The sequence below is a fragment of the Variovorax sp. 350MFTsu5.1 genome (assembly GCF_048302515.1).
Taxonomy (GTDB): domain Bacteria; phylum Pseudomonadota; class Gammaproteobacteria; order Burkholderiales; family Burkholderiaceae_C; genus Variovorax; species Variovorax guangxiensis.
Window position 1 is genome coordinate 3,948,243 of record NZ_CP157620.1, and the last position, 112,687, is coordinate 4,060,929.

104 protein-coding genes and 1 tRNA gene (2 of these 105 only partly in view) are annotated in these 112,687 nt (G+C 67.8%); 38 read left to right on the forward strand and 67 right to left on the reverse strand.

Going from position 1 to position 112,687, the window contains the following annotated elements; all coding sequences use genetic code 11:
• A protein-coding gene (locus ABL843_RS17940; protein ID WP_126023823.1) for a pirin family protein crosses the window boundary here: on the reverse strand, nt 1-444 show its 5' portion. Its footprint begins 258 nt before the window's first position; the window shows 444 of its 702 coding nt (coding positions 1-444); its start codon is at nt 442-444; its stop codon lies off the left edge, out of view.
• A gap of 160 nt (nt 445-604) precedes the next feature.
• On the opposite strand from ABL843_RS17940, the gene ABL843_RS17945 reads away from it, so the two are divergent.
• The 8 genes from ABL843_RS17945 (at nt 605) to ABL843_RS17980 (ending at nt 9,236) form a co-directional block, all read left to right on the forward strand.
• A complete protein-coding gene (locus tag ABL843_RS17945) occupies nt 605-1,558 on the forward strand; it encodes a LysR substrate-binding domain-containing protein (protein WP_126023822.1) in 954 nt (317 codons plus the stop codon).
• A 139-nt stretch (nt 1,559-1,697) separates the two neighbouring features.
• Nucleotides 1,698-2,816, forward strand: a complete 1,119-nt coding sequence (locus ABL843_RS17950) for an NAD(P)/FAD-dependent oxidoreductase (protein ID WP_418116719.1) — start codon at nt 1,698-1,700, stop codon at nt 2,814-2,816.
• Between the two features lie 17 nt (nt 2,817-2,833).
• Nucleotides 2,834-3,805, forward strand: coding sequence for a tRNA glutamyl-Q(34) synthetase GluQRS (gene gluQRS / locus ABL843_RS17955; RefSeq protein WP_418116720.1), 972 nt, complete (start codon nt 2,834-2,836; stop codon nt 3,803-3,805).
• Nucleotides 3,805-4,557 (forward strand): tRNA (guanosine(46)-N7)-methyltransferase TrmB, encoded by a 753-nt coding sequence (gene trmB, locus ABL843_RS17960; protein WP_418116721.1) that lies wholly within the window; start codon nt 3,805-3,807, stop codon nt 4,555-4,557. Before gluQRS ends, trmB begins: the two co-directional genes overlap by 1 nt.
• Before the next feature lie 45 nt (nt 4,558-4,602).
• Nucleotides 4,603-5,064, forward strand: coding sequence for a helix-turn-helix transcriptional regulator (locus tag ABL843_RS17965; RefSeq protein ID WP_126022129.1), 462 nt, complete (start codon nt 4,603-4,605; stop codon nt 5,062-5,064).
• A 34-nt stretch (nt 5,065-5,098) separates the two neighbouring features.
• The gene (locus tag ABL843_RS17970; protein ID WP_126022128.1) at nt 5,099-5,509 is read left to right on the forward strand and encodes a VOC family protein; all 411 of its coding nucleotides are present in this window, start codon (nt 5,099-5,101) and stop codon (nt 5,507-5,509) included.
• 17 nt (nt 5,510-5,526) lie between these two features.
• Complete coding sequence (locus ABL843_RS17975; protein WP_418116722.1) at nt 5,527-7,968, forward strand: ATP-binding cassette domain-containing protein; 2,442 nt, start codon at nt 5,527-5,529, stop codon at nt 7,966-7,968.
• An 86-nt stretch (nt 7,969-8,054) separates the two neighbouring features.
• Nucleotides 8,055-9,236 (forward strand): ABC transporter substrate-binding protein, encoded by a 1,182-nt coding sequence (locus ABL843_RS17980; protein ID WP_418116723.1) that lies wholly within the window; start codon nt 8,055-8,057, stop codon nt 9,234-9,236.
• 16 nt (nt 9,237-9,252) lie between these two features.
• Here ABL843_RS17980 and ABL843_RS17985 read toward each other — a convergent pair whose 3' ends face one another.
• Complete coding sequence (locus ABL843_RS17985; protein ID WP_126022125.1) at nt 9,253-9,975, reverse strand: Crp/Fnr family transcriptional regulator; 723 nt, start codon at nt 9,973-9,975, stop codon at nt 9,253-9,255.
• Nucleotides 9,976-10,103: 128 nt separating this feature from the next.
• On the opposite strand from ABL843_RS17985, the gene ABL843_RS17990 reads away from it, so the two are divergent.
• The 10 genes from ABL843_RS17990 to ABL843_RS18035 all read left to right on the forward strand — a co-directional run bounded on the left by ABL843_RS17990 (nt 10,104) and on the right by ABL843_RS18035 (nt 21,573).
• Nucleotides 10,104-10,697, forward strand: coding sequence for an HD domain-containing protein (locus ABL843_RS17990; protein ID WP_418116724.1), 594 nt, complete (start codon nt 10,104-10,106; stop codon nt 10,695-10,697).
• Nucleotides 10,698-10,854: 157 nt separating this feature from the next.
• Nucleotides 10,855-11,622, forward strand: a complete 768-nt coding sequence (locus tag ABL843_RS17995; RefSeq protein ID WP_126022123.1) for a class II aldolase/adducin family protein — start codon at nt 10,855-10,857, stop codon at nt 11,620-11,622.
• A 129-nt stretch (nt 11,623-11,751) separates the two neighbouring features.
• A complete protein-coding gene (locus ABL843_RS18000) occupies nt 11,752-12,630 on the forward strand; it encodes a bile acid:sodium symporter family protein (RefSeq protein WP_418116725.1) in 879 nt (292 codons plus the stop codon).
• 7 nt (nt 12,631-12,637) lie between these two features.
• The gene (locus ABL843_RS18005; RefSeq protein WP_418116726.1) at nt 12,638-13,564 is read left to right on the forward strand and encodes a LysR substrate-binding domain-containing protein; all 927 of its coding nucleotides are present in this window, start codon (nt 12,638-12,640) and stop codon (nt 13,562-13,564) included.
• 77 nt (nt 13,565-13,641) lie between these two features.
• Nucleotides 13,642-15,069 carry an FAD-dependent tricarballylate dehydrogenase TcuA gene (tcuA, locus tag ABL843_RS18010; protein WP_369661926.1) on the forward strand — a complete coding sequence of 476 codons (1,428 nt, stop codon included), beginning with the start codon at nt 13,642-13,644 and terminating at the stop codon, nt 15,067-15,069.
• Nucleotides 15,053-16,279 carry a tricarballylate utilization 4Fe-4S protein TcuB gene (tcuB, locus tag ABL843_RS18015; protein ID WP_418116727.1) on the forward strand — a complete coding sequence of 409 codons (1,227 nt, stop codon included), beginning with the start codon at nt 15,053-15,055 and terminating at the stop codon, nt 16,277-16,279. The genes tcuA and tcuB overlap by 17 nt, the downstream gene beginning before the upstream one ends.
• 26 nt (nt 16,280-16,305) lie before the next feature.
• A complete protein-coding gene (locus ABL843_RS18020; RefSeq protein WP_126022118.1) occupies nt 16,306-17,097 on the forward strand; it encodes a class II aldolase/adducin family protein in 792 nt (263 codons plus the stop codon).
• A 40-nt stretch (nt 17,098-17,137) separates the two neighbouring features.
• The gene (locus tag ABL843_RS18025; RefSeq protein WP_418116728.1) at nt 17,138-18,130 is read left to right on the forward strand and encodes a Bug family tripartite tricarboxylate transporter substrate binding protein; all 993 of its coding nucleotides are present in this window, start codon (nt 17,138-17,140) and stop codon (nt 18,128-18,130) included.
• 37 nt (nt 18,131-18,167) lie between these two features.
• Complete coding sequence (locus ABL843_RS18030; protein ID WP_418116729.1) at nt 18,168-19,121, forward strand: D-2-hydroxyacid dehydrogenase; 954 nt, start codon at nt 18,168-18,170, stop codon at nt 19,119-19,121.
• A gap of 313 nt (nt 19,122-19,434) precedes the next feature.
• On the forward strand, nt 19,435-21,573 hold the full coding sequence (locus tag ABL843_RS18035; RefSeq protein ID WP_418116730.1) for a glycoside hydrolase family 3 N-terminal domain-containing protein: 2,139 nt from the start codon (nt 19,435-19,437) through the stop codon (nt 21,571-21,573).
• A 32-nt stretch (nt 21,574-21,605) separates the two neighbouring features.
• On the opposite strand, the gene ABL843_RS18040 is transcribed toward ABL843_RS18035, so the two are convergent.
• The 10 genes from ABL843_RS18040 to urtA all read right to left on the reverse strand — a co-directional run bounded on the left by ABL843_RS18040 (nt 21,606) and on the right by urtA (nt 30,646).
• A complete protein-coding gene (locus ABL843_RS18040; RefSeq protein WP_418116731.1) occupies nt 21,606-21,965 on the reverse strand; it encodes a hypothetical protein in 360 nt (119 codons plus the stop codon).
• Between the two features lie 183 nt (nt 21,966-22,148).
• Nucleotides 22,149-23,444, reverse strand: a complete 1,296-nt coding sequence (locus ABL843_RS18045) for an aspartate carbamoyltransferase (protein ID WP_418116732.1) — start codon at nt 23,442-23,444, stop codon at nt 22,149-22,151.
• A gap of 134 nt (nt 23,445-23,578) precedes the next feature.
• A complete protein-coding gene (locus tag ABL843_RS18050) occupies nt 23,579-23,929 on the reverse strand; it encodes an alpha/beta hydrolase (RefSeq protein WP_126022109.1) in 351 nt (116 codons plus the stop codon).
• 152 nt (nt 23,930-24,081) lie between these two features.
• Nucleotides 24,082-24,426 carry a zinc ribbon domain-containing protein gene (locus tag ABL843_RS18055; RefSeq protein WP_418116733.1) on the reverse strand — a complete coding sequence of 115 codons (345 nt, stop codon included), beginning with the start codon at nt 24,424-24,426 and terminating at the stop codon, nt 24,082-24,084.
• 20 nt (nt 24,427-24,446) lie between these two features.
• Entirely contained in the window at nt 24,447-25,679 is a 1,233-nt protein-coding gene (gene fmdA, locus ABL843_RS18060; RefSeq protein WP_418116734.1) for a formamidase, read from the reverse strand.
• Between the two features lie 24 nt (nt 25,680-25,703).
• Nucleotides 25,704-26,405, reverse strand: a complete 702-nt coding sequence (gene urtE, locus ABL843_RS18065) for an urea ABC transporter ATP-binding subunit UrtE (protein ID WP_184637236.1) — start codon at nt 26,403-26,405, stop codon at nt 25,704-25,706.
• Between the two features lies 1 nt (nt 26,406).
• Nucleotides 26,407-27,150: an urea ABC transporter ATP-binding protein UrtD gene (gene urtD, locus ABL843_RS18070; protein ID WP_126022105.1), complete on the reverse strand. Its 744-nt coding sequence runs from the start codon at nt 27,148-27,150 to the stop codon at nt 26,407-26,409.
• A gap of 19 nt (nt 27,151-27,169) precedes the next feature.
• Nucleotides 27,170-28,360 (reverse strand): urea ABC transporter permease subunit UrtC, encoded by a 1,191-nt coding sequence (gene urtC, locus ABL843_RS18075; RefSeq protein ID WP_418116735.1) that lies wholly within the window; start codon nt 28,358-28,360, stop codon nt 27,170-27,172.
• Between the two features lie 28 nt (nt 28,361-28,388).
• Nucleotides 28,389-29,303, reverse strand: coding sequence for an urea ABC transporter permease subunit UrtB (urtB, locus tag ABL843_RS18080; protein WP_418116736.1), 915 nt, complete (start codon nt 29,301-29,303; stop codon nt 28,389-28,391).
• Between the two features lie 77 nt (nt 29,304-29,380).
• Complete coding sequence (gene urtA / locus ABL843_RS18085) at nt 29,381-30,646, reverse strand: urea ABC transporter substrate-binding protein (protein ID WP_369661914.1); 1,266 nt, start codon at nt 30,644-30,646, stop codon at nt 29,381-29,383.
• Between the two features lie 259 nt (nt 30,647-30,905).
• On the opposite strand from urtA, the gene ABL843_RS18090 reads away from it, so the two are divergent.
• The 3 genes from ABL843_RS18090 (at nt 30,906) to ABL843_RS18100 (ending at nt 36,042) form a co-directional block, all read left to right on the forward strand.
• Complete coding sequence (locus tag ABL843_RS18090) at nt 30,906-34,307, forward strand: ATP-binding protein (RefSeq protein WP_418116737.1); 3,402 nt, start codon at nt 30,906-30,908, stop codon at nt 34,305-34,307.
• On the forward strand, nt 34,285-35,181 hold the full coding sequence (locus ABL843_RS18095; RefSeq protein ID WP_418116738.1) for a response regulator: 897 nt from the start codon (nt 34,285-34,287) through the stop codon (nt 35,179-35,181). The genes ABL843_RS18090 and ABL843_RS18095 overlap by 23 nt, the downstream gene beginning before the upstream one ends.
• Nucleotides 35,182-35,271: 90 nt before the next feature.
• Complete coding sequence (locus ABL843_RS18100; protein ID WP_369661911.1) at nt 35,272-36,042, forward strand: TIGR04325 family methyltransferase; 771 nt, start codon at nt 35,272-35,274, stop codon at nt 36,040-36,042.
• A gap of 15 nt (nt 36,043-36,057) precedes the next feature.
• Here the strand turns inward: ABL843_RS18100 and ABL843_RS18105 are convergent, their stop codons facing one another.
• Nucleotides 36,058-36,579: a hypothetical protein gene (locus ABL843_RS18105; protein ID WP_184637220.1), complete on the reverse strand. Its 522-nt coding sequence runs from the start codon at nt 36,577-36,579 to the stop codon at nt 36,058-36,060.
• 75 nt (nt 36,580-36,654) lie between these two features.
• On the opposite strand from ABL843_RS18105, the gene ABL843_RS18110 reads away from it, so the two are divergent.
• From ABL843_RS18110 to ABL843_RS18120, 3 genes are all read left to right on the forward strand, one after another.
• Nucleotides 36,655-37,554: an SPFH domain-containing protein gene (locus ABL843_RS18110; RefSeq protein ID WP_184637218.1), complete on the forward strand. Its 900-nt coding sequence runs from the start codon at nt 36,655-36,657 to the stop codon at nt 37,552-37,554.
• 39 nt (nt 37,555-37,593) lie between these two features.
• Complete coding sequence (locus ABL843_RS18115; protein ID WP_126022096.1) at nt 37,594-37,800, forward strand: hypothetical protein; 207 nt, start codon at nt 37,594-37,596, stop codon at nt 37,798-37,800.
• An 81-nt stretch (nt 37,801-37,881) separates the two neighbouring features.
• Entirely contained in the window at nt 37,882-38,733 is an 852-nt protein-coding gene (locus ABL843_RS18120; RefSeq protein ID WP_418116739.1) for a substrate-binding domain-containing protein, read from the forward strand.
• A gap of 10 nt (nt 38,734-38,743) precedes the next feature.
• On the opposite strand, the gene ABL843_RS18125 is transcribed toward ABL843_RS18120, so the two are convergent.
• Nucleotides 38,744-39,640 carry an alpha/beta fold hydrolase gene (locus ABL843_RS18125; protein WP_418116740.1) on the reverse strand — a complete coding sequence of 299 codons (897 nt, stop codon included), beginning with the start codon at nt 39,638-39,640 and terminating at the stop codon, nt 38,744-38,746.
• Nucleotides 39,641-39,820: 180 nt separating this feature from the next.
• On the opposite strand from ABL843_RS18125, the gene ABL843_RS18130 reads away from it, so the two are divergent.
• From ABL843_RS18130 to ABL843_RS18140, 3 genes are read left to right on the forward strand one after another with little or no spacing between them, the layout of a single operon-like run.
• Nucleotides 39,821-40,534, forward strand: a complete 714-nt coding sequence (locus ABL843_RS18130) for a response regulator (RefSeq protein ID WP_369661907.1) — start codon at nt 39,821-39,823, stop codon at nt 40,532-40,534.
• Entirely contained in the window at nt 40,531-42,012 is a 1,482-nt protein-coding gene (locus ABL843_RS18135; RefSeq protein WP_418116741.1) for a sensor histidine kinase, read from the forward strand. The genes ABL843_RS18130 and ABL843_RS18135 overlap by 4 nt, the downstream gene beginning before the upstream one ends.
• Before the next feature lie 49 nt (nt 42,013-42,061).
• On the forward strand, nt 42,062-42,811 hold the full coding sequence (locus ABL843_RS18140; RefSeq protein WP_418116742.1) for a transporter substrate-binding domain-containing protein: 750 nt from the start codon (nt 42,062-42,064) through the stop codon (nt 42,809-42,811).
• A gap of 10 nt (nt 42,812-42,821) precedes the next feature.
• Here ABL843_RS18140 and ABL843_RS18145 read toward each other — a convergent pair whose 3' ends face one another.
• Together ABL843_RS18145 and ABL843_RS18150 are read right to left on the reverse strand one after the other, a co-directional pair.
• On the reverse strand, nt 42,822-43,244 hold the full coding sequence (locus ABL843_RS18145; protein WP_369661904.1) for a hypothetical protein: 423 nt from the start codon (nt 43,242-43,244) through the stop codon (nt 42,822-42,824).
• A 67-nt stretch (nt 43,245-43,311) separates the two neighbouring features.
• Nucleotides 43,312-45,552, reverse strand: a complete 2,241-nt coding sequence (locus tag ABL843_RS18150) for a M1 family metallopeptidase (RefSeq protein ID WP_369661903.1) — start codon at nt 45,550-45,552, stop codon at nt 43,312-43,314.
• 308 nt (nt 45,553-45,860) lie between these two features.
• Between ABL843_RS18150 and ABL843_RS18155 the strand changes: the two genes are divergently transcribed.
• Nucleotides 45,861-45,995: a hypothetical protein gene (locus ABL843_RS18155; RefSeq protein WP_418116743.1), complete on the forward strand. Its 135-nt coding sequence runs from the start codon at nt 45,861-45,863 to the stop codon at nt 45,993-45,995.
• Nucleotides 45,996-46,208: 213 nt separating this feature from the next.
• Here the strand turns inward: ABL843_RS18155 and ABL843_RS18160 are convergent, their stop codons facing one another.
• From ABL843_RS18160 to alaS, 20 genes are all read right to left on the reverse strand, one after another.
• On the reverse strand, nt 46,209-47,552 hold the full coding sequence (locus ABL843_RS18160; protein WP_418116744.1) for an MFS transporter: 1,344 nt from the start codon (nt 47,550-47,552) through the stop codon (nt 46,209-46,211).
• A gap of 36 nt (nt 47,553-47,588) precedes the next feature.
• A complete protein-coding gene (locus ABL843_RS18165; RefSeq protein ID WP_418116746.1) occupies nt 47,589-48,695 on the reverse strand; it encodes a porin in 1,107 nt (368 codons plus the stop codon).
• Between the two features lie 44 nt (nt 48,696-48,739).
• Entirely contained in the window at nt 48,740-49,708 is a 969-nt protein-coding gene (locus ABL843_RS18170) for a PDR/VanB family oxidoreductase (RefSeq protein ID WP_418116747.1), read from the reverse strand.
• Between the two features lie 19 nt (nt 49,709-49,727).
• Nucleotides 49,728-50,783: a Rieske 2Fe-2S domain-containing protein gene (locus ABL843_RS18175; RefSeq protein ID WP_418116748.1), complete on the reverse strand. Its 1,056-nt coding sequence runs from the start codon at nt 50,781-50,783 to the stop codon at nt 49,728-49,730.
• A 17-nt stretch (nt 50,784-50,800) separates the two neighbouring features.
• Nucleotides 50,801-51,025: a recombinase-like helix-turn-helix domain-containing protein gene (locus tag ABL843_RS18180; protein WP_126022084.1), complete on the reverse strand. Its 225-nt coding sequence runs from the start codon at nt 51,023-51,025 to the stop codon at nt 50,801-50,803.
• A 34-nt stretch (nt 51,026-51,059) separates the two neighbouring features.
• A complete protein-coding gene (locus tag ABL843_RS18185) occupies nt 51,060-52,238 on the reverse strand; it encodes an FAD-dependent monooxygenase (protein ID WP_418116749.1) in 1,179 nt (392 codons plus the stop codon).
• 27 nt (nt 52,239-52,265) lie between these two features.
• The gene (locus ABL843_RS18190; RefSeq protein ID WP_418116750.1) at nt 52,266-53,261 is read right to left on the reverse strand and encodes a Bug family tripartite tricarboxylate transporter substrate binding protein; all 996 of its coding nucleotides are present in this window, start codon (nt 53,259-53,261) and stop codon (nt 52,266-52,268) included.
• A gap of 17 nt (nt 53,262-53,278) precedes the next feature.
• Nucleotides 53,279-54,250: a VOC family protein gene (locus ABL843_RS18195; protein WP_418116751.1), complete on the reverse strand. Its 972-nt coding sequence runs from the start codon at nt 54,248-54,250 to the stop codon at nt 53,279-53,281.
• 150 nt (nt 54,251-54,400) lie between these two features.
• Nucleotides 54,401-55,879: an aldehyde dehydrogenase gene (locus ABL843_RS18200; RefSeq protein WP_418116753.1), complete on the reverse strand. Its 1,479-nt coding sequence runs from the start codon at nt 55,877-55,879 to the stop codon at nt 54,401-54,403.
• A gap of 12 nt (nt 55,880-55,891) precedes the next feature.
• On the reverse strand, nt 55,892-56,689 hold the full coding sequence (locus ABL843_RS18205; protein ID WP_184637186.1) for an aspartate dehydrogenase: 798 nt from the start codon (nt 56,687-56,689) through the stop codon (nt 55,892-55,894).
• Nucleotides 56,690-56,703: 14 nt separating this feature from the next.
• Nucleotides 56,704-58,404, reverse strand: a complete 1,701-nt coding sequence (locus ABL843_RS18210) for a thiamine pyrophosphate-binding protein (protein WP_418116754.1) — start codon at nt 58,402-58,404, stop codon at nt 56,704-56,706.
• A complete protein-coding gene (locus ABL843_RS18215) occupies nt 58,397-59,236 on the reverse strand; it encodes an SDR family oxidoreductase (protein ID WP_418116756.1) in 840 nt (279 codons plus the stop codon). The genes ABL843_RS18210 and ABL843_RS18215 overlap by 8 nt, the downstream gene beginning before the upstream one ends.
• A gap of 10 nt (nt 59,237-59,246) precedes the next feature.
• Nucleotides 59,247-60,092, reverse strand: a complete 846-nt coding sequence (locus ABL843_RS18220) for an IclR family transcriptional regulator (protein WP_126022078.1) — start codon at nt 60,090-60,092, stop codon at nt 59,247-59,249.
• Between the two features lie 43 nt (nt 60,093-60,135).
• Nucleotides 60,136-60,993: an alpha/beta fold hydrolase gene (locus tag ABL843_RS18225; protein ID WP_418116757.1), complete on the reverse strand. Its 858-nt coding sequence runs from the start codon at nt 60,991-60,993 to the stop codon at nt 60,136-60,138.
• A gap of 14 nt (nt 60,994-61,007) precedes the next feature.
• Complete coding sequence (locus ABL843_RS18230; RefSeq protein WP_093200616.1) at nt 61,008-61,556, reverse strand: cupin domain-containing protein; 549 nt, start codon at nt 61,554-61,556, stop codon at nt 61,008-61,010.
• Nucleotides 61,557-61,582: 26 nt separating this feature from the next.
• Nucleotides 61,583-62,398, reverse strand: a complete 816-nt coding sequence (locus tag ABL843_RS18235; protein ID WP_369661893.1) for an SDR family oxidoreductase — start codon at nt 62,396-62,398, stop codon at nt 61,583-61,585.
• A 31-nt stretch (nt 62,399-62,429) separates the two neighbouring features.
• Nucleotides 62,430-63,413, reverse strand: coding sequence for a Bug family tripartite tricarboxylate transporter substrate binding protein (locus ABL843_RS18240; RefSeq protein ID WP_418116758.1), 984 nt, complete (start codon nt 63,411-63,413; stop codon nt 62,430-62,432).
• A 182-nt stretch (nt 63,414-63,595) separates the two neighbouring features.
• Nucleotides 63,596-64,855: a D-amino acid dehydrogenase gene (locus ABL843_RS18245; RefSeq protein ID WP_418116759.1), complete on the reverse strand. Its 1,260-nt coding sequence runs from the start codon at nt 64,853-64,855 to the stop codon at nt 63,596-63,598.
• 54 nt (nt 64,856-64,909) lie between these two features.
• Nucleotides 64,910-65,926, reverse strand: a complete 1,017-nt coding sequence (locus ABL843_RS18250) for a 2-dehydropantoate 2-reductase (RefSeq protein ID WP_418116760.1) — start codon at nt 65,924-65,926, stop codon at nt 64,910-64,912.
• A 35-nt stretch (nt 65,927-65,961) separates the two neighbouring features.
• Entirely contained in the window at nt 65,962-68,586 is a 2,625-nt protein-coding gene (gene alaS / locus ABL843_RS18255; protein WP_418116761.1) for an alanine--tRNA ligase, read from the reverse strand.
• Nucleotides 68,587-68,850: 264 nt separating this feature from the next.
• On the opposite strand from alaS, the gene ABL843_RS18260 reads away from it, so the two are divergent.
• Nucleotides 68,851-69,675, forward strand: a complete 825-nt coding sequence (locus ABL843_RS18260) for a ferritin-like domain-containing protein (protein ID WP_184637167.1) — start codon at nt 68,851-68,853, stop codon at nt 69,673-69,675.
• A gap of 189 nt (nt 69,676-69,864) precedes the next feature.
• Nucleotides 69,865-70,179 carry a hypothetical protein gene (locus tag ABL843_RS18265; protein ID WP_126022070.1) on the forward strand — a complete coding sequence of 105 codons (315 nt, stop codon included), beginning with the start codon at nt 69,865-69,867 and terminating at the stop codon, nt 70,177-70,179.
• A gap of 459 nt (nt 70,180-70,638) precedes the next feature.
• Here the strand turns inward: ABL843_RS18265 and ABL843_RS18270 are convergent, their stop codons facing one another.
• Nucleotides 70,639-70,938, reverse strand: a complete 300-nt coding sequence (locus ABL843_RS18270) for a hypothetical protein (protein ID WP_418116762.1) — start codon at nt 70,936-70,938, stop codon at nt 70,639-70,641.
• A 270-nt stretch (nt 70,939-71,208) separates the two neighbouring features.
• On the reverse strand, nt 71,209-71,709 hold the full coding sequence (locus ABL843_RS18275) for a hypothetical protein (protein ID WP_418116763.1): 501 nt from the start codon (nt 71,707-71,709) through the stop codon (nt 71,209-71,211).
• A 53-nt stretch (nt 71,710-71,762) separates the two neighbouring features.
• Here ABL843_RS18275 and ABL843_RS18280 point away from each other — a divergent pair.
• A tRNA-Gly gene (locus ABL843_RS18280) sits at nt 71,763-71,836 on the forward strand.
• A 101-nt stretch (nt 71,837-71,937) separates the two neighbouring features.
• On the opposite strand, the gene ABL843_RS18285 is transcribed toward ABL843_RS18280, so the two are convergent.
• The 14 genes from ABL843_RS18285 to ABL843_RS18350 all read right to left on the reverse strand — a co-directional run bounded on the left by ABL843_RS18285 (nt 71,938) and on the right by ABL843_RS18350 (nt 82,253).
• The gene (locus ABL843_RS18285) at nt 71,938-72,666 is read right to left on the reverse strand and encodes a hypothetical protein (protein ID WP_418116764.1); all 729 of its coding nucleotides are present in this window, start codon (nt 72,664-72,666) and stop codon (nt 71,938-71,940) included.
• Between the two features lie 89 nt (nt 72,667-72,755).
• Nucleotides 72,756-73,502 (reverse strand): hypothetical protein, encoded by a 747-nt coding sequence (locus ABL843_RS18290; protein ID WP_418116765.1) that lies wholly within the window; start codon nt 73,500-73,502, stop codon nt 72,756-72,758.
• A 425-nt stretch (nt 73,503-73,927) separates the two neighbouring features.
• Complete coding sequence (locus ABL843_RS18295; protein WP_418116766.1) at nt 73,928-74,161, reverse strand: hypothetical protein; 234 nt, start codon at nt 74,159-74,161, stop codon at nt 73,928-73,930.
• A gap of 156 nt (nt 74,162-74,317) precedes the next feature.
• The gene (locus ABL843_RS18300) at nt 74,318-74,506 is read right to left on the reverse strand and encodes a hypothetical protein (RefSeq protein ID WP_418116767.1); all 189 of its coding nucleotides are present in this window, start codon (nt 74,504-74,506) and stop codon (nt 74,318-74,320) included.
• An 8-nt stretch (nt 74,507-74,514) separates the two neighbouring features.
• On the reverse strand, nt 74,515-74,886 hold the full coding sequence (locus ABL843_RS18305) for a hypothetical protein (protein ID WP_418116768.1): 372 nt from the start codon (nt 74,884-74,886) through the stop codon (nt 74,515-74,517).
• Complete coding sequence (locus tag ABL843_RS18310; protein WP_418116769.1) at nt 74,883-75,854, reverse strand: hypothetical protein; 972 nt, start codon at nt 75,852-75,854, stop codon at nt 74,883-74,885. Before ABL843_RS18310 ends, ABL843_RS18305 begins: the two co-directional genes overlap by 4 nt.
• Nucleotides 75,855-75,902: 48 nt before the next feature.
• Nucleotides 75,903-76,199, reverse strand: a complete 297-nt coding sequence (locus ABL843_RS18315; RefSeq protein WP_418116770.1) for a hypothetical protein — start codon at nt 76,197-76,199, stop codon at nt 75,903-75,905.
• A gap of 387 nt (nt 76,200-76,586) precedes the next feature.
• Entirely contained in the window at nt 76,587-76,946 is a 360-nt protein-coding gene (locus ABL843_RS18320) for a hypothetical protein (protein WP_418116771.1), read from the reverse strand.
• 140 nt (nt 76,947-77,086) lie between these two features.
• Nucleotides 77,087-77,383, reverse strand: a complete 297-nt coding sequence (locus ABL843_RS18325; RefSeq protein ID WP_418116772.1) for a MarR family transcriptional regulator — start codon at nt 77,381-77,383, stop codon at nt 77,087-77,089.
• A 123-nt stretch (nt 77,384-77,506) separates the two neighbouring features.
• Nucleotides 77,507-78,772 (reverse strand): VapE domain-containing protein, encoded by a 1,266-nt coding sequence (locus tag ABL843_RS18330; protein ID WP_418116773.1) that lies wholly within the window; start codon nt 78,770-78,772, stop codon nt 77,507-77,509.
• Between the two features lie 200 nt (nt 78,773-78,972).
• Nucleotides 78,973-79,239 (reverse strand): hypothetical protein, encoded by a 267-nt coding sequence (locus ABL843_RS18335; RefSeq protein ID WP_418116774.1) that lies wholly within the window; start codon nt 79,237-79,239, stop codon nt 78,973-78,975.
• A 193-nt stretch (nt 79,240-79,432) separates the two neighbouring features.
• A complete protein-coding gene (locus ABL843_RS18340; protein ID WP_418116775.1) occupies nt 79,433-79,675 on the reverse strand; it encodes a helix-turn-helix transcriptional regulator in 243 nt (80 codons plus the stop codon).
• A 211-nt stretch (nt 79,676-79,886) separates the two neighbouring features.
• Entirely contained in the window at nt 79,887-81,137 is a 1,251-nt protein-coding gene (locus ABL843_RS18345) for a tyrosine-type recombinase/integrase (protein ID WP_418116776.1), read from the reverse strand.
• Between the two features lie 303 nt (nt 81,138-81,440).
• Complete coding sequence (locus ABL843_RS18350; RefSeq protein WP_369661870.1) at nt 81,441-82,253, reverse strand: sulfite exporter TauE/SafE family protein; 813 nt, start codon at nt 82,251-82,253, stop codon at nt 81,441-81,443.
• A 111-nt stretch (nt 82,254-82,364) separates the two neighbouring features.
• Between ABL843_RS18350 and ABL843_RS18355 the strand changes: the two genes are divergently transcribed.
• A complete protein-coding gene (locus ABL843_RS18355; RefSeq protein ID WP_369661869.1) occupies nt 82,365-83,171 on the forward strand; it encodes an AraC family transcriptional regulator in 807 nt (268 codons plus the stop codon).
• Nucleotides 83,172-83,196: 25 nt separating this feature from the next.
• Here ABL843_RS18355 and ABL843_RS18360 read toward each other — a convergent pair whose 3' ends face one another.
• A complete protein-coding gene (locus ABL843_RS18360) occupies nt 83,197-84,135 on the reverse strand; it encodes a helix-turn-helix transcriptional regulator (protein WP_126022065.1) in 939 nt (312 codons plus the stop codon).
• A 264-nt stretch (nt 84,136-84,399) separates the two neighbouring features.
• Between ABL843_RS18360 and ABL843_RS18365 the strand changes: the two genes are divergently transcribed.
• A complete protein-coding gene (locus tag ABL843_RS18365; protein WP_165909624.1) occupies nt 84,400-85,299 on the forward strand; it encodes a helix-turn-helix domain-containing protein in 900 nt (299 codons plus the stop codon).
• Nucleotides 85,300-85,314: 15 nt separating this feature from the next.
• Here the strand turns inward: ABL843_RS18365 and ABL843_RS18370 are convergent, their stop codons facing one another.
• From ABL843_RS18370 to sctV, 13 genes are all read right to left on the reverse strand, one after another.
• Nucleotides 85,315-86,346, reverse strand: coding sequence for an EscU/YscU/HrcU family type III secretion system export apparatus switch protein (locus tag ABL843_RS18370; protein ID WP_418116777.1), 1,032 nt, complete (start codon nt 86,344-86,346; stop codon nt 85,315-85,317).
• Nucleotides 86,347-86,358: 12 nt separating this feature from the next.
• On the reverse strand, nt 86,359-87,141 hold the full coding sequence (gene sctT / locus ABL843_RS18375; protein ID WP_184637159.1) for a type III secretion system export apparatus subunit SctT: 783 nt from the start codon (nt 87,139-87,141) through the stop codon (nt 86,359-86,361).
• A gap of 24 nt (nt 87,142-87,165) precedes the next feature.
• Nucleotides 87,166-87,657 carry a serine kinase gene (locus ABL843_RS18380; protein WP_418116778.1) on the reverse strand — a complete coding sequence of 164 codons (492 nt, stop codon included), beginning with the start codon at nt 87,655-87,657 and terminating at the stop codon, nt 87,166-87,168.
• Nucleotides 87,654-89,003, reverse strand: a complete 1,350-nt coding sequence (locus ABL843_RS18385; protein ID WP_418116779.1) for a FliI/YscN family ATPase — start codon at nt 89,001-89,003, stop codon at nt 87,654-87,656. The genes ABL843_RS18380 and ABL843_RS18385 overlap by 4 nt, the downstream gene beginning before the upstream one ends.
• Nucleotides 89,000-89,641: a type III secretion system stator protein SctL gene (gene sctL / locus ABL843_RS18390; protein ID WP_418116780.1), complete on the reverse strand. Its 642-nt coding sequence runs from the start codon at nt 89,639-89,641 to the stop codon at nt 89,000-89,002. Before sctL ends, ABL843_RS18385 begins: the two co-directional genes overlap by 4 nt.
• On the reverse strand, nt 89,623-90,324 hold the full coding sequence (locus tag ABL843_RS18395) for a SctK family type III secretion system sorting platform protein (RefSeq protein ID WP_126022059.1): 702 nt from the start codon (nt 90,322-90,324) through the stop codon (nt 89,623-89,625). The genes sctL and ABL843_RS18395 overlap by 19 nt, the downstream gene beginning before the upstream one ends.
• 12 nt (nt 90,325-90,336) lie before the next feature.
• Complete coding sequence (gene sctJ / locus ABL843_RS18400) at nt 90,337-91,146, reverse strand: type III secretion system inner membrane ring lipoprotein SctJ (RefSeq protein ID WP_418116781.1); 810 nt, start codon at nt 91,144-91,146, stop codon at nt 90,337-90,339.
• Nucleotides 91,147-91,153: 7 nt separating this feature from the next.
• Nucleotides 91,154-91,567: a hypothetical protein gene (locus ABL843_RS18405; RefSeq protein WP_369661866.1), complete on the reverse strand. Its 414-nt coding sequence runs from the start codon at nt 91,565-91,567 to the stop codon at nt 91,154-91,156.
• A 57-nt stretch (nt 91,568-91,624) separates the two neighbouring features.
• Nucleotides 91,625-91,831 (reverse strand): hypothetical protein, encoded by a 207-nt coding sequence (locus ABL843_RS18410; protein ID WP_021004014.1) that lies wholly within the window; start codon nt 91,829-91,831, stop codon nt 91,625-91,627.
• A gap of 147 nt (nt 91,832-91,978) precedes the next feature.
• Complete coding sequence (locus ABL843_RS18415) at nt 91,979-93,178, reverse strand: FHA domain-containing protein (protein ID WP_184637152.1); 1,200 nt, start codon at nt 93,176-93,178, stop codon at nt 91,979-91,981.
• Between the two features lie 2 nt (nt 93,179-93,180).
• The gene (sctC, locus tag ABL843_RS18420; RefSeq protein WP_418120488.1) at nt 93,181-94,956 is read right to left on the reverse strand and encodes a type III secretion system outer membrane ring subunit SctC; all 1,776 of its coding nucleotides are present in this window, start codon (nt 94,954-94,956) and stop codon (nt 93,181-93,183) included.
• 2 nt (nt 94,957-94,958) lie between these two features.
• Nucleotides 94,959-95,225, reverse strand: a complete 267-nt coding sequence (gene sctS, locus ABL843_RS18425) for a type III secretion system export apparatus subunit SctS (RefSeq protein ID WP_126022057.1) — start codon at nt 95,223-95,225, stop codon at nt 94,959-94,961.
• A gap of 44 nt (nt 95,226-95,269) precedes the next feature.
• Nucleotides 95,270-97,342, reverse strand: a complete 2,073-nt coding sequence (gene sctV, locus ABL843_RS18430; RefSeq protein ID WP_418116782.1) for a type III secretion system export apparatus subunit SctV — start codon at nt 97,340-97,342, stop codon at nt 95,270-95,272.
• 312 nt (nt 97,343-97,654) lie between these two features.
• On the opposite strand from sctV, the gene sctQ reads away from it, so the two are divergent.
• The 3 genes from sctQ to ABL843_RS18445 all read left to right on the forward strand — a co-directional run bounded on the left by sctQ (nt 97,655) and on the right by ABL843_RS18445 (nt 109,545).
• Nucleotides 97,655-98,758, forward strand: coding sequence for a type III secretion system cytoplasmic ring protein SctQ (sctQ, locus tag ABL843_RS18435; RefSeq protein WP_418116783.1), 1,104 nt, complete (start codon nt 97,655-97,657; stop codon nt 98,756-98,758).
• Nucleotides 98,759-98,786: 28 nt separating this feature from the next.
• The gene (sctR, locus tag ABL843_RS18440; protein ID WP_184637146.1) at nt 98,787-99,446 is read left to right on the forward strand and encodes a type III secretion system export apparatus subunit SctR; all 660 of its coding nucleotides are present in this window, start codon (nt 98,787-98,789) and stop codon (nt 99,444-99,446) included.
• A 250-nt stretch (nt 99,447-99,696) separates the two neighbouring features.
• Nucleotides 99,697-109,545 carry a DUF4781 domain-containing protein gene (locus tag ABL843_RS18445; RefSeq protein WP_418116784.1) on the forward strand — a complete coding sequence of 3,283 codons (9,849 nt, stop codon included), beginning with the start codon at nt 99,697-99,699 and terminating at the stop codon, nt 109,543-109,545.
• Between the two features lie 42 nt (nt 109,546-109,587).
• Here ABL843_RS18445 and ABL843_RS18450 read toward each other — a convergent pair whose 3' ends face one another.
• Entirely contained in the window at nt 109,588-110,463 is an 876-nt protein-coding gene (locus ABL843_RS18450) for a helix-turn-helix domain-containing protein (protein ID WP_418116785.1), read from the reverse strand.
• A 169-nt stretch (nt 110,464-110,632) separates the two neighbouring features.
• Here ABL843_RS18450 and ABL843_RS18455 point away from each other — a divergent pair, with 169 nt between their 5' ends.
• Together ABL843_RS18455 and ABL843_RS18460 are read left to right on the forward strand one after the other, a co-directional pair.
• Nucleotides 110,633-112,225 (forward strand): ABC transporter substrate-binding protein, encoded by a 1,593-nt coding sequence (locus ABL843_RS18455; RefSeq protein ID WP_184637140.1) that lies wholly within the window; start codon nt 110,633-110,635, stop codon nt 112,223-112,225.
• Nucleotides 112,222-112,687, forward strand: the 5' end (the start) of a protein-coding gene (locus ABL843_RS18460; protein ID WP_418116786.1) for a M14 family metallopeptidase. 563 nt of this gene lie beyond the right edge of the window; the window shows 466 of its 1,029 coding nt (coding positions 1-466); its start codon is at nt 112,222-112,224; the stop codon falls past the right edge of the window. Before ABL843_RS18455 ends, ABL843_RS18460 begins: the two co-directional genes overlap by 4 nt.

The window sequence follows — 112,687 nt, forward strand, 5'->3', positions numbered from 1 at the left end:
AGCCACCAGGCGCAGCTTGCCTCGCTTCTCGGCGTCGCTGAACTTCTTCTGCTCGTAGCCGGGCTCGACGCCGCGCTCCTTCGGCAGGATCCAGATCTGCAGGAAGTGCGTGGTCTGGTCGGCCTTGTGGTTGAACTCGCTGTGCATCACGCCGCGGCCCGCGCTCATGCGCTGGACGTCGCCGGGAGGAATGCTCTCCACGTTGCCCATGCTGTCCTTGTGCGCCAGCTCGCCCGAAAGCACGTAGCTGATGATCTCCATGTCCTTGTGGCCGTGGGTGCCGAAGCCGGCGCCCGCCGCCACGCGGTCTTCGTTGATCACGCGCAGGTTGCCGAAGCCCATGTGGGCCGGGTCGTAGTAGTTGGCAAAGGAAAAGCTGTGGAACGAGCGCAGCCAGCCGTGATCGGCGTAACCGCGTTCCTGGGATTTACGGACTTGCAACATGGTCGGACTCCTTCTGCCCTGCCCCGTCGGGGTGCTCGGGCTTCTTTCGTATGCCGCGCCGGATGCGCAGCGGATGTGAAGAATTTTGGGCCGCCGCTCCCTTCGGAAAGGCGCCGCGGTTTGATGGCACCATTCAAATATTTTGATCAATGGAGCCACCATGCCCAGCCCCAGAGACGTGCTGACCCCCGACTCCCTCGCCATGCTCCAGACCGTGGCCGCCACCGGCAGCTTCGCCGCCGCCGCCCGGGCGCTGAACCTGGTGCCCAGCGCCCTGAGCTACCGGGTGCGCCAGATCGAGGACGCGCTCGACGTGCTGCTGTTCGACCGCAGCGCCCGCCAGGCCCGCCTGACCGAAGCCGGCGCCGAGCTGCTGCGCGAGGCCGAGCGGCTGCTGGGCGAGATCGACGCGGTGGCCAATCGCGTCAAGCGCGTGGCCACCGGCTGGGAGCCGATGCTGACCATCGCGGTCGACAGCGTGATCGCGCGCGACCCGCTGCTCGACCTGGCCACCGCCTTCTTCGCGCTGGAGCCGCCCACGCGGCTGAAGCTGCGCGACGAGACGCTGATGGGCACCATCGAGGCGCTGACCACCGGCGAGGCCGACCTCGCCATCGGCGCGGTGCTCGACGCCGCGAGCCTGGCCTTCACCACCACCGGCATCCGAAGCCGGCCGATCGGCGAGCTGAGCTTCGTCTACGCGGTGGCGCCGCACCATCCGCTGGCGCGCGCCACGCAGCCGCTGAGCGACGCGGTGATGCGGCAGCACCGGGCGGTGGCGGCCGCCGACTCGGCCCGCCAGGCGCCGGGCCTCACGGTGCACCTCGTGGGTGGGCAGGACGTGCTCACCGTGCCGAGCATGCAGGCCAAGATCGCGGCGCAGTTGCACGGGCTGGGCGGCGGCTTCCTGCCCGAGCCGATGGCGCGGCCGTACATCGAGGCGGGGCATCTGGTCGAGTTGAAGACGGAGCGCAAGCCGCCGCTGGGCTCGCTGCACTGTGCGTGGCGGGTGCGCAGCGCCGGCAAGCCGGGGCGCGCGCTCGAATGGTGGCTGGCACAGTTCGAGCACGAGGGCACGCGGCGCGCGCTGCTCGAACGGCACAGGGGCCGATAGAACTCGATGAAGGGCCGATCAGTATTGCCGAGGATCGCTCGCCGCCGCTAAGGGTGTGCCCTCAGGCGGAGCGCCTGCCGGACCGATGTAGAGTGCAGACACATCCATCCGCATTCCATCCAGAAGAAGAGAGTCCGTCATGAGCACTCGCGCAACTGCAAAGAAGCCGGCCAAGGCCGCCGCCGACCGTCACCGAACCCCAGCCGGCCCGGGCCAGCCGCGCTCCCCCCGCCATTTCGCCGTTGTCGGCGCCGGCATTGCCGGGGTGGCCTGCGCGAGAACGCTGGTGCAGGCCGGCCACAAGGTCACGCTGTTCGAACGCAGCGACGCCGCCGGCGGGCGCATGGCGAGCGTGGACACCGCCTTCGGCCGCTTCGACAGCGGCGCCCAGTATTTCACCGTGCGCGACCCGCGCTTTGCCCTGGCGCTGGAGAACGCCCCCGGCGTGTGCAAGCGCTGGAGCGCCAACCTCGTGCGCGTGCTCGACGCGCACGGCCGCGTGGCCGAGGCCGCGCTGCCTTCCCTCGAGCCGCACTGGGTGGCCCAGCCCGGCATGGATTCGCTGGTAGCCCGCTGGGCCGCGCCGCTGGGCGAGAACCTGGTCACCGGCACGCGCGTCACGCAGATCGAGCCCGACGCGCTCGATGCGAAGCGCTGGCAGCTGCGCACCTCCGGCGCCGACGACTCGCAGCATGTGTATTCGGGCTTCGACGCCGTACTGCTGGCCGTGCCGCCGGCCGGCGCCCGCGCGCTGCTGGGCGATGGCGGCAAGCTCTCGGCCACGCTGGCCCGCAGGATCGAACCCGTGACCATCGCGCCCTGCTGGACGCTGATGATCGCCTACCCCCAGGCGAACCAGCCCGACATGTCGCACCTCGGTCCGCAGTGGAACGCGGCGCGCAGCACGCACCACCGCGTGGCCTGGCTGGCGCGCGAATCGTCCAAGCCCGGACGCGAGCCCATCGAACGCTGGACGCTGCAGGCCAGCGCAGCCTGGTCGCAGGAGCACCTGCGCGACGCGCCCTCGCGCGTCGAGGCCAAGCTGCTGCGCGCCTTCGCCGAGATCACCGGCATCCATGCCACGCCCGCGCACGCCCAGGCCATCTGCTGGAATGAAGCGCAGACGCAGGTGCCCGTGGGCACCACCCACCTGTGGGACGCCAAGGCCCGCATCGGCATCGCGGGCGACTGGTGCACCGGCCACCGCGTGGAAGACGCCTTCCTCTCGGGCCTGTCGCTCGCGCTGGACGTGCTCTGAGGCAACGCCACAGGGAGATGAGAGAGACCGGCCGCTTCGCGCCCTCGCCCACCGGCCCGCTGCACGCGGGCTCGCTGGTGGCCGCGCTCGCGAGCTGGCTCGACGTGCGCGCACGCGGCCCGCAGGCGCGCTGGCTGGTGCGCATCGAGGACGCCGACACCGAGCGCTGCCTGCCCGGCATGGGCGAGCACATCCTCCAGCAGTTGGCCGAATGCGCCCTGCTGCCCGACGAGCCCCCTGTGTGGCAGACGCGGCGCACCGACCGCTACGAGGCCGCGCTGGAGCGGCTCAAGGCGCGCGGCCTGGCCTACCCCTGCGGCTGCTCGCGCAAGGATATCAACGAGGCGCTCGCCCGGCTCGGCCAGCGGCATGAGCGCCATGGCGAGCGCGTGTACCCCGGCACCTGCCGCGACGGGCTGCACGGCAAGCCCGCGCGCGCCTGGCGTTTCGCCACCGAGAAGTTCGAGGCCGACCTTCCGCCCACGCCCGGTGTGCCCTGGGAAGAAAAGGAAGAAGACGGCCACGACGCAGGCACCGGCGGCGAGCTCTGCTTCACCGACCGCCGCCTCGGCCGCCAGTGCCAGAACGTGAGCCGTGAGGTCGGCGACTTCGTGCTGCGCCGCGCCGACGGCCCCTGGGCCTACCAGCTCGCGGTGGTGGTCGACGACGCCGAACAGGGCGTGACCGACGTGGTGCGCGGCGAGGACCTCACCGACAACACCGCGCGCCAGATCCTGCTGCAGCGCGCGCTGGGCTTTCCCACGCCCACCTACCTGCACACGCCGCTGGTGCGCGGTGCCGACGGCGACAAGCTCTCCAAGCAGAACGGCGCCACCTCCATCGACACCGGCTCGCCGGCGGCCGCGCTGGCGGCGCTCGATGCGGCGGCGCGGGTGCTGGGCCTGGGCCCCGCCACGGCCTCGGATTGCCCGGCGGCGCTGGCCGGCTGGGTGCCCGAATGGCGCGCTCTCTACAATTCGCGGCCGTGATGAATCTTTCCGATACCGTGTCCAACGAACTCCCGCCCGACCATGACGAGGGCACCGACGACGGCGCCAAGCCCCATCCGCTGCACCGCCGCCTCAAGAGCTTCGTCAAGCGCGGCGGCCGCACCACCGAAGGCCAGGCGCGCGCCTTCTCCGAGCTGGGGCCGCTTTACCTCGTGCCCTACAAGCCCGAGCCGCTGGACCTGACCGCCGCCTTCGGCGGCCGCGCCGGCCCGACGGTGCTGGAAATCGGCTTCGGCATGGGCGAGGCCACCGCGCACATCGCGACGGTGCTGCCCGACACCAATTTCTTCTGCTGCGAGGTGCACGAGCCCGGCGTGGGCGCGCTGCTCAAGCGCATCGGCGAGCAATCCCTGTCAAATATCCGCATCTGCGCGCACGATGCGGTCGACGTGCTCGACCACATGCTGCAGCCCGGCACGCTGGCCGGCGTGCACGTGTTCTTCCCGGACCCGTGGCACAAGAAGCGCCACAACAAGCGCCGGCTGATCCAGCCCGGGTTCGTGACCAAGCTCGCTCAGCACCTGCGCCCCGGCGGCTACATCCACTGCGCCACCGACTGGCAGCCCTACGCCGAGCAGATGCTCGAAGTGCTGTCGGGCGAGCCGCTGCTGCGCAACACCGCCGAGGGCTATGCGCCCAAGCCCGAGTACCGCCCGCTGACCAAGTTCGAGAACCGCGGCATCAAGCTGGGCCACGGGGTGTGGGACCTGGTGTTTGAGCGGACCGCCTGAGCTGCCGGGTTGAGCCTGCCGCTCCGGCATGGCACGATCCCGCGGATGACCAGCAGCAGCAACAAGACCGACGCCGAGCAACTGCACCTGCGCGACCTCGCCCGGCTGCGCCGCGTTCGTGACCGCATCGACCGCGAATACGCACAGCCGCTGGACGTCGAGGCTCTCGCCTTCGGCGTGCACATGTCGGCGGGCCACCTGAGCCGCCAGTTCAAGCTCGCGTACGGCGAGGCTCCCTACTCCTATTTGATGACCCGGCGCATCGAGCGCGCGATGGCGCTGCTGCGCCGGGGCGACCTCAGCGTCACCGAGGTCTGCTTCGAGGTCGGCTGCTCATCGCTCGGCACCTTCAGCACCCGCTTCACCGAGCTGGTGGGCATGTCGCCCAGCGCCTACAAGCGCGATGCCGCGCAGCAGACCGAGGGCATGCCGTCCTGCGTGGCGAAGCAGGTCACGCGACCGATCAGGAATCGAGAAGCGCCGGCCGCACAGTCGCACCTAGACTGAGCGCTCCTCAAAACAACCGACCGGAGCGATCACGATGAACATCAGCATCCACGCGAGTTTCCTGCCGCACAACGACCCCGAGGCGTCGCTCGCCTTCTACCGCGACCTGCTCGGCTTCGAGGTCCGCAACGACGTGGGATACGGCGGCATGCGCTGGATCACCGTCGGCCCCAAGGGCCAGCCCGCAGTCTCCATCGTGCTCGCGCCGCCGGCAGCCTACCCCGGCATCACCGACGAGGAGCGCCGCACCATCGCCGAGATGATGGCCAAGGGCACCTACGCCGCCATCCTGCTGGCCACGCCCGATCTCGAAGGCACCTTCGCGAAGCTGCAGGCCAGCGACACCGAGATCGTCCAGGAGCCGACCGACCAGCCCTACGGCGTGCGCGACTGCGCGGTGCGCGACCCCGCGGGCAGCCTGATCCGCATCCAGCAGCAGGGCTGAGGCGCAGAGGCGAACCGATGAGCACGAAGGCCGCGAAGAAAACGCCCCCCAAAACGACCGCGAAGACGACCGCGAAAACGACCACGAAAGCGGCACCGTCCACGCAGCACGCCGCAGACAGCCACGACATGATCCGCGTGCACGGCGCGCGCGAGAACAACCTGAAGGACATCAGCATCGAGATACCGAAGCGCAGGCTGACGGTGTTCACCGGCGTCTCGGGTTCGGGCAAGAGCTCGCTGGTGTTCGGCACCATCGCGGCCGAGTCGCAGCGGCTCATCAACGAGACCTACAGCGCCTTCGTGCAGGGCTTCATGCCCACCCTGGCGCGGCCGGAGGTCGATGTGCTCGACGGGCTGACCACCGCGATCATCGTCGACCAGCAGCGCCTGGGCGCCGACCCGCGCTCCACCGTGGGCACGGTCACCGACGCCAACGCGATGCTGCGCATTCTCTTCAGCCGCCTGGGCAAGCCGCACATCGGGCCGCCGGGCGCCTTCGCCTTTAACGTGCCTTCGGTCAGCGCGGCAGGCGCCATCACCGTGGAGCGCGGCTCGAAGACGAAGACGGTGAAGGAGACCTTCAACCGCATCGGCGGCATGTGCCCGCGCTGCGAGGGGCGCGGCGCAGTCACCGACTTCGACCTTGCCGAGCTCTACGACGACGGCAAGTCGCTCAACGAAGGCGCGCTCAAGATTCCCGGCTACAGCATGGAAGGCTGGTACGGGCGCATCTTCAGGGGCTGCGGCTTCTTCGACGCCGACAAGCCGATCCGCAGGTTCACGAAGAACGAGCTGCACGACCTGCTCTACAAGGAGCCCACCAGGATCAAGGTGGACGGCGTCAACCTCACCTTCGCGGGGCTGATCCCGACGATCCAGAAGTCGTTTCTCTCGAAGGACGTGGAGGCGATGCAGCCGCACGTGCGCGCCTTCGTGGAGCGCGTGGTGACTTTTTCCACCTGCCCCGAATGCGAGGGCACGCGGCTCGCCGCGCCGGCGCGCTCCTCGAAGATCAAGGGCGTCAACATCGCCGACGCCTGCGCGATGCAGATCAGCGATCTCGCCGCGTGGGTGCGCGGCCTGAAGGAGCCCTCGGTGGCGCCGCTGCTGGAGGCGCTGTCGGCCAGCCTCGATTCCTTCGTGGAGATCGGCCTGGGCTACCTCTCGCTCGACCGCCCCTCGGGCACGCTGTCGGGCGGCGAGGCGCAGCGCACGAAGATGATCCGCCACCTCGGCTCCTCGCTCACCGACGTGACCTACGTGTTCGACGAGCCCACCACCGGCCTGCATCCGCACGACATCCAGCGCATGAACGAGCTGCTGCTGCGGCTGCGCGACAAGGGCAATACGGTGCTGGTGGTCGAGCACAAGCCGGAGGTCATCGCCATTGCGGACCACGTCGTCGACCTCGGGCCGGGCGCGGGCTCGGCCGGCGGCAGCGTGTGCTTCGAGGGCAGCGTCGAGGGGCTGCGCGGCAGCGGCACGGTCACGGGCCGGCACCTGGACGACCGCGCGACGCTGAAGAAGAAGGTTCGCGAGCCGACCGGCAAGCTCGAGATACGCGGCGCGGCCACGCACAACCTGCGCAAGGTGAACGTCGACATTCCGCTCGGCGTACTTGCGGTGGTCACCGGCGTGGCAGGCTCCGGCAAGAGCTCGCTGGTGCATGGCTCGATCCCGCCCGGCGCGGGCGTGGTGAGCATCGACCAGAGTGCGATCCGCGGCTCGCGGCGCAGCAACCCGGCCACCTACACCGGGCTGCTCGACCCGATCCGCAACGCCTTCGCCAAGGCCAACGGCGTGAAGCCGGCGCTCTTCAGCGCCAACTCCGAAGGCGCCTGCCCCACCTGCAACGGCGCGGGCGTGATCTACACCGACCTCGCAATGATGGCCGGCGTGGCCACCCCCTGCGAGGAGTGCGGCGGCAAGCGATTCCAGGCCTCGGTGCTGGAGTACCGCTTCGGCGGGCGCGACATCGCCGAGGTGCTGGCGATGCCGGTGGACGAGGCCCTCGCCTTCTTCGGCGAAGGCAAGGCGCGCACGCCGGCCGCGCAGGCCATCCTGCAGCGGCTGGCCGACGTGGGGCTAGGCTACCTGCGGCTCGGGCAGCCGCTCACCACGCTCTCGGGCGGCGAGCGGCAGCGGCTGAAGCTGGCCACGCAGATGGCCGAGAAGGGCGACATCTACGTGCTCGACGAGCCCACCGCCGGCCTGCACCTGGCCGACGTGGCGCAGCTGCTGGGCCTGCTCGACAGGCTGGTGGATTCGGGCAAGTCGGTCATCGTGGTCGAGCACCACCAGGCCGTGATGGCGCATGCCGACTGGCTCATCGACCTCGGCCCCGGCGCGGGACATGAGGGCGGGCGGGTCGTGTTCGAGGGCACGCCCGCGGACCTCGTCGCCAGGCGCGCCACGCTCACCGGCAAGCACCTCGCCAGCTACGTCAAGGGAGGCTGATCCAAAACCCTCCTCCTCGTCAGCCCGCCTTCCACCCTGGCCCCGATATTGCTACACTTTTTTACTAATGTGAAAGAAGGTGTCCAATGAACACGTCACGCAGGGAATGGTTGGGCAAGGCAGGCGCGCTGATGCTGGGTAGCGGCATCGGCATGGCCTATCCCGTCATGGCGCAGACGGCGCAGACGGCGCGGACGGGGGCGGCGGCAGCCGGGGCGCGCGTCGTGCTGCTGGGGCAGTCGGTGCCGCTGACGGGCAGCGCCTCCGAGATCGGCAATGCCTTCGCCGCCGGCAGCCGCCTCGCGGTGAGCGCCTTCAACGACCGCAACGCGGCCAGCGGCCTGCAGCTCAAGCTGCTGCAGCTCGACGACGGCTACGACGCGGCACGCGCGGCAGCCAACGCGCGCACCCTTCTGACCAACGACAAGGCCGACATGCTCTTCGGCTTCGTCGGCACGGCCAGCAGCGAGGCCGGCGCCAACGTCGCCACGCAGCAGGGCAGCCTGCTGTTCGCGCCATTTGCGGCCTCCGACACGCTGCGCGGCGCGGAGCACCAGAACGTGTTCCATGTACGCCCCGGCATGATCGACGAGGCCCTGAAGATCGTGAAGCAATGCGCCACCGTCGGGCAGACGCGCGTGGCGCTGGTGGGCGACGACGATGCCATGGGCCGCGCAGGCCTGGCGGCCGTGGAACAGGCCATCAGTGAACTCAAGCTCACGCCGCTGGTCGCGACCGCGCTGGTGCCCGCCAACGGCGACAAGCTCGACGCGGCGCTGAAGGAAGTGCAGAAGCAGTCGCCGCAGGCCATCGTGCTGGTGTCGCTCTCGGGCACCACGGCCAACGCCATCCGCAAGCTGCGCAAGAGCGGCTACGCGGGCAGCTTCATGGCCTTCTCCATCGTCGGCATCGACCCGCTCTACGCCGCGCTCGGCAAGGACATCGGCGGCATCGTGATCTCGCAGGTGGTGCCCTCGCCGCGGCCCTCGGCCATTCCGATCGTCAAGGAGTACCTCGCGGCCGTCGACAACTCCGACCAGACCGCCTCGTACGAGGGCCTGGAAGGCTTCATCGCGGCCAAGGCCGCCGGCGAGGCGGTGAAGCGAGCCGGCCGGGGCTTCAACACGGCCGCCCTCATGCGCGTGATGTCGGGCATGACCGACTACGACGTCGGTGGCTTTCGCATCAACCTGCGCCCGGGCCTGCGCGACAGCGTGCGCAACATCGACCTGATCAGCATCTCGGCCGACGGCCGGGTGCTGAGGTAGCCGGCCGCCTGCCCTCCTAGCCGGTGCTCACGAGCGCGCGCAGCGCGTCGAGCGAACGCAGTTCGATGCGCCCGTAGCCCAGCGAGAGCACACCCTCGGACGCCAGCGCGTTGAGCTCCTTCGACAGGGTCTGGCGCGTCACGCCGAGCATCATGGCCAGTGCCTCCTGCGGCAGCTGCAGCTCGTGGCGCAGCTGCACCGACTGCGTGGCATCGCCGCGCGCAAGCACCAGCAGCCGGTGCGCCACGCGGGCACGCAGGCTGCGCAGCGTGGCATCCTCCGCGAGGCCGTAGAGCATGCGCACGCGCGCCGCCAGCATCGCGGCGATGGCATTGGAGAACACCACGTCGCGCATCAGCACCGCGAAGGCCGCGGGCGGCACCACCAGCAGGTCGAGCGCCTCCAGCGCGGTGGCGTCGTGGGTGCGCGGCGAACCGTCGATCAGCGTGATCTCGCCGAACCAGTTGCCCGGCTCCAGCACCGCGAGGATGGCCTCGCGCCCGTCCTGGCGCAGCGACGAGACCTTGATGGTGCCCGCCACCAGCCCGTAGAAGCCGCCATCCGTGGCGTGGATGGGATCGCCCTGGCGGAACACCATCGCGCCGCGCCGCACATGATGCAGTTCGGCCGCGCCCACCAGCGCCTCGCGTTGCGCGCGCGGCATGCTCAGGAACCACGGGTTGCCTTCCAGCGCGGCGCGGTGGGCGGCGGAAAGGCGCGGTTTCGCAGAAGCAGCCATGACTGGGGAATGACGGTGGAACGGGGGTTTACCAGAACCCCGCATTGTCAAATTCTTGACAGTTCATGGTCAAGCGCAGGCATACAGTGACCAGCTCCCCACAGGACACAAGAACGGAGACTCCGGCGATGAACGCACGCGCAAGTTTCAAGAGCATGCAGGAAAGCACGCGCGAAGACTGGCAGCTGATCGGTGGCGAATTCATGCAGTTCGCGGGCGGCCTGCCCGCGCGCGTGATCAGGCACCTGCAGATCCTCGAAGGCGACTACGGCGGCTTCCCGGTCGACCGCTACACCCACTCGTTGCAGACCGCCACCCGCGCGCTGCGCGACGGCCGCGACGAGGAATACGTGGTGTGCGCGCTGCTGCACGACATCGGCGACACGCTCGGCAGCTTCAACCACCCCGACATCGCCGCGGCCATCCTCCAGCCCTTCGTGAGCGAGGCCAACCACTGGATGGTGCAGAACCACGGCATCTTCCAGGGCCACTACTTCTTCCACCACATCGGCCTGGACCGCGACATGCGCGACAACTTCAAGGGCCACCCGCACTACGAGCGCACGGCCGAGTTCTGCGCGCTCTACGACAACCCCGCCTTCGACCCCAAGGCCGAGACGCTGCCCATCGGCGAGTTCGAACCCATGCTGCGCCGCGTGATGGCGCAGCCGAAGCAGAGCATCTACAAATCGGCGCTGCAGCCTGCTGCAGAGGCCGCCTGAAGTCGGACAGCCGAACGCAGAAGGAAGACAAAAGCTACGCAGAAGCCGCAGAGAAACCAGAAACCATTTCCTGTTTTCCTTCTGCGACTTCTGCGTAACCTTCGCGACCTCTGCGTCCGGCTGCCCGCTTTCTCCTCCCTCAAAAGGACACCCCAACATGAACGCCTTCGCCCAACCCGAAATCCAGAAGCTGGTCTCCGCCGAGGAGTGGCAGCTTCGCGTCGACCTCGCCGCCTGCTACCGCCTCGTGGCGCTGCACGGCTGGAGCGACCTGGTCTTCACGCACATCAGCGCGCGCATTCCCGGCCCCGAACACCACTTTCTGATCAACCCCTACGGCCTGATGTTCGACGAGATCACCGCGTCGAGCCTGGTGAAGGTCGACCAGCAGTGCAACAAGGTCATCGACTCGCCCTACCCGGTGAACCCGGCTGGCTTCGTGATCCACAGCGCGGTGCATGCGGCGCGGGAAGACATCCAGTGCGTGCTGCACACCCACACCCGGGCCGGCATCGCGGTAAGCGCGCAGAAGAACGGCGTGCTGCCCATCAGCCAGCAGTCGACCTTCGTGCTGGCCTCGCTGGCCTATCACGACTACGAGGGCGTGGCCTTCCGCGACGACGAGAAGCCGCGCCTGCAGGCCGACATGGGCAGCGCCAACTTCCTCATGCTGCGCAACCACGGCCTGCTGACCTGCGGCAAGACCATTGCCGACGCCTTTCTTTCGATGTACACCTTCGAGGCCACCTGCCAGATCCAGATCGCGGCGCAATCGGGCGGCGGCGAACTCACGCACGTGGACCCGCGCATCGTGGAAGGCGTGGGCCAGGCCATGAAGGTGCAGACCGGCGGCCTGGGCGGGCAGTTCGTCTGGCCGTCGCTGATCCGCAAGCTCGACCGCATCGACGACAGCTACAAGCAATAAGAGCTTCGTCGCTCCCGGTTTCCACGGCTGCCAGCGCCTGCGCGACAGGTGCCGGCGGCCATTTTTTTGTTCATCGCGCGCACCACGACAACTACAAGAAAAGCAAGAACCAACGAGGAGACAAACCCCATGGACAGTACCGTCATCGTCACCCGCTTCCTGTTCGGCGCGCTCGCGCTGGTCATGTTCGGGCTCGGCCTCTCGCTTTCGCCCGCCGACTTCAAGCGGCTCTTCAAGCACCCAAAGGCCGTTGCCATAGCGCTCGCGCTGCAGGTCATCGGCCTGCCGCTGGCCTGCTACGCGATCATCGTGGGCTTCGGCCTGCCGCCGGTGTTCGCGGTCGGGCTGATGCTGCTGGCGGCCTCGCCGGGCGGCATCTCGGCCAACCTGTTCTCGCACCTGTTCGGCGGCAACGTGGCGATGAACATCTCGCTCACGGCCGTGAACACGCTGCTTTCCATCGTCACGCTGCCGCTCATCGCGAACTGGGCCATCGGCCATTTCGCGCAGGGCGGCCAGGTGGTGCCGCTGCAGACGCGCAAGCTGGTGGAGGTGATCGCCATCGTGCTGGTGCCGGTGGCGCTCGGCATGTTCGTCGCCTCGCGCCGGCCCGGCTTCGCCGCGCACATGGAAAAGCCAACCAAGATCTTCAGCGGCGTGGTGCTGGCGGTGGTGACGGTGCTGGCCATCGCCAACGAGTGGAAGACCATCACGACCACCTTCGCGCAGATCGGCGTGCCGGTGCTGCTGTTCAACCTGCTGAGCCTGTTCGCGGGCTACTACCTCAGCCGCGCCGCCGGGCTCGACAAGCCGCTGGCCACCGCCATCAGCTACGAGATCGGCATCCACAACTCCACGCTGGCGATCTTCATCGCGGTGAGCGTGCTGGGCAGCTTCCAGCTGGCGCTGCCGGCGGCCATCTACTCGGTGGTGATGTACATCACCGCCCCGCTCTTCGGATGGCTGCTGCTGCGCCGCCCGGCGCCGGCCACCGTGCCTGCGCGATGATCGGCGCATGGAACTCCGGCAACTGCGCTACTTCGTCAAGGTCTGCGAGCTTCGCAGCATGGGCCGCGCCGCGGTCGAACTGGGCGTCGTCACCTCGGCGCTGAGCCAGCAGATCAGCCGGCTCGAGGGCGAGCTGGCCACCCGGCTGCTGCAGCGCAGCTCCAGCGGCGTGGTGCCCACCGACGCCGGCGTGGCCTTCCTGCATCAGGCCCAGCTGGTGCTGCGCCATGCCGACGACGCGGTGCTCGCGGCGCAGCAGGCGCGGCTGTCGGGCCACGTGAGCGTGGGCCTCGCGCCCACCACCGCCACGGTGCTCGGCGTGCCGCTGATGCGAGCCATGCGAGAGCGCTACCCCGACGTACGCCTGCACATGGTCGAAGCGCTCTCGGGCCACCTCACCAGCATGCTGCAGGCCAGGCAGCTCGACCTTGCCGTGCTGTTCCAGACCGACACGCCACGGCGCTGGAGCGTGACACCGCTCCTGGCCGAGAAGCTCTTCGTCATCGCCTCGCCCGCGCTGGCGCAGCGCCCGACCGGCACGCGCGTGCGGCTCGCGCAGCTGGCCGGGCTGCCGCTGATCCTGCCCAGCGGCAGCCACGGCCTGCGCGCCACGCTGATGGCCGCCTCCGCGCGGGCGCGCATCGTTCCGAACATCGTGGCCGAAGTCGACGGCCTCGCGCTGCTGATGGACGCGGTGCGCGCCGGCCACGGCGCCACCATCCAGCCCGGCGCGGCCACCGCGCGGCACGACCGTGACGACCTGCAGCTCACCCAGATCGCCGACGCCCACGTGGGCCGCCGCAACCTGCTCGTGAGCCTGTCGGACGACGAACTCTCCCCCGCCGCGCTGGCCACGCGCGTGGTGGTGGCCGACACGGCACGCGCACTGGTGCGCGAGGGCCGCTGGGCCGGCGCCAGTCTTCTCGAAACGTGAACACCCGTTGCCCGATCCGGCCTTTCGCGTGAAGGCCTGCGTGCCTAGAGTCTCCCGGTTCCCACGGAGACCCACGATTGACGGATGTTCTTGTTGTTGGCGGCGGCAACGCCGCGCTGTGCGCCGCGCTCATGGCACGCGAGGCTGGCGCATCGGTGCTGCTGCTCGAAGCCTCGCCCAAGGCCTGGCGCGGCGGCAATTCGCAGCACACGCGCAACCTGCGCTGCATGCACGATGCGCCGCAGGACGTGCTGGTCGATGCCTACCCTGAAGAGGAGTACTGGCAGGACCTGCTGAAGGTGACCGGCGGCCTCACCGACGAGCGCCTGGCGCGCCTGGTAATCCGCGCCTCGTCGAACTGCCGCGACTGGATGCGCAGCCACGGCGTGCACTTCCAGCCTCCGCTGTCGGGCGCGCTGCACGTGGCGCGCACCAACGCCTTCTTCATGGGTGGCGGCAAGGCGCTGGTGAACGCCTATTTCCGCAGCGCCGAAAGGCTCGGCGTGCGCATCCGCTACGACACGCCCGTGGCCTCGGTGGAGCTCGACGGCGACCGCTTCGTGGCCGTGCGCACCGAAGCCGGCGAACGAATCGAAGCGAAGAGCTGCGTGCTGGCAGCCGGCGGCTTCGAATCGAACCGCGAATGGCTGCGCGAAGCGTGGGGGCAGAACGAGCGCGGCGAGTGGCCGGCCGACAACTTCCTGATCCGCGGCACGCGCTTCAACCAGGGCGTGCTGCTCAGGCACATGATCGAGGCGGGCGCCGACAGCATCGGCGATCCGTCGCAAGGCCACATGGTGGCCATCGACGCGCGCGCGCCGCTGTACGACGGCGGCATCTGTACACGCATCGACTGCGTGTCGCTGGGCGTGGTGGTCAACCGCGAAGCCAGGCGCTTCTACGACGAGGGCGAGGACTTCTGGCCCAAGCGCTACGCCATCTGGGGCCGGCTGGTGGCGCAGCAGCCTGGGCAGATCGCGTGGTCGGTCATCGACCAGAAGGCGGTCGGGCGCTTCATGCCACCGGTGTTTCCCGGCACGCAGGCCGCCACGCTCGGCGAGCTGGCGCGCAGGATCGGCCTGGATGAAACCACCTTCGTGCGCACCGTGGAGGACTACAACGCCGCCTGCCGCGTCGGCCGCTTCGACCACACGGCACTGGACGACTGCCACACCGAAGGCCTGGCCCCAGCCAAGACGCACTGGGCGCGCCCTATCGACACGGCGCCCTTCCATGCCTATCCGCTGCGACCCGGCATCACCTTCACCTACCTGGGCCTGAAGGTGGACGAAACCGCGGCTGTCCGCTTCGGCGGCAGGCCCAGCCCCAACCTCTTCGTCGCCGGCGAGATGATGGCCGGCAACGTGCTCGGCAAAGGCTACACGGCGGGCGTCGGCATGAGCATCGGAACGGCCTTCGGCCGCATCGCGGGCACGCAGGCGGCGAAAGCCGCGCGGGCCTCCACGAAGAACGACAAGGAGGCCGCGCTTGCAGCAGCTCACTGACCTCGTCGCGCGCGCACGGGCCGATGCCGAGGGCACGCCCGCGCACCGCGTGATCCCCATCGCCCCCGCGCTGCCGCTGACCGCGGGCGAAGGCGAAGTCGCGCGCATCCTGCAGATCTGCAACGCATGCCGCTATTGCGAAGGCTTCTGCGCCGTGTTCCCGGCCATGACGCGCCGGCTCGACTTCGGCAACAAGGCCGACACGCACTACCTCGCCAACCTCTGCCACAACTGCGGCGCCTGCCTGCATGCCTGCCAGTACGCGCCACCGCACGAGTTCGCGGTGAACGTGCCGCGGGCCATGGCGCAGGTCCGCATGCAAACGTACAGCGACTACGCCTGGCCGCGCGCCATGGGCATGCTGTACCGCAGGGCGGGCCTCACGGTAGCGCTCGCGCTGGCCGGCGGGCTGGCGCTCTTCCTGGTGCTGGCGGTGGCGCTCTCGGGCTCGCTGCTGCACGAGCCGATGGCGGGCAACTTCTACGCGATCTTTCCGCACAACCTGCTCGCGCTGGTGTTCGGGGCGGTGTTCCTCTTCGTGATGCTCGCGCTGGCCATGGGCGTGCGGCGCTTCTGGCGCGAGGTGTCGCCGGCGAACGACTCGCAGAACACGCCGGACCTGCCCGGCGCGCGCGGCCCCGCCGGCGCCGAAGCAGCGCGCGACGCGCTGCGCCTGAAGTACCTCGACGGCGGCCACGGCGAAGGTTGCAACAACGAGAGCGACCGCTTCACCCTGTGGCGCAGGCGCTTCCATCACTTCACCTTCTACGGCTTCATGCTGTGCTTCGCATCGACCTGCGTGGCGACGCTCTATCACTACCTGCTCGGCCTGCATGCGCCCTATGCGCTCACCAGCCTGCCGGTGCTGCTGGGCACGGCCGGCGGCATCGGCCTGCTGATCGGGCCGGCCGGCCTGCTGTGGCTGAACCTGCGGCGCGACCCGGCGCATGGCGACACCGCGCAGCGCCCGATGGACCGGGGCTTCATCGCCCTGCTGCTGCTCACCAGCCTCACCGGCCTCGCGCTGCTGGCCTGGCGCGACACCCGCTTCATGGCGCTGCTGCTGGCGGTGCACCTGGGCGTGGTGATGGCGCTGTTCCTCACGCTGCCCTACGGCAAGTTCGCGCACGGCGTCTTCCGCTGCGCCGCCCTGCTGAAGTTCGCCATCGAGAAACGACTGCCCGGCCGCCTGCGCCTGGGCGCCGACTGAACACCCACCCGCGAAGGAAAAGACCCATGACACAACAACCCGGCGTGCTCCGGATTCCATCGATGAAGGAGCGCTGCTCCGAAGCCGAATGGCAGGCCCGCGTCGACCTCGCCGCCTGCTACCGGCTGGTGGACCTCTACGGCATGTCCGACATGATGGCCAACCACATCTCCTCGCACGTGCCGGGCGAGAAAGGCGCCTTCCTCATCAACCCCTACGGGATGATGTACGAGGAGATCACCGCCTCCTGTCTCATCAAGGTCGACCAGGACGGCAACATTCTGTCGAAGCCCGACTTCGGCGAACTGGACTACGGCATCAACAAGGCCGGCTACGTGATCCACAGCGCGGTGCACGCCGCGCGGCCCGACGTGGCCTGCGTGATCCATACGCACAGCTGGGCGTCGATGGCGGTCTCGTCGCTCGAATGCGGCCTGCTGCCGCTCACGCAGACCGCCATGCGCTTCCTGAAGATCGGCTACCACGACTACCAGGGCGTGGTGCTGAACACCGAGGAGCAGGCCTCGCTGCTGGCCGACCTGGGCGAGAGCGAGGCCGTGATCTTCCGCAACCACGGCGCGCTGGTGGTGGGCCGCAGCGTGGGCGAGGCCTTCAACTGGATGCACCGGCTGGAGCTGGCCTGCCGCGCGCAGATCGGCGCGATGTCGTGCAACACGCCGCTGAAGGCGGTGCCGCAGCACATCCTGGAAGAGACCTGGAACAACTATCAGCCCGGCACGCGCCGGCCCTACGGGCTCATGGAATGGCCTGCGCTGCTGCGCAAGCTCGACCGCATGGACCCGGGCTTCCGCGACTGAGCCGCCACCGCTTCGCCCACTCCCACGAGGACACACAAGAATGACACGAGACAAGCCCCTTTCCTTCCTTTCCCGCAGGGCCGCCTTCGGCGCCGCCGCGCTGCTGTGCGCCGGCATCGGCATGCAGGCCGCCGCGCAATCGCCCTACCCCAGCAAGCCCGTGCGCGTGGTCGTCGCCTTCACGGCCGGCGGCACCACCGACATCCTCGCGCGCGCCGTGACGCAGCAGCTCTCCGAAAAGCTCGGCCAGCCTTTCGTCATCGACAACAAGCCCGGTGGCGGCGGCAACATCGGCACCGAGTTCGTGGTGCGCGCGCCTGCCGACGGCTACACGCTGATCGTCAATTCGGTCGGCCCGATGGCCGTCAACCAGACGCTCTACAAGAACCTGCCCTACGACCCGCTCGCCGACCTCGTGCCGGTGGTGCAGATCGCCGACGTGCCCAACGTGCTGGTGGTCAACCCGGCGGTGCCCGCCAGGACGCTGGAGGAATTCATCGCCTACGCCAAGGCCAACCCGGGCAAGCTCAACTACGGCTCGACCGGCATCGGCACCTCCTCTCACCTGTCGAGCTACATGCTCGGCAAGCGCGTGGGCGCCGACATGCTGCATGTGCCCTACAAGGGCGCGAACGCGCTCAACGACCTGCTGGCGGGCCGGGTGCAGTTCATGTTCGCAACCATTCCCTCCGTCATCTCGCACATCAAGGCGGGCAAGCTGCGCGCCATCGCGGTGAGCAGCCAGAAGCGCTCGCGCTCGCTGCCCGACGTGCCGACCGTGGCCGAGAAGGGCTTCGCCGATTTCTCCGCCGGCTCGTGGTTCGGCTTCTTCGCGCCCAAGGGCACACCGGCCCCGGTGATCGCGCTGCTCAACAAGTCGGTGAACGACGCACTGCCGCCGCTGGAGGCGCAGATGATCCGCGAAGGCGCCGACCCGGTGGGCGGCACGCCCGAGCAGTTCGGCAAGTTCACGCGGCAGGAGTACGAGAAATGGAAGGCCATCGTGCGCGAATCGGGCGCGACCGCGGAATAGGCACCGGATGACGAACACCCCGCCACTGCGGATCCTGATGAGCCCGCAAGCCGCGGCGCAGACCGCACCCGGCCTGCAGGCCGCGCTCGACGGGCGCGCGCATCTGCTGGTGAGCCCCGGCGGCGATGCCGACATCGCCTTCGTCTCGCGCGACGTCACCGGCCTTTCGACCAAGCACGAGCTGCTGCCGCACACGCAGGCCTTTCACGACGCGCTGCGCCATGCGCCGTCGCTGCGCTGGGTGCATGCGCATTCGGCGGGCGCCGACCGGCCGGTGTACGGCGAGTTGCGTGCGCGCGGCGTGGAGGTCACGACCTCCTCCGGCGCCAACGCCAGCGTGGTGGTGCAGACCGCGCTGGCCGGCGTGCTGATGCTGGCGCGGCAGTTTCCGCAGCTGCTGGCCGCGCAGCGCGTGCACGCTTGGTCGCCGCTCCTGGGCAGCGGCCTGCCACGCGATCTTGCGGGGCAGACGGCGGTCATCGTCGGCTGGGGGCCCATTGGGCAAGGGCTGGGCGCGCTGCTCTCGGCGCTGGGCCTGCGCATCGTGTGCGTGCGCGGCAGCGAGGCGCCGGCGGCCGCTCCCGCGCACGAGAGCCTGAGCTACGAGCGGCTGCACACGGTGCTGCCGCGCGCCGACTGGCTGCTGCTCGCATGCCCGCTGAGCGAGCGCACGCGCGGCCTCGTCGGCGCGGCGGCGCTCGCGCGCATGCCCGCAGGCGCGCGGCTGGTGAATGTCTCGCGCGGCGAGGTGGTCGACGAGCCGGCGCTGATCGATGCCTTGCGCGGCGGCGCGCTGTCTGGCGCGTATCTCGACGTGTTCGCGCACGAGCCGCTGTCGGCCGACTCGCCCTTGTGGGATTTGCCGAACGTCATCGTCACGCCCCACACCGCCGGCCATTCGGACGGCAACGAGGCGCGCGTGGCGGGCATCTTCCTCGACAACCTGCAGCGCTGGATGCGCGGCGAGCCGCTGCTCAACCGCGTGGCCTGAAACGGCCGCGATCTACTCCTCCCGGCATTCTGCCGAAGGAGAACCGACGCTCCCGCTCCTCTAGCCGACAGTGCCAAAACCCGCCAAGGAAGGGCGGCTACTGTTATCTGCAGAATAGGAGCCCATGCACGTCCGATTCCCGCGCCATCCGGCGCGCTCTCTCGCCCCCGCCTGCGCCCTCCTCTCCCTCGCGCTCCTCCTGCCCTCCGCATCGGCCGCCCCCGATGCGTCAACGGCTGCCACGCTGCAGCCACAACCACAGGAGCAACCGCAGCAAGACGCCCACGCCCGCATAGAAGCCCTGATCTCCCGCATGACGGTGCAGGAGAAAGCCGGCCAGCTCAGCCTGTACGGGCCCGCCGACATCGACACGCCCAACAATCCGCAGGCCGGCTGGCGCAACGCCCAGCAGGAGACGGCCGACGTTCGCGCCGGCCGTCTCACGGGCCTTTTCAACAACGCGGGCCTCGAAGGCAAGCGCAGGCTGCAGCAGATCGCGACCAGGGAATCGCGCCTGGGCATTCCGCTGATCTTCGGCGCCGACGTGATCCATGGCTTTCGCACGATGTTCCCTATGCCGCTGGCCGAAGCCTCGAGCTGGGAGCCCGCGCTGGCGGAGCGCACCGCACGCGCCGCGGCAGTGGAAGCCACGGCCGACGGCTTCCGCTGGACCTTCGCGCCAATGGTGGACATCGCACGCGACGCGCGCTGGGGCCGCGGCCTCGAAGGCGTGGGCGAGGACGTCTTCCTCGCGAAGCAGTTCGCGGCCGCGCGGGTCCGCGGCTTCCAGGGCCCGGATCTTTCCCGGCCCGACTCGATGCTGGCCACGCCCAAGCACTTCGCGGCCTACGGCGCGGCCGAGGGCGGGCTGGACTACAACGCGAGCGACATCTCCGAGCGCACGCTGCGCGAGGTGTACCTGCCTCCGTTCCGCGCGGCACTGGACGCGGGCGCGCTGTCGGTGATGAGCGCCTTCAACGAGATCGGCGGCGTGCCCTCCACCGCCAATCCCGCGCTGCTGACAGGCGTGCTGCGCGACGAATGGAAGTTCCGCGGCTTCGTGGTTTCCGACTACACGGCCGACGAGGAACTCGTGGAGCACGGCTACGCGGCCAACCCGCGCGAGGCAGCCAAGCAGGCCTTCATGGCGGGCACCGACGTGAGCATGCAGAGCGGCCTGTACATGCGCTACCTGCCCGATCTCGTCGCCTCGGGCGAAGTGCCGATGTCGCGGCTCGACGAGGCCGTGCGCCGCGTGCTGCGCGTCAAGCAGAAGCTGGGCCTGTTCGACGACCCCATGCGCGGCCTCGACGGCCTGCCCGCCGCACAGCGCCCCGAGAACCCCGAATTCATTTCGCTGGCCCGCGAGAGCGCGCGCCGCTCGATCGTGATGCTGAAGAACGAGCGCATGCTGCTGCCGCTGCCAAAGGCCGGCACGAAGATCGCGCTGATCGGCCCCTTCGCCGAGGGCACCATCGACCTGATGGGCGCCTGGAGCCTGTTCCCCGGGCAGTCGGCGCCGGTGGGCATCGACCAGGGCCTGCGCACGGCGCTGGGGCCCAATTCGTCGGTGAACGTGGTGCGCGGCTCTGGCATCGAATCGGCGCTGCCCGGCGGCATCGAAGCGGCGGTGGCCGCCGCGCGCGATGCCGACGTGGTGCTGCTGGCCATCGGCGAAAGCCAGAAGATGTCGGGCGAGGCGCGCTCGCGCAGCGACATCGGCCTGCCGCAGGCGCAGCAGGACCTGGCCGAGGCGGTGGCCGCCACCGGCAAGCCGGTGGTCGTGCTGCTGAGCAACGGCCGGGCGATGGCGCTGAAGGGCGCGGTGCGCAATGCGCGCGCCATCCTCGTGACCTGGTTCCTCGGCGTGCAGACCGGCAACGCGATCGCCGATGTCGTGTTCGGCGACTTCAATCCCTCGGGCCGGCTGCCGGTGAGCTTTCCGCAGACGGCCGGGCAGGTGCCTTACTACTATGGCCACAAGCGCACCGGCCGCCCCTCGCCCGAGAGCGCGCCCGGCACGGCCTTCAAGACGCGGTACGTCGACGCGACGAACGAGGCGCTCTACCCCTTCGGCCACGGCATCGGCTTTTCACCGGTGCGCTACGACAGCGTCGAGCTGAGCAGCGAACGCATGCCGCTGGCCGGCACGCTGCGCGTGCGCGCCACCGTCACCAATACCGGCTCGCGCGACGCGGAGGAAGTGGTGCAGCTCTACATTGCCGAGCGCGCCGCCAGCGTGACGCGGCCGGTGCGCGAGCTCAAGGGCTTCCGCAAGCTGGCGATCGCGCCGGGCGCATCGGAAACGGTCGAGTTCACGCTCACGGCCGACGACCTGTCGTTCATCGGCCGCGACATGAAGCCGACCGTGGAGCCCGGCGAGTTCGACCTGTGGGTGGCGCCTTCGGCCGCGGGCGGCATCCGCAAGCGCTTCGTGCTCACGCGGGATTGAAACCCGCCGGCACCGCGCCCCTATTCGTCCATCTATTCGCCCATCGCGTGCGCGACCGACGAACCCGATGGGTTCGCCGATGCCACGGGCGGTGCCACCTGCGATTCCATCACCTCGGTCGGATGGATGCCGTTGTTCGCGCGAATCGCCTCGGCCTGCACCTGGGCGCGATCGACCCCCGACACGCTCGGCGCGGGCTGCGATTCGGCGACCTCGGTCGCATGGACTCCGTTGTTCGCACGCGCGGCCTCGTCGGCCACCGCATCGCGCGACTGCGTCGAGTGCGAGATCTGCGGATAGTCCGGATCGGCCCGCCCGCCCGCATGCGCGAGCGATGCCAGCACCAGCGCGGGCCCGGTGGCGATGCACAGGGCAATAGTTCGAACTCTCATGGCTGTCTCCTTGAGTGATGACGATGGGTTCACTCTAGGACGCGGCACTTATGTGCCGCTGAGGGTCTGCTTAGGGTGCCGTGAGAGTTCGCTTAGGCGCGGATGAGCGCTTCTAGTGCGCGATCCGTTCGGCAAGCTGGTCAACATCCTCGTCCACACCTGACGCGCCCGGGGCAGCAGGCGTCAGTCGAGCCCGTGGAAAGTGCTGTCGTCGGGCCCGATGTGCGAGGGCGGCGTCCACGCGGCGTCGCGCATCGAGCGGCTCACGAGCTTGTCCACGCCCAGCAGCGTGGCGAAGATGGCCATGCGCACCGGGATGCCGTTGTCGGTCTGGCGGAAGATGGCCAGGCGGGGATCGTTGTTGAGGTCGACACTGAGATCGTGCGAGCCCGGGCGGCTGTCGCGCGGCAGCGGGTGCATTACCACCACGTCGGGCTTGCACGCCGATTCGACCAGCGCGCGGTTGATCTCGAAGGCGTTGTCGAAGCCTTCCAGCACTTCGTCGTGGGCGAAGCGTTCCTTCTGGATGCGCGTGGCGTAGATGATGTCCGCGCCGGCCAGCCCCTGCGCCGGGGTGGCGGCGATCTCGACCACATGGCCGTTGCGGCTCACCGCATCGACGATCCCGGCGGGCATGGCCAGCGACGGCGGCGAGATCAGCGTGAACTTCAGGCCCTTGTACAGCGCCAGCAGCTTGATGAGCGAATGCACGGTGCGCCCGTATTTCAGGTCGCCGACCATCGCGATGTGCGCACCGTCCACCAGCTTGCCCAGCCGCGAGAACTCGCGCTGGATGGTGTACAGGTCGAGCAGTGCCTGGCTCGGATGTTCGCCCGGACCGTCGCCGCCGTTGATGACGGGCACGTTGGTGGCGCGCGCGAATTCCGCCACCGAGCCTTGCTCAGGGTGCCGAACGACGATCGCGTCGACGTAGCCGCTGATGACGCGGCTGGTGTCGTAGATCGACTCGCCCTTGGCCATCGACGAGAAGGTGAAGCCGGTGGTGTCGCATACCGAGCCGCCCAGCCGGCAGAAAGCCGCGCCGAAGCTCACCCGGGTGCGCGTGCTGGCCTCGAAGAACAGGTTGGCCAGCACGGCCCCTTCGAGCACGCGGCTCACCTTGCGGCGGCGCGCGATGGGCTGCATCACGTCGGCCAGATGGAAGAGTTCGTCGATGGCGTCGCGGTTGAACTGGCTGACCGAGAGCAGGTGCAGCGAGCCCTCGACGGCCATCGACTTGCGCAACGCGCCTTCATGTGCGCTTTGCGTATATTCACAGCGCCGACCATCCGAAGCCAGGATTTCGCTGACGAAGCGCCGCGCGACCTCGGGCATGGCCCTGAATTCGTTGGATTCGTCGGGCAGCAGCCAGGCGTCGAGCGCCCTTCTGCGGCTGCCGATGCGCTCGGCGAAAGCGTCGCGCGTCATGTTGAGCTGACGCATCGCGTCGCGGAGGAGCACCTGTTGCGGCATGTTCATGAGCCGCAAATATATACTCATTGCGTATATTTTAGAAGCCCCAAGGCGAAACATGCGCCCATGAAAAAAGCGGGCCGATCGGCCCGCTTTTCGTCCTTGTCCATGCAGCCGCAGCAGCGGCCGATGTCGCCTGATTACAGGCCAGCCTGGCGCGTGAACGACACGCTCGGCTTCTTGTAGGCTTGCGGCACTTCGTCGCGATAGAACGCGCGGCGATCGAGGCTGGCGAGCGGGTCGTGCGCCTTGGCGACGGCCTCGGCCTGCACGGTCGCACGGTTGGCGGTAGAGGTGAAGCTCTGTGCACCGGCGGCGGAGGCATCGCTGTATTCGTTGCCGGCGCGGGCGGCGGCAGCGGCTTGCGGTGCGACTTCGGCACGGGTCACCGAGGAATTCACGACGTGCACGCCGTCATAGGTTTCTGCTTGTGCTCCGGCAGCAGCCAGGAGCGAGAGAGCAGCAGCGGCGAGGATCTTCGAGGCATTCATTTCAATCTCCTTCAGGGCAAACGGGTTGGTTGGTGAGGAGAAGTTTGATCCTGAATCGCCCCGAAAAACGCGTGCAAAAAGAACCGCGGCGTTCACGGGATTGAAACAATGCGGGCCTTGAAAAAGCGTCTCGCCGATACGGTCCGACGCCTTCAGTGGCTGATCATCCAGGGCCTTCGCGACGGTGCCGACTTCGCGCCGTTGGGCGCGGTCATCGTTGCGGCGCGCTTCGACGAAGAGCCGCAGCAGCCGCACCCCGCGGGATGCCGCAGCCTCGCATAGTCGCGCGAACTCGTCGGCTCGTGCCGTGCGCGCTCGTTGGTTTCCATTGCGCGGCGCGTGCCCGTGGCCATCAGCGCGAGCCGGGGCGCGGCCGACAGCACGCGAGGCGACGCGCTGCCGCAGTCGGGGCATGCGGCCGGCTCGTCGCGCAGGCCCGAGGGCCGCAGCGCCTCGAAGCCGCCGCAATGCCCGCAGGCGTAGTCGTAGGTGGGCATGGCGGGTCTTTCTTCAATGTTCAGCGCAGGTCCGGCGACAGCGGCATGTCGATGCTGCCGTCGATGAACTTCACAGGGCCGGCGGCGCTGGGGTTGATATCGAAGTCGAAGATGCCCGTGGGCAGCCACAGCGTGGTGCACGAGTTGGGCACGTCGACCACGCCACTGATGTGCCCCTGCACGGGCGCGGTGCCGAGGATCGAGTAGGCCTGCGCGCCCGAGTAGCCGAACTTCTTCAGGTACTCGATGGCGTTCAGGCAGGCCTGGCGGTAGGCCACGTTCACGTCGAGGTAATGCTGCTTGCCGCTCTCGTCGACCGAGATGCCCTCGAAGATCAGGTAGTCGTTGTACTGCGGCGTGATGGGGCTGGGCTTGAAGATCGGGTTCCTGATGCCGTACTTGGCCATGCCGCCCTTGATGAGCGTGACCTTCATGTGCACCCAGCCGGCCATCTCGATGGCGCCGCAGAAGGTGATCTCGCCGTCGCCCTGGCTGAAGTGCAGGTCGCCCACGCTCAGGCCCGCGCCGTCGACGTACACCGGAAAGAACACCTTGGAGCCGCGCGACAGGTCCTTGATGTCGCAGTTGCCGCCATGCTCGCGCGGCGGCACGGTGCGTGCGCCCTCGGCGGCGGCCTTCGCCCTCGCCTCGCCGGTCATCTTGCCCATGTGGGCGGTGCCCGCGAAGGGCGGATTGGCCAGGCCGGGCACGCGCTCAGGGTCGGTGGCAATCAGCGCCTTCTCGCGCTCGTTCCACATGTCGAGCATCGGTTTGTCGGGCAGGCAGCCGATCAGGCCTGGGTGGATGAGACCTGCGAAGTTCACGCCCGGCACGTGGCGCGAGCTGGTGAACATGCCCTTGAAATCCCAGATCGACTTCTGCGCCTCGGGGAAATGGTCGGTGAGGAAGCCGCCGCCGTTCTTCTTCGAGAAGAAGCCGTTGAAGCCCCAGAGGCTGTCCTGCTTGGCGCCGATGTCCAGCAGGTCGACCACCAGCAGGTCGCCGGGCTCGGCCCCCTTCACGCCCACGGGGCCGGAGAGGTAGTGCACCGTGCTCAGGTCGATGTCGCGCACGTCGTCAGCGCTGTCGTTGTTCTTGATGAAGCCGCCGGTCCAGTCGAAGGTCTCCAGGATGAAGTCGTCGCCCGGGTTGACCCAGCAGGCCATCGGGATGTCCGGATGCCAGCGGTTGTGGATCATCTCGTTCTCGGTGGGCGGCTTGGTCAGGTCGACCTTGATCAGCGTGTCCGTCATTTGCAGTGGCTCCTGGGGTTGTGGTTAAACAGAGAGGTAGGCTTTGATGCGGTCGACATCGGTCTTGTCGCGCGCCGTCTCGTGCACGAGCCGCCCGCCCTCGATCACGAAGAGCCGGTCGGCCACGTCCATCGCGAAGCTCAGCACCTGCTCGGACACCACGATGGTGATGCCGCGCAGCTTCCGGATCTCGTTGAGCGCCTTCGCGATGTCCTTGATGATCGAAGGCTGGATGCCTTCGGTGGGTTCGTCCAGCAGCAGCACCTTGGGGTCTGTGACGAGCGCGCGCGCAATGGCGAGCTGCTGCTGCTGGCCGCCCGAGAGGTTGCCGCCCTTGCGGCTCTTCATGTCCCACAGCACGGGGAAGAGCGCGTAGATTTCTTCCGGGATGCGCCGTGTCTTCGAGTTCTCCAGGCCGGTCTGGATGTTCTCCTCCACCGTCAGCGTCGGAAAGATCATCCGCCCCTGCGGCACGTAGGCGATGCCCTTGGCCACGCGGCGGAAGCTCTCGTCGCGCGACACGTCCTGCCCCGCCACCTCGATGCGCCCGCTCTTCAGCGGAAGCACGCCCATCAGGCTCTTGAACAGCGTGGTCTTGCCCATGCCGTTGCGGCCCATGATGGCGACGGTCTCGTTGGCGTGGCCGTCGAACGAGATGCCGTGCAGCGCCTCGCTTTGGCCGTAGGCGACGTGCAGGTCCTCGACCTTCAGGTTGATGTTGCTCATGTCAGTGGCCCAGGTAGACGTCGATGACCTTCGGGTCGGCCTGCACCTTCTCCATCGGCCCTTCGGCGAGGATCTTTCCCTGGTGCATCACCGTGACCTTGTGCGCGATCTGCTTCACGAAGGCCATGTCGTGCTCGATGACGATCACGGCGCGGTTCTGGCAGATGCGCTTGAGCAGCTCGGCGGTGAGCTCGCGTTCGCGCGCGCTCATGCCGGCGATGGGCTCGTCGAGCATCAGCAGTTCGGGCTCCTGCATCAGCAGCATGCCGATCTCCAGCCACTGCTTCTGGCCGTGGCTCAGCAGGCCGGCCTCGGTGTCGAGCCTGTCGGCCAGGCCGATCTCTCCGGCGACCGCCTGCACCCTGGCCTTGACCTCGTCGTCGCACTTGAAGGCCAGCGCGCCGAACACCGAGCGCCCTTTCGGAAACGACACCTCCAGGTTCTGGAACACGCTGAGGTTCTCGTAGATGGAGGGTGTCTGGAACTTTCGGCCGATGCCCAGCCGCACGCGCTTGTGCTCGGCCATCTTCGTGAGTTCGGTGTTCCTGAACTTGATGCTGCCGGCGCTGGCGCGCGTCTTGCCGCAGATCAGGTCGAGCAGCGTGGTCTTGCCCGCGCCATTGGGGCCGATGATCACGCGCAGTTCGTTGCGGTCGATGTACAGCGTCAGGTCGTCGATGGCCTTGAAACCGTCGAAGGAGACGGTGAGGTCTTCCACGGCGAGCGCGAAGTCGGTATTGCTCATGAGGTTGCTCCGCGTGTGTTCAGGCGCGCTGGCTGCCGATGCCTTCGGGCAGCGCGGGCTCGACGGGCTGTGCTGCGGGCGTTGCCGATACGGTTGGTGCCGGCGGCTTGACGGCCGCGTCGCGCAATGCCTGCCGGCGCGACTTCCACCACGGGCGGATCTTTTCTTCCCACACGCCCGCGAGCCCCATCGGGAAGGCCATGGTCACGCCGATGAAGAGCGCCGCCATCAGGAACAGCCACAGGTCCGGAAAGCTCTCCGAGAACAGCGTCTTGCCCGCATTCACCAGCAGCGCGCCGTACACCGCCCCCACCAGGCTCATGCGGCCGCCGACCGCGCAGAAGATCACCATCTCGATGGACGGCACGATGCCCACGAAGCTCGGCGACATGAAGCCCACCTGCAGCGCGAACATCGCGCCGCCGATGCCCGAGAGCCCCGCCGCCAGGCAGAAGATGAAGACCTTGAAGTTCGACACGTCGTAGCCCGAGAAGCGCACGCGGTCTTCCTTGTCGCGCATGGCCAGCAGCAGCGTGCCCAGCTTGCTGGTCTGGATCCAGCGGCACAGCAGGATGCTGCCCACCAGCAGGGCCACGCAGACGTAGTAGAGGACGTACTTGGCGCTGTCGGTGCGCGTGTCCCAGCCCAGCAGAGTCTTCAGGTCGGTCATGCCGTTCACGCCGCCCGTGTAGCCCTGCTGGCCGATGATGAGCACCGTGCAGATCAGCGCCACCGCCTGCGTGATGATCGCGAAATACACCCCGCCCACGCGCCGCTTGAACATCGCGAAGCTGATGAGCCAGGCCAGCGCCATCGGCGCCAGCACCACCAGCGCGAGGCTCAGCGGCAGGCTCTTGAACGGCAGCCACAGCGTGGGCAGCTCGGTGATCTGGTTCCAGTCCATGAAGTCCGGAATGCCCGGCGTGGTCTGGATCTTGGTCGACACCGGGTCGGACGCCTCGAGCTTGAGGAACATCGCCATCACATAACCGCCGATGCCGAAGAACACCCCCTGCCCCAGGCTCAGCACACCGCCGTAGCCCCACACCATGACGAGGCCCACGGCCACGAAGGCGTAGGTGAGGTACTTGCCCACGAGGTTGAGGCGGAAGATGTCGAGCGACAGCGGCAGAACCACCGCGAGCAGCAGCACCAGCAGCAGGAGGCTGCCCAGCTGGTAGCGCTGGATCGAGGCCTTGATGAAATTCATCGGAACGTTCTCCAGGAAGGAATCGGATTCAGCGGCGCACCTTGACTGCAAAAAGTCCTTGAGGGCGCAGCATCAGGATGAAGACGATCAGCGACAGCGTCAGCACCTTGGCCATCGACCCGGTCATGAAGAACTCCGAAACCGACTGCGTCTGCGCGATGCCGAAGGCCGAGACCACCGTGCCGAAGAGGCTGGCCGCGCCGCCGAAGGTGACGACCAGGAAGGCGTCGACGATGTAGAGCGAGCCCGAGGTCGGCCCGGTGGAGCCGATGGTGGTGAAGGCCGCGCCCGCCACGCCGGCAATGCCGCAGCCGATGGCGAAGGTGAGGCGGTCGGTCTTTTTCGTGTCGATGCCGGTGGCATTGGCCATGGTGCGGTTGGCAACGGTGGCGCGCACCCGCAGGCCCCAGCGGCTCTTGTGCAGCGCGACCAGCACGCCACCCGTGACCAGCGCGGTGAGCGCGAGCACGAACAGGCCGTTGATCGGGATGTCCAGGCCTTCGTGCGGCGTCCACGAGCCCATGAGCCATTCGGGCAGCGTCGGGCTCACCTCCTTCGGCCCGATGAAGGTGCGGAAGATCTGCTGCAGCCCCAGGCTCACGCCCCAGGTGGCGAGCAGCGTGTCGAGCGGACGCTTGTAGAGGTGGCGGATCAACGCCCACTCCACGATCCATCCGGTGATGAAGGCAAAGACGAAAGCCAGCCCGATGGCGATCGGGAAGTAGTACGGCATGAACTCGGGCGCCAGGCTCTCGGTGACGCGCGCGGCCAGGTAGATCGAGTAGGCGCCGATGGTCATGAACTCGCCATGCGCCATGTTGATCACGCCCATCTGGCCGAAGATGATCGCGAGGCCCAGCCCCATCAGCAGCAGCACCGCGAAGAGGCTCAGCCCCGCGAAGCCCTGCATGAGGCCGATGTTCAGCATGTCCGACAAAGTCATGGCGGGAAGTCCGGAAGGTTGGAGTTACCCCCTCTCCCGCTTGCGGGAGAGGGTTGGGGTGAGGGCCGGAGGCCTGCTTACTGGTAGCCCTTCGGGAACGGATCCGGCTTGATCAGTTCGGCCGACTCCGCCACCACCTTGAACGTCCCGTCCGGCTGCCCCTGCCCGATGCGCGCCTTGCTCCACAGATGGTGGTTGGCGTCGAGCTTCACGTAGCCCTCGGGCGCCGTCTTCAGCTCGATGCCCGGCGATGCGGCCACCACCTTGTCCACATCGAAGCTGCCGGCCTTCTCCACCGCGGCCTTCCACAGCCAGGGGCCGAGGTAGCCCGCCTGCGTCACGTCGCCGATGACGGCGTCCTTGCCGTACTTGGCCTTGAAGGCTTCCACGAACTTCTTGTTGTTCGCGTTGTCCAGCGTCTGGAAGTACTTCATCGACGAGTAGAAGCCCGCGAAGTTCTCGCCGCCCACGCCGGTCATCTCGTCCTCGGTCACGGCCAGCGTCAGCAGGAACTGCTTGTCGCCGGTGATGCCCGCGGCCTTGAGCTGCTTGTAGAAGGCCACGTTCGAGCCGCCCACCACGGCCGCGAAGATGCAGTCGGGCTTGGCCACCTTGATCTTGTTGATCAGCGAGTTGAAGTTGGTGTGGCCCAGCGGGTAGTACTCCTCGCCCTTGACCGAGCCCTTCTGGAAGTTCTCGATGTGCTTGCGCGCGATCTTCATCGAGGTGCGCGGCCAGATGTAGTCGGAGCCCACCAGGAAGAAGGTCTTGGCCTTCTTCTCTTTCGCGCCCCAGTCCAGGCCCCAGATGATCTGCTGCGTGGCTTCCTGGCCGGTGTAGATCACGTTCTTGCTCTGCTCCAGGCCTTCGTAGAAGGTGGGGTAGTACAGCAGGCCGTTCTCCTTCTCGAACACCGGAAGCACGGCCTTGCGCGAGGCGCTGGTCCAGCATCCGAACACGGCCGCGACCTTGTCGTTGACCAGCAGCTTCTTCGACTTCTCGGCGAAGGTGGGCCAGTCGGAGGCGCCGTCTTCCTTGATGACCTTGATCTTGCGGCCCAGGATGCCGCCCATGGCGTTGATCTGGTCGATGGCGAGCTGCTCGGCCTGGATGGAGCCGGTCTCCGAGATGGCCATGGTGCCGGTGGACGAATGCAACTGGCCCACCGTGACCTCGGTGTCCGTCACGGCGAGCTTCGTCGTGTTGACCTTGGCCGTGGGGAACTGGCCCTGGCCGAAGCTCAGGCCGCTCAGGCCCATCACGGGCAGCGCGGCGGCGCCCTGCAGCAGGCGGCGGCGGCGCAGTGCCATGGCATCGAGGGAAGGATCGGAATCACGCGACATCAGGAAACTCCAGGCAGGTTGTTGGAAAGGAGGGCCGCGCACCATCGAAGTGCATCGGACGGTGCCCCGAGCACCATGGCTGGAACTTTAGAAATCACCGGCGTATGCGCGAATACGTCATTCAACGTAGCGGCGGGTGCCCGCCCTGCCCGCAGACTCGCGAGCAAGACATCGGTGAAAAGGATCGGTGAAAAGGGCCGCAGGGAGCGCTTCTTGCTGTACCCGCGCCATGCCACTGCCGCCGCCGCGAGAACCCGCCATGCAATCCGTCTCCGGACAGAAGATCTTCCGCATCCGCCGCGACTACAACGCCTGGGTCGCGAACGAGACGCTGGAGGACTACGCGCTGCGCTACACGCCGCGCAGCTTCCGCAAGTGGTCGGAGTTCCGCGTCGCCAACGCGGCCTTCGGCGCCACCTCCTTCCTGGCGCTGGAGGCCATCGGCGGAGCCATCGCGCTGAGCTACGGCTTCTCGAACGCGCTGTGGGCCATCCTCGTGGTGGGGCTCATCACCTTCCTCACCGGACTGCCGATCTCGTACTACGCGGCACGCCATGGCGTGGATATGGACCTGCTCACGCGCGGCGCCGGTTTCGGCTACCTGGGCTCCACGCTCACGTCACTGATCTACGCGAGCTTCACCTTCATCTTCTTCGCGCTGGAGGCGGCCATCCTCGCGCTGGCGCTGCAGATGTACCTGGACTGGCCGCTGTGGCTGCTGTACATGGTGTCGTCGATCGTCATCATCCCGCTGGTGGCTCGGGGCATCACGCTCATTTCGGGGCTGCAGCTGTGGACGCAGCCGATCTGGATCGTGCTGTTCGTCTGCCCCTTCGTCGCGGTGCTGGTGAAGAAGCCCGAGCTCTACGCCGACTTCACCGGGCTGGTGGGCCGCACCTCCGACAGCAGCGGCTTCGACCCGCTGATGTTCGGCGCCGCCGCCACTGTGGCCTTCTCGCTGGTGGTGCAGATCGGCGAGCAGGTCGACTACCTGCGCTTCCTGCCCGAGAAGACCGCCGCCAACCGCGTGCGCTGGTGGACGGCGGTGCTGGTCTCGGGGCCAGGCTGGATCGTGCCGGGCATGCTGAAGATGATGGGCGGCGCCTTCCTCGCCTTCCTGGCGCTGCAGCACGAGATACCGGCCAACCACGCGGTCGAGCCCACGCAGATGTACCTCACGGGCTTCTCCTACGTGCTGCGCGATCCGGCCTGGGTGCTGGGCATCACGGTGCTCTTCGTGCTGGTGTCGCAGATGAAGATCAACCTGACGAACGCCTATGCGGGTTCGCTGGCATGGTCGAACTTCTTCGCGCGGCTCACGCACAGCCACCCGGGGCGCGTGGTTTGGCTGGTATTCAACGTGGCCATCGCGATCCTGCTGATGGCCCTGGGCGTGTTCGCGGCGCTGGAGCACGTGCTGGGCTTCTACAGCAACATCGCCATCGCCTGGGTGGGCGCGCTGGTGGCCGACCTGGTCATCAACAAGCCGCTGGGCTGGAGCCCGCGCACCATCGAGTTCAAGCGGGCGCACTTGTACGACATCAACCCTGTGGGCCTGGTGTCGATGCTGGCGGCGGCGGCGCTGGCCATGCTGGCCTACTCCGGCACGCTGGGGCAATGGGCGAAGGCTTTTTCGCCCTTCATCGCGCTGGCCACCGCCATGGCGCTGTCGCCCCTGCTGGCCTGGCGCACGCGCGGGCGCTACTACCTCGCGCGCAACGACATTGAACGCTGGAAGCCGGGCCAGGCCGTGAAGTGCTCGGTGTGCGACAACAGCTTCGAGTCGGAGGACATGGCCCACTGCCCTGCCTACAGCGCGCCGATCTGCTCACTGTGCTGCACGCTCGAATCGCGCTGCCACGACCGCTGCAAGACAAACTCGCGAGCGGCCGAGCAGATGAGCGGCTGGCTGCAGGCGCTGCTGCCGCCGGCGCTCTCGGCACGCCTGAACTTCCGCGTGGCGCACTACCTGCTGGTGGCGGCATCGCTCATCGCGCTGCTGGCCACCGTGGTGGGGGTGGTGTACGCGCAGGAGGCGCTGGCGGGCACCAGCGACCCGGTCATGGCCACGGCTTTCCTGAAGGTGTTCGCGCTGCTCTCCGTGGTGGCAGCGGTGGCAGCATGGTGGGTGGTGCTGGGCAGCGAGAGCCGGCAGATGGCGCAGGAAGAATCGAACCGCCACAACAACCTGCTGGCGCTGGAGATCGAGGCCCACCGCCGCACCGACGCCGCCTTGCAGGCAGCCAAGGAAGCCGCCGAGGCCGCCAACCAGGCCAAGACCCGCTATGTGGCCGGCATGACGCACGAGCTGCGCACGCCGCTAAACAGCATCCTGGGCTACTCGCAGATTCTTCTGAAGGGCGACTCGGTGAAGCCGCCGCGCGAAGCGGTGCAGACCATCCACCGCAGCGGCGAGCACATGCTGGGCCTGATCGATGGCCTGCTCGACCTGGCGCGCATCGAGGCCGGCCGGCTGCAGCTGGAGCCCGCGCCGCTGGCGCTGCCGGCCTTCCTCGACCAGCTGGTGCACATGGTGCGCCCGCAGGCCGAGAACAAGGGCCTGGCCTTCGTCTACACGCACGCGGGCCGGCTGCCGCCGTGGGTGCATGCCGATGCGAAATGGCTGCGGCAGATCCTCATCAACCTGCTGACGAACGCGGTGCGCTTCACCGACAGCGGCACCGTCACGCTGCACGTGGACGCTCGGCGCGAGGTGCTGCGCTTCGACGTGGCCGACACGGGCATCGGCGTGGCGCCGCAGGACCACCAGCGCATCTTCCTGCCCTTCGAGCGCGGCGCTGCCGGCCGCCGGCGCGGAGAGCCGGGCACGGGGCTGGGGCTGACGATCACCGGGCTGCTCACCTCGCTGATGGGCGGCGAGCTCAAGCTGGCAGCCACTTCCTCGCAGGGCAGCACCTTCAGCGTGCGCGTGTACCTGCGCGAGGTGGCCGACCCCGGCCCGCAGGCCGGCAAGGCGGGCGCCGTGCGCCAGCCCGTGTCGGGCTACATCGGCGAGCGCCGCACGCTGCTGGTGGTGGACGACCAGCCGGTGCAGCGGCAGATGCTCGCCGGCATGCTCGCGCCACTGGGCTTCGAGGTACGCGAGGCCGCGAGCGGCACCGAGTGCCTCGACAGCCTGCGCGAGGAGCTGCCCTCGGCCATCCTGCTGGACCTGACGATGGACGACATGGACGGCTGGCAGACCGCCGCCTCGGTGCGCGCATCGGGCTTCGGCGAGATCCCGATCATCATCGTCTCGGCCAACATGTTCGAGAACCAGGCCGAGCGGCTGCGCGCGGCGGGCTGCCAGGCCTTCGTGGGCAAGCCGGTGATCGAGTCGGAGCTCATCGCCACGCTGGAGCGCCACCTGGGCCTGGAATGGCTGGCGGCCGGCGATGCACTGCCGGTCACGCTCGACGACCTCGAAGCCCTGCCCCCTCGCCCCCGGCAGCTCGACCTTCCGGAAGACGACCGCGCAGAGCTCATGCGCCTCGCCCAGATGGGCCACGTGCGCGGCCTGCACACCGCGCTCGACCGGCTGGCCGCCGCCTCGCCCACGGCGGCCGCCACATGCACCTGGCTGCGCGGCATGGTCGCGCGCTTCGAACTCGACAAACTCCGCAACGCACTGGCAGAAGATGCAGACACCCTCGCTCCCTGAATCGCCTTCGGCCGAACGCCCCGTGGTGCTGGTGGTGGACGATGCCCCCAGCAGCCTGGGCATGCTGTGCGACACGCTGGAGGCCAGCGGCTACACCGTGCTGGTCGCGGCCGACGGCGAGGCCGCGCTGCAGCGGCTCGAACTGGTCGTGCCAGACGCGATCCTGCTCGACGGCCTGATGCCCGGGCTCTCCGGCTTCGAGACCTGCAGGCGCATCAAGGCCAACCCGGCGCTCGCGCACATCCCGGTGCTGTTCATGACGGGCCTTTCGGAGACTTCGCACGTGGTCGAAGGCTTCGAGTGCGGCGGCGTCGACTACGTGGTGAAGCCGATCCGCGCGCAGGAAGTGCTGGCGCGGCTGCACACGCACGCGCGCAACGCGCGCATCACCCGCATGGCGCGCGACGCGGTGGACGTGGCGGGCATGGGCGTGGTCTTCGTCGACACGCGCGGGCGCATCGCGTGGCGCTCGCCGCAGGCCGCGCTGTGGCTGCATGCGCTCGAGGAGCCGGTGGCGCCGGGCCTGCTGCCCGCCTCGCTCGAAGCCGCGCTGGCGCCGGGTGCGGTCATCTCGGTCGGCACGTCCACGGGCATGCGGCTGTCGGTGCGCAACCTCGGCGCGGCAGCGCTGGGCGAGACGATGCTGCTCTTCGCCGTGCAGCGCGAAGGCCCGGCCGCGCGGCTGGCGGACGCGGCCCTCACCCCGCGCGAGACCGAGGTGCTTTCATGGCTCGCCAAGGGCAAGACCAACCGCGACATCGGCGAGATCCTGGGCACCAGCCCGCGCACGGTGAACAAACACCTGGAGCACATCTTCGAGAAGCTGGGGGTGGAGACGCGGGCTGCGGCGGCAGCGCTGGCGAGCGGTATGTAACCCCCATGGGGTAACTGCCCCAACCGCACTGGGCTATACCCCTGCGCCGCTCCTGTTGCGCCCAGAATGGGGATGCCAACGGAGAACGAGATGCTCAACAGCCTTCTGCAATTTCCTGCCCGCGAGAGTGCGTACAAGCGCAAGTTCCTGAACAACACCGACGAGAACCTGTTCATGGGTTCGTTCGAGAGCTTCGCGGCGGCCGAAGCCGGCGCGCCCTCTTCCAAGGCCGTGGGCTATGCCAACGCCGACGCAGGGGAGCTCTACAGCCCGCAGATCTATTTCTACGACTACCCCGGGCTGTTCTGGCTGGGCCGCTCCATCGACGCGGGCCTCACGCGCGTGTTCGACCTGGGCGGGCACGTCGGCATCAAGTACTACGCCTTCCGGCGCGTGCTGAGCTATCCCTCCACGCTGCGCTGGACGGTGTGCGACGTGCCAGGCGTGGTCGAGAGCGGCCGCGCGATGGCCATCAAGCGCGAGGCCACGGAGCAGTTGGGCTTCACCACCGACTACCACGACGCCAGCGGCTGCGATGTGCTGTACGTATCGGGCAGCCTGCAGTACCTGCCGGTGCGCATGGACACGATCCTCTCGGAGCTTGCGGTGAAGCCCCGGCGCATCGTGATGAACACCACGGCGGTGCACCCGGAGCGCACGATCTACACGCTCAACAGTATCGGCATCGCGGTATGTCCCTATCGCATTCAACACCACGACGAGCTGCTGGCCGACCTCTCGCGCTCCGGCTACCGAAAGCGCGACGTGTGGCGCAACGAGGGCAAGCCCATCGAGGTGCCTTTCGTCGAGGGTGGCGACAAGCCCTACTACGCGGGCTGCTGCTTCGATCTGGTCGACTGACCGGGCGCGCCTGCTCTACCTCGGTGCCCGCAGCGAGCGCCGGAACTCGCGCAGCGGCATGGCCTGCGTGGTGTCGATGCTGGTCGGGGCGCCGCGGATGAAGCCATGCACCGTGTCGCCTCGGACTTCGAGGATCGAGCCGCACGGGCCGATACCCAGCGCGCCCTCGCCGTTATCCCGTGCCAGCACGATCCATTCGGAGCCCTGCGGCAACGGCTCCTCGCGGCCCGGCGGCGCCGCGTTGAGCATGAAGTGCAGCACGCCGTTGCCCATGAAGCGGCCTGCGGCCTTGCCGGCTGGCCTGCCGTCGAGGAACTCGACCGGCTCGAACATGAAGGAGCGCGGAGGCGGCGTGTAGTCGGGCACGCCCAGGTCGAAGGGCACGACGCGTACGCGAAGCACGCGGGCGCGTGGCTCGCCGCGCGCAGCCGCCACCGAATCGAGGAAAGAGGCGCGGCCGGCGCACGAGGTGGCACCGGCCGGCTCGGCGCCGAACAGGCTCGCAGCCAGCGCGGCGGCAGCGGAAATCCGGAGCATTCGCCGGGACATCGAAAACATCTTGACTGGCCTCAAAAAGATATTAGAGTGATATCACTTTCAACGGAGGCAGCGATGCAAGAGAAGACCCCCAACATCAATCCGCGACCGGTACGCATGGAGCGTCCCTACCGGTCGATCAACGGCTACGGCGTGTCCGCGGTGGCGCTGCTGCTCATCGCGGTCGGCGTCTGGGCGATGGTGCAGCGGCTGATGCCGCTGCCCATGAGCATCCTGCTGGTCGTGGTCGGCCTCGTGCTGGTTCCGGGCCTCTACATGCTGCAGCCCAACGAGGGCATCATCCTCACGCTCTTCGGCGAGTACCAGGGCACCGACCGCTCCGAGGGCCTGCGCTGGACCAACCCGTTGCAAAGCGGCCAGAAGATCTCGCTGCGCGCGCGCAACCTCAACACCCCGCCGCTGAAGGTGAACGACAAGCGCGGCAACCCGGTGGAGATCGGCGCGGCGGTGGTCTGGCGGGTCTACGACACGGCGCAGGCCGTGTTCGAGATCGACGACTACAACAAGTTCGTCGCCATCCAGGCAGAGGCGGCCATCCGCCACCTCGCCACCCTCTACGCCTACGACAGCGGCGACGACCTGCCGAGCGACGAGACCACGCTGCGCGCCGGCCTCGACACGGTGGCCGACGCCCTCAGGGACGACCTGAACCGCCGCTTCGCCAGCGCCGGCGTCGAAGTGCTCGACGCCAAGCTCACCCACCTGGCCTACGCCCCCGAAATCGCGCAGGTGATGCTGCGCCGCCAGCAGGCGGTGGCCATCGTGAGCGCCCGGCACCAGATCGTGGCCGGTGCGGTCGGCATGGTCGAGGCTGCCCTCAGGGGCCTGTCGGAGCGCAACCTGGTCGTGCTCGACGACGAGCGCAAGGCCTCGATGGTGTCGAACCTGCTGGTGGTGCTGTGCTCCGACCGCGAGACCCAGCCCGTGGTGAACACCGGTACGCTCTACACCTGAGGCGCGAACCGTACGCGCCTTCCGATCCGTATTCACCCGATGGCCAGTCCCGGCAAGAAAGCCTATCCCCTGCGCATCGATCCGGCCCTGTGGGCCGAGATCGAGCGCCTCGCCGCGCAGGAACTGCGCAGCGCGAACGCGCAGGTCGAGTTCCTCCTGCGCGAGGGGCTGGCCCGGCGCGGTCGGCTGCCGGCCGCCGACCCGGGCGGCAGCGCGCCCGGAGACGAGCCCGCCGCGCCTCGGTAGTAACCCCGAATCCGCTGAGGGCGGAATGACAGGTCCGGCTTCTACGATGGCTTCTGCAGCCAACTTCCCCTTGGAGACATCGTGACCAGACCTTTTCTCGGCCGTTTCAGCCCTGCCCTTTCCATCACCCGCCGCGCCGCCCTCCCGCTGATCGCGGCCCTCGCGCTCGCAGGCTGCGGCAGCCTCGGCACCAACAGCAGCAGCACCAGCAAGCCCGTCGCCGGCGCCGACATCCACGTCATGACCTCGGGTGGCTTCACCGCGGCCTACAACGACCTGCGACCCGAGTTCGAGCGCAGCAGCGGCCGCAGCGTCAAGACGGCCTACGGCGCCTCCATGGGCAATGCCGACGATTCCATTCCCAGCCGCTTGGCGCGCAACGAGCCCGCAGACGTCGTGATCCTCGCGCGCCCCGCGCTCGACGCGCTGGTGGCCCAGGGCAAGGTGGTGCCCGGCAGCCAGGTCGACCTGGTGCGCTCTTCCATCGGCTTCGCGGTGCGCAAGGGCGCGCCCAGGCCCGACATCAGCACGGTCGACGCGCTCAAGCGCACGCTGGTCGCCGCGCCGTCGATCGCCTACTCGGCCAGCGCGAGCGGCACCTACTACGAGACCGAGCTGCTCAAGAAGCTGGGCATCGAGGACCAGGTCAAGCCCAAGAGCAAGCGCATCCTGAGCGAGCGCGTCGGTTCGGTGGTGGCCCGCGGCGACGCGGCGCTCGGCCTGCAGCAGGTCAGCGAGCTGCTGCCCATCGCCGGTATCGACTACATCGGCCCCCTGCCGGCCGAAGTGCAGCGCGTGACGGTGTTCTCCGCCGGCGTCGCCACCGGCTCGAAGCAGCCCGACGCGGCCCGGCAGCTCATCCGCTATCTCAACTCGCCCGCAGCGGCGCCCACCATCGCCAAGACGGGCCTGGAGCCGCTGCCGGCGCGCTGAGCGCGCACGGTCAGAGCGTCCAGCCGTCGCGCAGGAAGAACTCGACCAGCGCATCGCCAACCTTGTCGGCCTGGTCGAAGGCAATGGCGTGGCCCGCGTCGGGCAGCAACTCGACGCGCACATGCGGCGCCTGCGCCTTCACACGGGCGCGGGCGCGCACCGGGTCGAATAGCACCTCGTCCTCGCCGAGCATCAGCAGCGTGTTCCTGGGCAGCACGCGCAGGTCGGCATCTGTCATGCGGCCGGGTGGCCTCGGATGGGCGCGCTGGCAGCGCCAGCGCACGAGCCAGTCGTCCATGGCCCAGGGCGGCGGCTCGGGCGCCTTCGGAGACGACACCAGCGCCCGGAAGGCGCGCACCAGCCGCTCGCTCGGGAAGGCTGCGGCGAAGCCCGCGCGCAGCATCGTGCCGATGCGCACCGACTCCAGGTTCGGCGGCGCCAGCAGCGCCAGCTTGCCGACGCGGCGCATGGTCTGGCGCGCGTAGGCCGCTGCGAGCCATGCGCCGAAGGAGGCGCCGCACAGCCCCACCTTGGGCCGGCCGATGGCGATCAGCACGTCTTCGAGCCAGTTGCAGTAGCCGTCTTCCGTCGCGGGGCGGCGCCCTTCGCTGCGGCCGGCGTCGCCGATGATGTCCACCGCGTAGACCTGCAGCGAGCCCGCGAGCCGAGCGATGTTGTGGACCCAGGTGGTGGCGTTGCCGCCGCCGCCGTGCAGCAGCACCACCGGCGGCGCATAGGCCGGCCCGCAGGCCAGCAGGTGCGTGCGGCCGTAGCGCGTCTCGACGTAGCGGCTCTCGTGCGGCACGGGCCAGCGCGCGAGCACGCGGGCATACGAAGCCAGCAGCGAGGAATGGGCTTCCGGCGAGCGGAAATTGCCGGCGAAGAGGCGCGCTTCGAAGAGGCTCATCGATGTCCCGTTCTGTTCTTTCCTGGTGATGTGGGGCGAACACCCCGCATGGTGAGCCGCATAGATGAAGGTCTGCTGAAATTCCGCCGGCTGGCGCCCTCCTCCCTCCCGTGCGCCGGAGCACGTCTGCGTATCTGTTTCTTTGGGAATCCTTCAGCTTCGGCAGGTAGATTGCCCGCCATGAAGATCCTCCTGGCCGAAGACGATTTCGACCTTGCCACCGGCATTCGCGTCGCCTTGCAGACCCAGGGGATGGAGGTGGTATGGGTGCGCCGCGTCGAGGAGGCGCGGCGCATCCTCGAAACCGAGGGCTGCGACCTGCTGCTGCTCGACCTGGGCCTGCCCGACGGCGACGGCCTCGACGTGCTCGACCGGCTGCGGCGCGACGGCAAGCGGCTGCCGGTGCTCATCCTCAGCGCCCGCGACGGCCTGCACGACCGCCTGCAGGGCCTGGACAGCGGCGCCGACGACTACATGGTCAAGCCCTTCGTGCTGGCCGAGCTGCTCGCGCGCGTGCGCGCCCTTGCGCGGCGCAGCTACGGCGGCGATGGCGCCACCTTCGAGGTGCGAGGCCTGTGGCTGCACGAGCCGACGCAGCGCGTGCGCGTGGACGGCGTGCCGGTTTCGCTTTCGCGAAGCGAATTCCGCCTGCTGAGCCTGCTGGTGCGGCGGGCCGACCGCGTGGTCGCGCGCCGCGTGCTCGAGCAGCTCATGGTGGCGGGCACCCAGGGCGCCGTGCAGGGCCAGGGGCCCGGCAGCAACGTGCTCGACGTGCACGTCTCCAACCTGCGCCGCAAGATCGGCGACGGCTACATCCGCACCGTGCGCGGCATCGGCTACGTGATCTATCTCGCCGCGCAGCAGCAGCAACCGCCGCCGCTGGAGCACACATGAACGCGGTGCTCGCCTCGATAGCGCGTGCCCCCGCGCGGCTGCTGCGCAGCGGCTGGCAGCGCGTCCGGCGGCCTTCGCTGGTGCGCCGCCTCATGTTCGCGCAGGTCGGGATGATGACGCTGCTGTGGAGCCTCGCCATCGCGGTGCTGCTGAACTCCGCGTTCAACGAAGACCTCTCGATCATGGACGCCTCGCAGCGCAGCATGCTCGTCGTGGCGCGCAACCTCACCGACCAGCCTGCCCGGCAGTACGAGAGCCTGCGCTCCATGGACATCGCGCTGCGCAACTCCTTCGGCGGCGGCGACGACAACGACGACGCGGCCATGGCGCCCAGCGTCATCGTCTGGCAGAACGGCCACGAGATCTACCGTTCCCGGGGACTGCCGCCCGAGGGCATCGTCAATACCCGCCCCGACATCGGGGAGACGGTGCAGGTCAACGGAAAGAGCTGGCGCGCGCGCACCATCGAGTCTCCTTCCGGCAAGACGCGCGTCACGCTGGTCACGCCCGGCACCGAGCAGGTGTGGCTCACCTTCCAGTCGCGCGGCTACTACATCCTGCCGCTGGTCATCAGCGTGCCCTTCCTGCTGCTTCCGGCGTGGCTGTCGATCCGCCTGGCGCTGCGGCCGTGGCGCAAGGTGGCCAGCGAGATCGCCTCTCGCGGTCCGCACGACCTGGCGCCGGTGTCGACGCAGCCGCGCCACGACGAGCTGCAGCCGATGGTGCAGAACTTCAACGCACTGATGGAGCGGCTGCGCGCCAGCATCGCGCGCGAGCAGAGCTTCATCGCCGACGCGGCGCACGAGCTGCGCACGCCCATCGCGGCGATGCGCGTGAACGTGGAGGCACTGCAGTCGCTGCTCATCGAACACATTCCCACCGAGCGGCAGGACGAGCTCTTCGCGCGCGTGCTCAGCAGCAACGCGCGCGCAGAGCGGCTGGTGGGCCAGCTGCTGCGGCTCATGCGCAGCAACGCCAGCGCCTCGGCGCCGCGCGCGCTACGGCTGGACGACCTAGTGCAGGAGCGCCTCGCGGCGCTGTCGGCGCTGGCGCACGTGCGCGAGGTGGAGATCGAACTCATGGAGGACGAGCCCGTCGAGCTCATGGGCGACCGCGACAGCCTGGTCTCGATGATCGACAACCTGATCGACAACGCCACCAAGTACAGCCCCGTGGGCTCGGTGGTGAGCGTGGGCATCCGGGGCGACGGCGACGTGGCGGTGCTGACGGTGTCCGACCAGGGGCCCGGCATCATGCCGGCACTGCGCGAGCGCGTGTTCGACCGTTTCTTCCGCGACCCCGACCAGACGCAGACCGGCAGCGGCCTGGGGCTGGCCATCGTGCGATCGGTGATCGACGCGCACGGTGGCACCATCGCGCTGGGCGACACCGGCGTGGGGCCGGGCCTGCGCGTCACGGTGCGGCTGCCGCTCGGCCCGCTGGGTTCGCTCGGGATCGTGGCGCCGGCCGGGTCGTAGCCTGACCCGTAAACTGGCGGGCATCTTCCTCCATCGACGCCAGGACGCCATGACTCAGCAGCAGACGACGATCTCCCCCGCCCTCGTTTCCGCCTTCGCGCCCAGCGGCACGCTGCGCGCCTCGATCAATCTCGGCAACCCGATCCTGGCCAACAAGGACGCGGCCACGGGCGAGCCGGTGGGCGTCTCCATCGACCTGGCACGCGAGTTCGCGCGGCGCCTCGGCGTGGCCATCGAGCTGGTGGTGTTCGACAAGGCCGCCGCATCGGTCGACGCGGTGAAGAACGAGAAGGCCGACATCGGCTTCTTCGCCATCGACCCGGCGCGCAGCGAAGGGCTGCTGTTCACCGCGCCCTACGTGCTGATCGAAGGCAGCTACCTCGTACCCGACGCCTCCGCGCTCACCGACAACGCGCAGGTCGATGCCAATGGCAACCGCATCTCCGTCGGAGCAGGCAGCGCCTACGACCTGTTCCTGACGCGCGAGATCAAGGCGGCCGAGATCGTCCGCCTCCAGGGCGCAGGCCCCGCACTCGCGGCACTTCGCTCGGGCGAAGTCGAAGTGGCGGCCGGCATCCGCCAGATGCTCGAGGGCGAGGCGAAGCGCGCACCCGGCGTGCGCGTGCTGCCGGGGCGCTTCATGGTCATCCAGCAGGCCATGGGCACGCCCGCCAGCCGCGGCACCGGAGCGCAGGCCCTGCTCGCCGCCTTCGTGGAGGAGATGAAGGCCAGCGGCTTCGTGGCCGATGCGCTGAAGCGCCACCGCATCGAGGGCGCGAGCGTGGCGCCCGCTGGCTGAGCTCGCTGCTTCAGAGCTTGTACGCCTCCACCGGCCCGCGCGAATAGAAGAGGAAGTAGCCGGTCGAGGTCTGGAAGCCGTTCTTCTGCCAGCCCGCCGGCACCTTGAATATGCCGAGCTGCTCGCTGGCCACGCCGACGAAGGCGGTGTTCTCCTTGTCGGTGGTGATCCGGCTCCAGTGCTCTCGCGTCACGGGCTTCATCGTCATCTTCGGCTCGCTCCAGTCCGCCGTGCGCACCTTGTCGCGCATCACGTAGCCGTCGCCCTGCCGTTCGATCTTGATGAGCTCCTTGAGCGCGCCGTTCTGCTTCACGGCGTAGGTGCCGACGAGTTCGGCCTCGGGGCCGCCGCTGTTGCCGCTGTTCGCGCCGCAGGCGGACAGCAGCAGCGCCGCCGCTCCCGCAGCCAGCCATTTCAGGAATGCTGTGTTCATGATGGTCCTTGTCGAAGAGGCGCGCACCGCTCTCGCCGAGGGCAGCGCGCGCCGGTTCAGGCGATGCTCAGCGCTTCTCGTTGTCGCGCAGCTTCAGGCTGCCCTGGAAGCGCAGCGCATGCGGGTACGACTCCTTCTCCGCGCCGGTGGCCACCGCCACCATCTTCTGCTCGCTCACCTGCGTCTTCGCCAGCAGCGGCGCCGGCAAGTTCAGCACGCCCTTGATCTGGTCGTACTGCGCCTGTGTGATGCGGCCCACGCTCAGCAGCCGGAACGCATCGCGCTCGATGTTCAGCAAGAGCGGCTTGTTGCCCGCGAAGTTCTGCGCCTTGGCCAGCAGAGCGCTCCACGAGGGGGCGCTGTAGTTGCTCACGTAGTAGTCCTGCCCGGTCGGCCCCGCCAGCACCGCGGTGCAGCCCGGCAGCTCCACCTGCGTACTGTTGCCCGACATCACGAAGGTCTTGCGCTGCTCCATCGAGTCGCCATAGGCCAGCGTGACGGGAATGGTCCAGGTCGATGCCGGGTACAGGTTCTGGTTGGGGAAGGCCTCCTGCGTGATGTTCACGTAGGTGCTGTTGCCCGCGCACTGCGCGTCCACCGTGAGCAGCGGAATGCCGGTCTGGCGGATCAGGCTGTCGCCGATCTCGCTCACCTTCTTGCCGTTGCTGGCCTTCTCCAGCGAGCTCCACAGGCGCGAGGGCGTGACGTTGCCGAAGGCGTAGTCCTTCAGGTAGATGCGCAGGCCCTTCTGCATCGCCTCTTCGCCGATGTAGTTCTGGATGGTCTCCAGCACGTGGCTGCCCTTGTTGTAGACGAAGATCGACGGGCTGATGAAGCCGAACGAGCCCGCGTCGTTGAGGTTGCGCTGCACCGGCACGGCCGTGTTCTTCAGGTCGGCCACGATCACGTTGTGCTTGTCGAGAACGTAGTCGGAGAAGCTGTAGTACTCGGGGTGGAACTTGATCGTGGTGCGCCTTTCGAACCAGCGCGCGAACGACTCGTTGAGCCACACGTTGTCCCACCAGTCGAGCGTGACCAGATCACCGAACCACTGGTGCGCCACCTCGTGCGTCACCACCGTCACCGAGTACAGCGTGGGCGTGTCGCCCGGCTTGGTGAGCACCGAGTCCGCGAACTCGAAGATCGAGCCCCAGTTCTCCATGCCGCCGAAGCCGGTGTTGGGCTTGTTGTCGTAGCTGTCGTTGGCCGCGACGGTGTCGAACTTCTTGAACGGCAGCGGGATGCCCGTGTAGTTGTAGTAGTAGTCCATCGACACCTTGGTCCACTCCATCGCGAACTTGGCCCAGTCGGAGCGGCCCGGCGGCGTGAACCAGCGCAGCGGCATCTCGCTGCCGTCCAGCGGGTTCTTGAACTTGTCGGCCAGGATGTCGAACTTGCCGCCGCCGAAGAAGGTCAGGTACATCGGCATCGAGGGCGTCTTCTCGAAAGCCACGCGCTGGTAGCCGTCGGGCAGTTTCGTCGCCTCGATCTGCGCGCCGTTGGACACCGTCTTCCAGTCGCCCGGCACCTCGGCCGAGATCTCGAAGGTGTGGCGGAAGGCCGGCTCGTCCCATCCCGGGAACCACTGCCGCGCGTAGTTGGTTTCGCCCTGCGTCACGATGGCGTCGCTGCTCACGCCCTCGGGCGTGGAAAGGCCCACCTTGAAGATGCCGGTGGCGGCCGAGCAGAACGGGTTGCGCGCCACCTCGGCGGGCGGGCAGTACTCGGCGTCGGAGAACTGGATCTTGCCGTCCCACTCCATGTGCAGCAGGTACTTGCCCTTGGCGATCTGGCCGTCGTTCAGCCGCAGCTGCACGAAGTCGCCCAGCGTCTGCGGCGTGGGAATGAGTGGAATCGCCTCGCCCGGGTTCGACACCTTGCGCAGCGTGGTGCGGCCCTTCGCGAAGTTCAGGTTGTGCGCGGCGACGACGATGGCATCGACCGGCTTGAGCACTTCGATCTCCACGTCGCCACGACCCACGAAGGTCTTGAGCGCCGCGTCGGGCCGGAACCAGAGCTTGTAGTTGCTCGGCCAGACGGTGTCGGGCAGTTCCATCGGCTTTGCGGAGCGGTCGACTGCCGAAGCGGAGTTGTCGGCGAGGTTGGGCGCGCCGTCATCGGGTGCCTTGGCGGTGGGATCGGAAACGGGAGCGGAAACGACCTGGTCAGACGGAGCGCTGAGCCCCGTGCCGGCACCGCCGAACGAAGCGCCACCACTGTCTCCGCCGCCGCCGCAAGCCGTGAGCACGGCAAGGGTCACTGCGGTGATGGCAAGATGATTGACCACGGGTGTATTGAATCTTTTCATGATCGCCTCTGAGTACTCTTGGTAAGAAGAAACATGCGCCGTCCCGCATGCGCCGGCGGATAGCCTGCGATGCGCATGACGCGCGCGGTGATGAGTGAGATGAACAACGGGGGAATCGGGAAGAAACGGGCAACACGGCGCCCTCCCGGCGAACTCATCCGTTCGTCAGGACCACACAGTCATGCAGGGTCACACCGCGCGCGAAGCGGCGGTCCCAGGATGCGAGGCGTAAGGGGTTCCATTCCCGGCGATCGCGGGGTGATGGGATGTGGAGGCGGGGCTTGTAGCGCGAAGGCCTTCGTCAGTGCATGCGCATCGTCGGCGCGCTGCACGTCCGCGAAGCGGAAACGGTGCCGGCCGTGTTGGCGATGGCAAGACTTGCTGCGGCTCTTGTCGTTGATTTCACGCGCATTCCCTCGTCCATTGATGTCACACAGTTGTAGCTGATGGACGCTGCGCGCTCAACGAATCGCGGAACTTTTCTTTCTCAAAATGTTCGCGCGCCATAGGCCGAATGGCGTCATGGCATGCGGTGCATGCCATGCAATACGAAGATGGTTCAGCCGCAGAAACACCTGCTCACGCAGATGACGGAAAACGGCTCGCGACACTGTGACGCGACGGCCACAGTACGAAGGTACAAGCCTTCGAAAAGCCTATGAAAGCTGTGAACCAGAGACTGTGTGCGCGCCGTGCGAGCGGTCGCGCAGCCACAGCATGAAGCCGCAGCCGAACACGACGATCTGCGTGCCGATGAGCAATGCGAAGCCCGCAAAGAAACCGGAGGCCGACGAAGCCGCCGATGCGGCGGGACCGGCGCCCGCGCCATGCGACATCGCGCCGATCACGCCGCCCATCAGCGCCGGCATGAAGCCCGCCACGAGGCTGCCCACGCCGTTGGTCACGCCGAAGGCACTGGCCGTGTGCTCGGGCCGCGAGCAGTACTGCACCGTGCTCGGAATGGCCGGGCTCTGCAGGCCCCAGAAGAAGTTGGCCGCTACCAGGCAGCACGCAGCCGCATAAGGGTCGCGTGCATTGATGGCCATCAGCACAGACAGCGCCACGCCCACGCTCGCGCCCATGAAGATGAAGGGCACGCGCTCGCGCCCCACCTTGTCGATGAGCACGCCGCCCACGAACACCGCGAGCACGGTGGCGTACTGCGGCAGCGAGGCCAGCCAGCCCATCTCGCGCATCGAGAAGCCGCGCGCCTCGCGCAGGTAGGTCGGCAGCCAGTTGCTGCTGCCCCAGAGGTACGCCAGCGCTGCCGAGGTGAGCAGCGTGATGAGGAACAGGTGCCGCGTATGGAGCGCACCCTTCACGATGCCGCCCACGCGCGACATCGCCTCGCCGAAGGAAGACGGCTTCACGCCATCGGCATGCCCCGCCGGCATGCGCACGAAGGCCAGCACCAGCGGAATGCCGAGCACGATGTTCAGCACGCCGAGCACGTGGAAGGAGCTGTCCCACGCGAACTGCGTGAGCAGCCAGCCCACCAGGGGATAGCCGATGGCCAGGCCCAACCCCGTGCCCATGTTGACGAAGGCGTTGGGCTTGCCGTTCTCGTCGCTGCGGAAGTGCGCCTTGATGTACGCCGAAGCCAGAGAGAAGAGCGGACCTTCGGAAACGCCCAGCAGCACGCGCGACGCCAGCAGCAGGCCGTAGCTGTGGAACATCGGCGAGGCCCAGGTCACCACGCCCCACAGGATCAGCCCGTAGACCAGGCTGCGCCGCACGCCGAAGAGCGCCGAGCAGAACGGCGTGAGCACGAAGGCCGACACGCCGTAGCCCAGCATGAAGGCCGTCGCCAGGAAGCCCTGGCTCACGCGGTCGGTGGCCGCAAGGCCCACATGGTTCAGGAACGCCGCGTCCGTGATGAGCACCGCGATGTTGATGCGGTCCACGTAGGAGATCGCGACGATCACGAACAGCGTGATGACGCCGTACCAACGAAAGCTCTTGCTGCTACTGCTGTTGTTGTCGCTGTTGCTGTTCTGCATGACCTGTCCTGCCGGGGTGGGGTTGTTGGCGCGCGCCTAGAACATGTGGCGCATGCCGAACTCGGTGCCGCTGGAGGCACGGTTCGGCGCGGTGATCGCGCCCGAGAGCGCCTGCGATGCACCGTTGCTGTTGCTGATGCGCGCGATGGTCGCGTACAGCGCGGTGCGCTTCGAGAGGTTGTGCACGTAGCCGATGGCCAGCTTCGACGAGGTCGGCTTCAGCAACGCACCCGCCGGCTCCAGCCGGTAGCGCGCATACGAGGCCTTGATCTCGCCGGGCCCGATGGGCAGTTGGAAGCCGACCAGAACGCCCCTGGCGTCGGTGCTGCCCTTCGACTCCTTGTACAGCTCGCTCGTGAGCTTGAGGTTCATGAGCGAGGCGTCGAAGGTGTAGGAGGCGCCGAGGTTGGTCACGCGCAGGTCGCCGCTCGCATAGCGCGTGCGGCCGATGGCCAGCGCGATGTTGAGGCCGCCGCCCTGGTAGCCGAAGCGCGCGCCGGTGTGGTCGCCGTCGTGCCTGTTCGACACCAGCGTGCCCGGCAGCACCGACCTGGAGTCGTTCTCGCCCATGGCGTACATCACCTGGCCGTAGAAGCCACCGAGGCTGGCCGGCAGCAGGTAGCCGATGCTGTTCGATGCGCGCGTGCCGGTGGGCGCGACGAGCCCGCCCAGGCCCGAGAAATAGATCTGGTTGGCGCCGATGCCGCCGCCCGTGCCGAAGGGATCGAAGATGGCCGTGTTCCAGAAGGCCGGCACGTAGTCGCGGCCCAGCCGCACTTCGCCGAAGGGGCCGGCGAGGCTTACGGTGGAGCGGCGGTTGAAGCTCAGCACGCCCGCCGGCCCGTTGCCGCTGGCCTGGTTGTTGGTGTTCGAGGGAAAGCCCTGCGCGCTATCGTTCTGCAGGCCCATCTCCAGCCAGAAGTTGGCGGAGTAGCCACCGCCCAGGTCCTCCGTGCCGCGAAAACCGAGGCGGCTGAACATGTTGCCGCTGTTGCTCAGTTGCGTCTTGTGGGCCGAACCGGGGCCGCTTCCCTTGGTGTAGGTGACGGCCGCATCTACCACGCCGAAGAGCGTGAGGGAAGATTGGGCCAGCGCTGCGCCAGCCCCGCTGGCCGCAGCCAGCGCGATCAGGTACTTTTTCATTGAGTTGTCTCGGGTAGTTTTCTTCTGTCGGCCTTCGGCCCTGTTCAGATGTCGAGCACCAGACGCTCGCCCTTGCAGCGAGAGACGCAGATCATCATGGTCTTGTTGGACGCACGTTCGATCTTGGTGAGGATGCCGTCGTGGTGGTCGATATCGCCTTCGAGCACCGCCGTCTCGCAGGCGCCGCACACGCCTTCCTTGCAGCTGTGGTCGGGGTTGAGCCCGGCGTCGATCAGGCTGTCGAGAATCGACTTGCCCGCCGGCACCTCGACGCTCCTGCCGCTCCTGGCGCACTCCACCACGCAGGCCTGCGAGGCGGCGCCCGATTCCACCTGCACGGCGGCGAAGCGCTCGATGTGCGCGTTGGCATAGCCCAGCTGCTCGCAGCTCTTCTCGAAGGCATCGAGCATCGGCGTGGGCCCGCAGCAGTAGTAGTGGCTGGAAGCGCCCTTGCCCGACAGCAGCTCGACGAGGTTGGGCGGCGCGCCCTTCTCGTCGTCGAAGTGCCAGGTGAGCTCAACCGACTTCTCTTTCGCCAGCGCCTCGATGGCGTCGCAGAAGGCGGCCTCCTTGCGGGTGCGGGCGCAGTAGACGATCTCGACCGGCTTGCCGATGGCCACCAGCCGCTGCAGCATGCACCAGATGGGCGTGACGCCGATGCCACCGGCCACGAGCACCGAGCGCTCGGCGCCCTCTTCCAGCTTGAAGTTGTTGCGCGGCGCCGAGATGGGCAGCGTCATGCCCACGCGCAGCTGCTGGTGCACGTAGCGCGAACCGCCGCGGCTCTTGCGGTCGTTGAGCACGCCCACCACGTAGCGCTGGCGGTCGCTAGCCGGGTTGCACAGCGAGTAGCTGCGCACCAGCCCGTTGGGCAGGTGCAGGTCGATGTGCGAGCCGGCCTCGAAGGCGGGGAAATCCACCGCGGGCGTGGCCGGCCGGAACTCGACGCTCACGATGCCGTCGGCCTCGTAGCGCATGGTGTGCACCAGGGCGTTGAGCGTTGGGGAAGACATGGCGAAGCTCTCTCCCTTGTCAGGCCGTAGCGGTCTCGCTCGCCTGGGCGAGTTGCGCGACCGCCAGATTGCGCATGTGTCGGCGCAGGCGAACGATGCCCAGGTCGTGCTGGTACAGGTTCTCGTGCTGGTTGGCGTCGGCTTCCATCTCTTCGAGCATCACGCGGTCCTGCTCCAGCACGTGCCAGTGGCGCGCCTCCAGGCGGTTGCGATAGAGGAAGCGCCAGGTGTCGCGCTGCCAGCCCGGCTGCAGCTTGCGCACGCGCCAGAAGAAGGTGGCCGTCATGCCCTTCACGATGGGCGAGAAGGCGCCGATGATGATGAAGTTGCCGCCGGGGCCACCGGTCTTCGGGTAGGGAATCTCCAGGCGCATCCAGTGGATGCCGGTGTCGGCCCACTCGGTCCAGTCGAAGTTGACGTTGCGCTGGCCTTCCTTCTCGAAGACGAAGCCGATGTCGGTCTGGCGGATGCCGAACTTCGCGCTCGAATCGCCCTCGGCCATCGAGTGCGACTGCTTGTGCAGGTACGTGCCGTGCATCGGGTCCATCACGTTGTCGAGCACGTAGCGGTAGTCGCCCTTCCACTCGGTGTAGCAGAGGAAGCTGCTGTATTCGGCCTCGTCGGTGAGCTGCTCGGGCAGCACCAGCGGCGGCGGCACGTCCACCGGCTCCTTCGAGTTGTAGATGAACACCGCGCCCGCGCGCTCCTGCACGTGGAAATGCATCGTGGCCTTCGAGCCCTCGAGCTTGCAGCCGGGGCTGCCGGGCACGCGCGTGACCACGCCGTCGTGGCGCACTTCCACGCCGTGGTACGGGCACGAGAGCCGGTCGCCCAGCACCACGCCCTGCGACAGCGGCGCGCCGCGGTGCGGGCAGCGGTCTTCCAGCGCGTGCAGCACGCCGTCGCCGTCGCGCCACAGCGCGAGTTTGCGGCCGAGGCGGCGCAGGGAGACGGGGTTCTCCTTGATGAAGTGCGAGGGGCAGATCGGATACCAGAGGTCCTTCAGGCCGATCTCGAGCAGATGGTCGACCGGGTCCGCTGCAGCGTTGCCGGCGGGTTGGATGGCGATGGTCATGATGTTCCTTTTCCCTCTCAGGCAGCCAGCGCCGCCAATTCCTTGCGATACAGCTCTTCGGTCCATTGCTGGCCGCCCGGCGTGGCGAGGCCGCTGTCGTTCAGGCGCTGCACCAGCCCCGGCAGGTCGTGGATGCCGTCGGCGAAGGCGCGCTCGATCACGTCGCCCAGCAGGTCTTCGTAGGTGGTCGCGGGGCGGCGGCGCGCCTGGTGCGGTTGCAGGTAGCGGTCTTGGGTTTGCATCGTGTGCCTCCGTGGGGCGAGGTGAAATGAAGAATCAGGCTGCTGCTGCAGCGGCGGCCATGGCCGGGGTCGCGAGCGGCGCGGCCCAGGCGTCGTAGCCGTAGACCCAGTCGGCGTTGCCGCCTTCGCGCAGCCAGTTGTTGCCGCGCGAGCCGAGCTGAACCTGGCTGGCGCGCTCGATGCGGGCGGTCTCGAAGCCCTTGAGCGCGGCAGGCACATCGGCCATCGCCACGCCGTCGAGGTGGCGCGACAGCACCACGGCGTCCTCGATGGCCATGCCCGCGCCCTGCGCCATGAAGGGCAGCATCGGATGCGCGGCATCGCCCAGCAGCGCCATGCGGCCCTGCGTCCAGGCGGGCATCGGGTCGCGCTCGTACAGCGCGGTCTTCAGCACCGTGTCGCAGGCGTCGAGCAGCGCGCGCGCCTCGGGGTGGTAGGCCACGTACTGCTCGCGCAACTCGTCGACGCTGCCCGGCGCGGTCCACGACTCCAGGTGCCAGCTGTCCTGCGGCGTGGTGGCGAAGATGAAGATGTCCCTGCCCCGGTTCAGCGGGAAAGTGACGATCTGGCTCTGCGGATTCGGCCCCCACCACTTGGTGAAGGCGCCGAGGTTGGGCACGCCGGCCACGCGCTCGGCGGGCACCACTGCGCGGTAGGCCACGATGCCGGTGAAGCGCGGGCTCTCGGCGCCGAACATCGCGGTACGCACGCAGGAGTGGATGCCGTCGGCGCCGATCAGCGCACCGACGCGGGCCTCGGTGCCGTCCGCGAATGAGAGGCTGATGCTCTTTTCATCGGCCGCGATCTTCTCGGCGCGCTTGCCGAGCGCGACCTGCTCCGCCGGGAACATGTCGGCCAGCGCAGCCAGCAGGTCGGCGCGGTGGATGGTGAGCTGCGGCGCGCCGTAGCGCTGCTCGGCGGTCTCGGCCATTTCCAGGCGCGAGGTTTCCTCGCCGGTGTCGTAGGTGCGGCTGATGCGGTGCGACGGGCGTGCCGCCGTCACGCGGGCCGCCTCGCCCACGCCGAGGCCGTCGAGCGCGCGCACCGCATTGGGCGTGAGATTGATGTCCGCGCCGACGCGGGCGAACTGCTTCGCCTGCTCGAACACGACCACGCCGTGGCCCGCGCGCCGCAGCGCGATGGCTGCCACGAGGCCGCCGATGCCCGCGCCGACGATGCCGATGGTGGATTCGCTTGTGGTGATGGTCTTCATGGGTGTCTCCCCGGGTCCTTCTTCCGCTTACTCGGCGACGATGTTGCGGGCCTTGATGATCCTGGCCCACACGGCCGTCTCGTCGCGGATGTAGGCGGCGAACTCGGCGGGCTTCATGGCCGCGTCGGTCATGCCCTGCAGCTTCAGGCGCTCGCGCACGTCGGGCTTCGAGAGCATCTCGGCCGCGTCCTTGGCGAGCTGCTCGACCACGGCCGGCGGCGTGCCCTTGGGCGCCATCAGGCCGTACCAAGAGGTCACGGTCACGCCCTGGATGCCCTGCTCCGCCAGCGTCGGAATCTCGGGTGCCGCCGCGCTGCGCTTGGCCTCGGTCACGCCGATGGCCACCAGCTTGCCGTTCTTCAGGAAGGGCAGCGTCGCCGGCAGGTTGCTGAACATCAGTGGCACGGTGCCGCCGAGCACGTCGTTGAGCGCGGGCGCCGTGCCCTTGTAGGGCACGTGCAGCATGTCGATGCCGGCCTGCTGCTTGAAGAGCTCGCCCGCCAGGTGCAGGCCGCTGCCCACGCCGGGCGAGGCATACGACAGCGTGCCGGGCTTGGCCTTGGCCTGCGCCACGAGGTCCTTCGCGTTCTTGATGCCCGATGCCGGCGAAGCCACCAGCACGTTGGGCGCCTTCGCGAGCATGGTGACCGGCACGAAGTCCTTCGCCATGTCGAAGGGGAAGTTGGGCATCAGCGTCGGGTTGATGGTGACGTTGCCCGCCGGGATCACCAGCAGCGTGTGGCCGTCGCCCTTGGCGCGCTTGACCTTGTCCATGCCGATGTTGCCGGCCGCGCCCACCTGGTTGTCGACCACCGCAGCCTGGCCGTAGCGCTTGGCGAGACCGTCAGAGAGCACGCGGGCCAGCGTGTCGACCGGGCCGCCCGGCGGGAACGGCGAGATGATGGTGAAGCGCTCGCTGGAGAGCTGCTTCTGCGCCTCGCTCTGCTGCGCGTGCACGGGCGCGGCGAGCGTGAAGGCCGCGAGTGCGGCGAACAGGACGGAGAAGGAAAGACGTCTTTGCATGTCGGTGGTCGGGTGAGTCATTTCTTTTCAGTGAGGAAGGCGCCCTTGGGCCCTTCCGCGTTCTTCTGGCGGCGGGTGTTGCCGTCGAGACCGCCGTCCACCGCCCATTCGGCGAAGACCGTCGGGCCCGGCTCGAACTCGCGCGGCTGCCAGTTGGCGGTGAGCTGGTCTTCGTCGGCGTAGTACTCGATGAGGCCGCCTGCCGGGTTCTTGAAGTACCAGAAGTACGCCGACGACACCGGGTGCCGCCCCGGGCCGAGCTGGGTTTCCCAGCCGCAACGCGAGAAGTGCAGGCCGCCGCCGAACACTTCGTGGATGTCGCGCACGGTGAAGGCCACGTGGTTCAGCCCGCGCTTGCCCGAGGGAATCTGCAGCAGGAACAGGTCGTGGTGGCCGCCCTCCGCCGCGCAGCGCATGAAGGCGCCGCGGTTGGGGTAGCTGTCGGAGCCCACGAAGCCGAAGCGCTGCGCGTAGAAGGTGCTGGTGGTCTTCACGTCGCTCACGAAGAACACGACGTGGCCCACCTCGATGGGCACGGCGCGCTCGTAGATGGGCGCCGGCTGGTTGATGCGCAGCTTCGCGTTCCAGGTGTTCATGGCGCCGCAGTCGACCTGCACCGCATGCTTGCGGCTGACCTGCAGGCGCACCGCAAGGCCGTTGGGGTCGATGCAGCCGATGCGGCGCGCGCCGTCCACCGTGGCGTCGAAGAAGCCCGGGTCCTGCGCGATGGCGTCGGCATAGCGGGCGAGGTCGGCCTCGCTTTCCACGCCCCACACCACTTCGCGCAGCGTCGGGCCCTCTTCCATCGCGGGCGGCAGGCCCGGCTTGTCCAGCGCGGCGACCACCACCTTGCAGCTGTTGAGGCATTCGAAGACGAGTTCGTCGGCGGCCTCCGACTTCAGCGAAAGGCCCCAGTCCTGGAAGAACTGGCGGCACGCGGGCAGGTCGTCCGCGCCGTAGGTGATCTGGTCGATGCCAAGTACGCTCATTTCAATCTTTCTGTCATGCCGACCGGCACACGCGCGGCGCCGAACAGCTCGTTCCAGGAATACCGCGGAACCGGCTTTGCCGGGCCGCAGGTATTGCCCCCTGCAAGGGGGTGGGCGAAGCGACACGAAGTGCGCGAAGCCTGGGGGTTTTCATGGTGCTGCCCAAGGCAGGGGTTGTTCGTTCGTGCCCCAGTACATGCTCTTCTGCTCCATGTACTGGAAGATGCCCTCGCGGCCCTTCTCGCGGCCCAGGCCGCTGTCGCGCCAGCCGCCGAAGGGCGTGGACACCGAGAACTGCTTGTAGGTGTTGACCCAGACCGTGCCGGCCTGCACCGCGCGGCCCAGCTTCCAGGCGCGCTTGAAATCGCGGCTCCACACGCCGGCCGCCAGCGCGTAGACGCTGTCGTTGGCCTGCGCGATCAGCTCTTCCTCGCTGTCGAAGGGCATGGCGACCAGCACCGGGCCGAAGATTTCCTCCTGGCTGATGCGGGCGCTGTTCGTCAGGCCTTCGAGGATGGTCGGCTGGTAGAAGTAGCCCCGGTCATAGCCGTCGCCGTGCGGGCGTACTCCGCCCGTGCGAATCCTGCCGCCTTCGGAAACGCCCAGCTCCACGTAGCGCTCGATACCCTCGCGATGCTTCGCCGTGATGAGCGGCCCCATCTGCGTGCGCTCCGAAGCCGGATCGCCCACGCGCAGCGCGTTGGCGCCTTCGGCCAGCCGCGTCAGGAACTCGTCGTAGATGCCGCGCGCCACGAACAGGCGCGAACCCGCGATACACGACTCGCCCGACGAGCTGAAGATGCCGTAGAGCACGCCGTTCACCGCGTGGTCGAGGTCCGCGTCGTCCAGCACCATGGTCGGCGACTTGCCGCCGAGCTCCAGCGACACCGGCATCATCTTGTCGGCCGCGATGTGGGCGATGTGCTTGCCGGTGGTGGTGCCACCGGTGAACGACACGCGCTTGACCAGCGGATGCTTGGTGATCGCGTCCCCGATCACCGAGCCCCGGCCCGGCAGCACGCTGACGATGCCCTTGGGCACGCCGGCCTTCTCGCAGATGCGCGCCAGCTCCAGCGCCATCAGCGGCGTGACCTCGGCGGGCTTCACGACCACCGCGTTGCCGGCGGCCAGCGCGGGCGCCAGCTTCTGCGCCTCGCTGGCAATGGGCGAGTTCCACGGCGTGATGGCCGCGACCACGCCCATGGGCTCGTGCACGCTCATGGTCACGAAGGCGCCGCGCGAGGGCGTGATGGTTTCTTCGAGCGTTTCCAGCGCGGCTGCGAAGAACTGGAAGGTGCCGGCGGCGCTGGCCACGAGGTTGCGGGTCTCGTTGATGGGCTTGCCGTTGTCCAGGCGCTGCTTCTGCGCGAGCGATTCGGCCTCTTCGCGGATCAGCTGCGCCACGCGGTGCAGCACGGCCGCGCGCTCGTGCGGCAGGCGCTGCGCCCAGCCGCTGGTGCGGAACGCGCGGTCGGCGCCGGCAATGGCTTCCTCGACGTCGGCCAGGCTCGCGGCCCGCAGCCGCGCGATGGGCTCGCCGGTGGCCGGGTAGAGGCTTTCGTAGATGTCGCCGCCGCCCAGGCGCCATTCGCCGGCGATGCAGATCGGAAGGAGTTCGGAAGAGATCATGGAATGTCGGGCTCAGATGGCCAGCGCGGCCACGCGATTGCGCAGCGCGCGCACGGCGCTGTAGACGGTGAGCGCGGAGGTCTTGGGGTTGGCCGCGAGCGGCTTGTTGCGCATGGTCAGCTCGAAGCTGCCGAAGGCGCCCTCGGCTTCGACGGTGTGCACGTTCTCTGCGGTGGCGGGGTCGGCAATGAGCCGCACCATGGTGCGGTCGAGCCCCAGCCCCGCGAGCGAGACCGTGGCGGCCACGTTGGCGTTCTTCGGATAGAGCAAGGCCGCTTCGCGCGCGCTGCCCTCGAAGATCACGGTTTCGCGTGCCAGCGCGCCGAGGTCGCGGCCCTGCTCTGCCGGCGTGCCCTTCCACGCCTGCGGCGGCTTGCGGCCGGTGTAGCGCACGCTGTCGAGGCCGCCGATCCGGGCGGCAGCCAGCGCGTCGATGGCGCCGATGGCGCCGGCAATCAGCTGCACCTGCGTCTTGCCTGCAGCGGCCGCGGCTTCGAGCTTCTCGGCGAAGCCCGTGGCCGACAGCGCGCCGACCGAGGCGACCACGCAGGGCGTACCGCGTGCGAGCGCGGGCAGCACGTGCTGCTCGATGGCGGCATGGCCCGCGGTCTCGACCACGAGGTCGATGCCGGCGGCAGGCAAGGCGCTGCCCACCTGCGCGTCGGGCGCCGCCTTCCGCGCGGAGGCAATCGCGTCGGCGGGCACGACGACGGCCACCACCTTCAGGGCCGGATCGCCGTGGAGCAGTTCGAGCACCGAGGTGCCGATGGCTCCGCAGCCGACGAGTGCGATACGCGTGGGAGTGGTCATGGAACGGGCTTCGCTCACTTGCCGGCCGTGCCGAGCGCCGGGATCTGCGTGACCGTGTTGGTCGGCGGGCCGGCGAAGGTGGTCTTGAAGCTGCCGATCGAGAGCATGTCGATCTCCAGCAGGAACGGACCTTCGGCCGCCAGCGCCTCGCCGAGGCGGGCGGGCAGCTCGGCCAGGTCCCGCACGCGGGCATGCGGCAGCGCGATCGACTTGCACAGCAGGTCGTAGTCGGGCGTGTGCAGCTCGGCATAGCACTGGCGGCCGCCGTACTGCGCGTCCTGAATGTTCTTGATGACGCCGTAGCTCTTGTCGTTCATGAGCACGATCACCATGGGCGCCTTCTCCTGCACCATGCAGGCCAGCTCGCCCAGGTTCAGGATGAAGCCGCCGTCGCCGGCCAGGCAGAAGGTCTTGCGGCCCGAGCCCGTCACCGCCGCGCCGATGGCCGCGCCGATGGCCATCGGCATGCCCTGGCCGATGCCGCCGCCCGTGGCGTGCACGCCGGCGCTCGGTTCGAAGACGCGCAGTTCGCGGTTGCCCCAGGTGCTGTTGGAGACGGTCACGTCGCGCACCCAGTTGAAGTTGCGGCCGGCCGCCGACTGGAGCTGGCGCACGAGCTCGGCGTACGGGCCGAGGCCGTCGCGCAGCGCCGCAACCGCCTGGTCGTGGGCGGCGCGCAGGTCGACCAGCAGTTGCGGGTCGGCCTTGTACCTGGCGGCTTCGAGGCGGTCTGCCAGGCCTTCGAGGGCCAGCGCGGAATCGCCGCAGACGAAGGCTTCGGACGCGTAGCAGCGGCCTTCGGCGGCGGCGTCGGCGTCGATGCGGTACAGCGGGCGCGGCAGCTTCAGTTCGTACTTGAGCGTCTCGTTGCCGCGCAGGCGCGAGCCGACCACGAGCATCGCGTCGCAGGTCTGGTACAGGGCCTCGACCGGCTTCTGGATGTTGTAGGCGCCGAGCGAACCGGCATCGTCCTCGGGCACAGTGCCGCGGCCCTGCGTCGTGGTGACGACACCGAAGCCGAGTTTCTGCAGGCGCTGGATAGCGGCGCGGGCATGGCGGGCACCGCCGCCGACCCACAGCATCGGGCGCCTGGCGGCGGCGAGGCGCGCGGCCAGCGCGTCGAGCGTGGCGGCGGATGGCACGGGGCGCTCGATGGGCAGCGGCGACAGGTCGGCCGGCATCGTGGTCAGCGCCGACTGGATGTCGATCGGGATCTCGACGCTGACAGGGCCCGTCGGTGCCGTCAGGGCAAGCTGCACGGCGCGCTTGAGCGTGCCGAGCACCGTTTCGACGCTGCGCACGCGCAGCGCAGCCTTCGACACGGCCTTGAGCATGGTGAGCTGGTCGGGTGCCTCGTGGATGTACGACATGCCCTTGTCGAGGTACGGCGTCTCGATCTGCCCGGTGATGTGCAGCACGGGCGCGCCGGCCGTCAGGGCCTCGACCATGCTGCCCGCGATGTTGCCCGCGGCGGGCCCGGTGCTGGTGATGCACACGCCCAGGCTGGCGGTGGAACGCGCGTAGGCGTCGGCCATGTTGCCCGCGCCGGCCTCGCCCCGCGCCGAGATGAAACGCACCGTGCCGCGCTGCGCGAAGGCATCGAGGATCGGCATGTTGTGGATCGAGATCACGCCGAAGGCCGCCTTGACGCCGCACTGTTCGAGAAAGGCGGCGACGACGGCGCCGACGGTGACGGTGTTGCTGGGGTTATGCATGGCGTGACAGGCCTCCGGAGATGTCGATGTGGCTGCCCGTCGTGTACGACGCGAGGGGCGAAGCGAGGAAAAGGATCGCGCGGGCGGCTTCTGTCGGAAGCCCCAGGCGACCCAGCGGAATGTGCTTGTTCTTCGCGAGCTGGCCGCTCCATGCGGCCCAGCCGAGCGACTTGTCTTCGCGCGCCTCGAAGCGACGGCGCCACTGGCCCGATTCGACGAGGCCGATCAGGATGCCGTTGACGCGCACGCCCTGCGGCGCGAACTCGGTGGCCATGGAACGCACCAGGTTCAAGAGGCCGGCGCGCGCGGCCGAGGTGGCGACCATGTGCGGCTCGGGCTGGCGCGCCAGCAGCGAGTTGGCGCAGACGATGGAGGCATCGCCCAGCACTGCGCGCTGCGCCGCGAGCTGCGGCAGGAAGGCGCGCGTCGGGTTGATGACGGAGAAGAATTTCAGGTTCAGCTCTTCGGTCCAGGCCTTGTCGTCGGTGTCCGCGAAGGTCGAGACCCGGCCCTGCCCCGCGTTGTTGACGAGCATCGAGGCCGGGCCGAGCGCGGCTTCGCTGGCGGCGGCGAAGGAGCGCACCGAGGCGGCGTCGAGCACGTCGCAGGTCTGCGCGAAGAGCTTCGCGCCGGGGTACTGCCCGCGCAGGCCGGCCACGGCGCCATCGAGCCGCCCGGCATTGCGGCCGCACAGGGCCACCGAGGCGCCGCAGCCCAGCAGCAGTTCGACAGTGGCCAGGCCGATGCCCGACGAGCCGCCCGTGACCACGGCCACGCGGCCGGCCAGCGCATCGGCGGCGAAGAAAGAGGAAGAAAGAGCTTGGGCGGTCATGGTCCCGGAATCAGGCTGAGCGAAGCGGCACCACGTTGGCGGTACGCGCGGGCGAGTAATTGAGCAGGCCGGAGATCTCGTCGGCGGTGCCGCGCACGCGCTGCACCATCTCGTCGATGCGGCTCTCCTCGATGTGGCTGGCGGTGACGGTGGCGCCCAGCGCCGCCACGATGTGGCCGCTGTGGTCGCGCACCGGCGCGGCGATGCTGGAGATGTTCGATTCGAAGAAGCCCTCGCCCAGCACGTAGCCGCGCTGGCGGTCGGCCTGCACCATGTCGAAGAGCTCGGTCACGGTCTTCGGGGTGCTCGGCGAGAAGGTCTCGAGCTTGTCTTCGGGGTAGAGGGCGCGCAGCTGCGGCAGCGTGAGGTCTTCGAGCAGGATGCGGCCCAGCACCGTGGCATGGGCCGGCAGCCGTGTGCCCACGGTGACCGAGCTGGCGAAGGGCGTGGGCGGCGCCACCTTGGCCACGTAGACGATGGAGCGGCCGTCGCGCACCACCAGGTTGCAGGGCGTGCGCAGTTCGTCGCACAGGCGGTTGAGCAGCGGCGTGCCCAGCTGGGTGAGCTCCAGCGAGGCGAGATATTCGAAGCCCAGGCGCAGCACGGCCAGGCCCAGGCGGTAGTCGCGGCCGCCCTCGGTGCGCTCGAGAAAGCCCATGTTCTCCAGCGTGGTGAGCAGGCGGAAGACGGTGGAGCGCGGCAGGTCAAAGCGGCGCGCCAGTTCGGGCGCCGAGAGCGTGCGGCTTTCGCGGCTGAACTCGCACAGCACGCGCAGTCCGCGCTCCAGCGCGGGCACGTTGTAGCGGTCGGCGCCCTCTTCCATCGCCTCGTTGCCGTCGTTGTTGTTGCTGGCCATGCCTGTGGTTCCTTCCTTGGATGTCTCTGGTGGTTGCTTGCGGTCAGCCGGCGAGGGATTCGCTCAGCAGCTTCGCGACGGCCTGCGGTTGCTCCACATAGCCGGCGTGGCCCGCATCGTCCACCAATTCGAGCCGCACTCCGCACTTGCGCGCGACTTCTTCGCAGGCCGCCGGGGGCGTGACCACGTCGAGCGCGCCGCAGGCCACGCGCACCGGCATGGGCGGCGGCAGGTCGGCCAGCAGGTCGGCGTTGCACAGCAGCTCGACGGCCTGGCGGTAGCCGTGGTCGTTCAGGCGGGCCATGTTCCAGCGCACCCACTGGCGGGCGTGCTCGGAGGCCTTGTCGGAAACCAGCCGGGCCGAACGCTTCGCGGCCATGCCGGCGATGCCGAGCTCGTCGAGCGTGGCAAGGCGCTCGGTGCGGACCTTGGCGCGCGCTTCGGCACGCGACGCGCCGCCGTAGCCGATGGCGGGGCTCACCAGCACCAGCCGGCGGATGCGCGCATCGGTGCGCGCGGCCGAGGCGGCGGTGATCGCGCCCAGCGAATGGCCGACCAGCACGCAAGATTCGATGCCGAGCGCGTCGAGCAGTTGGCCCAGCCGGGCCGCGTAGTCGGCGGCGGACGGCGCGGCGGCTTCGAGCGGTGTCGAGCTGCCATAGCCTGGTGCATCCCACGCGATCACGCGGGCCTGTGGCGTGAGCAGCTCGGCAGTGTCGATCCACGATGCGGCGCCCGAACCGATACCGTGCAGGCACACGATGGCCGGCCCCTGGCCACATTCGCGCACCGACACCACGGCGCCGCCGCCGACCGCGACATCGCGGGCCGGGAAGCTGGCGTCGAGCCGTGCCAGCTCGGAGGCCGGCAGCGTCGTCAGTGCGTCGGTGGAGACGTTCATGGCCGTGCGTCCGCTCAGCGCTTGATCTTGGCCAGGGGGTGGTCGGCGGGATAGGTCGGCGTGACGGGCTTCTTCGCACCCAGCATCACGCACATCAGCGCGTCCTCGTCGCCGATGTTGATCTCCTCGCGGTACACGCCGGGCGGCACGGAGATCAGGTCGCGGTCGGTCATGATGGTCTCGAAGCGCTCGCCGTCCTTCTCGATCACCACCTTGAGCTTGCCGCGGATCAGGAAGAACACTTCCTCTACGTCGGTATGCAGGTGCGGCGGGCCTTCGTGGCCGGCGGGGATCACCATGGTCGAGAAGGTGAAGTGCTCGGCGGGGACGGTGTTGACGTCCTTCGCGACGCCGGTGCCGCCGGTGCCCACGTAGCGCATCTGGGCGCGGCGGAACTTGGGATCGAAGTCGGCCTGGAACTTCAGCGCGTCCCAGTCGTACTTGCGGGTTTCGTAGCGCGCGATGCGGGTGTTCATCCACTCCGCGAGGCTGCTGCCCTCGGGCTGCGCCAGGCTGCTGGCGGCGGTTTCGTTGATCTTCTGCTGTTCGGACAGGTCGCTCATCGGGTGTACTCCTTGGTCGGAAAAATTCAGTGCATCGCGAAGCCGCCATTGACGGCCAGCAGCTGGCCCGTCACGAAGCGCGCGAGCCCGGAAAGAAGAAAGACGGTGGCGCCGCACACGTCGGCGGCCTGCTGCTCGCGCGGGATGGCGCGGCCTTCGAGGTACTTCTGGTGGCGCGCCATCGGCACGTATTCGGTGGCTTCCACCAGCGTGAGGCCCGGCGCCACGGCGTTGACGGTGATGTTGTCGCCGCCCCATTCGCGCGCCAGCGAGCGCGTCATGGAAATGACGGCGCCCTTGCTCGACGCGTAGGCCAGCAGGTTGGGCGCGCCCCACAGCGCGGTGTCGGAAGCGAGGTTGACGATGGCGCCGCGTCCGCTCCCGGCCAGCGCCTGCCGGCAGGCGCGGCCCATGAGCCAGCTGCCGCGCACGTTGACGTTCATCACGCGGTCCCACACGTCGATCTCGAGCTGGTGCGCGTCGCGGCCGCCCGAGTTGGTGATGGCGGCGTTGTTGACCAGGCCGTCGAGGCCGCCGAGCAGGCGGATGGCTTCGTCGGCGCAGGCCACGATGGAGCCGGGGTTGGCCAGGTCGACGGGCAGCGCATGCGCGTTGCGGCCGGCTTCGCGCAACGCCTTCGCCTCGGTCTCGGCCAGCTCGCCGAGGATGTCGGCCAGCACCACGCTGGCGCCCGCGGCGGCGACGCACTGCGCGAAAGCGAGCCCCAGGCCGCGCGCGCCGCCGGTCACGAGCACGCGGCGGCCGGCCAGCAGGTTGGCGGGCAGCTCGGCGAGCAGTGCCTGCAGGCTCGATGGATCGGCGATGGCTTTGAGTTCGGTCATGGAAATGAGGTCCGTGGATCGGTCGCGGGGGTCAGTCGGCCTGGATGCCGAGTTCCTTGATGACCTTGCCGAAGCGCGCGTAGTCGGCGGCGTTGGTCTTGCCGAGCACCTCGGCGTCGCCGCCCACGGGCGTGGTGCCGAGCACGGCCATGCGAGAGACGATCTCGGGCATCTTCAGGATCTCGTTGAAGTGGCCGTTGAGCGTCTTCACGATCTCGGGCGGCAGGTTGCGCGGACCCCAGAGGCCGTTCCAGGCCGTCACCTCGACGTCCTTGTAGCCCTGCTCGGCCAGCGTGGGCACGTTGGGCGCGAGCGGCGAGCGCTGGGCCGAGGCCACGGCCAGCGGGCGCAGCTTGCCGTTGGCGATGTACGGCGCCACCGGCCCCAGCGTGATGAAGGTGACGGGCACATGGCCGCCCAGCACGTCGTTGATGGCGGGCGCCACGCCCTTGTAGGGCACGTGCGCGAGCGTGGTGCCGGATGCGCGGGCGAACATCTCTCCCAGGATGTGCATCGGCGAGCCGCTGCCCGGGCTCGCGTAGCTCAGCGTCTTGCCGCCCTTGGCCGCGGCCACGGCGTCCTTCACCGTGGAGAGGCCGCTGTTGCCGCCGGCCACGAGGAACAGCGGCTGGCTGCCCGTCTGCACGATGGGCGTGAAGCCGTTGAGCACGTCGTAGCCCGAGCCGTTGGTCTTGAGCACCAGCTGCGCGATCGAGAAGGTGCTGGGCGCGAGCAGCAGCGTGTAGCCGTCGGGCGTGGCCTTCGACACGTAGGCGCTGCCGATGATGCCGCTGGCGCCGGGGCGGTTGTCGACCACCACGGGCTGGCCGACGCGCGTCGACAGCTTCTCGGCGAACAGCCGCGCCAGCGCGTCGGTGTCGCCACCGGCCGGATAGGCGACGACCAGCGTGATCGGCTTGACGGGGTAGCTGTCGGCTGCCCAGGCGAGTCCGGAGGCGCAAGCGGCGGCCATGGAAATGGCGGCGGCGACGGCAAGGCGGCGTGTCTGTTTCATCGTGTCCGTTCGGCTCGGTTTTGTTTCACTAAAGAAACAACGATTTATTAATGGAACGCCACGAAGAATATCGAAGAAGACAACTTCATGACTAAGGGAAAACCCCAATCCTTGTGTCACAACGAAAACAGGGCGGCCTTTCGGGCCGCCCTGTCCTGGCGTCGAGGAGAAGGAGCGAAGCGTCAGCCGCCGTAGCGCGCCACGGTGAGGCCCTCCATGTCGATGCCGGGCGCCCTGCCCCCAATCAGGTCGGCCATCACGCGGCCTGTGCCCGCGGCCATGGTCCAGCCGAGGGTGCCGTGGCCGGTGCTCAGCATCAGGTTGGGAATGCGGGTGGAGCCGATCACGGGCGTGCCGTCGGGCGTCATGGGGCGCAGGCCGGTCCAGAAGGAAGCGTCGCGCACGCTGCCGCCCTTGGGGAACAGGTCGGTCACGACGTGCTCGAGCGTGTCGCGCCGGCGCTCGTTGAGCCGCAGGTCGAAGCCCGAGAGCTGCGCGGTGCCGCCCACGCGGATGCGATCGCCCAGGCGCGTGACCGCCACCTTGAAGGTCTCGTCCATCACCGTCGATTCGGGCGCGCCGCTGGCGTCGGTGATCGGCACCGTGATCGAGAAACCCTTGACCGGATACACCGGCAGCCGGATGCCCAGCGGCCTGACCAGCGCGGGCGAATAGCTGCCGAGCGCGACCACGTAGCGATCGGCCGTGAAGCTGCCGGCATCGGTGCGCACCGCAGTGATGCCCTTGACCGCGTCGTGCTCGAGAGCCTGGATGTTGACGCCGAACCTGAACTTCACGCCCTCGGCCTCGGCCAGCTTCGCCAGCGCCTGCGTGAACTTGAAGCAGTCGCCGGTCTCGTCGCCCGGCAGCCGCAAACCGCCGACGAACTTGCCCTTCACCGCCGCGAGCGCGGGCTCGTACTGCACGCAGCCTTCACGGTCGAGCAGCTGGTAGGGCACGCCCGAGGCCTGGAGCACTTCGACGTCCTTCGAGGTGCCGTCGAGCTGCTGCTGCGTGCGAAAGAGCTGAAGCGTGCCCTGCATGCGCTCGTCGTAGGCGATGCCGGTGTCGGCGCGCAGCTCCTTGAGGCAATCGCGGCTGTATTCGGCGAGCCGCACCATGCGGCTCTTGTTGATCTCGTAGCGCGCCTGCGTGCAGTTGCGCAGCATCGCAAGGCCCCAGCGCCACATCGCCGGATCGAGCATCGGCTTGATGACCAGCGGGCTGTGCTGCATCAGCATCCACTTGACGGCCTTTACCGGCACCCCGGGCCCGGCCCATGGCGCCGAGTAGCCGGGCGAAACCTCGCCCGCGTTGGCGAAGCTGGTTTCGAGCGCGGGCGCCGGCTGGCGCTCCAGCACCGTCACCTCGTGACCGGCACGCGCCAGGTAATACGCGATCGAGGTGCCGATGACACCGCTGCCGAGAATCAGGACCCGCATGAGAACAACCCTTTTGAAGCTGCCGTGACGCAGCCGAGGGTACAGGGCCGGACGTTACAAGCCCAGCGCGTCCTGCAATTGCCGTGCCGTCCAGCGCTTCGGCTGTTGCGGCCAGGCTTCGAGCAGCGAAACCATGCGCGAATTGCGCGGCGCGCTCAGGCCGTGCTCCTGCGCGAGGCGCACCACCTCGCCGCTGAGCGCGTCGATCTCGGTGCGGCGGCCTAGCGCAAGGTCGTCGGCCATGCTGGAGCGCGCCTTGGCATCGATGCGCAGCATGCGCGCCGCGACGATGCGGAAGATCCAGTCGGGCAGCCGCAGCAGGCTCACCAGCCGGTGCGCCGGCACCGCCGCGACCTGTGCCGGCGCGATCCCCGCGACGTTGAGGATGCCCAGCGCCTCCTCGATCAGCGACGCGAAGCAGCGGCGGTAGCCGCGCTGCATGAGCTCCTCGCGCAGCGGCAGGCCCGAAAGCGCGTTGACGGGGTTGTTGAGATTGAGCATGAGCTTGCCCCACTGCACGGGCAAAAGGTCTGCATGCAGGTCGAGCGGCACGCCCGCGCGCTCGAACACGGGAAGCCATGGGCGAAGCACCGCGTCGTCTTCCGCGGCCAGGCGGCCCGGCGTGCCCCGATGGAAGGCGCCCGGGCCGATCTCGGCCACGTTGTACGGGACCATGCCGGCGCGCACGTTGAGCGAAGGGCCGGTCTGCGCGGCGGCCGCGCAGTTGGAGATGCCGTTCTGCAGCGAGATCACCGCAGTGCCTGCCGGCAGCGAGAAGGCCAGTTCGCCCGCGGCCTCGGCCGTGGCGCCGCTCTTCACGCACAGCAGCACCAGCGCGGGCCGTGCGCCGGCGGGCACCTGCCCGCTCAGGCGCAGCCTGTCGGCAGGCAGCCTGTGCGTCGCGCCGTCAATGTCGGTGAGCGTCAGGCCATGTCTGGCGAGCTTCTCGAGCACGCGCGGACGGCCGACGAAGGTGACGGGCACGCCCGCCGCCGCCAGGCTTCCGCCGATGAAGCACCCGATGGTGCCCGCCCCCATCACAAGCACTTCACCGGGGATCGCTTCTGGCATGGGTGGCGTGCTCGTTCCGGTGATGGCGCCAGCCGTCAGGCGCGTTCGGAGACCCAGGCCTGCACCGACTGCAGCGCGGCCGGAAGGCCTGCCGCGTTGGTGCCGCCGGCCATGGCCATGTCGGCCTTGCCGCCGCCCTTGCCGCCGACCTGCTGGGCCACGAAGTTGACCAGCTCGCCGGCCTTGACCTTGGCAGTGCTGTCGGCCGTGACGCCGGCCGCGATCTGCACCTTCTCGCCGTCGACGGCGGCAAGCACGATGGCTGCCGTCTTGAGCTTGTCCTTGAGCTTGTCCATGGTCTCGCGCAGCGTCTTGGCGTCGGCGCCGTCGAGCTTGGCGGCCAGCACCTTGATGCCCTTGACGTCCACGGCCTGCGACACGAGCTCGTCGCCCTGCGACGAAGCGAGCTTGCCCTTGAGCGCGCCCACTTCGCGCTCGAGCGCCCTCACCTGCTCCAGCACCTGCGAGAGCCGGCCCTGCAGCTCGGCGGCCGGCGACTTGAGCGTGGCGGCCACGCTCTGCACGGTCGATTCCAGGTCCTGCAGGTAGGAGAGCGCATTCGCGCCGGTGACGGCCTCGATGCGGCGCACGCCGGCGGCCACGCCGCCTTCGCTGACGATCTTGAACAGGCCGATGTCGCCCGTGCGGCCCACGTGGGTGCCGCCGCACAGCTCGCGGCTGGTGCCGATGTCGAGCACGCGCACGGTCTCACCGTATTTCTCGCCGAACAGCATCATCGCGCCGGTCTTCTGGGCCGACTCCATGTCCATCACGCGGGCATGCGTCTCGGTGTTGGCGAGGATCTCGGCGTTCACGCGCTTCTCGATCTCCAGGATCTGCTCGTGCGTGACGGGCGCGTTGTGCGCGAAGTCGAAGCGCGTCTTGTCGGCATCGACCAGCGAGCCCTTCTGCTGCACGTGGCCGCCCAGCACTTCGCGCAGTGCCTTGTGCATCAGGTGGGTGACTGAATGGTTGCGCATGGTGGCGGCGCGGCGTGCGGTGTCGACTGCGGCCTTGACCGTGTCGCCGACCTTCAGCGTGCCCTGGGTCTGGGTGCCGTGGTGGCCGAACACGTCGGCCTTGATCTTCTGCGTGTCTTCCACGCCGAACTGCACGCCTTCGGCCACGAGCACGCCCTGGTCGCCGACCTGGCCGCCGCTTTCCGAATAGAACGGGGTTGTGTCGAGCACGACGATGCCCGGCTGGCCTTCCTTGAGCTCAGCGACGGCGGAGCCCTCGAAGTACAGAGCGACGACCTTGGCGCTTTCTTCCAGCTTCTCGTAGCCGGTGAAGACGTTGCCCGCGCCGGCGTAATCGACGTTGCGGTCCATCTTGAACTTGCCGGCAGCACGGCCCGCGGCCTTCTGCTTTTCCATGGCGGCGTTGAAGCCGGCCTCGTCGACGCTCACGCCGCGTTCGCGGCACACGTCGGCCGAGAGGTCGAGCGGGAAGCCGTAGGTGTCGTGCAGCTTGAAGGCCACGTCGCCCGGCAGCACCTTGGCGTCGCCAGCCAGCGCTGCGTCGAGGATTTCCATGCCGTTGGCCAGCGTCTCGAAAAAGCGCTCTTCCTCGGCCTTCAGCGTGTCGGTGATGCGCTTCTCGTCGGCGACCAGCTTGGGGTAGGCCTCGCCCATGAGCCGCACCAGTTCGGGCACCAGCTTGTGGAAGAAGGGCTTCTTCTGGCCGAGCTTGTAGCCGTGGCGGATGGCGCGGCGGATGATGCGGCGCTGCACGTAGCCGCGGCCTTCGTTCGACGGGATCACGCCGTCGGCCACCAGGAACGAGGTGGCGCGGATGTGGTCGGCGATCACCTTGAGCGAGTTGTTCGACAGGTCCTGCGTGCCGGTGGCCTGCGCGGCGGCCTTGATGAGCGCGTCGAAGATGTCGATCTCGTAGTTGCTGTGCACGTGCTGCAGGATCGCGGCCAGGCGCTCCAGGCCCATGCCGGTGTCGACGCAGGGAGCGGGCAGCTTGACCACGCTGCCGTCGGGCTGCATGTCGAACTGCATGAACACGTGGTTCCAGATCTCGATGAAGCGGTCGCCGTCCTCCTCGGGGCTGCCCGGGGGGCCGCCGGGGATGTGCGGGCCGTGGTCGTAGAAGATCTCGGAGCACGGGCCGCAAGGGCCGGTGTCGGCCATCATCCAGAAATTGTCGGACTTGTACTTGCCGCCCTTGTTGTCGCCGATGCGGATCACGCGCTCGGGCGGCAGGCCGATTTCCTTGGTCCAGATGTCGTAGGCCTCGTCGTCCTCGTGGTAGACGGTGGCCAGCAGCTTGTCGGCCGGCAGCTTGTAGACCTGCGTGAGCAGCTCCCAGCCCCAGGTGAGCGACTCGCGCTTGAAGTAATCGCCGAAGCTCCAGTTGCCCAGCATCTCGAAGAAGGTGTGGTGGCGGGCGGTGTAGCCCACGTTCTCGAGGTCGTTGTGCTTGCCGCCGGCGCGCAGGCAGGCCTGGACGGAGGCCGCGCGGTTGTAGGGGCGCTTGTCGGTGCCGAGGAACACGTCCTTGAACTGCACCATGCCCGAATTGGTGAACATCAGCGTCGGGTCGTTGCCCGGCACCAGCGGGCTCGACGGCACCGCCGTATGGCCCTTGGAAGCGAAGAAATCGATAAAGGTCTTGCGGATGTCCGCGACCGTGAATGTGGGCTGGCTCATCTTTGGATTCGTCTTCTGCCGTCGAGGGCGGCGCGGCGATGGCGACCCTCATGTCGAACCCACTGCGGCGAACCGGCCTAACTGCTTGATTTGCTTGAACAAACGATTATAGGTTTGGCCATGCGGCCCGCGCCGGCCAAGGGCTGCCGGACGACACCACGATCCGTGCTCCACGGCTAATATGTGTCCTGGCGCAAAAAAAGAGAACCAACGAGGGTCTGCGCCATCCGTACTTGTACGGACAAAAAAGATCAAGGAGTTCGCATGGCAAGCCAAGATGCCGAAAGGCACTGGACGATCGAAGACCTGGATTTCTCGCGCATCGCGCTCGACAAGGTACGCCCGGACGAGAACCTCTTCTACCTGGTGACCTCCGCCTCCTTCATCGAGAGCGGCTCCGACCTGTACACGCACAACCTGGTGGACTTCTTCAAGGGCGACCAGGAAGTCACCGACTGGCTCTCCCAGCACTGGGAACTCGAGGAACTGCAGCACGGCAAGGCCCTGCGCGCCTACGTGCGCCACGTATGGCCGGAGTTCGACTGGGACACCGCCTACGGCAACTTCCTGGAGGAATACGCGACCTACTGCAAGGTCGAGCTGCTCGCCCCCACCCGAGGCCTCGAGATGACCGCCCGCTGCGTGGTCGAGACCGGCACCGCCACCTACTACCGCGCCATGGCCCGCTGTACCGACGAGCCTGTGCTTCAGGACCTGGCGACGCGCATCGCCACCGACGAAGTCAACCACTACAAGCACTTCTACCGCTACTACCGGCGCTACCGCGAGCAGGAGAAGCTGGGCCGCCTGCGCGTGATGGGAACCATCGGCCGGCGCACGCTCGAACTCAAGAGCGAGGACGCCGACTGCGCGATCCGCCACGTGGTCAGGACGCGTTCGCCCGAGCGCGCCGACGACACGGCCTACGTGCAGCGCCTGAGCGCCGACATGAACAGCACCATCCGCACCCATCTGAGCCCGGGCACCACGCTCAAGATGCTGATGCGGCCGCTGGAACTGCCGGCGAAGGTACAAACGGTGATCCAGTACCCGATCAGGCAGTTCATGGAGCATGTGTTCCTGCGCTGAACAGCGCGCAAGTGGTTCACTCATCGCGACAAACCGGAACCCGGATTCCATTTCGCACAACAGGTGCTTGGCTAATATTTCCGGTCACCCCTTTCTATCCAGATAGAGACAAGGCCTGAGACCTTCGGACAAGCGCGGCTGCATGCGCCGCTGGCAAGTCGGCTCGCGGCCCTGTTGCATGCGCGTCCGATGTTCGATCACTCAGCCAACCGCGAGCAGCTCTACACCATCCGGCTGGACGGAACCAGCCTGACCATCCGGGACCTGATGGAAGTGCGCTTCACGTTCCTGCGGTTGCTCGAGCAGCGCATCGGCCCCTCTTCGCGCCTGGTGAAGTGCTACCGGGCCTGGCTCAACCAGCTCGAATCCGGCATCGACTCGATGAGCGAATCTCAGATCGCCAACGCCCGCCTCTGGCGCGAGGCCTGGGAGCACGCCAGCGAGATTGCCACCCCGCTGCTCAGCCAGCCCCAGACCACCACCTTCCGGTTCGAGCTTTTCTGAAGCAAGCACGCAGACGCCGAGCAAAAAAAACCCAGCGCTAAGGCTGGGTTGAACCTCTTGGTGCTGTCACGCACAGAGAACTCGCACTTCAAAGCGAGCCCACAAAATCTAGGGCTTCATGCGCCGCCGCCTTGTCGGACAGGACCGACACTTCGACGTGAGGAATACGACCGCGCAGCCCCGAAAGACCCTGCTTCCCCGCAAATCTGCCAAATAGTTCACGTTTTAATGAGTGTCCTACGGCGACTACCTGTTTCCGGCTGACACGCGCTCGCAGGGCGAGCGCCGACGATACCGATGCTGTCACGCAACAGGGCCGCATAAAAGAAGAGCTCTCTGTCAGTGCTTAGAGCGTGCCCACAAGGGCAACTCGAACCCGCTTCGGCGGGTATTTTTTTGGCCGCACCGCAACGCGGCCCCGGCACGGGCCGAGGCTCGCCGCCCTTTGGCCGCTCCGGCTCAGCTCGCCGAGGTCAGCCCCGGCTTGCGGCTTCCGTCCAGCGAGTACAGCTGTGGCCGTTCGTCCGCGGAATCGGCTTCCGCCGCCAGCCCTGCTGCGCCATGTGCCGCGCCCTGCGGCTGGCGATAGAGCTCGTTCTCAAGACGCCTGACGCGTTCGGCGTACATCCGGGCAAGCGCGCTGTGATGCTCTGCCGCCGCCTGGTGCTCGATGCGCGCCATCTGGGCTTCTTCCAGGAGGGCCGCCGCGCGTCGAAGGTACGCGGTGTGATTCGGGCGAAACAAGAAGTCGAACGTCATTTCACGCTCCTTTCCGCAGGATGCGGTGCAGACGATGTTCCTCTGCGCTCGCCGCCGAGTCTGTCGGAGCGCGCCTACCCTCGGGCTACCCTTTTTCACTACGAATTCGCCATACCACAAGCCAATGACAGGTTTTCCCGCCTCGATGGGGACAATGCTGTGGAAAACTGTGTGCGCATCGCTCGGAAGCCTTGCCTGGCGTGGCTTGCAACACGATGCCCACCAAAGAGGCAGCGCCCGAAAAAATTTTCGCAGCCGCCTGCCGACCGGTTATCCAAGGTCCGACCGCTTGCAATCGAAGACCCTGCCCGGCTCGATCGCCCGCAGCGTCGGCACCTTGCCGATGAACACCACCCCCGCGCTGATCAGCCGCCACTCGCCCGCCTTGAACAGCCTGAAGAGGTTCGTGGCCTCGTCGCCCGCAGCCGGAATCGCGTTGAAGACGTAGGCGGGCTCGCCGCCCTGGGTCTCTTCCATGCCCAGCAACTCCGCCCTCATCTTGCCCATGGTGTCCGTGTCTTTTGTCCTGTGGCGGACGATGTCCATGTTGACGGTGCGCGAGTGCTCGTCGATGGCGATCTTGCGGATCCAGGGAGCCGGGCCGGTGCCGCCCGGCGCGGGGACGCAAGTGATCGTTCCGGCAAAGGCCGAGCCTGCGGTCACGGCCAGGAAGGCGTTGAGGGCGAATCGAATGGGCTTGGATTTCATGCTCGGTATGGCGTGTTGGGTCGGCTGGCCCGCGCGGCGGCGCGAACCTCGGATGGCATGCATCTATACTCCCGCCTGTCGCCGGCTGCAGCCTTGCAATCGGCGGCTTGCCAGATGCGGGTGTAGTTCAATGGTAGAACGGCAGCTTCCCAAGCTTCATACGAGGGTTCGATTCCCTTCACCCGCTCCACACACCCCTGAAATACAAGGGGTTTGAAGGGTTCATGGGGCAAAACCCAACTAAAAACCCAACTACGCGCAAGCGCTGCGCTGTCCACAAGAAGAAGTCCGTCACAGCGGCTGAGCCCCCGCCCAAAGCGTCTCATACGCCTGCACCTTCATGGCCGCCAACTCGGGGTCCGAACGCTCGATGGACGTGTGGGACTTCTGAGCCATACCGTTGAACGACTGGCCAGCAAACCATGCTTCTGTGCCGTCGATCAGTATCAGGCGGTCATGCAGGCCCGCTTGAGGTGCGACCCGAACCTCTATCGGTCGATCATGGCCGAACTGCTGCACCCAGTTTGCGACCGCTGGGCGTAACGTCGCTTTCCGTGCTTCCTTGTCTGCGCCCAGGATGCGAAGCGCCACCCCATCCGGGGCCGTCACGGCGAAGCCTGTGATGATAGTTTGATCGGCATAGGCGTCCACCATCAAGATGTCTTGCTTTGCGCGGGTCAGCACCTTCGCCACCGCCGCAAATGCGTTGAGTGTGTCGCCGGCCGCGATGAACGCACCTTGGGCACTTACAGGGGCTTGAAGCTCAGCGCGAGCGAGCGCACGATGAACGATCGCCTCCATCTTTCTCGCGTCGATGACTCGACGCATAGGATTTATGTTGTCTGCACATGACTTGAACTGGACGAAATCCGCCAGGTCGCCAGACTCCTCTATCAAGGCTGCGGCTCGCCCCAGCCATTGGAGGTCTTCCGGCTTTCGGATATCCCCGCTGGCAAGGTCGGGCATCGACGCCACCAAGCGGCGTAATTGCAGATAGAGGGTTTCGGGGGCGGTGGTCATGATTCGCGCAGGGTAGCACCACCCCAAAAAACAAGCCCGCCGAAGCGGGCCTGTTATCGAGTCGCGTGTTCAGATGCGGAGCCCATGCTTCAGACGCCTGGACGACGACGAGTTACTCGGCGAGTCCCGAGGAGTGTGACTGGCTCAGCATTGAAGTGAGCGTACGTGTCGACATCAAAGAATGACACCGAGAGCATCTTGTCCATGGGAAGCACAAGCCGAAACTTCTCAGCATCGCTTTCGGGCGCATCCCCGCTATAGAACTGGTCATAGTAGGTCGTGAAAATGACCTTGCCAGTCTCGGTCCGATAACCACTCATGTAAGGCAGCAGAGCGATAACGCGGCGCTCCGTCTTTGGCTCGGGGGTCGTAAGTATCAGCCCCACATAGACCTTGTTAGACGACAGAGTGATGGATACCGTCCGCAACAGGCCCAGCGCCTCAAGCAGCAGTTCTTCAAGCTCATTCTCCCCTGCCGCCTTCCACAGCGCTTGATCGATGCGATTCTTGTTAAGTTTGTTGAGCACCATCGGACCGATGCGGCCGAGGGCAACTGAACTCAGACATACGATGAAAAATCCGACTTGAGCCGGCGCGTTGTCTTGCGACTTGAGGAGAGGTTTGGCGATATTGATCAGCGCCGCCTCGAAAGCAGGAAACCAACTGCATCTACTCAATGCAAAGTAGAGGCCCGCAAAGATGAATAGAGAGACAACCAGCAGGCAGACGCCGTGGTAGGCCACGCGAAAATACAGCCTGTGGCCGTCTTCACGCGCAACCTTGTATTTGAGGGCCGTGTAGCCAACGATGAACTGGTGCCCGCCGATGAGCGGCAAGAGAATGGCAATAGTTGGGTCCAAGCGCTGACCAGTTACTTGCCAGCGCGCGCTGATGCTTCCCGCAGTCTGGCAACAGTATTCAGCTGCTGCTGAACGATATTGCTACGCAAGGCGACGTTAGCATCAATGGATGCCACGCCCTTGTCAGAGATGTTGTATTGGACAACAGGGGTCGGAGCTCGACGCTTGTCAGCATGAGGGACTGTTGCACGAGCATTGTCTGCAGTCGGCATGATCCACTCCAGGGTAGTTGTGACTCTTCGAAGCCATTATACGCGCCATCAGCGACATTAATAACATTTAAGGCTGTACGCGGCGGAAGCCCGCCGAAACGCTTCCGTTCGCCTTTCGTCCGCCTCAGATGCCCCGCACCCCGATTCGCAAACCCTCGCATCGCCCCAAAACGAAAAAGTCACCCGCCCCTATCCCACCGCCAGCGAAGTACGAGCCTCTGCCGCTGCGATGCGCTGCCGACTCTGGAGGTCTGCCGCCAGAACCATCAGCGCACTGGCGGCCAAACGGATTTCATGCGCTGCGTTCGCTGCTACAGGGTTCAGGAGGTCCACGCCCTTCAGGTGCGCGCGGTGCGCCACCAGGGTGTCGGTTTGCCGTTCCAGGCGAGCGCGGATGTCGGTGATGAAATTCTTTTCGGTCATGATAATGTGGGGGATGTTGGGTGCCCCGAAACTTCCGGCGTCGGGACCAGCGCGAGGGGTGCGCAGGAGTGGGGGCCTCACTCTGCCCAGCTGCGCCTGGGTCAACAATTCGCCAACCAGTGCCCCGCAGACTGCCGGTCTGCAAGCGGGTTCGTTTCAGGCTGCTGTGCTTTCCTGCACAACGCCACGGCGCAACAGCGTTGCCATGAACGCCGATGCAGACATGCGCACGCCTGTTTGTTGTTGGACCCGTTCGCGTTGCCGTTGCAGTGCATCGGCCAGCTCGCGATCCAGCAGGACCGTGGCTTTTACTTCGGCGCGCGGAGAAGCATTTTTCGTGTTCATGGTTTCTTTCACCAGTTGTGCACAAAACCGGTAGACCGGCGTCGCGCGCGGCGACGCTGGCGAAGAACCTCTTTTAGGAACGTCGCGGCGGCCTCGCGTTGGCTGGGGGTCTTCAGTTCTGCGAAGCGCTTGCCGAGCGAAGTCTCGGGGTCATCGAGGTCCACCGGCAGGCCGGCCACCAGGACCAGCAGGCGCGGTTTGTCGGCGGACTCGCCGGCTCGCGGCATCACTTGCGCACCCATCAGGGCTTCGCGGATGGCGCGCGGCAGTGCCGGCAGTTGTTCCAGCTCGGTTTCGACCTGGGCAACATCTTCGGCAGTCGGTGCATCGCTGCGCGATGCCCAGCGGCGTGAGATTTCCATCAGTGCCGCCGTGTTCATGCCGCCAGCCAGAAAAATTCAGGTGCCGGCAGCAGCGCGTGCGCGTTCACGAAGGCCGTTACCGCGAGCAGGCCCGTCACGTTGCGCCGCTCGAAGTGAATTTGCACCAGCTCGTTCACGGCAACACCGCACCGGGACCACGCGCCGATTACGGTCGCGGCGGCCTGGTCGCTCAGCTCGGCAGGGATGCCGTTCGCACGCAGTGCACCGTCCTGGCCAACTGCGGCAGCCGTGCCAGCCGTGCCGACGATGGCCTGCAGTTCGGCGAAGCGGATGCCACGTGCCGCCGCCAGGGCGAGGGTGAAGTTTGCGGGCGTGCTGGCCGCGATGGCGCTCAACAGCACCTTGTCGCAGAGTGCGCCCAGGCCGAGGACCAGGCTTCGGCTGATTTCGAATTCCAGCTCGGCATCGGTCTTCGCTTTCTGCTGGGCTCGCGTGATTTCGAAGCGCAGCGCATGCGACGGCGCGTCACCGATGTTGATTTGCGCCGTTTTGATTGGCAGAGGGGACACCGTGACATCGCTGCCATCGGCGACTGGCGAGAACGTGGCACGCTCGATGGTGGTGAAGCGGGAGACGCGTTCATAGAGGGCGGGAGGCGCGCTCGGGTTCGTGGATTGGACGGGCTCGGGAGCGTCGGCCACAGAAACCAGGCGAGCCCCGGCGCGCATCGTGCGCGATGCCTCCATGACTTGGAGGGAAAGCGTTTGCGTGGTGCCAGCGGGTCGCGCAGTGGCGGCAAGTTCGTAGCCGCGTGCCTGATCGGTAGCAAGGGCCGGGGCAGCGTCCGCGAGTCGCAGAAATCCGCTAGCAACTGCAGGCTTCGCAGTGCGCGAACCTTCATCCATTCCGGCTGCGATGTGGTCCGCGAAACCAAGCTGTCGGCGTGCGCTGGCAAGCAGCGTAGCGATGGGAGTTTGCGGGCTTTGGCTAAGCGCGCGATTCAGATCGGTGAGAAGTTCAGGCATTGAATGTTCGGTGCGGTTGAGGTCGATATCCGAACTTTGCCGAACAACTCAGCTGAATTCCTCTTGTGGTTTTGCCGCGCCGCCGATGTCCTCCAGGCGCTCGCGCACTTCTGCGGCCAGTGAGGTTTCGCCCGCGAAGTCGAGCGCCGCAGCTGCAAGGTTCAGTGCGTTTAAACGCTGTTGCAATGCATCGTCTGGTGTGACGCGTGGCCCCACCAGCATGGCCACCACGTCAGTGATACAAGCTGGCCAAGGGTCGCTTCTCTCGGACGTGATGGGCATGCTCATCGCACCCCTTAACGTGTAGATGGGATGCGTGGTCTGAAGGGTGCTCTGTGTCTTCATGCGCATGGTTCTTCAGCGTGGAGTGATGCCGTGGATGCGATGGGCGACACCCCGCTGTAAATCAGACTAGATGTCAATGACATGAACGCGGGAGTTGCCACAAACGATGTGGGAATAAATTGGCCTACTCAACTACACAAGGAGTGAGACATGCCGCAGTACTGTGTCAATAAGACCGAGCAAGCGAATGGAGACCATGAAGTGCACGCGGAGGGCTGCCAGTATTGGCCCCACCCGTCAAATGTTCAGCCCTTGGGTTGGCATGCCAGCTGTCAGCCTGCGGTGCAAGCGGCACGAGCCTTTTACCGTCAGGTGAATGGCTGTCGCTTCTGTTCTCTGCCTTGCCACACTCAATAATCTGAGTTTCTGCGCGTCCAGACGGGGCAATCACGTGCGCGCCATCAAAGCTTGGGCCGCGCCCACAGCCTGCATAGCATCGGCGAGAGACTTTCTATTGCGTGCGAACAACCGGCCAATGACCTCTAGGTCTTCGTCCTTGGGGGCGTGCCCGATTGCCTGCAGCCAGCCAGCCGCTACGGCGACATTGGCGCGCGGCTTCTGCCGCCAATCAGCGGACACCTTGCGGCCTGCTGCAAGCCAAGTTGCCCACGCAATGTCAAAGCGTCCCCGCTCCAGGCGCGGGAGGTCGCCCGCTTCGACCCACATACGGACAGCGCGAGGCGTCACGCCCAGCGCGCCCCCGATGTCGGCGGCGGTTGCTTCGAAAGTGTTTTCAGTGGTGCTCATGATGGATCTCGCTTTGTGAAAGGTAACGGAAGTGCTGGAAAAAAGGGCTCGGAGAGGTCGAACTACGCGGGACTGATACCCCCGTGTGGGAGGCATCTTGACCTAGGACCCGCGTCTCTTTTCGCCACACAGTTGCGTTATTAGCGAACTACCTCGATGCAACGCAGGCCCTTGGTGGTAAGGGTGTACGTGCCGCCATCCCCTCGACGCACCAAGCCCATGGCCTCCAGGCGCTCCAGCCTGCGCACCGCTGTTGGCCGTGTAAGCCCCGCGTACTGTGCAAGCTTGTGGGCAGCCATTGGCTTGTGCTCGATGTGCCCGATGGTCACCGCGCAAATCAACAGCACGTCGCCACCGTGCGCCCCGAACCGCTCTTTCCGCAGCACTTGCATGGACAGCGAGCGCATCAGGTCCAACATCAGGCGCATTGAGGTCATCGGGTCCAAGGGTCCTTAGGGTCCACGTCTGCACATAGAACAACGACCTATCACGCTGGCCTGTATCTCTCTCATTCTTCTTTATTGAAATAGTTGGACCCTTGGACCCTAAAACACAGAAAGTCATTGCTGCGCCTCGCTTTCCTTCGGGGTCTGACCTGGGGTCCAAGGGCGGGACCAAGGGACCACAGGCGCAGGTGGCACGCGAAAAACCTTCCGGCCGTTGTGCTTCGTCCACTCGCCAAAATGCTTTCGCATCACGCAGGCGGCTTCGTTCAGCATGGCCTTCGAAGGCTTGTCGTATCCGAGTTCGATCAGAATTTCCGTCGCGGTGAGACGGCGCGTAGGTGCTTCTGTGCGGCTGTATCGGCTCAGAATCAGTTCTTCCACCGGGTCGCCCCGCTGATGGTCTGCGTTCGCACCTTCCAGCCTGGCTTCCTCGGCGCGCTCCAGCCACCAACGTTCGCCGGCTTCGTACCAAGTGAACACTTCGGCCCACAGCTGCTGCATGTCGATGGCGTGCGTGTGGTCCACGCCAGAAACAGGGATAGTCCACCAGCGCACATTCCCGGTGTCATCGGCCAGGAACTGTTCGGGATTCACCGAAGCGAAGAACACAGTTCGCCGCTGAAACTTTTCCTCTGCGCGGCCATAGGGGCGGCGGAACTGGTCCACGTCCTGGCTGATGAAGCCCTTGAGCCGCGCGATGTCGGCTTTGCGCAGCGTGCCGTCCAGCTCGCCCAGTTCCACCAGCCAATGCGACACAGCGCTGATGATGCTGTCCTTGTTGTTCGGGTCGATGGTTGCATCAACCTTCACCAGCTCGCGCAGCGCTGGAGGCAGCAGCGCGCGAATCCATGCGGTCTTGCCCAGCGACTGTTCGCCCTGAAACACCAGCACGCCTTTAGACCAAAAGCCAGCCGGCCTGGCGGCAGCGGCAACCGCAGAGATAAGCCAGCGGCGCAGCAGCATGGCGAACAGCTCGCGATCAAACCCTGGCTTCGTCTGCACCGTCGCCAGCAGATCATCGAAGCGCGACAGGCCGTCCCACGGCTTTATGCCGATGAAATCCATCACCGGGTTATGCGGGTTGTCGTCGCCGATGCTTAGCAGGAACGTGGGCGCGTCAGTCTTCGGCAGCCGATTGAGCGCGCATAGGCTGACCACGGTATCGACGGCTTTGGACTTGCTGTTATCGCGCGTGCCACGCTGGCCTGGATGCGTCACCACCAGTTCTTTGCGGATCACGTCATAGCGCACCGTGAACCCATAGGTGGCCAGCAGATGGCGCAGGTTTGGAATCGTGTTCAGCGGCAGCAGCTTGGGGCTAAGGTGCGGCCAGGACATGCCATCAACTGCCTGCAGGTCGTGCACGTCCTGCACTTCCATGGGCTCGGCCAGCGCTGGCGGCAACTTGGGCGCACTCACAGCGCTAGTGCCGTTCGCAGGCTTCGCTGGCGGCACCGCGCGCGGCTTCGGCGCAGGCCGGCGAGCCACTGGCGTGGGCGCGCGCTCGGGCGGCTCTGGCGGCACCGCTGGCCGCTGCTCGGCGGCCTTGCGGAACACCTCATCAATCGTTGGAACTCGCGTCATGCAGCCGCCCATCCCATGGCCACCAGCGCTTCGCGAGCTGCAACGGTGTGCGCGAATGGAGCCTGGATCGATTTCGAGAGTTCGAAGAACATGTCTCCAGCCTGCTGCAGAGAACGACCCTGCGTCATGTGGCGCGTGACGAAGCGCACAACGTCATCAACAGCCTGGCGGCGCTGCTCGGCCTCCAGCTCGGCGCGCGATGCTTCAGTGACTTTCATCCAAGCGCGAAAGTCATCCACAGTCAGGAATTGTTTTGCGTTCATGCCGCACCGCTTTTCAGCAAATTCCGCATCTGAACGCCAATTCGCGCGTTGTCAGCTGACAACGCCAATGCGGCTCGGATTCGCGCTGAAACTCGATGATTGATAGAATTGATCATGGTAAAGCTGTGTTTGGTTTTGCCTGCTCCTTGAAAGCCACCAGGTTGCCGCCCGGTGGCTTTCGTCTTTTTCGGAATCACGATGCGGCACCTCCAATTTGCGCGAGCTGCCAAGCAACCACTTCGCTTTGCCGCCAGGCGGTGATGCGCCCATGCATGCGAATGGGTTGCGGGAATTTGCCTTCGCCCACCCGACGCCATAGCGTTGCACGGCTGAACGGAATAAAACGCTCCGCTACCAAATTCTTCTCACGAAGAAATCTTTCGGGCGTTACTTTGTTGGCTTCGTCTTGCATGTCGGAGACCTCTTTGAACTGCATGCGACGATGTTATTTGGCAACAACCCGCAGAACAATATTCACGCAATTGCACGCAGAGCGTGAATAGATAACGCCTCATCACGCCTTATTAGGTCTGCATCATCTGGCTTCACGATTTCCTTTCATTGATTTTTTCTATCCAACTTCATTCGTGAAACAAAAAACCCGGCAAAAACCGGGTTCTGACGCTGTTTAAACGATTTGGAAACGCTTATTCCGCGCCCAAGCAATAGCCCGACCACTCGCTCATGAGCGCGCGTCGCTTCTCCAGCAGGTCGCCACGCCGATATGCCGCCTCCACCTTGCCTTCAATGGCATGCGCCAGCGCCATTTCCGCCACCTCGCGCGGGTAGTCGGTCCGTTCGGCCGTGAAGTCGCGGAATGTGCTGCGAAAGCCGTGCGTGGTGATGCGCTGGCCCTTGTCGTCCGCATAGGCCATTTCCTTCAGTAGCTCCAGCATCGCACCGTTACTCAATGGCTGATCGTCTCGGCCACCAGGAAATACCCAACGACCAGGTGTCGCGCTGGCCTGCTCGCGCAAGATTTCGATGCACTCAGAGCTAAGGGGTACGCGGTGCTCTACGCTCATCTTCATGCGTGACGCAGGCACCAGCCACAGCCCCGCATCCAAATCGATTTCTGACCACTCTGCTCGTGCTACTTCATTGGTGCGCAGCGCGGTCAGGACCGTGACGGCCAGCGCACGCGCGCTGATGTTGTCGCGAGCGCGCAGGTCGCGCATGAACTCTGGAACACGATCAATCGGCAGCGCGGGATGGTTGCGAACTTTCTTCACCTTGGACGGCGGCGGCAAAACCTTGTCTAGCAGCCCTTTGAAGCGGGCAGGGTTCTCTTTGCCTTTGCGGTGGCCATGAACAGCGGCCCAGTCCAGCACGTTGCGCAGCAATGACATCAGCTTTTCGGCCGTCTCGGTCTTCGTCTCCCAAATCGGCGTCAAGACGGTAAGGACGTGCGGTAGCTCGATGTCGCCCACCAGCACATCGCCGATGTGCGGATGCGCGTATGACTCCAGCCAGCTCTCTCGCCGCTCTACCGCCTTGGGGTCCTTCCATTTCGACTGCATGGAGGAAATGAACTTCTCTGCCGCCTTGCGGAATGTCATGCGGGCGGCGTGCTCGGCCATAGCCTGCGCTCTGGCGGCCTGACGTTGCGCAATCGGGTCTTCACCAGCGCGCACCCTGGCGGCGTGCTCTATCGCGGCTTGGCGTGCTGCCGCCAACGTCACCACGCGAGCCGAGCCCAAGCCGAAGTCACGACGATGCTGAACCACCTTGCCGGCGCTGGTGGTGCGTGTCCCGACAGTCAGTCTCACGACCCATGAGCGTGCACCGGTTTCGCTTACCTGAAGGTGCAGTCCTGGCGCGCCACCAACAGCGTGCAGTCCGGTTGTCTTGAGCGCATCAACGGCGCGCGCTGAAAGTTCTTTGGCTCGGCGTGGCATGGGTTCTTTGCTTGGGTAGGACGTCTCGATATTACCCAACTAAAAACCCATCTACAAACATGAGACTGCGTGAAATCAACCGGCTTCACGCCGGTTCATTTCTCTTCATTTTTTCAATTACGACAATTGCTTATCTCTCAACCAAACCAAGCAATGAGACATCGTGAGACAGCGTGAGTTCGGTTCCTGATTCCCTTCACCCGCTCCAACCAAGGGTCCCAGGCGATCCTGAAGGCTCCCGAGAAGTCCTCACCAAATCCGATCGGACGGAGCTCCCCACCTGGCTGGTCGCTGGCACCCCGCCTAGCCGATCAACATCGACGCCACCACTGCAACCAGCAGCCCGACATACACCCTGGCGTGTACCTGATCGGGAATCCGCCCGATGAAAGGCGAAGCCATGCGTATCCCGGCATATGAGCCCGCGACCAGGGCAAGGAACGCCCTCAGGTCCACATAGCCCACATACCCGGCCCCCAGGGACGCCATTCCACCCCAGGAAAGCGCCGCGTAAGTCGCGGTCCCGGCCAAGGCGACGGGAAGCGTCAGCGGATTGGCCATGGCCGTCGCGCCGGTCATGCTCACTCCTCTGCGGCGAAGCAACGGGACTGTCATGACGCTGCCCCCCACTCCAAGCAAGGCCGCGATCCAGCCGATGACGATGCCCGTCAATGCGTTTCGTGCCCGGGCGGGCCGGGCCTCCCGCGCCGGCTGCAGGAGAAAGCCAGGCCGGAGCCAGCAGTCCAGAACGGTCAGGCTGACGTAGGCGATGAAAGCCCAGCGCAACCAGCCGCCCTCCACCGCGGCCGCGGTTGCTGCCCCGAGCACGCTGCCGGCGGCAATGGCGAAGACCAGCGGCTTGATGACCGCCCAATCCAGCGATCCCGCGCGCTGGTGCTTCGCCGTTGCCATCGCCGATCCGAAGATCATCACGCACGTCGAGGTCGCAACCGCGATCTGCATCGCATGGGGCGCAGCCGGTGTTTCCGGTCCGCGCATGTGCGTCAGCAAGTGGTAGAGCAGCGGGACCACCACGAAGCCACCGCCGAAACCGAAGAGCACCGTGGTCACGCCGGCGAGCGTGCCGCAGGCGGCAAGCCAGAAATAGAGTTCCATCGCAATCCGTCCTTCGATGCCTGAAAGGTTATGGCTGCTGGCGCTGTCCGGCTTTCGGAGTCTGGACAAGAATGTTCGCGTTTCAGCCAACAGCGGATTTCGCGGATTTCGATGAGAAACGTACCTTTGGACAGCGTCGATGCACTCGAACGCGAAGTGCTCGCCATCGGCACCGACTACGCGCGCGGAACGCTACTGGAGATGCATCAGCATCGTCGAGCGCAGTTTCTCTACGGCGCGACGGGTCTCATGGAGGTAGGCACGGACGACGGCGCGTGGGTCGTGCCTCCGCATTGCGGGGTGTGGATCCCGGCGGGCAAACCGCATCGCGTACGCATGGTGGGTGTCAGCACGCGCAGCCTCTATATCGAGCCGAGGGCTGCGCCGCGCGGAGGGTCTCGCTGCGAAGTGCTGCTCGTCTCGCCTCTTCTGCGGCAGTTGCTGCTGGAGGCGACGGACGTGAAGGCGCTCTATGACGAACAAGGCAGGGACGGCCTGGTCATGCGCCTCGCGCTCGCGGAGATCGCGCGCGCGGCCACGCTCCCGATCTTCGCGCCGCTGCCCAGGCACGGCACGCTTCACGCCCTGTGCGTGGAGTTTCTCTACGCACCCGACATCCGCACCACCGCCGGTGAATGGGCGCAGCAACTGCACCGCAGCGAACGCACGTTCACGCGCTTCTTCCGCGCCGAGACCGGCATGGCCTTCGGCGAGTGGCGCCAGCACGCCTGCCTGATATCGGCGCTTTCCAGATTGGCCGAAGGGCAGCCGGTGACGGCCGTCGCGCTAGAACTCGGCTACGACAGCCCTGGCGCGTTCTCGACGATGTTTCGCCGCCGCCTGGGCTTCAGCCCGTCCGAGGTTGCGCGTTCGGTGTCCGGTCAACGCGCAGGCTGGCAAGTCGAATTGGGGCATTGAAGGCACGGACAGCCTCCCGGCGAACTCAGTTCTCGCTGAGCACTCCGAAATCGCTGTCGCCCTGCTGCACGGCATTCACCAGCTGCACCCGATTGCGCGCGGCAAAGCGGCGCCGCAGCTGCCGCATGTGGTAGTCCACGGTGTGGGACGACAGGTCCAGCCGGTTGGCGATCTCCTTGTCGCTGCGCCCCTGGAGCAGTTGCTGGAGGATGTCCTGCTGCGTCGCGGAGATCTCGATGCGGCCCGCGCCCGGCGCACCGACGATGCGCGTGTGGCGCGACACGTATTCGTGCACGCCCAGCCCGAGGATCAGGCCCTGCCCGATCACGCTGTCGCTGATCCAGTCGCTCCCGGGCCTGCGCGACAGCAGGCTGATCACCGTGTGCTGGTTCACATGCGTGGGGGACGCCAAGCGAAACAGCAGCCCGCTGCGGATGCCGCTGGCATACAGGTCGTCGAGGAACCGCTGCCGCTCTTCGCTCAGCTCGTCCGAAATCTCCGCCGCCAGCGCCTCGAGCCGGGCCACGTCCCACGCCAGTGGAAGGCTCGACGCGGGCACGCCCTGCTGCCGAAGATCGACGCCGCAATAGTTGTGCGCGAAGTAGCGTCTGGTCCACTCGGGATTGGCGTAGGCGGTGAAGAAGCTCAGCGGCCACCAGTGGCCCCGCATGTACGCCACCGTGCCGTAGCCCAGCCAGTCGAAATCGAGCGCATGGAGCATGCTGCGCACCAGTGCCGCGCGGGCTTCGCTGCCGGGTGCATCCATCAGATTGCCGACGATGGCCGGCACGCCGCCGGCGTGAGGCGGCACGCTTCGCGGCATGTACAGGTGTTCTTCGGCATAGAACTGCGGAACCGGATTGGCGGGTTGCGGCTCCGCTTGCGGCCGCGGCACCGGATCGAATCCCTGCGCCTCGGAGGCCGGCGCAGGCGAGGCACGATGAAACAAGGTGGACAGAATCATGGAAGGCCTGATGGATGTGCCGCCATGCCGGAAAGGACGACGGACCTGGGTCAAAGTACCGCAAGGGCGTTGTCATCGCCTTGTAAATTTTTAGCTTCCGACGCATTTGCCAGGGCTCGCGCATCCAACTGAGTACCTTTGCTTGAACAATGCGCGACCTGCGCGGGTCCTCGCCGGGCCGAGGCTTCACAGATGACGACGGCGCTGGCATGCTTGCTGCACACAGCGCGAGGCAAAAGCCGAACCTCCGCACATCCCCCTTCCATGGCATTGCCCGCCTCCCAGTACTGGCGAGACACGGATCTCGCAGGACTCCAGTTCACAACCAACCGGTTTCGCCATCGCGAAGTCCGGCCACACCGGCACGTGGGCTTCACGCTCGCGGTGGCCGACACCGAACTCCAGGTGCGCAGCGGCACCCGCGTCACCGTCGTACCGCCGGGTGCCCTGTTTCGCATTGCGCCGCATGTCTGGCACTCGGTGCAGGCGCGCACACATGCCTGGCGCGAAGACGCCCTTTTCTGCAGCCTCGCCGTGGCACGGTGCATCAGCCCCGCGGAAGATACCCCGCCGCTGGCACGGCTGGAGGACGATGCGGGAGTCTCGGTCTTCATCGACGCCTCCGCGGCGCTCGAATTCCTCGAATGCCACCGCCTGCTCTTCGTCCCCACGAGCACCGGCGATCCCGAGGACATCGCGGCGGGCCGTGCACTGCTTCGCCGGCGCCTCTCGCAATGGCTTCCCGCCCCTTCGCCCACGGAGGACGGAGCCCACGACGCAGAGCGCCCGCATCCCGACAGCGGCGACGAGCGCCTGAACCGGCTCTATGCCCTCATCGCGTCGGGCTTTCATCAGCGCATGACGCTCGACAGCCTCGCCGATGCGGTCGGCTGGCACCCCGTGCACGTGCAGCGCCGGTTCACCGCCGCATGGGGCTTCACGCCGCACGAGATGCTGGTGGGCCACCGCATCGAGTACGCCCGCGACCTGATCGCCGGCGGCGCCCATGTCACCTATGCGGCGCATGCGGCAGGCTTCACCGACCAGAGCCATCTGCACAAGACCTTCATGAGCACCTATGCCGTGCTGCCGGGCGACTACCGCAGGCTCGCCGCGCTCGATGCGCTCCAACCGCCCTCGGCCAGGAACGGCATCGCCGGCTAACTCGCCGCCCCGGCTTCATCCGATGCCCTGCGCCCAACGCAGGAGCCTGGCGACGGGTGCATACAGCGAACGTGGAATCGGCTGGTCCACCGGCACCTCCGCATAGATGCGCTCGGCCAGCGTGGGCTCGAACTCCATCGGAACCAGGCCCTCGCCGGCAAAGCGCCTGATCTGCGCGGCCACCTCGCCCTCGCCGCGCGCGATCACGCGCGGCAGGTCGTTCTCGCCGAGGTACTGCAGCGCGACGGCCGTGCGGGCCGAATGGATCACGGCCGAGGCCATGCGCACGCGGTCGCCCAGGCTGGCATACACCGCCTCGAAGTGCGCGGAGCGGCGGCGCGACTGGTTGACCGGATCGCCTTCCACCTCCTTGTATTCCTGCCGGACCTCTTCGATCGACATGCGCTGCTGCTTCATGAACTCGTAGTGCTCGTGCGTGTAGTCCACCGCGGCCATCAGCGCATAGATCACCGTTGCCCAGCCGAAGGCCACGAGCACCATGTGCGCCGCGGCGGTCATGGTGGCCGCGGGGCTCGCGTAGCCGAGCTTGAGCGAGGTATCGACGAAGCCGCGCACGATCACGAACATCAGGCCCGCGAGCAGCATCGTCTTCAGGCTCATCTTCAGCAGGTTGATGAGATTGCGGGTGGAGAAGATGCGCTGCAGCCCCTGGGCCGGGTTCATGCGGTTCACGTCGGGCTTGAGGCGCTCCCACGCCGCCACGCCGCCCACCTGGGCCAGGGAGCCCACGATGCCAGCCACGGCAGCGATGGCCATGATGGGCAGCGTGCCCCAAAGCAGCGCCTCCCCGGTATGCAGCAGCAGCTCGTCGAAGCGGTCCTCCGGCCGCGTCAGCAGGCTGGTGCTGGTGGCGTGCAGCCAGAGCTCTCGCAGCAGGCTGTAGAGCACCCCGCCGCCCAGCCACATGCAGACCACGACCACGGCGAACACCGCCGTCGAGGCCACGTCCGAACTGAAGACCACCTCGCCGCGCTTTCGCGCGTCGCGCAGCCGCTTGGGAGTGGGGTCCTGGTCTTTCTCCGCCATGGCCGAAGGGCGCTAGAGCGTGGCACGCAGGAAGTCGAGCACGCCGTTCTCGGGCCGCAGGAATTCCTGCAGCGACTCGTACACGAAGAAGACGAACAGCAGCATCATCAGGTGCGCCAGCAGGCTCTTGAGAGGCTGCGAGAACACGAACACGTTGAGCTGCGGCGCCACGCGGCTGACCAGGCCCATGCCCAGCTCCACCAGCAGCAGCACGAAGATGACCGGCGAGGCCAGCTTGACGATCCACAGGAACAGCGTGTCCCCCTGGCGGATCGCGAACTGCTCGATCACCAGCCCCAGGTTCGGAAAGAACGAGGCCACGGGCCACAGCCGGTAGGAGTCGACGACTACGCCCAGCATCGCGAGCAGCCCGCCGGCCGAGACGAACAGCGTGATCACCATCCAGCCGAGGAACTCGCCCGTGGGCCCGTTCTCGTGACCCGCCACGGGATCGAAGAAGGACGCGTTGCTGGAGCCGGTCTGGAAGTCGATCAGGTCGCCCACGCTCTGCACCGCCCAGATGAAGATGCCGAAACCCAGCCCCAGCATCAGGCCGATGAAGGCCTCCTTGCCCGCGATGAGCACCCAGGTGCCGATGGAGGCAGCAGGCATGTCGCCCGCCACCGGCGACATGAACAGAGCGAGCATCAGCAGCAGGCCGTTGCGCACGGTGCCGGTGATCATGCCGCCGGAGAGAAAGGGCACCACCGCGAAGATCGCGAAGAGCCGCGGCAGGGTCAGCACCACCGACGAGAAGAATCTCTCGAAGCTGGCCAGTTCGATGGAGGGGTCCATGGCGATCCGTGCGTTCCCGCGCGCCTACGCCGAGCGCCGCGCGGCCCATGCCTGCGACGTGGCTTCCTCGGTCGCTTCGTCGAGCCGCTGTTCCTGCAGGCGCTGCCGCTCGCTTCGGCTGCGCTGCTGCATCTGCTGCGCCTTCTCGACCTCTGCGCTGGCGGCGCGCAGCTTGCGGCGGCTGGCATCCAGCGTGCTCTCGCGCAGCGCGTGGGCCTGCCCGGCCTGCGCGGCAAGCCGGCTCGCCTCGACGATCCGCGCATCGAGGGCGGCGCTCCAGGCACCCGCGTGGCGCAGCTGCGCCACGCTGCATTGCCCGTCCGTCAGCGCGCCGGCGGTCGCCTGCCAGTGCGCGGCCTTGCTCTGCACCTGCTGCTGCTGCCACGCCTGGGCCTGCTGCAGCTCGGCGCGGCTCTGCTCGGCGGCGGCCCGGTCGCGCGCAACGGCACCCATGGCAACCGTCTTCTGGCGCTCGCGCACGCCCACCAGCAGCTTCCAGTCGATGCCTGCGCTCATCGGCCCGGCTCCCACGAGGCGCCGCCGAACCGCTGCAATGCCTCGATCGACTGCGCATAGGGCAGGCTCGCATCCGGCGGCTGCGACAGAAAGTCGAGCATCGCCGGCCGCGCACCGATTGCCTCGTCGGCCAGCGCGTCGCCGCCTGCCTTGTATTCGCCGATCTGCACGAGCAGCTCCATCTCCTGGTACTTGGCCAGCAGGCTGCGAAAGTGCGCCGCCGCCGCGCGGTGCTCGCGCGAAGTCACCAGCGGCATCACACGGCTGATGCTCCCCAGCACGTCGATCGCCGGATAGCGGTTGGCCGCAGCGGCCTTGCGCGACAGCACGATGTGGCCGTCGAGGATGGATCGCACCTCCTCGGCGATGGGGTCGCTCTCCTCGTCGCCCTCGGTCAGCACCGAGTAGACGGCGGTGATGGAGCCCGTCCTGCCCTGCCCCGCGCGCTCCAGCAGCTGCGGCAGCATCGAGAAGATCGACGGCGGATAGCTGCGCCGCGTGGGCGGTTCGCCGCTGGCCAGGCCGATCTCGCGCTGGGCGCGCGCGAAGCGCGTGAGCGAATCGACCAGCAGCAGCACCTTCTTGCCCTGGTCGCGGAAATGCTCGGCGATGGTGGTCGCGGCATAGGCGGACTTGATGCGCTCCATCGGCGGCCGGTCGGAGGTCGAGACCACAATCACCGTCTTCGCCAATCCCTCGGCGCCGAGGTTGTGCTCGATGAACTCCTTCACCTCGCGCCCGCGCTCGCCGATCAGCGCGATCACGTTCACGTCGGCCGTCGCGCCGCGCGCGAGCATGCCCAGCAGGGTGCTCTTGCCCACGCCCGGCGGCGCGAACACGCCGACGCGCTGCCCTTCGCCGAGCGTGAGCAGGCTGTCGACCGCGCGGATGCCGGTGGCCAGCGGCGCGTCGATCATCCGGCGCGCCAGCGGGCTCACGGGATCGCGGTGCACCGGCAGCAGCGTGCGGGTCCTGAGCGGGCCCCGTTCGTCGATGGGCTGGCCCAGCGCGTCCAGCACGCGTCCCAGCAGGCCCGTGCCCACCGGGCAGACGTGGCCGCGCCCCGTGGGCAGCACTTCGGTCAAAGCCGAAATGCCGGTGATCGGCCCGAGCGGCGTGAGGACGGCGGTGTTGTCGCGGAAGCCGACCACCTCGGCCAGCAGCGGCGGCTCGCCCGGCGTGACCAGTTCGCACAGCTCGCCCACATGGGCCTGGATGCCCGATGCGTCGATCAGCATGCCCACCGCCTTGCTGACGCGCCCGCGGATCGCCACCGGCGTGACGCGGCCCAGCGCCTGTTCCAGCTCGGCGACGATGCCAAGCGCCGCGTCGGACACCGGGTTCACGATTGCGCCCCCTCCCGGGTCTCGGCGAGGCCGCCGCGCTCCACCGCGCGCCGGAACGCGGCGAGCTGCGCGTCCACGCCGATGTCCAGCACGCCGGAGGCCGTCTGCACCACGCACGCGCCGACGGACAGCGCCGCATCGGCCACGAAGTGCACGGTCATGCTCCAGTTGGCCTCGCCGCGCAGGCGCGCGATCACCCCGCGCAGGATCGCCTCCTGCGCGGGCGCCACGCGCACGGTGATGAAGGGCTCCTGGCGGATCAGCGTGTCGACGCGCAGCAGCGCCGCCTCGAACAGCGCCGCCGGGTCCGCATCGGCGATGAACTGCCCCACGGCCTTGACGACGACCTGCGCCATGGACGTGCGCAGCGCATGCAGCTGTCGCTCGGTGGCCATGGTGTCCGTCACCAGCTGGGTCGCGTATTCCTCCTTGGCGCGCCGCAGGCCCTCCTCGTAGCCCTGCCTGCGGCCGGCCTCGGCGTCCTGCGTGGCCTGCTGCACGATGCGGCGCGCCTCGCGCCGGGCCGTCTCGACCACGGTCGATGCGTCGAGCAGCGCCGCGTATTCGTGCTCCTTCAGGACCTTGCGCTCGCTCAGGAGCTGCAGGTTCTCGGTGGTGATCAGAAAAGCCAGTCCCATTGCGGCAGTCTTTCGGGGACGATGCACGAGAGCATCAGTTCGTTGAGTTGCTGGAGTTGGCGCTGCTGCAACTGCGGCACGCCGAGCGCCGAGACGCGGCGCGGCAGCTTGTGCCCCAGGCGGCGGCGGACCGTCTCGCCTTCGGCCGCAGCCGTGGCAAGCAGCAGCCGGTGGCCGCGCTCGACGGCGACCCGGCCGGCCGACAGGGGCCGCTGCTGCAGCAGCGCGTTGTCCATGCGCAGTTCGGTGAGCAACGGCACCCGGTCGAGCACGAAATCCACCGCATCGGCATCGAAGCGGCGGGCCTGGCGGCGGATCTGCGCGCCCGCGCCACCGCGCAGCCGGAACAGCGGCAGGTGCACGCAGAAGCCGAGGTAGGCGGCGAGCCGCCGCAGCGCGTCGGCATCGAGCAGCGCCACGCGCTTGAAGCGTGCGTCGAAGTTGTAGTCGGCGCTGCCGGCGTCCGGCCCCTGGGCTCGCCGCAGCTGGTCGGCGAGCACCGCGCGGCCCGCCTCCCCCAGCCGTGCCGGGACGCGATGGCGCGACGGCCAGTCGGCAGGCAGCCAGCTTGGGTGAAGACCGATCTCGGGGTGCAGGTTGAAGCGCACCACCAGGCGCACGAGGTCCATCGGGCCGGTTCCGGCCTGCGGGGCTTCGTGGGTGGCGGGGGTAGGTGCCGGCATTCCTGTTCCGGGTCAGCGCCTGAACACCTGGCGGCGCGTCCAGCTGCGCCAGTCCACGCCCTGCCTGCGCAGCAGCGCCGGCAGCACCAGCAGGCAGACGGCGGCCAGCAGCAGCAGCCCCAGCAGCACCATCGCCGTCGACGCGGGGAACAGGCTCAGCACCATCGCACGCTCCCTGGCGCCGCCCGCCAGGGTCGCAGCCGACGCCACCGGCCGGCGCGCCTCGAAGAGCGACAGCGATACCTGGTCGTGGCTCAGCCCCTCGATGCTGTGCGCCACCATGTCCTTCACGGTCGGCGCCAGCAGCCGGATGTCCACATCCGGCCGGTGCTTGATGAACACCGCGGCCGACGACGGCCGCATCTTCTCGCTCAGCGGGTCGTTGGCCGGGATCACCACGTGCACGCGCGCGGACACCACGCCGTCCACGTTGCGCAGCGTCTGCGACAGCTCCTGCGAGACCGCGTAGATGTAGCGCATGCGCTCCTCGGAGGGCGTGGACACCAGGCCCTGCTTCTGGAACACCTCGCCCATGGTGGCGAAGCGCTCGTGGGGCAGACCCTGGGCACGCAGCACGTCGAGCGCGACGCCCATGCGGCTCTCGTCCACCTCGACCTGCCAGTTGCTGCCCTCCACGCGGCTCTTGGCCGCGTCGATGCCCTCGGCCGACAGCGCGGCGACGATCTCGTTGGCCTCCTGCTCGTTGAGGTTGGAGTACAGGCCGACCTTGCAGCCGCCCAGTGCCGCCAGCAGGGCCAGCGCCGCGAGCCAGCGGCCGCGGCGCGCAAGGAATGAAGAAAGAGTGCGGGACAGCAGCTTCACGGCATCCTCATTGCTGGTTCTTCAGCAAGGTGCCGAACAGGCTGGTGGCGGCGCTCGCCAGGCCCGTGGAAATGTGCATCTTCGCGAACATCATGTGCGCCTCCATGGCGTGGTCGGTCATCGCGAACATGGTCTTGATGGGGTCGGACATGTCGATCGACTCGAGCATGCTGCGGCGCATCTCCTCGTAGGAGCGCACGTTGCCGGAGAACTGGGCCGCGAGCGCCTTGGCGGCGTCGCCGAGCGCGCTGGGCGCGGCCACCGAGGACGGCGGCGCCTGCACGCCCTGCATCATGTTGGCGAACATCCGGGTCTCGCCCGGATCGAGGCGCGAGGGCGCGCCGGCCTGCTGCTGCGCGGCGGCCGCGGACACGCCGGCCGGCGGCGCGCCTGCCGCGACCAGCGCGGTGGGATCGGTCATGGTTCACCTCCTGGGGGAAAAGGCCGCGCGATGCGACAGGGCATCGCGCGGACCTGCTTACGAGGACTTGGCCGACTGGCGGATGTCGTTGCCGGTGGACTTGGCCACCTCGCCGCCCGCGGCGCTCGCACCGTTGACCGTGTGCGCGGTGGATGCCGCGCCCTGGATGCTGGTGGAAGCGGCCATGCTGGCCGACATCAGCCGCGCGTTGTCGGCTGCGGCCTGGTTCATCTGCTGGATAGAGCTGTCAACTGCGCCTGCCATGTGTATCTCCTGGTCAAGAAAGGATTGATTTACGAGGGTTGAAGCGCTCCGCCCCGGCGGGACGGAACCATTCCACGCGGCGCACGGATGCGGCGCCGCATGAAATCCGGGGTGCGCGCGAGGCGGGCTCTGCCGATGGCCATGCCTTCACCTCCCGCGCCTGTTGTTGCTGTCGGGCACGCCACCGCTCAGGACCAGCCCGTCGGCGTCGATGCGCTTGAGTTCGGCACCGGATCGCAGCACCGCGCCTTCGTAGTAGCGGCTGCCGTTCGACAGCTGGATGTGCCGCAGGCCGTTGCCGTCCTCGGTGATGCTCACCATGCGCGCCGGCAGCACGCTCTGCCAGCCGTCCCACTGCGCGCGCACGTCGGCGTCCTTGTTCTCGGCCACGGGCTTCTCCCGGTACTGGACCTTGTCGAAGACCAGCACCGACGGATGCAGGTCTTCGCTGAGCCTGCGGATCTTCTGGCGTACCGCGGCGTCCTCCACCGTGCCGGTGAGCACCAGCCGGCCCTGCCCCGTGTACGCGACCGCCACACCGGGGTCGCCCACATAGCGGCGCGCCTGCTCGACCATGTCCTCGGCCGAGTGCACGTTCACGCCGACCTGGCTGCCGAAGGGCTCCATCGCCTGCTGCAGGGCCTCGCGGCGCTGCCTCGACTCCACGTAGCCCTTCACGCCGAGCCGCCCGCCCTGCGCGGCCACCACTTCCACCTCTGGGAACGGCACGAGCGCCTTTTCCACCGCGGCCAGGTCCACGTGCCCGGCGCGGCGCGCGCTCGCGCCCGCGTCGCCGAGCGACACGGCGGCCAGCCCGATCACCGCAAGCAGGGCCATCACGCCACCCGCCCAATAGCCGAGGCGCCGCCGCGAGGAAGCCCCGGACGTGCCCGCCAGCGCGCCCTCGCCGGGCCGCGCCTCGTACTCCGGGGCGAACATGCGGTCCTCGCGCACGTCCGGCACGTAGCTGCGGTCGAGCTGGAAGTCGATCTGCCCGAGGCTCACCACGTCGCCCGCGACCACGCTTCTGCGCGCCTGCCGCATGTCCTCGCCGTTGAGCCGCGCCGAAGCCGTGCTCAGGCGCTGCATCGACACCACCAACTCGCCCACGGTGAACGCCAGGTGGCGCGGCAGCACGTCGCCGCCGGGCAGCATCACCTCGCAATCGCCGCCTGAGCCCAGCACGTTGAGCCCGGGCTTGAGCGCGATGGTGCGGCCCTTCACCGCGCCGCTGAGGAAGCGCAGGCACCAGCCGTCGCCCAGCGCGGGGCGCTCCGGCCGTGCCATGCCGGCCGCTTCCGCCGGCACGTCGCCGTCGTCGAAGGAAATCTCTTGCGGGTCGTGCATGCTCAGCCTCCCACTTCCGGCAAGGGCAGTGCCGGCAGGTTCGCCGTGGCGCCCGGCAGCACCAGGCGCGGCGTCAGCAGGTAGAAGCGCTCCATGTTGGACTGCTTCTTCTCCGTCGACCTGAAGAGCCCGCCGACGCCGGGAATGTCCTTGAGCAGCGGCACGCCCGTGACGGCATTGCTCTTCTCCTCCGACGAGTAGCCCGCGATCAGCAGGCTCGCCCCCTCCTCCACGAGCGCCTGCGTGTTGACCGTGCGGCGCCGCACGATCGGGATCTTGTCGACCGACATCGGACTGAGGTCGCCGTCGACGATGTCGATGGACATCATCACGCCGCGCGAGGCCTTCTCGTCGATGACCAGCGGCGTCACCCGCACCGCAGTGCCCGCCGTGATGCTGAACAGCCCCGCGTCCTGGAAGCCGTCAACCCGCACGTAGAACTCGCTGAGGTTCTCCAGCACGGCCTCGGTGTTGTCCAACGTCATCACCTTCGGGCGCGCCACGAAGTTCGCATTGCCGTTGGTGGCCAGCGCGGTCACGCGGGCCAGCAGGTAGTTGCGCGCGCTGTTGCCGATGGCGGCGGTGAACATGCCGCCCAGCGGCGTGAGCGGATTGCCCGAGCCGTCGGCGCTGCCGATCTGCCCTGCCTCGCTGCCTGTGCCGCCCCAGGTCAGCTGCCCGCGATCGCCGCGGCCGGTCTGGAAGTCGGCATGCCGGCCATGCAGGCGCCAGTCGATGCCCAGGCTGTTGAGCGTGTCGGAGCTGATGTCCATGATGGTCACTTCGATCTCGACCAGCCGCGGGCGCACGTCCATCGACTCGATCAGCTTCGCGTACTGGGCCATCTTGTCGGGCATGTCGCGCACCAGCACGGCATTCATGCGCGTATCGGCCTGGAACTGCGGCAGTTCGCCGCCCGCGAGGTTCGCGATGCCGCCCTGCGCGATGGCTTCGCTGCCGGCCCCGGCGATCTCGACCTTGGGCGCGTTGATGGTCTCGCCGCTGCGCAGCTTGATCTGCCGGTTCGGCCCCAGCGACATGCCGCCGCTCATGCCTCGCGGGCCGCCGCTGCCGCTCGGCGCGTTCCCGCCGCTGCGGCCATAGAGGCTGCGCAGCACGTTGGCCACGCCGGGAATGACCGTGTCCTTTCCCGAGCGGTTGATCCGGAAGTCCGAGGCCCAGGCGTACTTGAGCGGAAACAGCCGGATCTCGGCGCCCTCGGCCATCGCGCTCTTCTGGTCGGCCAGCTTCACCGCCTGGCGCACCATCTCGACGTAGCGGCGCGGCCCGGTCACGTACACGCTGGCGTCGCGCTCGCTGATGCTCAGCGGATAGCGCTCGTCGGAGATGTGCAGGCGCACCAGCGTCTCGGCGATTCGCCCCGCGTTCTCGGCCGCGATGGGCAGCACCTCGCTTTTCGCGTCGGAGGCCAGGTCGACGAACAGGAAGGCGCCGTCGAAGTACCAGGTCAGCCCGTTGACCGCGCACACGCTGTTGAGCGTGCTCAGGGCGGGGCCGGCGAACTTGCCGCTGATGGTGCCGGCCACCTTGGAGTCGACCACCGCCGTGATGTTCTGCGACGAGGCCAGCTCGCGCAGGAAGTCGGCCAGCGGCTTCTCGTTGGCAACGATCTGGAACGGCCGATTGCTCCAGCGCAGTTCGGCCGCACGGGCCTGCGCGCACATGGCCAGCAGCACGAGCGCGGCGCAGCCCCACAGCACGAGGCGGCGCTGGCAGAAGGCTTTCAGGCGCGGGGCGGTCATTTCGGGGAAATGCATCTTCACGGCAGGGAACTCAGTGCCTGGATGGCACGCTCCGCGAAGCGCATCACGTCGCGCCCCATCCACCCCGCGGTGGCGATGATCGCGACCATCACCGCGATCAGCCGGATCGACTGGCCGATGCTCTGGTCCTGCACCTGCGTTACGGCCTGCAGCACGGCCACCACCAAGGCCGTGACCGTTGCCACCGCCACTACCGGCAGCGAGATCCACAGCACGAGGAGCAGGCCTTCGCGCGTGATGTCCAGGATGTTCTGCGGAGTCATGGCGTTGTTTTCGCGGTGCGCCTTCGAAGGCAACGGGATGTTCATCAATGGGCCTGGGGGTTGGTGACCCAGCCCACCGGCTGCAGGGCCACGTCTTCGTCGACTTCCTGGTAGGACAGCACCGGCAGCAGCGGCGCCACTGGCTCGATCAGCGTCTTGATGTAGCGGCGCACGTCCGACGAGGCGATGGCCACCACGCGGGTCGCGGCCGATCCGAGGATGCGGCGCACCTGCTCGCGGATGTCCTGCGTGACGGCCGGGCTCAGCAGCAGCAGGTTGCCGCGCGGCGAACGCTCGATGGCGTTCTGCACCCGCTCCAGCAGGCTGGACTCGAACAGGATGGCCTCGAGCTGGCGGTTCGGGCCCACATAGCGGCTGGTGATGTAGCGCCCCAGGTCGATGCGCACCAGTTCGGTCAGCGCGATCGCGTCCTGCTCCTTCGGCGCCCATGTCGCGAGGCACTCGAATATCGCGTGCAGGTTGCGAATCGGAATGCCCTCCTGCAGCAGCCGGCGCAACACCTCGGCGACGCGCTGGCTCGACGCCACCCGCGCCACCTCGGCCGCGAGCTCCGGCGCGTCGCGCTGCACCGAATGCAGCAGGCGCTGCACTTCCTGCAGTCCGATGAGCTCGCGCACATTGCGGCGCACGGCGTGGTCCAGGTGCAGGCCCACCACCTCCTCGTTGTCCCAGCTCGTGGAGCCGGCTGCTTCGCCCTGCACCCAGACGACCCGGGCGAACGGGCCGAAGGGCTCGGCCACCTCGGCGCCTGGCGGCGGCGCCGCAGCCTCGGCCGGATCGAGCATGCGCCACCCCGGCCTGAGCGTGCCCTGCGACACCGCGACGTCGTGCACCAGCACCTGGTAGGCGTGTTGGGCCAGGCCGTCCGCGTAGGCGAGCTGCAGGCGCGGGAACACCGGGCCGAGATCGGATTCGACCGCGGTCTTGACCCTGGCCAGCTGCAGGTCGAGCGCGTGGCGGTCGACGCCGCCGCGCAGGCCGCTGGACAGCCGCACCGCCAGTGGCGCCGCGATGGCATGGTCGCCGTCGGCGTCCTCCAGGGCGTCGCCCTCGCGGTGCGAGATCCAACCCGGCGTCTGGTTCTTGCGGCGCCGCATGCGCACCGCGAAGCCCAGGCCCAACAGCGCCGCCGCCAGCAGGCCGAACACCCACTTCGGAAAGCCCGGCACGACCAGGAAGCTCGCGACCGCGAGGCCCGCGATGATCAGCGCTCGCGGATGCGCCATGAGCTGCTGCCCGATCTGGCTCGCCAGCTGCGTGTCGCGGCGCTCGCCGGTGCTCACGCGCGTGATGACGATGCCCGCCGCGATCGACACCAGCAGCGACGGGATCTGCGAGACCATGCCGTCGCCCACCGTGAGGATCGCGTAGCGCTGCAACGCGCCGCCCAGGCTCATCTCGTGCATCATCGTGCCGATGGCGATGCCCGCGAGGATGTTGACCAGCGCGATCACGATGCTCGCGATGGCGTCTCCCTTGACGAACTTCATCGCGCCATCCATCGCGCCGTGGAGTTGGCATTCCTGCTCCAGCATGTGGCGACGCTTCTGCGCCTGTGCGGACGACAACACGCCCGCGCGCACGTCGGCGTCGATGCTCATCTGCTTGCCGGGCATCGCATCCAGCGCGAACCGCGCCGCCACCTCGGCCACCCGCTCGGAGCCTTTCGCGATCACGATGAACTGCACGATCGCGATGATCAGGAACACCACGCCGCCGACCACCACGTTGTTGCCGACGATCAGCTTGCCGAAGGTGTCGATGATGTGGCCCGCATTCGCGTGCAGGAGGATCAGCTTGGTCGATGCGATGTTGAGCGCAAGGCGAAACAGCGTGGTGAACAGCAGCAGCGACGGAAAGGTCGACAGCGACAGCGCCGATGGCACGTACATCGCCACGATCAGCAGCACCAGGCTGATGGCGAGGTTGCTCGCGATCAGCAGGTCGAGCAGCGGCGTCGGCAGCGGCAGCACGAAGAGCGCGACGATCACCACCAGCAGGCCCGCCAGCAGCAGATCGTTGTAGCGGCCGGCGCTGCCCAGAAGGTCGCGCACGCCGCCGCGGTAGGCGGCAAAGGATCGCGGAGAACTCGCCATGGTGTCTTTGTCTTGCGGGTGTCCCGAAGTACCGGGCGGTGCCTGTCGCATCGCTTCGCTTCGTCGTCGGTCGCGAGGAATGTCGCGTCGCGACGGACTCTATGCGCCGCCCTCCATTCGCGGCAACCACGAGTTTTCGTAGATCGTCGCCGTGTGTGGCGCGCGCGGCACTACGTGTTTGCGGACTACCTCCGCGCAACACCTCTGGCTAAGCTGCCGGTCCCGATGCGAACCGAATCGCATTGCTTCAAGGCGTGAAGAAGGTGAAGAAAAACAGAGCCGCCCGCATCGGCGCATCGAACGAAAGCGTGCATGCCTGACGCCGTCACGGAACTCGGCGAAGCCCGTGCATTGCCGCGCGCCGACGCCGCCAATGTGCGCGCGCTGAACCGTCTGTACGGCGCGTCGCCGTTGCCGGACATCGCGGCCGCACGCGGTGCCCGCTACCGCATCCGCTGGCACCACGACACGGCCTTCGCCCTCACCGCGCGCGAGAGCTTCCGCTTCAGGCTGGGCTCGCACGTCGGCCATCTCGCAATGGACGCACCGAGCCTGCAGGCACTGCTGGGAGAACGCCGCATCGACCTGCTGCCGCGCGACCTGCGCTACATCCTGCTCGCCGATGCGCTGCATCCGCTGATCGACGCGCTCGAGAAAGCGCTGCGCCTGCATTTCGAGTGGCAGCCTTCGGAAGCGGAAACGCGCGACATGCACGAACACAGCCATCGGGCGCTGCCTTCGCAGGGCGATCCCGGGCACGCGGCCTTCTTCGTCGCCATGCCCCTGGAAGGCAGCACCGTGCTGCGCGGCTACGTGCAGTTCGAGGACGCGGCCACGCTCGATACGCTGGTGCCGGCGGCCACCGGCGCGCATCACAACGCCTACGCAGCCGACGCCTTCGACGCGCTGCGCCTGCCCGTGAGCTTTCGCCTCGGCAGCACGCCGATCCGCCTGCGCGAGGTCGGAAGCATCCGGCCCGGCGACATCGTCGGCATCGAGCAGTGGAGTTCCTCGGGTGCCGCCATCGTGGTCACGGCGGAGCTGGGAGGTTCCGCCGGGCGGCATCTTTCCGCCTTCGCCGAAGGCTCGCGCATCACCGTTCAGCAATCGAGAAACAGTGCCATGAAGCCAGACATTCCCGCCCTCGCGGCCGATACCGCGGACAACGCCAACCTGCCGATCGACCGGCTCGACGCGCTGGAGGTCACTCTGCGCTTCGAGGTGGGCGACCTGTCCGTGTCGCTCGGCGAACTCAGGAGCATCCGCGCCGGCCATGTCTTCGACCTGGGCCAGCCGCTCAACCGCAGCCCCGTTCGCATCCTTGCGCACGGCAACGTGCTGGGCAAGGGCTATCTCGTCGCGGTGGGCGACCGGCTGGGCGTGCGCGTGTCGGAGTTCGCGCCCGGCGAAGTCTGAGGGGCCGCCCCTCATCCGGTCCATACCCATGCAAGGCGGACTTCCCGAACCCCTCATCCTGGTCGCGCTGATCGTCGCCTTCGGCATCGCGCCGTTCGTGGCACTGATGGTGACGAGCTACACCAAGCTGGTCATCGTGTTCGGCCTGCTTCGCACTGCCCTGGGCCTGCAGCAGACACCGCCCAACATGGTGCTCAACGGCATCGCGATCATCCTGTCGGTCTACATCATGGCGCCGGTGGGCATGGACATCGGCGACGCCCTGCGCGGCCGCAGCTTCGGCGCCAAGGGCGAAGGGCTCGGCGACATCATGGCCGTCATCGACGCGGCCAAGGCGCCGGTGAAGGAGTTCCTGCAGAAGCACACGCACGAGCGCGAGCGTCAGTTCTTCCTGAAGTCGGCGGCCAACATCTGGCCGAAGGCTCGCGCTGAACAACTGAAGGACGACGACTTCATGGTGCTGGTGCCCAGCTTCACGCTCAGCGAGCTCACGCGCGCCTTCCAGATCGGCTTCATCATCTACCTGGTGTTCGTGGTGGTCGACCTGATCGTCGCCACGGTGCTGCTGGCGCTGGGCATGTCGATGATCTCGCCCACCACCATCTCGCTGCCGTTCAAGCTGCTGCTGTTCGTGATGCTCGATGGCTGGACGAGGCTGGTACACGGGCTCGTGCTGTCGTACCGATGACCTTCCTCCACGCATGCCTCTTCGGTTGCTGCATGCAGGAGAAGCTGCTTCGGATGCGCTGCGCGAGCACTCCCGTCTACGAGAACTCGTTGTTGCCCACGCACGGGGCGCCACTTAGAGTTCGCGCGGCATCGGAGCCGGCCGGGTTGTGCCGCGAGCCCTTCTTTCAATCTGCAACTTCATCCGGGGTCCTATGGTTCTAGCAGTCAGCAGCGATGGGTCGGGAACGCAATCCGCCGCACAGGCAGCGATGGAGGCATTGGCGGCCGCCAGGGCTGCCGAAGAGTTGCGGCGCCAGGCGGAAGCCGCGGCGAAGCGCGCGGCCGAGGAGGCACGGCGACAGGCCGAGGAAGCGCGCAAGCAGGCCGAAGCCGCGCGCCGCAAGGCGGAAGAAGCGCGCAAGGCCGCGGAAGCCGCCGAGGCCAAGGCCGAGAAGAGCAAGGCCGAATCCGACCAGCAGGAGGCCACCAAGGCGCGCGGTGCCAGCGACGCGGCCGAGCGCGATGCGCTGAAGCAGGAAGCGGCGAGCAACCTCAAGGAGAAGCAGTCGACGCTCGCCGATGCCAAGCTCGACGACATCCGGCAGCGCCGTGCGGACAACAACCCTTCGGAAGCCACGCGCGCCGCGCAGGGCGAAGTCGACGCGGCGCAGAAGATGAACGCCATCTTCGAGCCGCCAGCCAACCAGCCAAAGGGCCAGCCCCCCGCGACCAGCCCGGGCACGCAGGACCTGCTCGAGAAGGCACAGACCGCCGCCAAGCCGGTGTTCAAGGCGCAGGCGAACGGCGGCGACGGCAGCAAGGAACAGAAGGCCGTCGTCGACACCGCCATGACGAACTGGCTGCAGGCCGCCGAGCAGGACATGCGCAAGGCCAGCCTCAAGGCGATCGCCGAAGGCAAGGACCCGAACGACGCCATCGACAAGGTTGCGGCCGACGCCCATGACGCGCTCGACAAGGGCGGCGTGTTCGACCCGAAGAGCATCGGCGAGTACATCGACAAGGCGCGCGACGGCGTGCGCGCCGACTCGCCCGAGGTGCGCCAGCTGCGCGGCGAGCAATACGACGCCGCCCAGGCGGGCAAGGCGCGCGTGGCCGATGCGCGCAGCCACGCGCAGGACACCGATGCGGCCGCGACCAAGGCCGAGAAATACGCCGCCAGCTTCGGCACCGGCGGCGGCGGCAACGACACGATCATCACCGCGCAGCAGAACGCCAAGGCCGAATCCGAGCGGCTGCGCGCCGTGGCCAACCGCGCCAAGTCCGAACTCCAGAGCGCCGAGAAAGCCTTCGGCAACACGGATCCGACGGACCCGCAGAACCCGAAGACGAACACCCTCGGTACGGTCGATGCCGACTACAACGCGCGCGTTGCCGACGCCGAGGTCAAGGAGCTGAGCTTCAAGTACGACCAGGCGGTGGCCGGCGGCGATGCCAAGGAGATCCAGAAGGCCGACGCCGCACTGCGCGACGCACAGCAGGGCCAGCGCTACATGCACGCGCTGCGCGACGACCTCGACGCCAAGCTCGGCGCCAGCGACGCGGAGAACGCCAAGACCGACGCCGAGAGCGCATGGAATACGGCTTCGCTGCAGCGCCCTGCCCGCGTCACGGTGACCGAGCACGACGGCGACAAGACCACGACGCGCAACATCGACCCCGATGGCTACGATCCCGCGTTCTGGGCCAAGCCCGGCAGCGAGGAAGGCAAGAAGGTCCAGAACATCGAGGGCAAGTACTTCTACGTCGACGGCGACAAGAAGACCGAACTCGATCCGTTGACCGCCGCGCTGTACGCCGCGAACGAGAAGCACGATGCCGCCAAGGCCCGCAGCGACCAGACCGCGACCGCGCTGAACTCAGTCAAGGAGGATCTCTTCGGCGGCGCCGACGGCAGCCGCGCCAAGCTCGACGAGGCCGGCTATCTCGATCGCGCGGACAAGATCAACCAGGGGCTCACCGACGCCGACAACGCCGTCGCCAACGCCAAGCCCGAGAACCTGGGCCGGGCGCTCGAACAGCAGCGTGCCGCGCAGGCCGACGACAAGGCACTGAAGGCCATGCAGGAGCTGCGCGCGGCCGAGCGCGACCAGGCCGCGGGCAAGACCGTGGACGCAGGCAAGCTCGACGATCTGCGCGTGGCCGCGCGCGAGGCCCAGCGCCTGGCTGACGCCGCGAAGCCGAAGCTCTCGGCCGACGACGAGAAGAAGATGCGCGAGGCGCAGCTGCCCGCGGCGAAGGAGGCCTACGACAAGAAGGCCGCGGAGGTGACGACGCTCACCGCGCCCGGCAGCAAGGCCACCGAGGCCGAGCAGCAGAAGGCGCTCGACGAACTCGACGCGCTGGACCTCTCCAAGCGCGACATCGAGACCCAGCTCGGCCTGATCGACGCCGAGCGCGCCTGGTATGCCGCGCGCTACCAGTACGATCGCACGACCTTCGCCAAGCCGCAGCTGACGATGTTCATGGACGGCGACAAGTCGACCACCGGCGACGTCTACCCCAAGAACTACGACCCGACCTGGAACATCAAGCGCGGCGAGGACGGCAAGGTCAGCGCCGAGGGCCTGCCGCGTGGCCTCTCGCCCGACGACATCGAGGTGCACGCGGACTGCAACGGCGGCTACAACGTCACGATCAAGAAGGATTCGAAGGTCTTCGGGTGGCAGCAGTCCGACCAGGGCAAGATGGTCGACTTCTCGGTGCGTGCCGGCACCTACAAGATGAACCCCGCCACGGCCGCGCGGTGGAAGACTTCCGAGTTCGGCGACGGCGACCTGGCCAAGGCGCGCGGTGCGCGCGCCGACGTCGAGAAGCGCCTGACGCAGGCCGCGGCCGATGCGCCGCCGCAGCCCGGCGCGCAGCCGGCGCCCGGGCCCGACGGCAAGCCCGCGCCCACGCTGAACTTCGGCGACGACCTCGCGCCGCGCAAGAAGACGGTGGACCAGAACCTCACGGATGCGATCAAGGCGCGCGACAAGGCACAGGCCGACTACGACGCAGGCTCCGGCGACCGCACCGCGCTGGGCAACGACCTCGACGACGCCAAGGCGCGCGTCACCATCGCCCAGAACGAGCAGCTCGCGGTCGATGCCGCGATCGCCTGGCAGGAGGCCAACCACGCGCGCCAGCGCATCGAAGCCGACAAGCGCGCGGGCCGCGCGCAGATGTGCTACGCCACCTCCCCGCAGCAGACCGCCGACGATGCGCGCGACAAGGCCGACGCCGCGCGCAAGGACTGGCTCAGCTCGGTCAACAAGTTCCACACCGACACCGCGGCGCGCGATCTCGCCGCGGCAAAGTCGGCGCACGAGAAATGGAAGAGCGCCAACCCCGGCCTGGCCGAGACCGGCAGCGACACCTGGAAGAAGCTGCAGGCAACGCAGGCCCAGTCGGACGCGGCCGTGCGCTACCAGGCAGCCGGCGCACGCGACAACGCCTACGCGCAGCAGCAGGAATTCACCATCCAGAACCTGCCGTTCAACCAGCGCGAGGACAAGCGCGCACTCTACCGGCTCTTCGAGCAGAACCCGCAGGTCATGGCGCAGGCCATCATGAACGACCAGTTCGTGCAGTACGGCGGCGGCCCGATCGAGATGAAGAGCCGCACGCAGCTCGAGAACGAGATCGGCCTGGCGCTCGGCTGGAACCCCAGCCGCTCGCTCGATGCCGCGACCCAGGCCGACAGCGACCGCATCCGCCAGAACGAGCGCCTCTTCGGCAAGCTCGGCGACGCGCAGAAGGACCTGCTCTCGAAGATGGTCGACAAGGTGGTGGAGGTCGGCGGCGAGCACGCGCGCGTGACCGTGCTGCCCGTGGTCTACGCGCTCGACAGCGACGACGGCGGCATCATCAAGACGGCGATCTTCAAGGTGGAGAGCAAGGACAAGCCCGGCGAGACGCAGCTCATCGACGAGCAGGCCTGGACGTACAAGGACCTCACCGACTACCGCGCCAACAACAGCCTGCCGGTCGAAGGCGTGAAGCTCGTCACGCCCGAGGACGCCAGCTACTCGCTGGACGCCAACGGCAACGTCAAGCTCTTCGTCGGCGACGCGCGCACCGAGACAGGGTGGCAGACCTTCCGGCGCGAGACCCACCTGGACCTGGTGGTCGCAGGCGTCGGCCTCGTGGCCGGCGTGGCGCTGACGGTGGGCTCCTTCGGCACGCTCGCGGCGCCGGGCGTGATGCTGGCGGCAGGCGCGTTCACCGTGCTCGCGGCCGGCTACGGCGTCGCGACCTCGGTCGAGGACCTGAACAAGCTCAGCGCGCACGGCCAGAGCATCAATCCGGCGAACAGCGAGCAGGCGCGCATGGACTGGCTGAACCTCGGCCTGTCGACGGTCAGCGTGCCGGTGGTGGGCGCCTCCACGCGCGCGACCATGGCCGCGCTGCGCGCGGGCCGCGCCGCCAAGGCGGCCACGGCCGCGGAAGCCGCCGGCGATGCCGTGACGGCACAGGCGCGCGCTGCCGATTTCGCGCGCTACGCGCAGACCGCCCAGGCGTGGGGCAAGCCCGCGGCGATGGCCTCCAAGCCGCTTGCCGCCGGCAGTGTCTACGCCACCGGCGAAGGCGCGTATTCGCTGGCGAAGAACTGGGACCACATGACCCCGGCCGAGCGCGAGCAGCAGATCATGATGCTCGGCGTCAACGCCGCAGGCTTTGCCTCGCCGGTCTTCGCCAAGGGCTATGTGCGCGTGCACAACGCCATCAAGCCGCCGGCCGTGAGCACCGCGCGGCCGGCGGCTTCGAACCGGCCGGCCGGCACGGTGGCCGACGAGACGGCGAACACGGCGCCCACCGATGCGGCCCTGCCCGCGCGGCCGGCGCAGTCCGCGTCGCCCAAGCCTGTCGATGCGGCCGATATTGCAGGCGCCGTGAAGCCCGCAGAGGCACCCGATGCGCTCACCCCGTTCCGCGAGCCGCCACGCTTGAGCATCGCGTGGCCGTCGACGCCGCGCGCGCTACCCGCCGACGTGGCCGGCCCGGCGGCGCTCCCGTCCATCGTGACTGATGCCTCGTTCAACCCGGTCATGGCCTCGGTGCGGCGCGCGGGCGACAGCGCCGACACGCCTGGAACCGCTCGCGCACCGGCGGGCTCACGCAGTCCGCAAGACAGGCGCGGGAACGAGACTACGAACGCCGCGGACGACGCGCCGCTCGCCAATGCGCCTTTCGTGCGCTCGGCGCAACGCATCGAGCAGAAGCAGAACGCAGGCACGAAGGATCAGACGAGCGTGAAGTCCACGCCGGCATCGCCCGCCAAGGGCGATGAGGGCAGCTTCCCCGCCTACAAACCGGCGCAGGACCCCGAACTCGGCGGACCCACGAGCTATCCGCTGCCGGCGACTGAACGCCTGGGCAAGACCAACTGGTCGGATTCGCTGCTCACCGTGTTCGCCGCCGGCGGCGAAGCCGAGGGCGTGCGCTACTACGTCTATCCGCGCACCGTTGACGACAACGGCTTCGTCTTCGCCGCGCACCGCGACGGCTTGCTTGCCGGCACGGACAGCCCCAGTGCCGCCCAGCGCGCCAGCGACCATGCACGAGGCGAAAGCAGCGGCGACTTCTCCAATGTTCTGCCCGCCCACTACGCCACCCTCGACGAAGCGCTCGCGACGGTGCAGCCTGAGGGCTTCGTCGCGCTGGGCGACGAGATCGCGATCGTGCACGCGGCAAGCATTGCGCCGGACGGCAGCGTCCCGCCCTCGGCCGTGATGGCCACCGTGAAAGTCGAAACCACGCAAGGCGGCCCCGCGAAGGCCACGCAGGTCACCGCCCATCCGGACAGGCCCGCCCTGCGCATCGCCTATCCGGAGGGCTATGCGCCGGGCCAGCCGCTGATCTACACCAGTGCCAACGGCCGGCGCGTCGACCTTCTGAACACGCAGCCCGGCCGCAGCGAGATGGGGATCAACGCCTTCCGCCGCCGCGTGCCCGATCTCGACATCTTCGCGCTGGGCGAGCGCCCCGTGCGCAGCGGTGACGGCAAGCCCGCGAGCGAGGCGGTTCCGATTCCCGAAGGCTATTTCGCGGTCAACGGGCACGGGCTCGAGGGCATCATGACCGGTGCGGACGGCAATCCGCTCACGGCCGAAGGGCTGGCGCGGGCCATCGTCGCGCACGAGAACTATCACGGCCAGCCGGTGCTGATGCTGTCGTGCCTGAGCGGCGATGGCGCGGTGCCGCTGGCGCAGCGCCTGGCCACGCTGCTGGGTCACGACGTGTACGCGGCGACCGAGTCGGTCGTGATGAACAACCGCGACCAGACCGCGCCGGGCTTCGTCTACACCCGGCGCGTCTCCCTGAACAACGAAGGCAGCTCCTACAACGGGGGCGCGCTGAAGGCCGGGCCGCTGCAGTCGCTGCCCATCGTCGGAATCCGCGAGAACGGGCGCACCGTCTACGACGACATCGCGCTGCAGGGTGCGCCGGTCTACGCGCGCTTTCGCCCGGGCCTGTCGATCGAGCCGGCCGGTGCGCAACCCGCCGCGCCGCATGCCGCATCCGCCATGCCGGAGCCTCCGCGCGCGGCACGGCCGATCGCGCCCGAGCGGCCGCGCACCGCCGGCACCGGCCGCGGCGACACCGACACGCCCTCCGTCAAGACGGGTGGCCAGCCAAGGGACCCCGCTGCCACCGGCGTGGACGCGCACGGCGCTCCCCTGCCGCCGACCACGCTCGGCACCGGGCGCAGCTGGCCGCAGATCGCGCTGCGCGGCGACAGGCTCGTCGCATTCCACCAGCGCGCCGGCGAGCCCGGCTCGGGACTGCGCCCGTTGCAGCCGTCACCCGACGAGGCCGCGGTGACGGCCCGCATCACCGAGGACCCCGATGCGGGTTCGAACGTGCGCTTCGCGGTCCACCCGATGGCGCCGGGCGAGACCATGTACGGCGGCACCGGCGTGCGCGCCAAGCGCAACAACACCTTCGGGACCTTCGCCGAGGCCTCCGCCGCAGCCCAGCAGAAGGGCGGCGCCTGGGTGTACCGCATCCATCCCGACGGGAGCATGGCACCGCTGACGAAGCGCGGCCGCGCGACACCCGAGGAGATCATGGGTTCGGTGCACGTCGGCGCGGACGGACGGCCGATGCCCATCGGCATTCCGAACGTGCATTCGGCCGCATGGCGCGACGGCGCCACCGCGCCCGCCGCACCGAGCAGAGCGGCGGGCAACCACCAGGCCGGCGAATCCACCGGGCTCGCGATGGTCGAGCCGGACATGGACGCGCTGCTCGAAGGGGGCAGCGACTACACCAAGCCGCGGCCGGCCTACGCGGGCCCGGCCACGATGCGCGAACTCCAGGCGAGCAAGGCCCCGGCCACGCCCGAGGACGTCGAACAGACGCACTACCTCGCAGGCGCCGGATCGCCGGACGGCCATGCCGCGCGCGACATTCCGCTGCGCTCGCGCTTCATGCAATGGGCACGCGGCCAGGCGCCCTCGTTCATCGGTGCTCCGGACTACGTCGGCGGGCGCTACGTGCTGGCCAGCGATGGCGCGGCAATCAACCAGGGCGCGCCCGACGCGACCTTCTCGCTGCTCGACCGCTCGCACGTGTACTCCAGCTTCGAGACCGCGCGCGCGGCAGCGGCCGCGCATGCCAACGCCGAAGGCAGCAGCCTGGTGGGCGTGGTCCGGCTGATCGGCCCGAAGACCGAGATGGCGCAGGTCGCGGCCACCGGACGCTTCACCCAGGCGCAGGTCGACGGCATCGTCGGCGTGCGGCCGGACGGCGCGATACATCCGGTCAGCATCAGCAACCGCCAGGCCGCGCATGCACCGAAGCCCGGCGAGGTGTTCGTCGATCCGCACAAGACGATGGAGCAGAACGATCAGGTCATGACGCCGGCGCAGAAGAGGAAGATCTTCCTCAAGTCTGTCGGCTACATGGTCGGCACCGGCGCGGCCTTCTATGGCGCGGTCCGCTTCGGCGGCGCGGCACTGGGCCTGCACATGACCAATCCGGCGCTCGGCGTTGCCGGCGCTTCGCTCGGTGGTTACGTCGGTGCGCGCGCCGTGTTCCTGCGCTACGCCTACGAAGCCTTCTTCTATCGCGGCAGCATCGCGGGCCTGAAGCAGGGCGGCAAGATCCGGCTGCAGAAGTACCTCAACCCCAAGGACCAGGACACCTTCACGCTGATCGCCAACATCGCCGATCCGGCCAAGCGCGAGGCCTCGCTGTTCCAGCTCAAGAGCCAGCTCGACAGCTGGCACGCGGCACGGCGCGGCATCCAGGGCCGCCACGACTATGCCAAGGCGCTGAGGATACTTTCGAGGAACCCCGACAGCACAGCCGCCCTCGACACCCTCTACAAGGGCGCCATCGAGCGCAGCGCTCGACCGGTGATCGGCAAGCGCGGCTGGCTGAACCGGATACCGCCAGCTCTTCGCAACGACTACGCGCAAGCGCTGAAGGCCTTCAACGCAAACCCCCGCGACACCCAGGCTGCGGCGTTGCTGATGACCGCGCCGGAAGTGGGGCGCGGTACCCAGCATGCGGGATTCGTGCGCGGGCGCCTTCTGCGCAACGTGCCGGGCGCGGACCGCGCGCGCTACCGCGACGCGGTGCAGACCATGGCGAACAAGACCGGCGATGTCAACGCCGCGTTCAAGACGCTCGAGGGCATTCCGCTCGACACCGTCGCGCGCCAGACCACCGGCGCCCGCGGCGCATTCCGCGGCATTCCGAAGGCCGACCGCCAGACCATCGCGATGGCCACGGAAACACTGCGCGCCAACCCGTCGGACGAACGTTCGCGCGCCGTGCTGGACCAGAGCCCCGGCAAGCTCACCTCGCCGAACTCGCCGGTGGGCCGCGCGCTGTTCGGCGCACGCGTGCTGAGCTTCGGGTTGAGCCATTCGGCAGGCACGCGGCTGTACCTGAACCCCTTCTTCGATGCGCCGAGCCACCAGTGGACCTGGGACATCACCACGCTCGACGGCGTGCGCCAGTGGATCAGCAACGAAGGCAGCCTGCACTACGCCGTGGGTAACGCCACCGGCCTCGGCGCCAGCGTGGCGAACCGCTATGCGTCGATCGCGCAGGCGCGCGGCGGGCATGTCATGAGCGAGCGCGGATCGACCGAGGCGCCGGCACCCAAGGCCGGCGAGACGCCACCACCCAAGGCCACCACCCCACCGCTCGACAAGGACGGCAATCCGCTGCCGGTCTACAAGGCCACCAACGGCTACTCGTGGTTCAGGCGCGCCCTCATCGGCCTGGGCAACCCGAAGGCCGTCACGCACGACGGCGTGGCGCCCGATGGCGGCCCGATGGTCAAGCGCACCTTCACGCAGCGCCTGGCGCAGTTCTCGTCGTGGGGCGACTCCAGCGGAACCATCGGCCTGACGATCTCCGACAGCATCCAGGCCTACATGTACATCCGCGCCGGCCAATGGGATCTCGCGACACCGCAGTTGCTGAAGGTGGCGAGCGACATAGGCATCTTCCGCGGCACGCAGAAGGACTACCTCGACGAATACCGCTCGAACCGGCAGATGGGACCGATGGTCTATCACTCGCGCCTGACCAACTACTTCAACGCCCCGCTCGGAGAGGCCAGGACGAATCCGACCGAGACCTCGCACGGCTGGATCCGCCGTGGCACGGCGCCGCTCGTGCTGCTGGGCGTGGCCGTCGCTGCACGGGTGGCGGCCGAGGAATGGTCGATGCACGAGAAGAACAAGAAGCCGCAGCAGAACCAACCGGCTCCTTCACCCACGCCGGCGCCCACGCCTTCGCAGACGACCACGCCGGTGCCGACCCCGTCCCCTACCCTGACGTTCACTCCGACACCGATACCGAAATCGACGGCAACGCCCAATCCGACACCGAACCCGAAACCGACCCCGACGCCCAAGCTGACGCCAACGCCAACGCCAACGCCGACGCCGACGCCGACACATCCCCAGCGTGGTGGCGTACGCTTCATCGTCGACACGATGCAGCCCACGGCCGTCGAACTCCAGGCGATGCTCGATGCGGGTACGGCGCAGGACCCGCTGCAGCCCGTCAACCCGGCACTGTCGGACTTCCTCAACGTCGACCCGGGTCACTCCCAGCGCACGAAGGCGGCGGAGGTATTGCTCGCCTGACGTGGACGCGCCCCATGCGGGGCCGCGTGGGGTCGCGCAGCGTCAATCGACGATGCCGTTCCTCGCCGCCGGCGGTTGCAGCGCATCGAGCGCCGACAGCCGCCGGTACTCGCTCGGCGCCACGGCGTAGGTGCTCATGAAGGTCTTGTGCAGGTGGCTCTGGTCGCTGAAGCCGGCCGCGTGCGCCGCATAAGTCACGCGAGCGCCGCCGGCCATGAGGTCGCGCGCGTATTCGATGCGGTGCCCCACCAGCAGTTCGTGCGGCGTGAAGCCCCACGTGTCCTTGAAGCGGCGGTGCAGATGGATCGGATGCCAGTTGACCGCCTCGGCGAGGTCGTCGAGCGTCAGGCGTTGCTGGAAGCCGGTGGCGATCAGGCCGTAGGAGCGGCGCAGACGATCGTCCGCTTCACCTGACTCGGTCGTCCTGCCGGCTTGCAGCGGTATCCACTGCGCGAGCAGGCGACGCACCAGTGCGCGCGCCGCGATGCCCGCGTCCTCGCGGCCGGTGTCCGCGATCTCGTGCAGCAGCCTGTGGCATTGCGAGAACTCGCGCCCCCAGGGCTCGCACGCGAACACCGAGACCGGTGCGGGCTCGGCGCCGGGAATGCCGTCGTCCGCCTCGGGCACCGGATTCACGCAGCGCGCAACCGCCACGCTGCAATACATCGCGTCCTCTCGCCACGGCGTGCTTCGCGCCTTGATCGAGTGCCAGACCTGCGGACCGATGCGCAACAGCGCACCAGGGGGCACCACAGTGACGCCGGCGCTGGTTCTCACATGCAACTCGGTGTCGGAAACCGACAGCGTGTAGCCCCCATGCCGGTGCGCCCGGATCTCTCGCTGAACGAATCGGTTGGCGGTGAACTGCAGGCCTGCCAACTCTCTGTCGCGCCAATAGGAAGATGCAAGAAGTTCCATGGAAGCTAAGAATCTACATGGCGGGAAAGCCGCCGCTTGCTAATGTCCCGGCATCGATTTGCGCCCACGGATCCAACGATTCGAGCGCATGAATGTGTGTCGATGGCGGGCTGGATTCTATGAATCCCCATCCGTTGCGACAACCTGAATTCCAACGGAGACAGAACCCATGAGACCGATCCTGCGTCACTGGCGCGCACTGCTGTGCGGTGCGCTTCTCGCATGCCTCGCATGCCTTTCCAATGCGCAGGAGCTGCGGATCGGCCTGAGCAGCAATCCTTCGTCTGTCGATCCGCATTTCGTGAACAACGATGCGATCAGCGCGGTGGTGAGCCATGCCTACGAGACCCTCGTCGCGCTCGACGCCGATGCGCGCCTGACACCCGCGCTCGCGACCTCGTGGCGCGCCATCAACGACACCACCTGGGAGTTCAAGCTGCGCGACGGCGTGAAGTTCCACGATGGCAGCCCGCTCACCGCGCAGGACGTGGTGTTTTCGCTCGAGCGACCCGCGACCATCGTCAACAGCCCGAGCTCGTTCTCCGCCTATACGCGCTCCATCACGGGCAAGAAGATCGTCGACCGCCTCACGCTGCAGCTGACGACCGCCACGCCCGCACCGCTGCTGCCTAACGATCTCACACGCATCTTCATCGTCTCGAAGAAGGCGGCCGAGAAAGCCACCAGCGACGACTTCAACCAGGCGAAGGTACAGGCCGGCACGGGCCCCTTCAGGCTGGTGAAGTTCACGCCCGGCACCGGCGTGCAGTTCGCGCGCTTCGACGGGTACTGGGGCGACAAGCCGATGTGGTCTGGCGTCACGCTGCGGGCCTTGCCGGCCGAATCGGCGCGCATGTCGGCATTGCTGTCGGGCGACGTGGACGTGGTCGAGAACGTGCAGGCCAACCTGGTCTCCCAGTTCCGCCAGCGCAAGGACCTGCGCGTCTTTACCAAGGTGTCGAGCCGCGTGATGTTCCTCTATACCGATCATCGCGAGACCTCGCCCTTCGTCACTGACAAGGACGGAAAACCGCTCGAGCGCAATCCGATGAGGGATGCGCGCGTGCGCCAGGCGATCTCTCTGCTGATCGACCGCGCAGTGCTCGCCGAGCGCGTGCTCGATCAGCTCGGCGTGCCTGCCGGCAACCTGGCCCCGAACGGCATGTTCGGCTTCAACCCCGAGCTCAAGCCCGACAGCGTCGATGTGCAGGGCGCGCGAAAGCTGCTCGCCGAGGCGGGTTATCCGGCGGGCTTCGGTCTCACGCTGTTCGGCCCGAACGACCGCTATGTCAACGACAAGCAGGTCACGCAGGCCATCGGCCAGATGCTCACCCGCGGCGGCATCGTGACCAAGGTCCAGGTCTCGCCGATGGCGACCTACGTCGGGCGAGCGTCGAAGAAGGAACTGGGCTTCGGCCTGCTCGGCTGGGGCGTGGGCGGCGGCGAGCCCTCCGGGGCCCTTCGTGGCCTGCTCGCCACGCCCGACAGGGAACGCGGCATGGGCGCGACCAACTGGAGCAGCTACAGCAATCCGCAGTTCGACGCGCTGCTGAACGAAGCGCTCAACACGGTGGACGACGCGAAGCGGGAGGCCCTGCTGCAGAAGGCCACCGCACTCGCGCTGAAGAAGGACTACGCGATCATCCCGCTCTATCACCAGGTGTCGACCTGGGCCGCGCGCAAGGGGCTGACCATCGTGCCGCGCGTCGACGAGTTCACGCTGGCCCAGCAGGTCCGCGCCGAAGTGGAGGACCGCAAGTGAGCGGAATGTCCAGCCTCCCGCTGGTGCTCGATCACCTGCCATCCGGATTCATGAGCGCTTCGGCGCGCACGCTCCACGAGGTCGTGCCCTCCCCGGCGTTGATTCACCTGCCCGGCCTGCAGCCGCGGCCCGTCTTCGTCTCGGTGCTGCTGCACGGCAACGAGGACGTGGGACTGCTCGCGCTGCAGTCGGTGCTCTCAAGATACGAAGGCCGCCCGCTGCCTCGTGCGCTCTCGATCTTCGTGGGCAACGTCGAAGCCGCACGGGCGGGCGTTCGCCGGCTGGAAGACCAGCCGGACTACAACCGCATCTGGCCGCGCAGCGCGCCGGCCACGCCGCACCAGCACATGGCCGCGCGCGTGATGGACGCCATGCGCGAGCGCGAAGTCTTCCTCGCCATCGACCTGCACAACAACTCGGGGCGCAACCCGCTCTATTCCTGCCTGAGCGCCACCGGCGCCG

What these genes read in the sequence shown, in the direction of transcription:
- ABL843_RS17945 (WP_126023822.1), top strand. Translation starts at nt 605, where the DNA reads ATGCCCAGCCCCAGAGACGTGCTGACCCCCGACTCCCTCGCCATGCTC.
- ABL843_RS17950 (WP_418116719.1), top strand. Translation starts at nt 1,698, where the DNA reads ATGAGCACTCGCGCAACTGCAAAGAAGCCGGCCAAGGCCGCCGCCGAC.
- gluQRS (WP_418116720.1), top strand. Translation starts at nt 2,834, where the DNA reads ATGAGAGAGACCGGCCGCTTCGCGCCCTCGCCCACCGGCCCGCTGCAC.
- trmB (WP_418116721.1), top strand. Translation starts at nt 3,805, where the DNA reads ATGAATCTTTCCGATACCGTGTCCAACGAACTCCCGCCCGACCATGAC.
- ABL843_RS17965 (WP_126022129.1), top strand. Translation starts at nt 4,603, where the DNA reads ATGACCAGCAGCAGCAACAAGACCGACGCCGAGCAACTGCACCTGCGC.
- ABL843_RS17970 (WP_126022128.1), top strand. Translation starts at nt 5,099, where the DNA reads ATGAACATCAGCATCCACGCGAGTTTCCTGCCGCACAACGACCCCGAG.
- ABL843_RS17975 (WP_418116722.1), top strand. Translation starts at nt 5,527, where the DNA reads ATGAGCACGAAGGCCGCGAAGAAAACGCCCCCCAAAACGACCGCGAAG.
- ABL843_RS17980 (WP_418116723.1), top strand. Translation starts at nt 8,055, where the DNA reads ATGAACACGTCACGCAGGGAATGGTTGGGCAAGGCAGGCGCGCTGATG.
- ABL843_RS17985 (WP_126022125.1), bottom strand. Translation starts at nt 9,975, where the DNA reads ATGGCTGCTTCTGCGAAACCGCGCCTTTCCGCCGCCCACCGCGCCGCG.
- ABL843_RS17990 (WP_418116724.1), top strand. Translation starts at nt 10,104, where the DNA reads ATGAACGCACGCGCAAGTTTCAAGAGCATGCAGGAAAGCACGCGCGAA.
- ABL843_RS17995 (WP_126022123.1), top strand. Translation starts at nt 10,855, where the DNA reads ATGAACGCCTTCGCCCAACCCGAAATCCAGAAGCTGGTCTCCGCCGAG.
- ABL843_RS18000 (WP_418116725.1), top strand. Translation starts at nt 11,752, where the DNA reads ATGGACAGTACCGTCATCGTCACCCGCTTCCTGTTCGGCGCGCTCGCG.
- ABL843_RS18005 (WP_418116726.1), top strand. Translation starts at nt 12,638, where the DNA reads ATGGAACTCCGGCAACTGCGCTACTTCGTCAAGGTCTGCGAGCTTCGC.
- ABL843_RS18020 (WP_126022118.1), top strand. Translation starts at nt 16,306, where the DNA reads ATGACACAACAACCCGGCGTGCTCCGGATTCCATCGATGAAGGAGCGC.
- ABL843_RS18025 (WP_418116728.1), top strand. Translation starts at nt 17,138, where the DNA reads ATGACACGAGACAAGCCCCTTTCCTTCCTTTCCCGCAGGGCCGCCTTC.
- ABL843_RS18030 (WP_418116729.1), top strand. Translation starts at nt 18,168, where the DNA reads ATGAGCCCGCAAGCCGCGGCGCAGACCGCACCCGGCCTGCAGGCCGCG.
- ABL843_RS18035 (WP_418116730.1), top strand. Translation starts at nt 19,435, where the DNA reads ATGACGGTGCAGGAGAAAGCCGGCCAGCTCAGCCTGTACGGGCCCGCC.
- ABL843_RS18040 (WP_418116731.1), bottom strand. Translation starts at nt 21,965, where the DNA reads ATGAGAGTTCGAACTATTGCCCTGTGCATCGCCACCGGGCCCGCGCTG.
- ABL843_RS18045 (WP_418116732.1), bottom strand. Translation starts at nt 23,444, where the DNA reads ATGAACATGCCGCAACAGGTGCTCCTCCGCGACGCGATGCGTCAGCTC.
- ABL843_RS18050 (WP_126022109.1), bottom strand. Translation starts at nt 23,929, where the DNA reads ATGAATGCCTCGAAGATCCTCGCCGCTGCTGCTCTCTCGCTCCTGGCT.
- ABL843_RS18055 (WP_418116733.1), bottom strand. Translation starts at nt 24,426, where the DNA reads ATGCCCACCTACGACTACGCCTGCGGGCATTGCGGCGGCTTCGAGGCG.
- fmdA (WP_418116734.1), bottom strand. Translation starts at nt 25,679, where the DNA reads ATGACGGACACGCTGATCAAGGTCGACCTGACCAAGCCGCCCACCGAG.
- urtE (WP_184637236.1), bottom strand. Translation starts at nt 26,405, where the DNA reads ATGAGCAACATCAACCTGAAGGTCGAGGACCTGCACGTCGCCTACGGC.
- urtD (WP_126022105.1), bottom strand. Translation starts at nt 27,150, where the DNA reads ATGAGCAATACCGACTTCGCGCTCGCCGTGGAAGACCTCACCGTCTCC.
- urtC (WP_418116735.1), bottom strand. Translation starts at nt 28,360, where the DNA reads ATGAATTTCATCAAGGCCTCGATCCAGCGCTACCAGCTGGGCAGCCTC.
- urtB (WP_418116736.1), bottom strand. Translation starts at nt 29,303, where the DNA reads ATGACTTTGTCGGACATGCTGAACATCGGCCTCATGCAGGGCTTCGCG.
- urtA (WP_369661914.1), bottom strand. Translation starts at nt 30,646, where the DNA reads ATGTCGCGTGATTCCGATCCTTCCCTCGATGCCATGGCACTGCGCCGC.
- ABL843_RS18090 (WP_418116737.1), top strand. Translation starts at nt 30,906, where the DNA reads ATGCAATCCGTCTCCGGACAGAAGATCTTCCGCATCCGCCGCGACTAC.
- ABL843_RS18095 (WP_418116738.1), top strand. Translation starts at nt 34,285, where the DNA reads ATGCAGACACCCTCGCTCCCTGAATCGCCTTCGGCCGAACGCCCCGTG.
- ABL843_RS18100 (WP_369661911.1), top strand. Translation starts at nt 35,272, where the DNA reads ATGCTCAACAGCCTTCTGCAATTTCCTGCCCGCGAGAGTGCGTACAAG.
- ABL843_RS18105 (WP_184637220.1), bottom strand. Translation starts at nt 36,579, where the DNA reads ATGCTCCGGATTTCCGCTGCCGCCGCGCTGGCTGCGAGCCTGTTCGGC.
- ABL843_RS18110 (WP_184637218.1), top strand. Translation starts at nt 36,655, where the DNA reads ATGCAAGAGAAGACCCCCAACATCAATCCGCGACCGGTACGCATGGAG.
- ABL843_RS18115 (WP_126022096.1), top strand. Translation starts at nt 37,594, where the DNA reads ATGGCCAGTCCCGGCAAGAAAGCCTATCCCCTGCGCATCGATCCGGCC.
- ABL843_RS18125 (WP_418116740.1), bottom strand. Translation starts at nt 39,640, where the DNA reads ATGAGCCTCTTCGAAGCGCGCCTCTTCGCCGGCAATTTCCGCTCGCCG.
- ABL843_RS18130 (WP_369661907.1), top strand. Translation starts at nt 39,821, where the DNA reads ATGAAGATCCTCCTGGCCGAAGACGATTTCGACCTTGCCACCGGCATT.
- ABL843_RS18135 (WP_418116741.1), top strand. Translation starts at nt 40,531, where the DNA reads ATGAACGCGGTGCTCGCCTCGATAGCGCGTGCCCCCGCGCGGCTGCTG.
- ABL843_RS18140 (WP_418116742.1), top strand. Translation starts at nt 42,062, where the DNA reads ATGACTCAGCAGCAGACGACGATCTCCCCCGCCCTCGTTTCCGCCTTC.
- ABL843_RS18145 (WP_369661904.1), bottom strand. Translation starts at nt 43,244, where the DNA reads ATGAACACAGCATTCCTGAAATGGCTGGCTGCGGGAGCGGCGGCGCTG.
- ABL843_RS18150 (WP_369661903.1), bottom strand. Translation starts at nt 45,552, where the DNA reads ATGAAAAGATTCAATACACCCGTGGTCAATCATCTTGCCATCACCGCA.
- ABL843_RS18155 (WP_418116743.1), top strand. Translation starts at nt 45,861, where the DNA reads ATGCGCATCGTCGGCGCGCTGCACGTCCGCGAAGCGGAAACGGTGCCG.
- ABL843_RS18160 (WP_418116744.1), bottom strand. Translation starts at nt 47,552, where the DNA reads ATGCAGAACAGCAACAGCGACAACAACAGCAGTAGCAGCAAGAGCTTT.
- ABL843_RS18165 (WP_418116746.1), bottom strand. Translation starts at nt 48,695, where the DNA reads ATGAAAAAGTACCTGATCGCGCTGGCTGCGGCCAGCGGGGCTGGCGCA.
- ABL843_RS18170 (WP_418116747.1), bottom strand. Translation starts at nt 49,708, where the DNA reads ATGTCTTCCCCAACGCTCAACGCCCTGGTGCACACCATGCGCTACGAG.
- ABL843_RS18175 (WP_418116748.1), bottom strand. Translation starts at nt 50,783, where the DNA reads ATGACCATCGCCATCCAACCCGCCGGCAACGCTGCAGCGGACCCGGTC.
- ABL843_RS18180 (WP_126022084.1), bottom strand. Translation starts at nt 51,025, where the DNA reads ATGCAAACCCAAGACCGCTACCTGCAACCGCACCAGGCGCGCCGCCGC.
- ABL843_RS18185 (WP_418116749.1), bottom strand. Translation starts at nt 52,238, where the DNA reads ATGAAGACCATCACCACAAGCGAATCCACCATCGGCATCGTCGGCGCG.
- ABL843_RS18190 (WP_418116750.1), bottom strand. Translation starts at nt 53,261, where the DNA reads ATGCAAAGACGTCTTTCCTTCTCCGTCCTGTTCGCCGCACTCGCGGCC.
- ABL843_RS18195 (WP_418116751.1), bottom strand. Translation starts at nt 54,250, where the DNA reads ATGAGCGTACTTGGCATCGACCAGATCACCTACGGCGCGGACGACCTG.
- ABL843_RS18200 (WP_418116753.1), bottom strand. Translation starts at nt 55,879, where the DNA reads ATGATCTCTTCCGAACTCCTTCCGATCTGCATCGCCGGCGAATGGCGC.
- ABL843_RS18205 (WP_184637186.1), bottom strand. Translation starts at nt 56,689, where the DNA reads ATGACCACTCCCACGCGTATCGCACTCGTCGGCTGCGGAGCCATCGGC.
- ABL843_RS18210 (WP_418116754.1), bottom strand. Translation starts at nt 58,404, where the DNA reads ATGCATAACCCCAGCAACACCGTCACCGTCGGCGCCGTCGTCGCCGCC.
- ABL843_RS18215 (WP_418116756.1), bottom strand. Translation starts at nt 59,236, where the DNA reads ATGACCGCCCAAGCTCTTTCTTCCTCTTTCTTCGCCGCCGATGCGCTG.
- ABL843_RS18220 (WP_126022078.1), bottom strand. Translation starts at nt 60,092, where the DNA reads ATGGCCAGCAACAACAACGACGGCAACGAGGCGATGGAAGAGGGCGCC.
- ABL843_RS18225 (WP_418116757.1), bottom strand. Translation starts at nt 60,993, where the DNA reads ATGAACGTCTCCACCGACGCACTGACGACGCTGCCGGCCTCCGAGCTG.
- ABL843_RS18230 (WP_093200616.1), bottom strand. Translation starts at nt 61,556, where the DNA reads ATGAGCGACCTGTCCGAACAGCAGAAGATCAACGAAACCGCCGCCAGC.
- ABL843_RS18235 (WP_369661893.1), bottom strand. Translation starts at nt 62,398, where the DNA reads ATGACCGAACTCAAAGCCATCGCCGATCCATCGAGCCTGCAGGCACTG.
- ABL843_RS18240 (WP_418116758.1), bottom strand. Translation starts at nt 63,413, where the DNA reads ATGAAACAGACACGCCGCCTTGCCGTCGCCGCCGCCATTTCCATGGCC.
- ABL843_RS18245 (WP_418116759.1), bottom strand. Translation starts at nt 64,855, where the DNA reads ATGCGGGTCCTGATTCTCGGCAGCGGTGTCATCGGCACCTCGATCGCG.
- ABL843_RS18250 (WP_418116760.1), bottom strand. Translation starts at nt 65,926, where the DNA reads ATGCCAGAAGCGATCCCCGGTGAAGTGCTTGTGATGGGGGCGGGCACC.
- alaS (WP_418116761.1), bottom strand. Translation starts at nt 68,586, where the DNA reads ATGAGCCAGCCCACATTCACGGTCGCGGACATCCGCAAGACCTTTATC.
- ABL843_RS18260 (WP_184637167.1), top strand. Translation starts at nt 68,851, where the DNA reads ATGGCAAGCCAAGATGCCGAAAGGCACTGGACGATCGAAGACCTGGAT.
- ABL843_RS18265 (WP_126022070.1), top strand. Translation starts at nt 69,865, where the DNA reads ATGTTCGATCACTCAGCCAACCGCGAGCAGCTCTACACCATCCGGCTG.
- ABL843_RS18270 (WP_418116762.1), bottom strand. Translation starts at nt 70,938, where the DNA reads ATGACGTTCGACTTCTTGTTTCGCCCGAATCACACCGCGTACCTTCGA.
- ABL843_RS18275 (WP_418116763.1), bottom strand. Translation starts at nt 71,709, where the DNA reads ATGCATGCCATCCGAGGTTCGCGCCGCCGCGCGGGCCAGCCGACCCAA.
- ABL843_RS18285 (WP_418116764.1), bottom strand. Translation starts at nt 72,666, where the DNA reads ATGACCACCGCCCCCGAAACCCTCTATCTGCAATTACGCCGCTTGGTG.
- ABL843_RS18295 (WP_418116766.1), bottom strand. Translation starts at nt 74,161, where the DNA reads ATGACCGAAAAGAATTTCATCACCGACATCCGCGCTCGCCTGGAACGG.
- ABL843_RS18300 (WP_418116767.1), bottom strand. Translation starts at nt 74,506, where the DNA reads ATGAACACGAAAAATGCTTCTCCGCGCGCCGAAGTAAAAGCCACGGTC.
- ABL843_RS18305 (WP_418116768.1), bottom strand. Translation starts at nt 74,886, where the DNA reads ATGAACACGGCGGCACTGATGGAAATCTCACGCCGCTGGGCATCGCGC.
- ABL843_RS18310 (WP_418116769.1), bottom strand. Translation starts at nt 75,854, where the DNA reads ATGCCTGAACTTCTCACCGATCTGAATCGCGCGCTTAGCCAAAGCCCG.
- ABL843_RS18315 (WP_418116770.1), bottom strand. Translation starts at nt 76,199, where the DNA reads ATGAAGACACAGAGCACCCTTCAGACCACGCATCCCATCTACACGTTA.
- ABL843_RS18320 (WP_418116771.1), bottom strand. Translation starts at nt 76,946, where the DNA reads ATGAGCACCACTGAAAACACTTTCGAAGCAACCGCCGCCGACATCGGG.
- ABL843_RS18325 (WP_418116772.1), bottom strand. Translation starts at nt 77,383, where the DNA reads ATGACCTCAATGCGCCTGATGTTGGACCTGATGCGCTCGCTGTCCATG.
- ABL843_RS18330 (WP_418116773.1), bottom strand. Translation starts at nt 78,772, where the DNA reads ATGGAAGTGCAGGACGTGCACGACCTGCAGGCAGTTGATGGCATGTCC.
- ABL843_RS18335 (WP_418116774.1), bottom strand. Translation starts at nt 79,239, where the DNA reads ATGAACGCAAAACAATTCCTGACTGTGGATGACTTTCGCGCTTGGATG.
- ABL843_RS18340 (WP_418116775.1), bottom strand. Translation starts at nt 79,675, where the DNA reads ATGCAGTTCAAAGAGGTCTCCGACATGCAAGACGAAGCCAACAAAGTA.
- ABL843_RS18345 (WP_418116776.1), bottom strand. Translation starts at nt 81,137, where the DNA reads ATGCCACGCCGAGCCAAAGAACTTTCAGCGCGCGCCGTTGATGCGCTC.
- ABL843_RS18350 (WP_369661870.1), bottom strand. Translation starts at nt 82,253, where the DNA reads ATGGAACTCTATTTCTGGCTTGCCGCCTGCGGCACGCTCGCCGGCGTG.
- ABL843_RS18355 (WP_369661869.1), top strand. Translation starts at nt 82,365, where the DNA reads ATGAGAAACGTACCTTTGGACAGCGTCGATGCACTCGAACGCGAAGTG.
- ABL843_RS18360 (WP_126022065.1), bottom strand. Translation starts at nt 84,135, where the DNA reads ATGATTCTGTCCACCTTGTTTCATCGTGCCTCGCCTGCGCCGGCCTCC.
- ABL843_RS18365 (WP_165909624.1), top strand. Translation starts at nt 84,400, where the DNA reads ATGGCATTGCCCGCCTCCCAGTACTGGCGAGACACGGATCTCGCAGGA.
- ABL843_RS18370 (WP_418116777.1), bottom strand. Translation starts at nt 86,346, where the DNA reads ATGGCGGAGAAAGACCAGGACCCCACTCCCAAGCGGCTGCGCGACGCG.
- sctT (WP_184637159.1), bottom strand. Translation starts at nt 87,141, where the DNA reads ATGGACCCCTCCATCGAACTGGCCAGCTTCGAGAGATTCTTCTCGTCG.
- ABL843_RS18380 (WP_418116778.1), bottom strand. Translation starts at nt 87,657, where the DNA reads ATGAGCGCAGGCATCGACTGGAAGCTGCTGGTGGGCGTGCGCGAGCGC.
- sctL (WP_418116780.1), bottom strand. Translation starts at nt 89,641, where the DNA reads ATGGGACTGGCTTTTCTGATCACCACCGAGAACCTGCAGCTCCTGAGC.
- ABL843_RS18395 (WP_126022059.1), bottom strand. Translation starts at nt 90,324, where the DNA reads ATGCCGGCACCTACCCCCGCCACCCACGAAGCCCCGCAGGCCGGAACC.
- ABL843_RS18405 (WP_369661866.1), bottom strand. Translation starts at nt 91,567, where the DNA reads ATGACCGATCCCACCGCGCTGGTCGCGGCAGGCGCGCCGCCGGCCGGC.
- ABL843_RS18410 (WP_021004014.1), bottom strand. Translation starts at nt 91,831, where the DNA reads ATGGCAGGCGCAGTTGACAGCTCTATCCAGCAGATGAACCAGGCCGCA.
- ABL843_RS18415 (WP_184637152.1), bottom strand. Translation starts at nt 93,178, where the DNA reads ATGCACGACCCGCAAGAGATTTCCTTCGACGACGGCGACGTGCCGGCG.
- sctC (WP_418120488.1), bottom strand. Translation starts at nt 94,956, where the DNA reads ATGCATTTCCCCGAAATGACCGCCCCGCGCCTGAAAGCCTTCTGCCAG.
- sctS (WP_126022057.1), bottom strand. Translation starts at nt 95,225, where the DNA reads ATGACTCCGCAGAACATCCTGGACATCACGCGCGAAGGCCTGCTCCTC.
- sctV (WP_418116782.1), bottom strand. Translation starts at nt 97,342, where the DNA reads ATGGCGAGTTCTCCGCGATCCTTTGCCGCCTACCGCGGCGGCGTGCGC.
- sctQ (WP_418116783.1), top strand. Translation starts at nt 97,655, where the DNA reads ATGCCTGACGCCGTCACGGAACTCGGCGAAGCCCGTGCATTGCCGCGC.
- sctR (WP_184637146.1), top strand. Translation starts at nt 98,787, where the DNA reads ATGCAAGGCGGACTTCCCGAACCCCTCATCCTGGTCGCGCTGATCGTC.
- ABL843_RS18445 (WP_418116784.1), top strand. Translation starts at nt 99,697, where the DNA reads ATGGAGGCATTGGCGGCCGCCAGGGCTGCCGAAGAGTTGCGGCGCCAG.
- ABL843_RS18450 (WP_418116785.1), bottom strand. Translation starts at nt 110,463, where the DNA reads ATGGAACTTCTTGCATCTTCCTATTGGCGCGACAGAGAGTTGGCAGGC.
- ABL843_RS18455 (WP_184637140.1), top strand. Translation starts at nt 110,633, where the DNA reads ATGAGACCGATCCTGCGTCACTGGCGCGCACTGCTGTGCGGTGCGCTT.